Origin of the sequence: Marmoricola sp. OAE513, from assembly GCF_040546585.1 — a bacterium.
GTDB lineage: Bacteria > Actinomycetota > Actinomycetes > Propionibacteriales > Nocardioidaceae > Marmoricola.
This window is the reverse complement of sequence record NZ_JBEPOC010000001.1, coordinates 3,037,235-3,145,781: the sequence shown is the minus strand read 5'-3', so window position 1 is coordinate 3,145,781 and position 108,547 is coordinate 3,037,235. Positions and strand designations below refer to the sequence as shown.

The following is a 108,547-nucleotide window of genomic DNA, read 5'->3' as shown; positions in this document are numbered from 1 at the left end:
GCTTCGAGGTGATTCGCACGGCGGAGTACACCTTCCGCGCTCAGCTCGCCGACCGCTGGCGCTCGGGTCGCACGTTCCTCCTCGGCGACGCCGCGCACCTGACTCCCCCGTTCATCGGCCAGGGCATGGGCGCCGGCCTCCGGGACGCTGCGAACCTCACCTGGAAGATCGCCGGCGTCCTGGACGGTTCCTTGCCGGAGTCGGCGCTGGAGACCTACGAGCAGGAACGCCGACCGCACGCCGCTGCCCTGATCCGGCTGGCGATCGGCGTCGGCGCTGCGATGACCGCCGGCGGTCGCCTCGGCGACCTGCTGCGCTCGGTCCTGGCGCCGCGCCTGCACCGGCTCCCGGGCATCGGCGCCCGGGTCGTGGAGAGCACCAGCCCGGCTCTGCGCCGCTCGGCGCTGGTCCGCCGCGGGCGTCTCTCGCGCTCGCTGGCCGGCACGCTCGCCCCGAACATCGACGACCGGACAGGTGGAGGGTGGGCCTGGGTCACCACCGGCCCGGCGTCACCGCGACCCGGTGCCGTGACCATCGAGGCCCGGGGCGAGCTGGCGACCTGGTTGCGCTCGGGCCGGGCCCGCGGCGCGCTGGTCCGCCCGGACTTCACCGTCGCGGAGGTGACGCGATGAGGACCGGCGTGCCGTCGTACCGGGAGAACCTGTACACGCCTGCGAACAGCACCGACCCGTACCCGCACTACCGACGGATGCGCGAGCTCGGTCCGGTCGTCTGGCTCCCGAAGCACCGCGTCTACGCGATCACCCGGTACGCCGAGTGCAAGGCGGTGCTGCTGGACGCGAGGACGTTCATCTCCGGCGACGGGGTCGGACTCAACCCCGTCGTGAACCGGCTCGGACGCGACACCACGTTGAGCAGCGACGGCGAGGACCACGCCCGCCGCCGCAAGCTCGTCGCCCCGCGGATGACCCCGCGCGCCCTGGCGACCATGCAGCAGCAGATCGAGCAGATGGCCGCCTCGGTCGTCGACGCTGCGGTGGCCAGGGTCGATGTCGACGGCGTCACCGACCTGGCCCGCGCACTACCCCTGGGCGTCGTCCCGGACCTGGTGGGTTGGCCGACCGACCAGCGCGAGCACCTGCTGCGCTGGGCGGGCGCGACGTTCGACTCCCTCGGCCCGATGAACGCGACGGCGCTGCGGACGATGTCCTCGAGCATCGGGATGATGCGGTTCGCCCGGAAGATCGCGCGGACCGGCAACGTGCTGCCGGGCAGTCTCGGCGAGGACGCCCTGCGCGCCGCGGCCGACGGAGTGATCAGCGACAAGGAAGGGGTGGCCCTGATGATCGACTACCTGGCCCCCTCGCTGGACACGACGATCAGTGGCATCGCCAGTGCGCTGCACTTGCTCGCGACCCACCCCGACCAGTGGGACGCGCTGCGCGCCGACCCGTCGCTGATCCCGAACGCCGCCAACGAAGCGCTGCGTCTCGAGGCTCCGATCCGGGCCTTCACCCGTCGTGCGGTCTCGGACGTCGAGGTCGGAGGCACGACCATCCCGCGGCGGGCACGGGTGCTCGTGCTGTACGCGTCGGCGAACCGCGACGAGCTCGTGTGGGAGAACCCCGACCAGTTCGACATCCACCGGGATGCCTCCGCGCAGCTTGCCTTCGGTCGCGGCTCGCACTCGTGTGCGGGCCAGGGCCTGGCACGCCTGGAGACCGAGACGCTGCTCGCGACGCTGGTCGAGAAGGTCACCCGCATCGAACCGGCAGGCAGGCCCGAGTGGGCGCGCAACAACCTGATCCGCTGCCACCGCACCCTGCCGCTTCGGCTGCACGCCGCCTGATCCGCCTAGAATGCTGGCTCGGCCCCCGTAGCTCAGCTGGATAGAGCAAGAGCCTTCTAATCTCTAGGTCGCACGTTCGAATCGTGCCGGGGGCGCACCTCGCTCATCCCTCGTTACCGCTGCTGCGCGGCGGGTCGGCGACGAGCTGCTCGGCCACCACCCGCAGCTTGGTGTTCGTCGTCTGGGACATCCGGGTGAGGTACTGGAAGGCCTGCTCCTGGCTGATCCCGTAGCGCCCCATCACCAGCCCGGTCGCCACGCCGATGACGGTCCGCGTCTCCATGGCGGCGCGGAGGTTGCGCTCCAGCGCGATCCTGCCCAGGACGACAGCAGCGTTCGCCGCGTAGAGCTGGGCCAGGTCCACGGCCTCGTCGGGGAAGACGTCCCCCTCGGTCGAGTACAGGTTGAGCGCTCCGTGGACCCCGTCGGCGTTGAAGAGCCGGATGCCGAGCTGGGCCTTCAGCCCGAGCTCGACCGCGGGTGGGACGTAGCGCGGCCAGCGCTGGTCGTGCCGGATCTCGTTGGAGACCAGGACGTCCGGGCTGCCCTCGAGCATGGCGTCGTAGCAGGGTCCTTCCTGGAACTGGAACTGCAGGTCGTCGAGCTGACGGGGCAGGTCGCTGGTGGCTCCGCGTGTCTCGATCGTGCCGTCCTTGTGCATCAACGAGATTCCGGCGTGACCGACGCCGGGCAGCGAGATGACGGCTGACGTCGTGATCGCCGTGAGCGCGGTCTCCACGTCACGAGTGGCGTCGATCGCCCTGGCAGCATCGGCCAACGCGCGGGCGATCTCGGGGCTGGGCATGGCACCTCCTGGGGTGGTGGGTGAAGGACCCGGATCTCCTCGTCCTACCCACTCCGGAGCCGATTCACCCAGGACGTAGCGGTCCCGGCGCCGCCTTCTGGACGCCGGGACCTGGATCGGACGGCACACGCGTATGTCGCCCGTCTTGCTGCCGCGTTGCCCGTTCCCCCTCCCCGGAAACCGCAGGTTTGGCCGCGTGGGGCCCCGGGTAGGAACGGGTCACCCAGAACAGGGTCCACCCCACGGACCCCCGAAGCCCGCCCCCGTCGTTCCGCACGCGACCCGGGGCGGGCTTCGATCCGTCCAGGCACGTTTGCGGTGAATTCACCTGCTGCACGGGGATTGGTCCTGCTTCGGTCGCGTGTCGCGGCCAGGTTGACAGTGCGACGTCACGTACAAAAGTGGTGGGCCAGCCGAGTATGAGACGGCTGGCCCGCTACTTCTCCGCGGCCGCAACGGCCGGGTTCGGAGTGCGTGCCGCGATGCTCGCCGTCACGCGTGGTCCGCGACGTACGCATCGATCTCGCTGCGAAGACCCCGCTTGAAACCCTCGTCGGCGAACGACGCGTTCACGGCTGCTTTCGCGAGCTCGCCGATCCCGGCCTGGTCCAGGTCGAGCAGCGCGGCCGCGATCTCGTACTCCCGGTTCAACGACGTCCCGAACATCGGCGGGTCGTCGCTGTTCACGGTGACCACGACGCCGGCGTCGCGGAACACCGTGATCGGGTGCTCCTCGAGTCGCTCGACGGCGCGCGTCGCGATGTTCGAGGACGGGCACACCTCCAGCGGGATCGCGGTGGACGCGAGGTGTGCCAGCAGCGCCGGGTCGGCGGCCGCCGAGGTGCCGTGCCCGATGCGCTCCGCACCGAGCAGGTTCAGCGCGTCCCAGATGGTCTCGGGCCCGGTCGTCTCCCCCGCGTGCGGGACGCTGTGCAGGCCCGCGGCGCGCGCGGCGTCGAAGTGCGGCTGGAACTGCGGGCGCGGCACGCCGACCTCCGGCCCGCCGAGGCCGAACGCCACCAGACCGTCGGTGGGGTGCTTCAGCGCGTACTCCAACGTCGCGTCGGCGGCCGGGACACCGCTCTCCCCCGGGATGTCGTAGATCCACTGCAACCGCAGCCCGAAGTCGCGCAGCGCCGCCGCGCGGGCATCCTCGATGGCCTCGCTGTACGCCTCGATGGGGATGCCGCGGAGCACCGAGGTGTACGGCGTGCAGGTCAGCTCGGCGTACCGCAGCGACTGGGTCCCCGCCATCTCGCGGGCGATCTCGTAGGTCAGCAGCCGGATGTCCTCCGGTGTGCGGATCAGGTCGACGACCGAGAGGTAGACCTCGATGAAGTGCCCGAAGTCGCTGAACGCGAAGTACTCGGCGAGCAGGTCCGGGTCGGTCGGCACCGTCCCGGGGTAGCGCTCGGCCAGCTCGGCGACGATCCGCGGCGAGGCGGACCCGACGTGGTGGACGTGCAGCTCCGCCTTCGGCAGACCGGCGATGAAGTCGACGTACGGGGTGGAGAGCGTGCTCATGGACCCACCCTACGAGCCGGGAACGCTCAGGAGTCCGCGACCTGCTTCTCGATCTGGGCCACGATCTGCTGGACGTTCAGGTCGTCGAGCTTCTTGCCGTTGACCACCACGGTCGGGGTCCCGGTGAGCCCGATCTCGGTCGCCGACTTCGCCGACTCCTCGAAGAACGTCTTGTCCTGGGTCTTCGCCGCGGCCTCGGCGTCGGCCCTGTCCCCGCCGGCCTGCTCGACGAGCTCGAGGATGTCGGCGTTCGTGGTCTCGTCCGCGTTCTGCTCGTACGGCTGGTGCTCGAAGAGGAGGTCGTGCAGCTTCATCGCCGCCGTCGGGGCGGAGTTCTTCAGCACGTAGGCCCACGTGTTCATCGCACGCGCCGAGTACGTCGAGCCGGTGAGGATGTTGACCGGGCGGTACTCGACCTGGACCTTGCCCTTGGCCGCGCTCTCCCGGAGGAAGTCGCGGGTCGACTCCTCGAGCTGGCGGCAGTACGGGCAGAGGAAGTCCTCGTAGATGACGACCTTCACCGGCGCGTCGGAGTCACCGATCAGGATCGAGGAGTCGGTCTTGGCCAGTGCCATCCCGGAGTAGTCCGTCTTGTCCGTCTTCGAGGAGCCCGACCCCGCCCAGGTGCCCGCCGCCACGACGGCGCCGAGCACGACCAGCACACCCGCCACGATGGCGATGCGCCGGTTGCGCTCCTTGCGTGCCTGGGTCTGACGGATCGCCGCTGCCTTCTCGGCGCGGTTCTGGTCACGATTCTGCTTCGACATCTTCCACCTGCTCGTTCGGGTGCTCGGAGGGTTCGGAGGGTTCGGGAAAGAGGTAGCCGTCGACGGCGTACGGCGTGGTCGGTCGCCAGACGAGCAGCAGCGAGAGGGCCAGCAGGCCGACGTCGCGCGCGATCTCCCAGGGGTACTGGGCGGATGCGTCGGGGTTCGGACCGCCGTCGCCGAAGCAGCCGCAGTTGATCTCGATGCCGCGCGCCCAGACCGACGCGATGCCGACGATGAACGCGACCTGCAGGAGCGCCGAGAGGACCCCGGAGACCCGGGTGATCAGCCCGAGAACCAGCGCGGCGCCGAGGACGACCTCGAGCATCGGCAGGACGTGCCCGACCGTGTCGGCCATGCCGGTCGGCAGCAGCTGGTAGCCGCGGACCGCGGCCACGCTGGCCTCGGGGTCACCGACCTTGAGAAGGCCGGCCCACAGCCAGACACCGCCCACGACCAGGCGAGCGCCCAGACCGATCCAGCGAACCATGACGCCAAGGTAGCCAGCGGGCCTAAGACGAACCTGAGTAGGCTCGGTCGGGTGAACGAGCGACTTGTGTGGATCGACTGCGAGATGACCGGCCTCGACCTGGGCGCTGACGCGCTCATCGAGGTGGCGGCGCTCGTCACCGACTTCGACCTGAACGTCCTCGGCGACGGCATCGACGTCATCATCAAGCCGCCTGCCGAGGCGCTCGAGCAGATGGTGCCGTTCGTCCGGGACATGCACACCAAGTCCGGTCTCCTGGAGGAGCTCGACTCGGGCACGACGATGGCGGATGCCGAGGCGCGGGTGCTGGCGTACATCAAGGAGCACTGCCCCGAGGGCAGCAGGCCACCCCTGGCGGGCAACACGGTCGCCACCGACCGCTCGTTCCTGATCCGCGACATGCCCGACCTGGAGTCGTTCCTGCACTACCGGATCGTCGACGTGTCCTCGATCAAGGAGCTCTCACGGCGCTGGTTCCCGCGGGCGTACTTCAACGCGCCGGCGAAGTCCGGCGGCCACCGGGCGCTCGCCGACATCCAGGAGAGCATCGAGGAGCTGCGCTACTACCGCGACGCGGTCTTCGTCGCGCCCCCGGGACCGGACGCCGACACGGCCAAGAAGATCGCCACCACGCACCAGGGCGCACTCACAGGATCTGTTCAGGCACCGACCGTCTGAGCCCGCGGAACAACCCGGTTCAGAGCACGCCTGAACCTTCGGTACACTTCTTCCTGCTCGTTCGGACGATCCTCTGAAGAACGCGCGATGGTGGGTATAGCTCAGCTGGTAGAGCGCCGCCTTGTGGTGGCGGATGTCGCGGGTTCAAGTCCCGTTACTCACCCCAGGTGATCGAGCCCCTGACCTGCGACCAGGTCAGGGGCTCGATCCGTCGAGCTGGTCCTCGCCTCGTGGTCTTCACCCCGCTGCGGATGCGCGTTAGGGTGATGTCGCGCTCGGACCTAGGGCGCGTGGCAGGAGCCGAGGCTCCCTGTCCTGAGGTTGAACCGATGACCGTTCACCCGCGCGTCGACCTTCTCCGCCTGTTCTGCGCCCAGCTCCCCGAACCGTGCGCCGCGCTCATCCGCAGCCTGGATCCGCACGACCCCCAGACCCACGTCGAGGCATACCTCATCGCGCGGCACCTGGGCGTTCGGCTCCCCGAGGAGCTTCTCGACAGCTTCCTGGAATCGCTGTGCGAGTGCCTCGACCAGACAGCCGCCACGTTGCACCCTCCCCACGACCCTCCGGTCTCCCCCTCGTTCCCGGCCACGAGGAGGTCCTCGTGAACCTCGACCCGCTCAGTTCTGCCCCGCGCTCGCCGTCCGCCGTGACCGGGCTCGTCAGCGAGCAGGTGGAGGCGACCTGAGATCCCCGGCACGACAACCGCTTGGAGGCCCTGAAACCGGGTACCCCAGCCTTGGCGTTCGACCCCAGCGTCGCCATCCTCGGCTGACCGGACCTCCTGGTGAACGACATCACCTTCATCGGCACCGCCACGACCTTGCTGCGCATCGGGTCGTTCACGCTGCTGACCGACCCGAATTTCCTGCACCGCGGCCAGCGTGCCTACCTCGGCAAGGGGCTGTGGTCCCGTCGCCTGACAGAGCCCGCGCTCCAACCCGAGCAGCTGCCTGAGCTGGACGCCGTCGTCCTCTCCCACCTGCACGGCGACCACTTCGACCGTGTCGCCCGACGTGGCCTCACCCGGGACGCTCCGGTGCTCACCACCCCGCACGCGGCCCGCCGGCTCGACCGGTGGGGCTTCACCACCCAGGGTCTTCGCACCTGGGAGCGAGCCTCGCTCTCCCGCGAGCGCGAGCAGCTCTGCATCGAGTCGGTGCCCGCCGTGCACGCCCGCGGGCTGCTCGGACGTCTGCTGCCGCCCGTCATGGGCAGCATCCTGGAGCACCGGGTCGACGGGGAGCTGCGCCAGCGCCTCTACCTCAGCGGTGACACCCTCACCGGTCCGCACCTGGACGAGATCGCCGAGCGCTACCCGGGCATCAGCACGGCGGTCGTGCACCTGGGTGGGACCCGGGTCCTGTTCCACACCGTGACCCTCGACGCCCGCGGAGGGACCGAGCTCCTCCGGACGGTTCGCCCGCAGCACGCGGTGCCCGTGCACTTCGACGACTACCGCGTCTTCAAGTCACCGCTGACCGACTTCCTGCGGGCCGCCGACCGCGACTCCGGCCTCGCTACCCGCATCACCCCGATCCGGCGCGGTCAGAGCGTGGAGCTCCCGGCGCTCGACCGGCTACCGGGGCCGCCGAGCGAACCGTGAGGACACCTCGGCCGGATCGCGGGCACCGTCATCCTCGCTCGAGCGCGAATGCCAGCGCGAAGCCCAGGGTGGCGATCAGCCCGACGTACAGGTGGGTGCGCTCGAAGGCCTCGGGGATCATCGTGTCCGCGACCATCGCCAGGATCGCTCCCGCAGCGACCGCGGTGATGCCGGCGACCCAGGCGACGGACGCGTCCTGCAGGACCAGGCACCCCAGGGCGCCGGCCAACCCGCTGGCCAGGGCGATGCCGCCCCAGGTGCCGAACACGTAGCGCGCGGACCGTCCGGCGCGCTTCATGCCGGCTGCGCTGGAGAGGCCCTCGGGCAAGTTCGACAAGAAGATGGCCGCCAGCACCGGGACCCCGACGCCGCCGCCTCCGAGCAGCGAGAGTCCGAGAACCACTGATTCCGGGACCCCGTCGAGGAGCGCGCCGACCGCGATGGCCGTCCCACTTCCCGTGTGCTCGTCCTCGCTGGGCTGCAACTCCGACCGCTTGCGGTGCCGCGCACCTCGACGGGCCAGTGCGAGGTTCGCCACGACGTACAGGACGGCACCGCCGACGAACCCCGTGAGGGTCGGGCCGAGGCCGGCGGCAGCCTCGGCCTCGTCGACCAGGTCGAATGCCAGCGCGGAGATGAGCACGCCCGCTCCGAAGGCCATCACCGCAGCCACGACGGCGCGGGGAACGGTCAGGAACCAGGCGATCGCAGCGCCGAGGACCAGCGCGCCCCCGGCGAGCAGACCCCACGCGCCCGCCTGTACCCAGACGGGCATCAGCAGGCTGTCACCTGTCAACGGCTCTCACCGTCGTCCGGCGCGGCTTCGTCCGGCGGGGTGATGTCCGGCCCGCTGTCCGGGAACTCGGTGGGATCGGTGATGGGGTCCTCCGGAGTTGTGGTCATCCCATGGCGTTACCCAGAAGCCCCGTCTGCGCACACGTCTGCAGCGGTTCCGCACGTCGCCGCTGGTCCGACGGTGTTGACCAGCAACGTGCGGGTACCTCTCCCCCAGGACGCTCAACAGCGACGCGTCTCCCCAGGAGTACCGACGACAGGGCTCACCATGCCTCTCCGATCTGAGACACCTGCCCGTCCCGTCCCGAGCCAGCGTGCTCCCCGCGACGAGACCGGCGACACGCCAGCCCCGACACCCGCGGAGACGCCAGCCCGGGTGACCGCGTTCTTCGACCGCAGCAGGTGGTCCTACCGGATCGAGGGCGAGCCCGAGCCCGGCCACAGCTTCGAGAAGAAGGAGCCCGCCATCGCCGGTGCGACCTACCTGGCACGAGCACGAGGAGCCGAGCTCGTGGTCGAGAACGAGGACGGATCCGTGAGCAGCTGCCGCTACTTCGGCGACAGGTGCGTGTGCCACGACAACGCCAGCGACCCTCGTGGTTGAGCCGGTACAAGAGGTCTGGGCTGATGCCGGGGAGCAGGAGCACAGGCTCTCCGCCTCCACCCTCGCATCCCTCCGCGCAGCGCTGGGCGAGCCGACGGGGGCTGACGACACCAGGCCCGTCGTGACGCGTCCCGGGCGCGATCCCGGGCTCGGTGACCTCGACGTCGTGTGCGAGGACGGATCGACCAGGAGGGTTGCGGGCAGACTCCCTGCGGACTTCCCGCTCGGCTACCACCGCGCCCGCACCGGTGCCGGCACGGAACGAGCACTCATCGTCTCCCCGGGACGCTGCTTCGTGCCCGAGGAGCAGACGTGGGGATGGTCGGTCCAGCTCTACGCCACGCGCTCCTCCGACAGCTGGGGCATCGGCGACCTTCGCGACCTCCGGCGCCTCCGGAAGTGGACTGCCGGGGTCGGCGGTGGCTTCCTCCTCGTCAACCCCCTGCACGCCGTCGCACCCAGCGGCGTGCAGGAGTCGAGCCCTTACCTGCCGACGTCACGGCGGTTCCTCAACCCGCTCTACCTCTGCGTACCCGAGGTCCCCGGCTTCGACCCGGCCGACGCGGACACCGAGGCGCTGGACAGGGTGCGAGCCGCCGAGCTGATCGACCGCGACGGCGTCGCCGCCGTCAAGCTGAGCGCGCTGCGGTCTGCCTTCGAACGCAGTCGTCACGACGCCGACGACTTCAACACCTGGCGCGTCGAACGCGGTCAGGACGTCGAGGACTACGCGTTGTGGTGCGCGCTCGCCGAACGGCACGGCACCGACTGGCACACCTGGCCCGAGGGCGTACGGGATCCCTCCGGACCGGCCGTTCCGGCCGCCCGTGAGGACCTGGCTGAGAACATCGACTTCCACGTCTGGCTGCAGTGGCAGCTGAGCGTCCAGCTGCGTTCCGCCACCGGAGATCTCACGATCATCCAGGACCTTCCGGTCGGCGTCGCGGGGTCCGGGGCCGACGCGTGGACGTGGCAGGAGCTTCTCGCGCGGGACGTGTCGATCGGGGCTCCGCCCGACGAGCTCAACAGCCTCGGGCAGGACTGGGGCTCGCCGCCCTGGGTGCCGTGGCGACTGCAGGACGTCGACTACGAGCCCTTCATCCAGACCGTACGGCGGACGGTGAGCGGCGCGGGTGGTCTGCGGATCGACCACGTCATGGGCCTGTTCCGGTTGTGGTGGGTTCCCGGCGGCGGTGACCCGACGGCCGGGGGCTACGTGCGGTACCCCCACGATGATCTGCTGGACATCGTCGCACTGGAGTCCCACCGCGCACGCGCCGTCGTCGTCGGCGAGGACCTGGGCACCGTGGAGGAGGGAGTCGCCGATGCCTTGGCAGAACGCGGGATCCTGTCCTACAAGGTCCTGCTGTTCGAGGAGCAGGATCCGGCGGCGTGGCCCGAGCGCTCGATGGCAGCGGTGACCACGCACGACCTCCCGACCGTCACCGGCCTCTGCAGCGGTTCGGACGCCGAGGAGCAGGCGCGTCTGACGGGCATCGACCCTGCCGAGATCGAGTCGAACCGCCAGGCGCTGCTCGCCACCCTCCACAGCACCGGGAGCTCGTCGCTCGGCGCTGACCCGGTTGTCGATGCGTACGCCCGCCTGGTGCAGGCCCCGTCGTTGCTGCTGTGCCTGTCGCTCGAAGACGCTGTGGGTCAGGAGCGCCGGCCGAACGTCCCGGGGACCGTCGCCGACCGGAACTGGTCCATCCCGCTGCCTGTCCTCATCGACGACCTGCCTGAGGACCCCGGGACGGTGTGGCTGATCCGACTGGCAGCCGGTGCTTGACCCGACCGCGCCGGTGGGTGGAACCGGCGGACGACCGGGTCTCGACGCGCGCGTCCGCCGCGAAGAGCGGCGGCAGGAACCTGAGCATCAGGGTCGACCAGGTCAGGTGCGTGATCACGGGCGCCTGCAGGCCCCCTGACGCGCGTCGCTGGAGGCCGAACAGCGTCCCCATGACCCCGGCGGCGAGGACGAGCGCCGGGTTGCGGGTGGTCGTCGTCGCCAGCGCGTACACCGCGGTGGAGGCGGCCACGGGTGCACGGTCCTCCAGGACCGCGTACATCGCGCCGCGGAAGAAGACCTCCTCCCCCAGGCCGTTGGCCAGCGTCGTCGCGAGCACCAGCCGGTCGTCGCCCTCGTCGGCGAACCGGAGGACCCCGGAGATCGCGTCGCGCAGGACCGGGATCCGACGGGCGACCAACGCTGCACCGTAGAAGACGCCGAAGGCGCCGACGCCGGTCACCGCCGGGGTCAGGACCGGACGACGCAGCGAGGAGTCCCGGTTCTCGATCCACCCGAGGTGGAGCGGACCGGAGGCGAGGCCGCCGATCGTCCAGACACCGGCGACCGCCGCGGTCGACCGGTAGAAGCTCGAGGATCCCGGGGTCGTGGAGAGCGAGGCACCCAGCAGACCTGCCCCGAGGACCGACGTACCGGCGACGACCCGGCGTCGACGCCGCCGTACGGCGTCGGTCTCCTCGCGCTCCAGCTCCACGACGAACGTCAGCGGCTTGGGCAGCCTGCTCCGCGACCACGGGCCGAGCCGCTCCCGCAGGCTCATCGCCCTTCCCGCCGTCGCTCGTCGAGCGCAGCACGGACCGCGTCGTCGTAGCCCTTCGGGGTCAGCGGGACGACGTCGGCGATCGAGTGGTCGGTGACCACCACCTCGTTGACCATCGAGTCGATGAGGTTCCTGCCGGAGCGCACGTCGACGTCGGTCACCAGCGCCAACCACCTCGAGGACAGTGCCGGGGAGAGCAGGGGCACGGGCACCACCAGCAAGGACTTCCCTTCTACGGCCGCCACCCGTTGGAGCATCTCCTTGTACTCCAGGACGTCTGGTCCGCCGACCTCGAAGACGCGCCCGAGGGCGTCAGCCCGGTCGAGCACGCCGACCAGGTAGCCGACGACGTCGTCGACCGCGATCGGCTGGGTCCGCGTGCGGACCCAGCGCGGCGTGATCATCGCCGGCAGGTGCTCCACCAGCTGGCGGGTGATCTCCCAGGAGATGCCGCCGTGGCCGACGATGATGCCCGCACGCAGGACCGTGACCGGAACGCCGGTCGAACCCAGGAGGCCCTCGACCTCGCGCCGGCTCCTCAGGTGCGAGGACAGGTCGTCCTCGTCGTTGCCCAGTCCGCCGAGGTAGATGATCTGCTCCACCCCGCTCGCTGCCGCTGCCTGCGCGAAGGAGCGCGCCGCGGCGGCGTCGTGGGCCCGGAAGTCGGGACGGTCCAGGGAGTGCACCAGGTAGTACGCCGCGCGGCAGCCGGCCAGCGAGCTCTCCAAGGACGCGAGCTGCTCGACGTCACCCCGCACCGGCACACCGGGGCCGGAGTAGGACGTGGGCCGCCGGGTCATCACCCGGACGTCCTCGCCCTGCTCGGCGAGCGCAGCCACCAACCGGCGGCCGACGAAACCGGTGCCGCCCGCGACCAGGACCGGGGCCGGGCTCACGAGGCGGCCCGGTTCAGAGTGACGTGACGCAGCACCTCGGACGCCGTACGGCGACCCGAGACCAGGGCTCCCTGGATCGAGCTGGTGTCGCGGTGGTCACCCGCGACCCACACGCCGGCGTCGGGGACGTAGACCGGCTTGCGCAACGGGTGCGGTGCGGGCATCGCGGGAAGCGCGGCGGCGACGTCGCGGGTGACCAGGTGCTCCCACCGGGAGGCGGACGTCTCGTGGAGCTCGGCGGCGAGCACGGCCACCTGGTCGGGCGTGAGATCCGCACCGGAACCGCCGTGCACCACCGACGTCGCGATGAGCGCTCGTCCGTCCCGCGCGTACTCAGGCGCTGACTCGGTGAGCACCACCGAGTTGGCGATCCCCGACCTGTCGGCGTCGACGACGAGGGTCCCGTCGGAGCCCGCCCAGGGAGGCGCGGCGAAGTAGTGGGTACTGACACCGCGTGCTGCGGGAGGGTGACCGAGCCCGGGGACGAGTCGGTGAGCCGCCCACGGGTCCACGGCGACTACGACCGCGCGTGCGTCGAGCTCCGACCCGTCCTCGAGCTCGACGGAGAACGGCGCCACCCGGACCACGGGCGCTTCCAGCCGCACCGTTTCCGGGGGGAGCCGCGAGGCGAGATGCCTCGGCAGCTCCTGCACCCCGCGCGCGGGGACTGCGGAGGTACCCCGCGCGAACATGCGCATCATCAGGTCGGTGAAGACACGGCTCGTCCCGATGTCCTCCTCCAGCACGACCCCGGTGAGGAACGGGACCAGGACGCCCTCGACGACCTCCGGGGAGAGCGCCGAGGCCCAGGCCTGAGTGGCAGGGACGTCGACGCGGTCCTTGATGGCTGACGTCGGCGCGGCGACCAGTGCGCCGGCGTACCGCGCGAGGTCGAGCTTGTCGCGGGCGCCCGCGACCCCGGAGGTCAGCGCCCGCAACGGTGCTGTCGCTGACGCGAGGGGGTGCGGTACGTCGTGCAGGCGGCCGTCGCGGCGTACGCGGACCCCGCGGGGCAGGAACCGGAGGTCCAACGCGTCCAGGACGCCGGAGCTGCGCAACGCCGGGTACGCGGTGTTGAGGACCTGGAAGCCGCGGTCGATGGTGAACCCGTCCACGCGCTCGGTGCGCATCCGACCTCCGACCCCGTCGCCGGCCTCCAGCACCACGACCGCCACCCCCTCCCGGGCCAGCCGCCCGGCGCACGCGAGGCCCGCGAGGCCTGCTCCGACGACCACGACCGGCAGCTCCGACCTCATCGGGGTCCCTGCGGGTCCAGCACCACCGTGGGGCCGCCCCCGTCGCTGCCGGCGCCGTCGGCGGGCGCCGGGGGTTGGCTGCGCTGGTGACCTGCTTCTCCGCCGATCCGGCCCCCGAACGGGCGACCGTGGTCGGCGTACTCGGCGCGGCGGAAGGCGAGGGTCCACGGGCCCACCGTGAGACGGGCTCCGGTTCGCAGCACCAGGTCGTCCTGCACGACGGCCCCGTGCACGAGGACGTGCGCCCGGGCGGCGACGCGCCGTACGACGAACTCGTCACGTCCGTCGTGGACGACGACCGCGTGCAGCGGCTCGAGCTCCGGCAGCCGGATGTCGCACCCGGCCCCGCTGCCGATGGTGGTGGTCTCGGCCAGGAGCGGGAAGACGATCCGCGCGTCGTCGGGCAGCCCGCGGTTCGAGGCGGACAGCACCAGCCTCGGGTTGCCCGCGCGTCGGGGGTCGTGCGTCGTGGTGACCCGGCGGTCGGCGCGTCCGAAGGTGGGCGCGAGGGGAAGCAAGGTCGTCGGCGGGACGAGGTCCCTGGTCGGCAGCACCGCCTCCGCGGTCGCACCGCGCACCCGACCGATGGCACCGGTGACGGCACCGCGCACGCTCACCACCTTCAGGTGCCGCGACCTGCTGAGTCGTCGCTGCCACCACGGGGGGTCCGTGGCGCCGATCTCGAGCAGGGTGGTGTCACCCGCCTTGACGACGACGGTGATGTCGCGCTCGGCCAGGGCAGAGGCCAGGGCGCGCAGGTGACCGGCGTCCCGGCCGCCGGCGAAGTAGGCCGGGTCGTCCAGCCGGACCTCGAGACGGTTGCCGGAGCCGACCACGGTTCCGCGCACCGGCCCGTGCCCGGGCAGCTCGACGCTGAAGCGCAGGTCGGCGCTCACCTCGATCTGCGGCGGTGCCACGACGGGCATGCCTAGGCTCCGGCCGCGTTGTCTCGCGTGGTGATCTGCAGGGTGCCGTCCACCTTCCAGACGGCACGCGGAGAAGCCGGTCCCGTGTCACGGGGGATCTCGACGGTCATGTCGACGAAGCGGTAGTTGATCTCGGCCTGCCGGCCGGTGAGGAACGACCACATCTCGCGGCCGAGGTCCGACCAGTCGACGACCCCGTCCTCGATCTTGCTCATGTTGTTCATGGCACTCTCCAAACTTGAACAAGTTCCTAAACACGTTGTTTAGGTTTATGGTGTGAGCATGGACCAGGACCCCGGGATCGCGCAACCCCCCACCGATGACGAGCGCTCAGAGCTCACCATCGGCGACCTCGCGGAGCGCACGGGCCTGAGCCCGGCGGTGCTGCGCATGTGGGAGGCCCGCCACGGGTTTCCGGAACCTCGTCGCCTGGCCAGCGGCCACCGGCGCTACAGCGACGCCGACGTCGCGCTCGTCCAGCAGGTCCTGCGGCGCAAGGAGGGCGGCATCCGCCTGGAGGTGGCCATCGCGGAGGCGTCCGCCACCAAGGCGCCCAGCACGCCGTCGATCTTCGCCGAGCTGCGGAGGTTGCACCCCGCGCTCCCGGTGCACCGGCTGCGCAAGTCGACCCTCATCGCGCTCTCCTGGGCGATCGAGGACGAGTGCTGCGCGACGGCCGACCGACCGGTGCTCTTCGGCGCCTTCCAGCGCGGCGACTTCTACGAGCCGTCCGCGCCGCGGTGGAACGAGCTCGCTCGGGTCGCGCGCACGGCGATCGTCTTCGCGGACCACTGGGACGGCAACGCAAACTCCGCCGAGGGGCCGATCCGGTCAACGCTGGACGAGAACGCCCCGATGCGCCGCGAGTGGGCCGTCGTGTGCGACGCGCTCGGCACCACGGCGTGCCTGTCCGCGTGGGAGCTCCCGGGACAGTCAGAGGTACCCGACCGCCACCGGGTGTTCGAGTCCGTGTGGACCGTGGACCCGGTAGCGGTCCGCGACGCCGCACGGATCGCCGCATCGGTGGCCGCCGACGCCGGCGTCCTGGCGGCGCAGCCGCTGCTCTACGAGCTGGCAGAGACTCCCGCACCCCGTGCCGCCTCGACCGCGGGCGTGGCGGCGCTGTTCAACCGCGTGGTCGCGTACGTCGACAAGCTGTCCTAGGACCCAGCAGGGCCGACCGCCTCGGCGAACGGCGTGATGAGGCGGCTCGTTCTGCGTCCTTCCGGGGTAGATCTCTTCCCGGACTGGAGTCCTTGTGTTCAAGAAGCTGAAGGCCCGTGCCACCGGCGGCACGTCGTTCACCGATCCCGCCCCGCTGGCAGCACCGGCGAGGGCGGCGACGCGCAGGCGCCCGTACGTCGCTCCCCTGCTGAAGATCCGCAGCGACCTGAAGCCGGCCACGGTCGAGGTCGCCGACTTCGCCGCGCTCGACGAGGCCGGCGCCGTCGACCTGCTCCAGCGGGCGCGCGACGCCGCGGCCGCCGGGCGGGCGGCCTGCGCGCACCTCGTGGTGACCTGCGACCTGCGCACCGGGCTGGTCAACCACCACGTCCCGTGCAGCAGCGGGGTCGAGGCGCTCGAGCTCGCGGCCCAGGTCGTCGCGGACAGGCGCGCCACCCAGCCGCACCGGCCGTTCACCGTGACCGTGACACCACTGCTCCCGCACCTGCCCTGAGGCAGGTCGGACTCAGCCCTCCTGCAGGGTGGTCGGCGCTCCGTGGACGCTGGGGATCGTGCCCAACCGACCCTTGTTGAAGTCCTCGAACGCCTGCATCACCTCGGCCTTGGTGTTCATCACGAACGGTCCCGCCATGGCGATCGGCTCGCGGATCGGCTTGCCTCCGAGGACGACCACGTCGAACGCCGGCGTCCGGCTGTCCTGGGTCCGGGACCCCTCGACGGTGACGAAGTCACCCTTGCCGAGCACGGCGAGGTTGCCCATCCGCAGCGGCTTCTTGTCCAGGCCGACGGTGCCGTGCCCGGAGAGGACGTAGACCAGCGCGTTGTACTCGGGGTTCCACGGCAGCTCGAGCTGGGCGCCGGGCTCGACCGTTGCGTGCACCATCGTCATCGGCGTGTACGTCGAGCCGGGGCCCTGGGTCGTGCCGACCTCGCCGGCGATGACCCGGACCAGCGCGCCGGCGTCGGCGGAGGTGGCCAGGCCGACCTGGCCCGAGCGGATGTCCTGGTAGTGCGGGGCGTTCCACTTGGCGTCCTTCGGGAGGTTCACCCACAGCTGGATGCCGTGGAACAGCCCACCGGCCTGCACGAGCCACTCCGGCGGAGCCTCGATGTGCAGCAGGCCGGAGCCGGCCGTCATCCACTGGGTGTCGCCGTTGGTGATCGTGCCGCCACCACCGTGGCTGTCGTGGTGGTCGAAGACACCGTCGATGATGTAGGTGACGGTCTCGAAACCGCGGTGCGGGTGCCAGGGCGTGCCCTTCGGCTCGCCGGGGGCGTACTCGACCTCACCCATCTGGTCCATGTGGATGAACGGGTCGAGGTCGCGCAGGTCGACGCCCGCGAAGGCGCGGCGCACCGGGAAGCCCTCGCCCTCGAAGCCCGAGGGGGCGTCGATGATCTGCTTGACGGGGCGGACGGTGTCGCCGAGTCCGGGGACGGGCAGCCGGTCCAGAACGGTCAGGTCGTCAACGGTGATTGCTGGCATGCCCTGAACAATAGTTCAACGTTCAACTATTTTCAAGAGCAGATACCGAGAACCCACACGTCGTCGGTGTCGGTGGCGTTGTGGTTCGCCGCCCAGGCATCGTCAAAGTCGATCCGACGGGTGAGGTCGTCGCTGAAGCTGTGCGCCACGACCGCGGTCGCGGGGCTTCCGGCCGGCCAGGCCGCGGCGGGCACGCAGTCGGGGTTTCCCGCCTGGTCGGCGGCGGTCCACGACGGCAGCGCCGACGGCGTCGTCTCGAACGGCGCGGCCGAGGGACGGACCGCCACCATCTGGCCGATCAGCACCGTGGCGACCAGGGCGCCGAAGCCGACCACGCGCACGGCGAGCAGGCGCAGGACCTGGAGGCGGAGGCTCCGGGGCCGGGTCCAGCTGCGCAGTGCGTTCATGTCCGAGTCAACGAGGCACCCCCACGATGCGTTATGTCCTGGTGACGACGGACACGTCCCGAATCGTCCCCTCCGCTACGGTTCTTCCATGAGCCAGCGCCGCGAGAGCTACGACGTGGTCGTCGTCGGCGGAGGTCACAACGGCCTCACCGCGGCGGCGTACCTGGCCCGCACCGGCCGATCGGTGCTCGTCCTCGAGCGGCTCGACCACGTCGGCGGCGCCGCGGTCAGCACCGAGGCGTTCCCGGGGATGGGCGCTCGCCTGTCGCGCTACTCCTACCTGGTCTCGCTGCTGCCCGAGTCGGTCGCGCGCGACCTCGACCTCAACGTGGAGCTGCGCTCACGCGCGGTGGCGTCGTACTCCCCCACGATCCGCGACGGGCGGAACCTCGGGCTCCTGGTCGAGCACGACGAGGGCCAGGCGACCCGGGAGTCCTTCCGGGCGCTGACGGGCAGCGACAACGAGTACGACGCCTGGCGCCGGTTCTACGCCGAGATGGCGAACTTCGCGACCCGGGTCGCACCGACCCTGACCCGGCCGCTGATGACCGCGCGGGAGATGGCGGCCGGCGTCGAGCCCGACCTGTGGTCAGCCGTGGTCGACCGCCCGCTGGGCGAGCTGATCGAGAAGCGCTTCACCGACGACCTGGTCCGCGGCGTGGTCGCGACCGACGCGCTGATCGGCACCTTCGCCGACCTCTACGACCGGTCGCTGATCCAGAACCGCTGCTTCCTCTACCACCTGATCGGCAACGGGACCGGCGAGTGGCGGGTACCCGTGCGCGGGATGGGCGCCGTCACCGACGCGATGGCGCAGGCCGCCACGACCGCTGGAGCCGAGATCATCACGGGTGCCGGGGTCAGCGCCATCCGGAGCGACCTCGACGGCGCCGAGGTGACCTGGCACGACGGCAGCCGCGAGCACAGCGTGCGCGCCGGCACCGTAATGGCCAACGTCGCCCCGTGGGTGCTGAAGATCCTGCTCGGCGAGGAGCCGGACCAGGCGAGCAAGCCCAGCGGCGCACAGCTCAAGATCAACTTCCTGCTCTCGCGGCTCCCCCGGCTCAAGACCGGCGTCGACCCGCGCACCGCCTTCGCCGGCACGTTCCACGTCGCCGAGGAGTACGGCGCGCTCGGGACGGCGTACGCCGAGGCCGCGCGCGGCCAGGTGCCCACCACTCCCCCGGGCGAGCTGTACTGCCACTCCCTCACCGATCCCTCGATCCTCGGCGAGCTCGCGTCGTTCGGCGCGCACACGCTGACCTACTTCGGGCTGCACATGCCCGAGGCGCTCTTCGAGGTGGACCCCGAGGCGCGCAGGCTCGAGGCCGTGCGCCGCGCGATCGCCGCGATCGACGTGCACCTGATGGAGCCGCTGCTCTCCTGCGTGATGACGGGCCCGGACGGCGAGCTCTGCGTGGAGGCGAAGTTCCCCCAGGACGTCGAGGCCGATCTGGCGATGCCCGGCGGGCACATCTTCCACGGCGACCTGGCCTGGCCGTGGGCCTCGAACCGCGAGTCGCTGGAGACGCCGGCCCAGCAGTGGGGCGTCGCGACGGGCGTCCCCTCGGTGCTGCTGTGCGGGTCGGGAACCCGGCGCGGAGGGGCGGTCAGCGGTCTCGGCGGGCACAACGCGGCGCACGCCGTCATCGCCTCGACCTAGACCCACCCCCGATTTCATCTTCGGGCGCAGGCGCTGCTAAGGTTCCTGACGGTTCACGCGCCATTAGCTCAATTGGCAGAGCAGCTGACTCTTAATCAGCGGGTTCGGGGTTCAAGTCCCTGATGGCGCACAAATCCAGACAAACCCTCGCAGGCTTCCCGCCGGCGGGGGTTTCGTCGTTCCGGGGTCGGCGCGTCTCGCAACTCATCTGTCGGGGGTGCGGGAGACAGTAGTGGCCTTCCCCACGTGTACTGCCCCGAAGTTCCGGGTAGACCCACGTGTTCCCTACGCAAGGAGCTCCATGGCAGACCGCCGGTACGACGTCATCACCGCCTGCAACGGCGACGCCGACACCTGCACCAGCTTTCGCACGGGTCACAACACGCACACGGTCCAGGCGACGCTGGCCGGTCGGGCACCGCAGGGGTGGCAGGTGGTGACCGTCGAGGAGGTCAGCGGCCAGCTGGTGACGCTGCGGCCCTCCGACGGCACCGAGCTCATCGAGCTGTGGCACCACCGACCGCTCGACGCCGCGCTCGCCGGTGCCGGCACCGTGCGCCTGCACACCGCCCAGGCGCTGCTCGAGGTCGACTCCCGGTGGATCTCGGTCGCCGTCGCCGAGTGACGCCTACCTGTAGGGGATGGTCAGGTCGGCGTAGATCAGGTTGTGGTCGGAGACGAACGACCCGTTGTACTTCCAGTTCGCGACGTTCACGTACGCGCGGCTGCCGTCGAAGCCCTTGAGCATCATGTAGTCCGGACGGGTCGCGACGCCGTACGCCTCGGGTGACTGGGTCTTGTGCCCGTTCACGCTGGAGTACTGGTAGTTGGTCTTCTTCACCGCAGCGAGCGAGTCGTAGTAGCCGCCGCGGACGAACGTCGGCGGGGCCTCCACGTAGCCGGCGACGTCGCCGAACGGCTCCCGGTGGTAGCGCAGGTCCCCCGCGACGATGACCGGGACGTCGTTGGGGTTGATCGCGTCGATCGCTCGCATCGCGACCCTGGCCGCGTTCCCGGCGTCCCGCTTCTTGTTCATCTTCGAGGCGTCCGCGTTCTCGGCGAGGTGGATCGCCACCACGAAGACGTCCTGGCTGGTCGCACCACCGGACGGGTGGACCTGCTCGAGGCGCGCCCACGGCGTGATCAGGTCGTCCTTGCCCGGCTGCGGGTTCGGGACCAGGAAGGAGCCGCTCGCCTTGAGCCGGAACTTGTTCTGGTCGTACATGATCTGCTGGCCCGAGAGCCGGATCGACGGAGCCGCACGCCAGCTCGTCGGGAGCTTGGCCTTGAGCGCGGAGACCGTGTCGCCGCTGGCCTCCTGCAGGGAGATCACGTCGAGGTCGTGGTCGTTGATGTTCTTGGCCAGACCGGCGATGCGGGTCGGTTGCGAGGCGCTCGGGCTGAGCTCGACGTTGTAGCTGCCCATCCGGAAGCCGTCGCCCGGGCCCGGGTCCGGAGCGGTCGGGAACACGGGCGTCCAGGCCGAGCTGCGGATCCCCTTGTTGCACGCGTTGTTCGCGTCCAGGCGGACGTAGACCGGGTTCGCGTAGGCCACGCCCATCATCTTGTCGCCGGCTCTGGGGGTGGTGGAGATCTTCAGGCTGGTGGTGCGCGTCGCCTGGCTGAGCCAGCCGCCGCCGACGACGGCGTCGCCCCCGGGGAAATTGCCGAACGGCGCCGCGTTCCAGCGGACCCGGTAGCGGGTCGCGTACGACGACGTGGGCCAGGTCAGCTTGATGCCGTTGCTGATACCGCTCCCCCGGACGCTGGGCTTGGCGGCCCACGGGTTCTTGAACCGGACGCCCTTCGCCGAGGACCACTTGCCGACCTTCGCGCCCTTGACCGCGCGGACCTGGACCCAGCTGGTGCTGCAGCGGTTGAGCGCCGGCGAGGTCGCCGAGGCGGAACCGGCCGGACGTACGGCGGCGCGCGCGAGACCGCCCTTCGAGGACGCCCACCGGGCCTGGTACGTCGCCCCGCGGATGGGCTTCCACCGGATCGTGAACGTCGCGTTGTAGTGGTTCTGCGAGGTGGACTTCAGCCCTGTGACCTTCGCGACCGCGGCCTCGGCGGACGTGACCGTGAACCCGACCGTCACCAGCGCGACAGTCAGGGCGAGTGCGAGGAGTCGGAGGCGAGCGACCACGGGCAGTCCTTTGCGGTACGGGGAGAGCCGGTCCTTCGGCTCACGGGCTAGATCGGCAGGCGATCAGGGGTTCTGAGGGGTCAGGGTGCGGGGACCTTGGGGACGAAGATGTCCGTGCGGATCATCGCGTGGTCGGACTGCTCGGTGTTCGAGGTGCTGAACTTCGGCATGTTCTCGTAGGTCTTCGAGCCCTTGATGCCCTTCATCACGATGAAGTCCGCGCGGCCCGCGAATCCGAACGTCGTGGTGCGGAGCTGCGTGTGACCGATGACCGTGCCGTACTGCAAGCCGATCTTCGTCTGGGCGTTCTGGGAGTCCCAGTAGCCCGCGCGGATGAAGGTGGGCTGGCCCTCGCCGACGCAGCCCGGGGTGCTCTCGTCGCAGTAGGAGACGTTGCCCTGCTTGTCGACCGGCTTTCCGATGAAGTCGCCACCGACGATGACGGGGAGGTTGTCGGGGTTGGCGTTGGTGATGTTGCTGATCAGCGCCTGGGCATTCGCTTTGGCATCGGCGCGCCGCTCTTCCGAGGTGGCGTCCGGGAAGTACTTCCAGCGGTCCTCGAAGTGGACCGAGACGACAAGGATGCTCTGGCTAATCGGGTCGCCGGTGGCGGGCGGATCGACGGGCGGGATCGGGTCGAGACGGACGGCGGGCGTCGGGATCGGGGTGGTTGCGGTGCCGTCGATCGCCTGGCCGACGTTCGTGGTCGAGTTCCAGGTGTACTTCGACGTCCGGAAGAGAACCTGCTGGGCCGGAAGTCCGGCCAGCGGGGTCGCGACCTCCCAGTCCGAGCCAAGAGTCGCCTTCAGGTCAGTCGCGGTCGTGGGGGTCGCCTCCTGCAGGAGAACGATGTCCAGGCTGCGGCTGTTGATGTTGGCGGCAATGTTGGCGATCTTCGTCGGGTTGTTCATCGCCGTCGGGGTGTTCTCCGACGTTGTAGGACGCCACCGCGAGCGCGTCGCCCGTCGAAGCGTTGCCCGGGTCGGCCGGCTTCGGGAACATCGCGACGTACGCGGTGCTGGGCAGCGAGCTGGTGCAGCCGTTGCTGACCTCGAGCTCGCCGAAGATCGGGTTGCCGTAGGCGGGGCTGATCGTGCGGTCCCCCGGGACCGGCGACGCGGGCAGCTTGATCGAGAGGCTGTGACCGGTCGTGAAGGCCGTGCGGTTGTCGAAGCCGATCCACTTCTCGAACGGAGCAGCCGACCAGTGCAGGCGCGCCTTGGCCACGTTCGCCGTCGTGCTCCAGCGGATCTGGGCGGAGGTGGGGTCGGTCTGCGTCGTGGTGTTGATCTGGCTGCCGACGGGCTTGGTCGGGTAGCCGACCTTGAGCTTCACGGCCTTCGGCGTCGAGAACTTGCCCTTCTTGCCCTTCTTGATCGCGCGCACCTGGACGTACCAGCTGACGCAGCGGTTGCTGAGCACCGGCGAGTACGCGCTGGTCGCGGTGCTCGAGTAGAGCTTCGCGGACTTCAGCTTCGAGGACGAGGGGGCCCAGCGCAGCTGGTACTTGGCGCCCTTGACCTTCTTCCACTTGACCTTGATCTGGCCGGTGGCGGAGTTCTGGCCGGCGTACGCGACGCTGGTGACCTTCGGGACCGAGGCCGCCTGAGCGGGGGCCATGGTCAGGCCGGTGTAGGTGAGGGCGCAGAGCAGGGCAGCCACGAGCAGCCGAGAGCGAGAGAGCACGGAAGATCCTTCGGGTTCCAGATGAGCATCCAGCGTAGGTCTCGAATCGCCGGGACGCTCGGTTTTCGGAACTGACCGATGCCGGTGAAGAGCAGGCCCGCCCACCCGTCGGCGGATTGGGCAGGATCGACGACGCCCCCTGACGTCGCAGCACTAGGGTGTGCCCAGGAACGAGGGAGGTCGGATGCCGAAGAGTCTTGGCCTGCGCGTAGGCGTGGTGCTGGCCCTGGCGTTCGCACTCGGCATCGGCTCGGTCCTGGCCGCCCCACCGGGTGGTCACATCGGGTTCATGTGGCCGGTCGGGCTGGCCTCGGGAGCCGTCGCCATCGTGCCGCGGCGGCACACCGCTCTGGTGGTGACGCTCGTGGTCGCACTCGTGACGACCACCTACGCCGTCGGTGAGCAGTACTCGCTCCAGATCGCTCTCGGCTACGGCATCGGTGTGGGGCTGGAGGCGCTCGTCGCCCAGCACATCCTGACCGCCGGCTGGTCCCGTACCTGGCAGATGCGCGACCTCAACGACCTCGGCCGTTTCGTCGGCGTCTGCGTCGGCAGCGCGTTCGCCGGTGCGCTGGTCTTCACGCTGGTCTCGTGGGTCTACGACTTCGGGGTCCCGCTGCACGTCGGCATCGCCGCGTTCGGTGCTCACCTGGTCGGTCAGGCGTCGCTGCTCGGGTTGTTCCGGGAGCACGTCGGCCCCGAGGAGTCCTACGGGTCGGCCGAGCGCAGCATCACCTGGGGTCTGACCCTCCTGGTCACGACGATCGCGTTCATCCCCAACGACGTCCCGAGCCTCGCCTTCCTGGTGCTCCCGCTGCTGGGCTGGATGGCGTTCCGCGGGTCCACCCGCGAGGTCATGCTCCAGCTCGTCGTGGTCGGCGCGATCGCCAGCACGCTGAGCGGGCAGGGGCTGGGCCCGTTCTCCAACACGCTGTGGACGAACGCGGACTCCGAGTTCCAGGACATCCCCTCGGTGCTGTTCCTGCTCGCCTGCGCGATGGTCTCGATCCCGTTCTCGATGGCGGTGACCATGCAGCGGCGCAGCGCCGTCCAGCTGGTCCAGGAGCAGGCGCGCAGCGAGCGGCTGGTGCAGAGCGCGCGCGGCATCGCGATCATCGGCACCGACAGCCTGGGACGGATCAACCTGTTCAGCCCCGGCGCGGAGTCGATCCTGGGGTACACCCCCGACGAGGTCTACGGGCAGTCGACCCGGATGTTCCACACCGAGGCCGAGATCGCCCGGCAGGCGGCCGAGCTGGGGACGGACCCGACCTACGTCTCGGTGGTGCGGGCCACCGGCGAGCTGCCGCCCGGCACCGCGCGGATCTGGCAGTTCGTGCGCAAGGACGGGATCCCGCGCACGCTCTCGACGATCTTCAGCCCGATCATCGACGACTCCGGGGACTTCGTCGGGTACGTCGCGACCGCCGACGACATCACCGACCGGATCGACGCCGAGGCGGTGCTCGAGAAGGCCCTGCACACCGAGCGCCGCGCGGTGAAGCGACTCACCGAGATCGACCAGGTCAAGGACCAGTTCGTGTCCTCGGTGAGCCACGAGCTGCGGACCCCGATCACCAACATCGTCGGGTACCTCGAGCTGCTCATGGACGGCGTGTACGGCGAGCCGAACGCGCGCCAGAACGACGCGATGAGCCGGATCGACATGAACAGCCGCCGGCTGCTGACCCTGATCGACGACCTGCTGACGCTGTCGAGCATGGAGAGCATCGACCACCGCCGGCGGCGTAGCCAGGTCGACCTGGTCACCGTGGTCACCCGGGCCGACGAGATCGTCCGGCCGAGCCTGCTCCAGCGCGACCTCGAGATGGTCCTGGACGTGCCCGACGAGCCGGTGCCGCTGATCGGCGACGCCGGCGAGCTCGAGCGGCTCGTCATCAACTTCGCCACCAACGCCGTGAAGTTCACCCCGGACGGCGGACGCATCGTCGTCCGGCTCATCGCGGCGACCGACTCGGAAGGACCGGTGCTCGAGGTCGAGGACAGCGGGGTCGGCATCCGCGAGGAGGATCGCGCCAAGCTGTTCACCCGGTTCTTCCGCACCACCCGGGCGCACGAGCTCGGCGTACCGGGCAGCGGGTTGGGGCTCTCGATCGCGAAGGCGATCGCGGACGTGCACGGCGGTCGGATCAGTGCGACGTCGGTCTACGGCAAGGGCTCGACCTTCCGGGTCGAGTTCCCGCTCGGCGCAGACCAGGTCACCGACGACTGAGACGGGCCCGCGGGATCGGCCTCAGCGTGCTCAGCACACCGGGGGGCGGCCGACGTCCCGCGGACCCGAACGTGCGGGAAGGCCTTGGTGAGAGCTGGCACCGAGGGGGCTGCACCTGCTCCCCCGGCTCGTACTCCCGGCCTTCCCGCACTGGTGAGCCACGTCCCTCCCGGCGGGCTCGACACTTAGGACACCGTGGAGCCCGCGCGCTTACGCGCACCGGAGAAGAAATCTCAGAGGTACAGGCCGGTGGGGTTGTCCCCGAGCCGGTCGGCCGCGACCGCGTGGATGTCACGCTCGCGGACGACGAGGTAGACCTCGCCGTGCACCTCGACCTCGGCCTTGTCAGCGGGGTCGAACAGGACGCGGTCGTCGACCTCGACGGCGCGCACCAGGGAACCGACCGCGACGACCTTGCACCAGGACAGGCGGGTGCCACCCATCGCTGCTGTCGCAGGGATGAGGATGCCGCCGCTGGACTTCCGCTCGCCGGCCTCGCGGTCCTCGGCAACCAGGACCCGGTCGTTGAGCATCCGGATCGGGGTCTTCTCGCTCACGTGCGCGTGCTGCCCCGGGCTAGCCGGCGATCTTGCGGATCAGGCTGAACACGACCACGACCCCGACGACGCCGCCGACGACCTTGATGATGTTGTCGGTGCGGGGGCCCTTCTCGTCGACGAAGAAGCCCTTGACCGCCGAGACCTCGCGCTTGGCGATCGTCTTCGGGCTGGTGCGGTACGCGAGCTGGTCGATCGTCGAGGCCAGGCGCGCACGCGTCTGCTCGATGTCGCTCTCGATCGAGCTCAGGTTCCTGTCTCCCACGACCACTCCTATGCCTGTCAGACCGCCGTACGACGTGCTGCTGCGCAACGCTACCGTGTCCGACATGACGACTCGACTCTCCCCTGGGGACTCAGCTCCGGACTTCAGCCTCCCGACCGACGGCGAAGCCCCGGTGAAGCTCAAGGACCTGCGCGGGAAGAAGGTGATCGTGTACTTCTACCCGGCCGCGATGACGCCGGGGTGCACCAAGCAGGCGTGCGACTTCACCGACTCGCTGAGCTCGCTGGAGAAGGCCGGCTACACCGTGGTCGGGATCTCCCCCGACAAGCCCGAGAAGCTGGCCAAGTTCCGCGAGCGCGACGGGCTGACCATCACGCTGGCCTCGGACGCCGACAAATCCGTGATGACGTCGTACGGCGCGTTCGGCGAGAAGAAGCTGTACGGCAAGGTCGTCCAGGGCGTCATCCGCTCGACGATCGTGGTCGACGAGAAGGGCAAGGTCGAGCTCGCGCAGTACAACGTGAAGGCGACCGGTCACGTGGCGAAGCTGAAGCGGGACCTCGGGCTCGACGACTAGTCGTGTGCCTGAGCGCGTCCTGTAGCGCGCCCTCAGGCACACAACTCGCGTTTAGGGTGGGTCTGCGCGCTCGTAGCCCAACGGCAGAGGCACCACGTTTAGGTCGTGGCCAGTGAGAGTTCGAATCTCTCCGAGCGCACCAGCTAGATCAGGATCTCCGCCACCTGCGGGGCGATCTCCCGCAGGGCTTTCCCGCGGTGCGAGATCGCGTCCTTCGTGTCCTTGTCCAGCTCGGCCGTCGTCAGGCCCGGGCGGTCGTCGGCGACGAACAGGACGTCGTACCCGAACCCGCCGGTGCCGCGGACCTCGCGGATCACGTGGCCGTTCATCCGGCCCTCGACGAGGATCTCGCCGCCCTCGTGGACCAGGGCGACGACGCTCACGAAGTACGCGCCGCGGCGCTCGTCGGGGACGTCGGCCAGCTGGTCGAGCAGGAGCCGGTTGTTCCGCTCGTCACTCTTGGGCTGACCGCCCCAGCGGGCGGAGAGAACGCCGGGCATGCCGTTGAGCGCGTCGACGCACAGACCGCTGTCGTCGGCGAGGGTCGGCTTGCCGGAGATCGCGAACCCGGCGCGCGCTTTCAGCAGCGCGTTGCCCGCGAAGTCGGGGGCGTCCTCGACCGGCTCGTCGTACGGCGGCACGTCGTCGAGGCCGAGCACGGTCAGGCCGGGCACGACCTCGCCGAGGATCCGCTCGAGCTCGATCAGCTTCTTGGGGTTGCGGGAGGCGAGAAAGATCTCAGGCACCGGCGGCGAGGGCTTCCTGCTGGAGGCGCGTGAGATCCGCGCAGCCCTTCTCGGCCAGACCGAGGAGCGCGTCGAGCTCGGCGCGGTTGAACGGCGCCCCCTCGGCGGTGCCCTGGACCTCGATGAAGGATCCTGCCCCGTTCATGACGACGTTCATGTCGGTCTCCGCGCGGACGTCCTCCTCGTACGGGAGGTCCAGGCGCGGGACGCCGTCGATGATGCCGACGGAGACAGCCGCCACCGAGGCGACCAGCGGCTCGCCGGCCAGGGCGCCCTCGGCCTTGAGGTGGGCGACCGCGTCGGCGAGCGCGACGTACGCGCCGGTGATCGCGGCGGTGCGGGTGCCGCCGTCGGCCTGGAGGACGTCGCAGTCGAGCACGATCGTGTTCTCACCCAGCGCCTTGTAGTCGATCGCGGCGCGCAGCGAGCGGCCGATCAGCCGGGAGATCTCGTGGGTGCGACCACCGATGCGGCCCTTGACGGACTCGCGGTCCGAGCGGGTGTTGGTGGCCGACGGGAGCATCGCGTACTCGGCGGTGACCCAGCCCAGGCCGGAGCCCTTGCGCCAGCGCGGGACGCCGACGGACGCCGAAGCGGCGCAGAGCACCTTGGTCCTGCCGAACTCGACCAGCACGGAACCGGCGGGGTGGTCCTGCCAGCTGCGGGTGAAGGTGATCGGGCGGAGTTCGTCGTCGGCGCGGCCGTCTGCTCGGGTCATGGGGTGAGCCTAGTTCCGGGGCCGGACAAGCGAAGGAGGTGGTGCCGAACCCAGGCCCGGCACCACCTCTGCTCTCCCCCGCTGTCCTCGGGAGGGAGGACACGTCCTACGGAGAAGACGTTACTTCAGCTCCGAGCGCAGCATTCGCCAAGCGCCGACCACGAGCGGCAGGGCCACCCAGATGACCGAGGTGACACCGAGCTGGGTCCACTCCTCGCCGGTCAGGCTGGACGCGCCGTTGAGGAGCGGAGCCTGCGCGGTGCCGAGGTCGAACCACGCGGCGGCGTCGGCGAAGGACGGCGAGATCTCCCCGATGATTCCGAACACGATCGGGATCGCGAAGTAGAGGACGATCGCGGTCGCGCTGCTCAGGAAGACCAGACCGAACGCGACTCCCTGGAGGATGCCGAGGATCTGGAGCATCCCGAAGGTCGCCAGGTCGAAGGTGCTGAAGTCCTCGAACGGCGAGCCGCCGCCGAGCACCAGCGCCGCGAGGATGGCGACGACCATGGCCAGGACGTAGGCGCCGAGGCCGATGACCAGTGCGGCCCCGATCTTGGCCGTGAGGACGCGGGACCGGTGCGGTTCCAGGGTGAAGGTGACCATCGCGGTCCGCTGGCCCCACTCCTGGGTGATCAGCAGGATCGCCATCACCGGGAGCAGGAAGCCCTGCGGGGTGGCCGCGAAGCCGGCGAAGTTCGAGAACGTCTTGTCGTTGTCGTTGGCGAGCAGGCCGAAGAGCACGATGGCCACCGTCGTGACGATGCCGATGATGGCCAGCAGCCAGGCACCGGCCTTGGTGTCGTACATCTTGCGCAGCTCGACCTGGAGCAACGTGCTCAGCGGGACACGGGGCGTCGAGGAGACGTCCAGGGTCGCGGGTGCGGTGGTGGTGCTCATGCGGGGACTCCTTGGGTGGCGACCGGCTCGCGGGCGTCGTCCGCCGTGAGCTCGAGGAACATCTCTTCCAGACCGGCGCCCTCGGCGGGGCGCAGCTCGACCAGCACGACCCCGGCCGCAGCAGCGGCGCGGCCGATGTCGACGGGTTCGGCGTCCGAGCGCAGACCCCCGTCACCGGACGGCGAGGCCTGGATCCCGGCCTCGGACAGGACCGCGGCGAGCTTCTCCGGGGACTCGCCCTTCACGAACGTGCCGGCCGTCTTGAGCAGCTCGGCCTTGGTGCCCTGCGCGACGATCTTGCCGCGGCCGATGAGCACCATCTCGTCGGCGATCATCTCGACCTCGTGCAGCAGGTGCGAGGACAGCAGCACCGTGCCGCCGCGCTCGGCGTACCCGCGCAGCAGCGACCGCATCCAGTGGATGCCGGCGGGGTCGAGGCCGTTGGCCGGCTCGTCGAGGATCAACACCGACGGGTCCCCGATCAGGGCGTTGGCCAGGCCGAGGCGCTGGCGCATGCCGAGGGAGTAGTTCTTCACCCGGCGGCCGGCCTCGTTCTCGGTCAGGCCGACCAGGTTCAGCATCTCGTCGACCTTGGCCTTGGGCAGGCCCATGGTCAGGGCACTCAGGGCGAGCACCTCGCGGCCGGTCCGGCCGGCGTGCTGCGCGGAGGCGTCGAGCAGGACGCCGACGTGGCGGCCCGGGTTCGGGATGTCGTGGTACTTCAGCCCGCCGATCGTCGAGCTGCCCTTGTCGGGCGGCGTGAGGCCGACCATGATCCGCATGCTCGTGGACTTGCCGGCGCCGTTCGGGCCGAGGAAGCCGGTCACGCGTCCGGGCTGAGCGACGAACGAGACGTCGTCGACAGCGACGAAGTCGCCGTACCGCTTGGAAACACCTTCGAGTTTGATCATGGCTCCAGCCTGCCGAGGCCGGCGCCCGGCGACAACGTCCCAGGGGCTCGACGTGCCCTAGACGAAAGTAGGGGGTACCCGGAACCGGGGGTGCTGTCGGCGGCGGAGGCCGGACCCTAGGCTCGTCCCGTGCTGCAGGCCGCTCCGGAGGACTACAACCAGCCGTTGACCCGCTGGGGCAAGGTCTGGCGGTTCCTGCTGTGCGTGACCGTCTCGACACTGGCGTGGTGGGACATCGCGGACCACCAGTGGCACGACGACCGGCGGTTCTTCTGGATCGACCTGAGCTTCGGACTCGCCTCCTTCGTGATCGTGACCTTCCGGCGGCGGTGGCCCTACCGGGTCGCCCTGGTGCTCACGCTGTTCGGGCTGGTCTCGGCCTCGGCGGCCGGTCCGGGTGGCCTCGCCCTGGTCTCGCTGGCCACCCGGCGCAGGTACCCCGAGGTCGTCAGCATCGGCGTGCTCAGCGTGGTCGTCGGGCAGCTGTACTCGCACTACGCACCGAACCTGACCGGCGACCCGCCCTGGCTCACCTTCACGTTCCTGGTGGTCATCACGATCGCGGCCAGCGCGGTCGGCATGTACCTCGGATCGCGCCGTGAGCTGGTGTGGACGCTGCGCGAACGCGCGCGCTCGGCGGAGTCCGAGCAGGAGATGCGGGTCAGCCAGGCCCGCTCCGCCGAGCGCGAGCGGATCGCCCGGGAGATGCACGACGTGCTCGCCCACCGGATCTCCCTGATCACGATGCACGCGGGCGCCCTCGCCTACCGCACCGACCTGCCCCCCGAGCAGGTCGCCGAGACGGCGGGCCTCATCCAGGCCAAGGCGCACGAGGCGCTGGCCGACCTGCGGCAGGTGCTGGGGGTGCTGCGCAGCCCGGACGGCACCGGGGACAAGCCGCAGCCGACGTACGGCGACCTGGACGCGCTGATCGCGGAGTCCGCCGCCAGCGGGATGGTGATCGACTTCGCCAGCGACCTCGGCGACGACGTCCAGCCGCCCGACCAGGTCGGTCGCACGCTCTACCGGGTCGTGCAGGAGGCGCTGACCAATGCGCGCAAGCACGCGGTCGGCGCGCACGTGACCGTCCGGATCAGCGGTACTCCGGAGGAGGGCATCACGGCGACCGTCGCCAATGCGACCCGCGTGGGCGCCCTGGGCATGCCGGTGACGCCGGGCGCGGGACTCGGGCTCGTCGGTCTGCGCGAGCGCGCCGAGCTGGCCGGCGGCACGCTGACGGTGATCGACGAGCCCACCCGGTTCAGCCTGCGATGCTGGTTGCCGTGGACGACGTGAGGGACCGATGACAGAGCCCAAGATCCGGATCGTGATCGTCGACGACGACCCGCTCGTCCGCAGCGGGCTGGCGATGATCCTCGGCGGCAGCAGCACGCTGGAGGTCGTCGCCCAGGCCGCCGACGGGGCGGCCGGCATCGTCGCGGTCGAGGAGCACTCCCCCGACGTCGTGCTGATCGACATCCGGATGCCGGTGATGGACGGGATCGAGGCGACCGCCTCGCTGGTCACCCGCCCCGACGCACCCCAGGTGATCGTGCTGACCACGTTCGACGCCGACGACTACGTGATGCGCGCGCTCGCGGCAGGTGCCAGCGGCTTCCTGCTCAAGGACACCGCGCCCCAGGACATCGTCGACGCGATCCACAAGGTCGCCGCCGGGGAGCCGATGCTCTCGCCGAGCGTGACCAGCACGTTGATCCAGCAGGTCACCACCGGGCAGTCCCCGGACCGTGCCCGGGCCGCGAAGACCCGCCTCGACCGGCTCACCGAGCGCGAGCTCGAGGTCGCGCTGGCCGTCGGGCGCGGGTTGAGCAACGCCGAGATCGCCAAGGAGCTCTACCTGAGCGTGCCGACGGTCAAGGCGCACATCGGGCGCTTGTTCACCAAGCTGGAGGTCGAGAACCGGGTGCAGATCGCGCTGTGCGTGCACGACGCGGGGCTGGGCTAGGGATCGCCGGGATCGCACCGGGTTACGACAGGCTCAACCACCGGGCTGATCAGATCTCGTAGGTCTCGCCGGGTACGGCGAGCTCGAGCGGACCGTCGTAGGTCAGCGTCGCCTCGGCGAGCATGACCGCGGGGTCGTGCCACGGGGGCACGTGGGTGAGCACCAGGCGGCGGGCGTCGGCCTGCGTCGCCATGACGCCGGCCTCGGCGCCGGTGAGGTGCAGGTCCGGCGGGTTCTCCGCGCCCTCGACGAACGAGGCCTCGCAGAGGAAGAGGTCGGCGTCCTTCGCGGTCTCCACCAGCGCGTCGCAGGTACCGGTGTCACCGGAGTAGGCCAGCGTCCGTCCGTCGGCGCGGATCCGCAGGCCGAAGGCGGTCACCGGGTGCGCGACCTCGCGTGCGGTCACCTCGAAGGGACCGACCTGGAAGGTCTCGGCCGGGTAGTCGAGGAACTCGAACTCCTCGTTCATCCCCGGGTCTTCCTCGAGGTCGTAGGCCTTGGCCATCCGCACGGCCGTGCGTTCGGGACCCCACACGGGGATCCTCGGCGCCGCACCGTCGGGGTGGTAGCGGCGGAGCACGTAGAGACCGGTCAGGTCCAGGCAGTGGTCGGCGTGCAGGTGCGAGAGGAGGACCGCGTCGACGAGCATCGGGTCGACGTGGGAGTGCAGCGTGCCGAGGGCACCACTGCCCAGGTCGAGCAGGAGCCGGAACGGGCGCCCCTCGTGCTCGGTCTCGAGCAGGTAGCAGGAGGCGGGCGAGTCGGGGCCCGGGTAGCTGCCCGCGCAGCCGATCACGGTGAGCCTCACAGTCCGACCACCTGCGCCACGCCTCCGGCGCTGGCCGATCCCACGACCTGCAGGACCGACTGGAGCTCGGGGCCCAGGAACCGGCGCCCGATCGACTCGAACTCTCCCGGCTGCCCGGTGGTCAGGAAGCGGTGCACCGGGGGCACGCCCGGGTCGGACTCCAGCCCACGCTCGGTGAGGACCCGGTAGACGTCCTTGGCGCACTCCTCCGCGCTGGAGACGAGGGTCACCCCGTCCCCCATCACGTAGGAGATGACACCGGTGAGCAGCGGGTAGTGCGTGCAGCCGAGGACCAGGGTGTCCACGCCGGCAGCGACCAGCGGGTCCAGGTACTCGTGCGCTGCGGCCAGGAGCTCGGGACCCCCGGTGACGCCCTGCTCGACGAACTCGACGAAGCGGGGGCAGGCCTGCGTGGTCAGGGTGACCTGGGGCGCGGCGGCGAACGCGTCGTCGTACGCCTGCGACTCCGCGGTCGCCCGGGTGCAGATCACGCCGATCCGACCTGTCCGCGTGGCGGCGACCGCGCGCCGGGTGGCCGGGAGGATCACCTCGACGACCGGCACGTCGTACCGCTCGCGGGCGTCACGCAGCATCGCCGCACTCGCGGAGTTGCACGCGATCACGAGCATCTTCACGCCCTGCTCGACCAGGTGGTCGAGGCACTCCAGCGCGTACTCGCGGACCTCGCCGATCGGCTTGGGGCCGTAGGGCTGGCGCGCGGTGTCGCCCAGGTAGAGGACGGACTCGGCGGGCAGCTGGTCGATGACAGCACGAGCCACGGTGAGTCCACCGAAGCCCGAGTCGAAGATGCCGATCGGAGCGCTTGCCACCCCGCAAGGCTAGACGATGGCGCCGCTGGCGTCGTGGAGGTGAACGTCACGCACGGCGGGTGCGGGGAGGCTGAGGAAGGAGCCACGACCACCGACGTCACACGGCCGGGGTGTCGTCCTTGCGCAGGAGACCGAGGGCGAAGAGGACCAGTCCTGCGACCGCGAGCCCGGCACCGACCAGGCTCGGCGCGCGGTAGCCGTGACCGGCGGCGATGACCACCGAGCCGAGCCAGGCACCGAGGCCGTTGGCGACGTTGAGCGCGGAGTGGTTCAGCGCTGCACCGAGCATCTGGGCGTCACCCGCCGCGTGCATCAACCGGATCTGCAGGTTGATCGCGAGCACCGAGCCGAGCATGCCGAGCAGCAGCACCATCACCCACAGCAGCACGGGGATGCCGGCGACGCCGACGATGGCGAGCAGCACCCCCACAGCCGAGCCGAACCCGATCAGGACCGAGCGGACGTTGTCCCAGTCCGCCATCCGGCCCGCGAGCCAGGAACCGAGCACCGAGCCGATGCCGAAGGCGAGCAGGAAGACCGGGACGCCGCCGTCGGACACGTCGGCGACGTCGGTGACCAGGGGCGCGACGTAGGAGTACATCGCGAAGATCCCACCGAAGCCGATCATCCCGGCGCCCATCGCGAACAGCACCCGCGGCTCTGTCAGCGCGGTGAGCTCACCGCGGACGGTGGCGGCGGGGTTCCCCCGCGAGGCCGGCACGAACGCCAGCAGACCGAGCGCGGTGATCACGGTGATGCCGAGGACCGCCCAGTAGGCGCTGCGCCAACCGAGTCCCTGACCGAGCCAGGTGCTGGCCGGGACGCCTGCGACGGTGGCCACCGAGAGTCCGAGCATCACACCGCTGACCGCGCGACCGCGTCGTTCCGGGGCGACCAGGGAGGCGGCGATCAGGGAGGCGACGCCGAAGTAGGCGCCGTGCGGGAGGCCGGCGACGAAGCGGGCGACCATCACCTGCTCGTACCCCTGCGCGACCGCCGTGAGGGCGTTTCCGATGCCGAGGGCCAGGACGAGGCCGATCGCCAGCCCGCGGCGCGGTAGCCGCGCCCCCAGGGACACGATCACCGGGGCGCCGACGACCACGCCCAGGGCGTACGCCGAGATGATGTGTCCGGTCCGCGCGTTGGAGGAGCTGATCCCGTCGGCGATCTGCGGGAGCAGGCCCATCGTGACGAACTCGGTGGTGCCGATCGCGAAGCCACCGAGCGCCAGGGCGGTGATGGCCAGACCGATGTGCCTGCCGCGGCCGAGGGTCGGTTCGACGGTCTCGACGGCTTGCTCCACAGTGCTCACCCCAGCACAAGTCGTCGGAGACCGTGTTCATTCCGTGACCAAGCGGTCGTTGCGCACCTCACAACCACGGTGCTTGGATCAGTCAGTCAGTGGGGCGACTCAGCGCAACCCGTTGCAGTCGTCTCTCGATTTCGGGTGAAAGAGATGAACATGCCTCGCAGCAAGCGAGCCGCGTGGTCAGCACTAGCAGTAACCGCTGCGCTGATCACCTCGTCGGCTCTGACCAACACCACCGCGGACGCCGCTGCGCCGGCCGCCGCCACCAAGGCGAAGAAACCGACCAGCGACACGCGCAACGTCGGGCCGGACTACAACGGCGGCAAGCCGATGAGCCTCGACCGGGCCAGCATCCGGCGGGCCAAGAGCCGGATCGCGGCACAGGCAGCCGTGGCCCCCGTCGTCGGCGCCAGCCAGACCTGGCTCGCCAACGACGACACCGACGGCTCGATCTACCTCAAGAACTACACGCTGCGCGGGATCGGCGACCACATCCAGGTGTGGGTCGCCCAGGACACCGCCTTCCCGGCCGGCGACTGCCGCAACACCCTCGGGCTCAGCGAGGTCACCGACGCACAGGTGAACAGCTTCGTGCACGAGTTCGACACCAACATCTACCCGACCGAGTCGGCCGCTTTCTCGGTCCCGCCGAGCCGTGACGGCACCGGCGGCGCCGAGCTCGCCGAGCAGATCGGCGAGGACGCCGACTACTGGAAGGTCGACGCCGACAAGGCCGACGACATCGTCGTCCTGGTCGACAACGTCAAGGACGCGAACTTCTACGACCCCGGTACGCCGGACGGTCAGACCTACATCGCGGGCTTCTTCTACTCGGTCTTCAACGAGTACCTCGACCGCAACATCATGACCATCGACGCCTACGACTGGCTGCACCGCACCGGGGCGAACCCGCCGGACAACAGCGCGGACCAGGCGTACAAGGACTGCGCCACCAGCCAGGGCTCGAACCGCCCGTACGGCGCCGCCAAGCCGCACCTGTACGAGGGCACCTTCGCGCACGAGTACCAGCACCTGCTGGAGTACTACGCCGACCCCGACGAGACCGCGTGGGTCAACGAGGGTCTCTCGGACTGGGCGCAGACCCTGGTCGGCTACGTGGACCCGTCGATCGCTCCCGACGCGGCCGGGGCGGACGGGCACCTCGCCTGCATCCAGGGCTTCTCCGACCCGGCGTTCGGCGGCGCGGAGAACTCGCTGACCGAATGGGGTGACCAGGGTGGTCCCGAGATCCTCTGCGACTACGGCGCGGCGTACTCGTTCATGGAGTACCTGCAGAGCCACTACGGCAACAAGTTCATGAAGAAGCTGCACCTCGAGGGTGGCAACGGCCTGGTCGGTCTGGACAAGGTCCTGACCGAGTCCGCGCCGAAGATCAAGGGCAAGCCCGGTCCGCACAAGACGGCGATGCAGACGCTGCACGACTGGAACGCCTCCTTGGCGCTGGACTCCTTCATCTCCTGGCGCGGCGTCCGCGGCGGGCTGGCGCACTGGCTCTCGATCAAGTCGATGAAGGCGAAGATCAACTGGGACAACGCGCAGGACTACAACACCCCGGGTGCTCCGCCGAACGGTGCCGACTACGTGCGGCTCCGCAAGGCCAACGGGTCGTACTACAAGGCCTCCGAGCTCCGGTCGGTGACGTTCAACGGCGCGTCCACGCTGGAGCCGGACCCGGTGGAGTGGACCGAGGTGGCGAACCCGCCGAGTGCCACCACCGAGGCGACCACCTGCGGTGACGTCCCGACCGGCACCGGGCCGGCAGCCCTCTACTCGGGTTGCGGCGAGAGCCTGGACCGCTCGATCACCCGGCAGGTCGCGGTGCCCAGCACCGGCGCGACGCTGACGTTCGACGCGCTCTGGGACATCGAGGAGGACTGGGACTTCGGCTTCGCCCAGGTCTCCGCGGACGGCGGCAAGACCTGGAAGAGCCTGGCCACCGCCGACACGACGACCGACGCGGACCCGGGTGCTGACCCGGCCGCGGTCTCGCAGCTGCCCGGCTTCAGCGGGGACAGCGGGACGTGGAAGTCGCAGACCGCCGACCTCTCGGCGTACGCCGGGAAGAACGTCCTGATCGGGTTCCGGTACATCACCGACACCGCGGTCAACGAGGGCGGCTTCTGGGTGCGCAACATCAAGGTCGGGTCGACCGAGGTGCCCAGCACCCTGGCGGGCTGGAAGACGATCTCGCAGGTGAACCCGACCAAGGTGGCCGGCTACACCGTCCAGCTGATCGGCTACGACTCCAAGGGCCACACCGCCATCACGCGGATCCCGCTGAACAAGACGTTCGACGGGAAGCTCAGCGTGGGGCAGCTGTTCGTCCGGCTGGGTCTGCGGCCCACCACGGTCGCTGCGCTGGTCACCCAGGACGACCCGAAGGAGGTCGTGAACCAGCAGGCGAGGTACTCGCTGAAGGTGAACGGCAACCTGCAGCCGGGAGGCTGAGCAACCTGGGCGGTCGAGCGTAGTCGGGACCTGGTCTCGACTACGCTCGACCAACCGGTCTCACGGCGTCTCGGCAGGCTCGACGACCGACGTCTTCCAGAGCCACCAGAGGCCGACGAACGGCAGCACCAGCGGGACCCAGCCGTAACCGGCACCGAAGTCGGACCAGACGCTGGCCTCGGGGAACTTGTCGGTCCACACCAGGCTGCTGACGCCGACGGCGAGCACGCCGACGAGCTCGAAGGAGACGGTCGCCACCGCGATCGCGCGACGCCCGGTGGCCAGCGCCCAGGTCGCGACGACGTAGATCACCGCGGCGGCGATCGAGAGCGAGTAGGGGAACGGCGCCTCGTCGAACTTCGTGGTGAGCTCGAAGGACGCCCGGCCGGTGGCGGCGAACGCGATCACGCCGTACACGAAGACCAGGACCCGGCCGAAGCCCCGGGAGGTCTCGGCCACCCGCTCAGCCATGCACGTTCCAGAGGTGGTGCAGCCGCAGCAGCAGCACCGGCACCACGAGGACGGCGACCAGGACCACTGCGGTCCCGGCGCGGTTCTTCTCCGAGGCGCCCCAGAGCCAGCCGACCGGGATGAGCAGCGGGGCGCCGAGCAGGTACCCGACGTACGCACCGACCTCGACGCCGTCGTGGTCGCCGGTCAGCCGCGCGAGGCCCCACACCAGCTGGACCACCAGCCCGGCCTCGATCGCGATCATGCCGAAGAACGGCGGGTTGGTGTTGTTGCGGTCGCGGACGATGTCGACGACGAGCAGCAGGGCGACCGCGCCGCAGAGCACGGCCAGAATGATCCCTAGGACGTCCATCAGGCCCAGAGCTGGCCTTCGAGGCGCTCCTCGGCCTCGTCGACCGTGCCCTCGTAGGCACCCGTCGAGAGGTACTTCCAGCCGCCGTCGCACACGACGAACGCGATGTCCGCGCGCTCCCCCGCCTTGACCGCCTTCGCGGCCTGGCCCAGCGCGGCGTGCAGGATGGCGCCGGTCGAGATGCCGGCGAAGATGCCTTCGAGCTCGAGCAGCTCGCGCACGCGGCGGACGGCGTCGCGGGGGCCGACCGAGAAGCGGGTGTCGATCAGGGACGCGTCGTACAGCTCGGGGACGAAGCCCTCGTCGAGGTTCCGCAGGCCGTAGACCAGCTCGCCGTACCGGGGCTCGGCGGCGACGATGCGGACCTCCGGCTTGGCCTTGCGGAAGAACCGGGAGACGCCCATCAGGGTCCCGGTGGTGCCGAGGCCGGCGACGAAGTGCGTGATCTCGGGAAGGTCCGCGAGCAGCTCGGGGCCGGTGCCCTCCTCGTGCGCCAGGGCGTTGCCGTCGTTGCCGTACTGGTAGAGCATCACCCAGTCGGGGTGCTCGGCGGCCATCTGCTTCGCGACGCGGACAGCCTCGTTCGAGCCGCCCGCGGCGGGGCTGGAGTAGATCTCCGCGCCCCACATCCGCAGGATCTGGCGGCGCTCCTCGGAGGTGTTCTCCGGCATCACGAAGACGGCGCGGTAGCCCTTGAGCTTCGCGGCCATCGCGATGCTGATGCCGGTGTTGCCCGAGGTCGGCTCGAGGATCGTGCAGCCGGGGCGCAGCAGGCCGTCCTTCTCGCCCTGCTCGATCATCTTCAGGGCCGGACGGTCCTTGATCGAGCCGGTGGGGTTGCGGTCCTCCAGCTTCGCCCAGATGCGGACGTCAGGCGTCGGCGAGAGCCGGGGCAACCCGATCAGCGGGGTGCCGCCGACCGACTCGAGCAGGCTGTCGTAGCGCATCAGCCGCCGGCGACTGCCGGGAGGATGACGACGTTGTCGCCGTCGGAGAGCTCGGCGCCGAGCCCGCCGATGAAGCGGACGTCCTCGTCGTTGATGTAGACGTTGACGAAGCGGCGCAGGTCACCGTTCTCCAGCAGGCGGTCGGCAAGGCCGGGGTGGTTCGCCTCCAGGTCCTCGATCAGCGCGGACAGGGTGGCGCCGTTGGCGTCCACGGCCTTCTCGCCGCCGGTGTACGTACGCAGGATCGTGGGGATCCGGACCTCGATGGGCATTGCTTCCTCAGCTCTTCTCTTCGCCGGAGATGGCGACGTCTTCTTCGGTGACGGTTCCGTCGATGATTCTGTAGGACCTGAACTCCACCGGGCCCTCACTATTCCCGTGTTCGCGTGTGGACACCAACACGTAGTGCGCGCCGGGCTCGTTCGCCAGGCCGATGTCGGTCCGGCTCGGGTACGCCTCGGTCGCGGTGTGCGAGTGGTAGATCACCACCGGCTCCTCGTCGTTCTTCCACATCTCCTTGTAGAGCGCGAGCAGCTCGCCGGAGTCGAACTCGTAGAAGGTGGGCGACCCGGCGGCGTTGATCATCGGCACGTGCCGACTGGGGACGTCGCTGCCCTCGGCGCCCGCGACGATCCCGCAGGCCTCGTCGGGGTGGTCCCGCTTGGCGTGCGCGACGATCGCGTCGTAGGTCGCCTGGTCCAGTCTCAACACATGGACAAGCCTAGGCGGTCAGGGGTGGGGCGACGTCACCCGGCCACGGAGCGGACCAGCGTCTCCTGGAGGAAACCGACCCACTCGTAGATGTCGTGCACCTGGGACTCGGGGTCGTCGTCGTCCAGGGCGTACCAGCGCTCCTCGTCACCCTCCTCGATCCCGAGGCGCGTGGCGATCGCAAGCCGCATGTCGGTGAAGGACCGCATCCAGGTCAGCGCGGTCTCCGGCCCGAGCTCGACGTCGATGTAGACGCCGTCCTCCGGCTCAGCCGCCAGGCCGGCGTCCTCGAGCGTGTCGATGATGCACGCGGCGCCCGCGGCCTTGGTGTTGCGCAGGTCGTTCTCGGTGTAGCGCCGGAACTCCGCAGCGGCCTCGGCGTCCTCGGCGTACGCCGTGGGGAACAGTCGTTGCAGGACAGGGTCCTCGGGCGCCAGCGTCGGACCGTCGAAATTGAACAGCTCCTCGAGCGGGTCCTCGTCGCCCTCGACGTCCCCGGTCGCGGACTCGTTGCGCAGCAGCTCGATCAGCTGGCTGGCCAGGGAGCGCAGCAGGTCGGCCTCGAAGGTGCTGAACGTGGCGAGGCTGGCCCCGGTCTTGCGGTGCCGCTCGAAACCGCTCACGCGTCGTCCCGCTGCATGGTGGCCCAGAGCCCGTACTCGTGCATCGCCTGGACGTCGCGCTCCATCTCCTCGCGACTCCCTGCGGAGACCACCGACTTGCCGTCGTTGTGCACCTCCATCATCAGCTTCTCCGCCTTCGCCTTGGAGTAGCCGAAGTGCTGGGTGAAGACGAACGACACGTACGACATCAGGTTCACCGGGTCGTTCCAGACGATGGTGACCCACGGCGTGGCCGGGACGGTGAGGTCGTCCGTGGCCGGTTCGTCGAGCTCGATGGGGCTGGGCGCGGACATGGTGTCCAGCCTAGGCGCTGACGGTGACGGCGTCTCGGCAGGCTCGACGACCGGGTCCGGTTACGGCGTCTCGGCAGGCTCGACGGCCGCGGCGGCGTAGCGGTCCTTGAGGACTCCCTTGACCAGCTTGCCGGTGGGGGTGCGCGGCAGGTCGTCGGTGACGATGAACTCGCGGGGCACCTTGTAGTGCGCGATCTTCTCCCGTGCGTAGGTGCGGAGGGTTTCGACGAGCTCAACCACCGGGACTCGCTCTGCCCCCGGGTCGTCGCCTCCCTGGTCGGAGGGCTCGACGTACGCGACGACCCGCTCCCCCATCTCCTCGTCGGGGACGCCAATCACGGCGATGTCCGCGACCGCGGGGTGCAGGCTGAAGGCGTCCTCGATCTCCTGGGGGTAGATGTTCACCCCACCGCTGATGATCATGAACGCCTTGCGGTCGGTCAGGAACAGGAAGCCCTCGGCGTCGAGATAGCCGAGGTCGCCGACGGTGGCCCAGTTCGGCTGCTCGGGATGCTTGGTGGACGCGGTCTTCTCGGGGTCGCCGTGGTAGCTGAAGGTCAGCTCGTCGCGCTCGAAGTAGACGGTGCCGACCTCGCCGGCGCCGAGCAGCTCGCCGTCGGGACCGCAGATCCGCGGAATGCCGAGCAGCGGCTTGCCGACCGTGCCCGGGTGGGCGAGCCAGTCGGTCGAGTTCACGTACGTCGCTCCGATCGCCTCGGTGCTGGCGTAGTACTCGTGGATCACCGGCCCGAACCAGTCGATCATCTGCCGCTTGACCTCGACCGGGCACGGGGCGGCCGCGTGCACGACCGTCCTGAAGGACGACACGTCCGCGGTAGCACGGCGTTCGGCCGGGAGCTTCAGCAGCCGGACGAACATCGTCGGGACGACCTGGGTGTCGGTGACCCGGTAGCGCTCGACGGCGGTCAGGAACGCGTCCGCGTCGAACTTCTCCATCATCACCACGGTGCCGCCGACCGCCTGGACGACGCCCATGAAGCGGAGCGGCGCTGCGTGGTAGAACGGCGCCGGCGAGAGGTAGACGGTCTCGGGCCCGTAGCCGAACAGCCCCCCGAAGATCGTCACGTACGGGTAGCCGGGCTCGTCCACGCTGATCGGCAGCAGCGGCAGCTTGATGCCCTTGGGACGACCGGTGGTGCCCGAGGAGTACAGGAAGTCGTCGCCGTGCGGCTGGCTGGGTAGCGGGTCCGCACTGGCGGCCGCGAGCGCCTCCTCGAAGCTGGCGAAGCCGGGGATCGGGCCGCCGTACGCGAGCCTGTCCGGGACGTCCACGGCGGCGGTCACGCCCTCGACGAGGGTTCGTTTGCTCGCGGAGGCGATCAGCACCTTCGCGCCGCAGTCCTGCACGATGTACGCCGCCTCGTCGGTGGACAGGTTGTGGTTGACCGCCGTGATGTAGAGGCCGGAACGCAGGGCCGCCCAGTACGCGACGAACGCCTCGAGACGGTTCTCGGTGAGCAGGGCGATCACGTCGCCCGGGCGCAGGCCACCGTCGTACAGGTGTCGCGCGAGCCGGGCGCTGCGCTCCTCCAGCTCGGCGTACGTCAGGGTCTCGCCGGTGCCGGCCATGATCGCGGCGGGCTTGTCGGGGGTGGTCGCTGCCCAGGTTCCGGGGTACATGGCGACTACGTTATCCACGTGCCCACCCACATCGGCTTCCTCCGCGCGGTCAACGTCGGCAAGCGTCCGTACCGGACCGCGGACCTGCGCGCGGCCCTCGAGCGCGCCGGCTACGGCGACGTCGAGACCTACATCCAGACCGGGAACGTCCGGGTCACCTCCCCGCTGCGGTCCACGGCGAAGATCGAGGCCGAGCTCGAGGGGGTCTTCCTGGCCGATCGGGGGTTCGAGGTGCCGACCATCGTGTTCAGCCCGGCGGAGCTGACGGCGCTCGCCGCCGAGGCGGACGAGGTCGCCGAGCAGGGCTTCAAGCACGGGCACTACATCAGCCTGCTCAAGCGACCGATCCCCGAGGCGGACCTCGAGGAGCTCCGCGACCTCACGCCGGACGGGATCCGCTTCGTCGCCAGCGGCCGGGCGCTGCACTTGCTCTACGACATCGGGTTCGGCGACGCGCCGCGGTCACCGGCGCGGGCGGAGAAGATCATCGGGGTCGCGACGAACCGGAACGCGAAGGTGATCCGGGAGATCGCGGAGCGGTGGTGCTGAAGGACGCCTTGCGCGCCGCACGTCGCAGGGTCGCGAGGATCGCCGGGCCGGTCAGCACGATCAGCACCACGTTGGTGATGCCGCGGACGAGGTCCCAGCCGAAGGCGGTGGTGAACGAGAAGACGACGAACCGGTGCAGGTTCTCGGCGACCGGGTCGCCCGCGACGAAGCTGAGCTCGGTCTTCAGGCCGAGTCCGTAGGGCCAGAACGACAGGTTCTGCAGCGTCCCGTAGAGCACGCCCGCGACCAGGCCGTACGCCGCGAGCATCAGCAGTTCCGGGACGCCGCGCAGCGGGGGCAGCAGACCGGCCAGCAGGCCGACGAGCGCAGCGCCGAGCATCTGGTACGGCAGCCACGGCCCGACTCCCCCGGTGAACAGCGCCGAGCCGAACAGGGTCGTCGCTCCGAGCACGAACCCGAAGCCGGCGCCGAAGACGCGGCCGCCGAGGATCAGCAGGAAGAACACGGTCTCGATGCCCGCGGTGCCGGCCCCGAGCGGGCGGATGGCCGCGCCGATCGCCGAGAGGACACCGAGCATCGCGACGGCCTTCGGGTCCAGGCCGCCCTCGCTGATCTCGAACAGGACGACGGCCAGCACGACGGGGAGCAGGGACCCGAGGACCAGCGGCGCAGCGGTGTTCTCGGCCAGCAGCGACTCCTTGCTGACCAGCAGCGGCCACAGGAACGCCATCAGCCCGGCGAGGGTGGCCAGACCGATCGCGATCGCCGAGCGGGGACGCAGCGCGATGGCTGGGGCGATGGCGGGGGCAGTCGTTCTCACGCGAGCCCCTCGAAGCGTGCACGGACGTCGGCGACGGTGAGCAGGCCGCCACCGAGGACCTTGGCGACCTGGGGCGCGAACGCCGGGCTCGAGGTGACGACGTCGGCGGTCGGGCCGTCGGCGACGAGCTCGCCGGCGGCGAGGACCAGGACGCGGTCGGCGGCCTCGGCGACGAACTCGACGTCGTGGGTCGAGAGCAGCACCGAGCGACCGCGGGCGGCGAGGTCGGCGAGGACCCCGGCCAGTGCTGCCTTGCCCTGGTAGTCCAGACCGCGGGTGGGCTCGTCCAGCATCAGCACCGGGGGCTCGGCGGAGAGCTGGATGGCCAGCACCAGGCCGAGGCGCTGGCCCTCGGAGAGGTCGCGCGGGTGGGTGCCGCCGTCGATGTCCGGGACGATCCGGTCGAGCAGCGCGCGACAGGTACCGGGCGTCGACCGGGTCTCGGTGTCGGCCTGGGTGCACTCGGCGTCGACGGTCTGGAGGTAGAGCAGGTCCGACGGCGTCTGCGGCACCAGGCCGACGCGGGTGCGGCGTACGGGCGGGGTGAGGTCGGCGGGGTCCTCCTCGCCGACCCGGACTGCTCCGCTGAACCGCTTGCCGGAGCCCTGGAGCGCCCACAGCAGGCTGGACTTGCCGGAGCCGTTGCGACCCATCAGGGCGGTGACCTGGCCGTGGTGCAGGTCGAGGCTGACCTCGCGGACGGCGACGAGGTCGCCGTGGCGGACGGAGATGTTCTGAGCCGTGAGGATCGGGTCGGGGCGTCTCGGCAGGCTCGACGACCGGGAGGCAGCCGACGACCGGGAGGCAGCCGACGACCCGGGGGCAATCGGGGATTGGAGGGGGCCCTCCGCCGCGGCGGCGTGGGTGCGCAGCTCTGCGGCGGCGCGGTAGCCGTCGCGGACGGAGAGGGGAAGGGGGGACCAGCCGGCCCAGCGCCCGAGCTCGACCACGGGCGGGGCGATGGTCGAGGTGCGCATCACCTCGGCGGGGTCACCGGACTCGACCCGACCGTCGACGACGTGGACGACGCGGTCGGCGTACTGGAGGACGCGCTCGACGCGGTGCTCGGCGATGACCACCGTGACGGCCAGGTCGTGGACCAGACGGGTGATGGCGGCGAGGACCTCCTCGGCACCGGTGGGGTCCAGGGCGGAGGTCGGCTCGTCGAGGACGAGCACCCGTGGGTGCGCGGTCAGCACAGCACCGATCGCCACCCGCTGCTGCTGCCCGCCGGACAGGTCGGCCAGCGGGACGTCGCGGAGGTCGGCGATGCCGAGCAGGTCGAGGGTCTCCTCGACACGCTTGCGCATCACCTCCGGCGCAAGGCCGAGCTGCTCCATCGCGTAGGCGAGCTCCTCCTCGACGGTGTCGGTGACGAAGCCGGCGAGCGGGTCCTGCCCGACGTACCCGACCAGGTCCGCGAGGTCGCGCGGCCGGTGGTCGCGGGTGTCGCGACCGTGGATCGAGACCGACCCGGACAGCACCCCTCCGGTGAAGTGCGGCACCAGCCCGTTGAGGGTCCCGAGCAGGGTGCTCTTGCCCGAGCCCGTGCGCCCGACGACGAGCACCAGCTCACCCTCGCCGATCTCCAGGTCGACGTCGTCGAGGACGGGCTCGACGGCGTCGGCGTAGGTGACGCTGACGGAGCGGAACGTGATCGCGGTGCTCATGCGTCCACCAGCTCCCGCTCACCGCGAGCTGCCGGAGCCAGCCGCTTGCTGGTCGGGGTCGGCGGGGTGACGAACGCCGGCAGCGCAGCCAGCACGATCCCGAGCGTCGCCGACAGCGGGAGGCCCGGGGCCGCGATCGGCTGCAACGGCATCAGCAGCAGGTCGGGCGAGGTGCTGCGGCTGAGGATCACGCCGGCGGCCGCCGCGACGCCGGACAGCAGGGTGAGGGTCTCCGCGGCCAGCCACGGGTCGCGGCGGTAGGTGCTGACCCGGATCTCCCGGCCGCCGAGCGCCATCCCGCCACAGGTGAGCGCGACGCCGAGGACCAGGGTCGGGACCGCGAGCCGACCCGCCGTACCGATCGGGTCGAGGACGCCGTAGATGCCGAAGGTGAGCACCAGCAGGCCCAGCAGGGTCAGCGCCCCGACCAGGACCCGGCGACCGGCCGTGCTGCTGCGACGGCTGCCGTACCCGCGCGACTCCATCGCCGAGGCGAGCAGGAGGGACCGGTCCAGGGTGTCCTGGAGGACCGGGAGCGCGACCTGCGGGAGGGCGCGCAGGCCGAGGCCGGAGCCGCCGCGGAGCAGCCGTGCGCGCAGGACGCGCTGCACGCTCTCCGCCAGCTGCGGGGCGACGCTCACCGAGACGACCACCGCGGTGCCGACCTCGTGCAGCGCACGCGGCATCGAGCGGAGCAGGCGCTTGGGGTTGGCCAGCGCGTTCGCACCGCCCAGGGCGATCACCAGCGTGCCGAGCTTGACGCCCTCCAGCGCGGCGGCGAGCCAGCCCTCGAGGTAGACGGTCCCGAACAGGTTGATGCCCGCCGCCCAGTCGGGCAGTCCGACCTCGGGGAGGGCGAAGATCCGGGTGTCGCCGTACTTGAAGCCGACCAGGACGTGCAGGACCACCCGGACGACCACGATCACGACGGCGAGAGCCACGTAGATCCTGAACGCCCGCGCCCACGGGGAGTCCGAACGCCGGGCCAGGACGACGAGCCAGACGACAGCGAGGATCAGCGCGAGCAGGACGGGGTTGGTCGTCATGCTCGCAGCGACCGCGAGCCCGACCGCCCACGCCCACCAGGCGAGGGGGTGCAGGGCTCGTGGGAGCTGGGGGGCCATCTCAGCCTCGGCGGCGTACGGCGACGGTGGTGCCGGCGGCAGCGAGGACGGCGAGAAGGACGAGGCCCCAGATCCAGGAGATGCCGCCGTCGTCGCCCTCCTCGGAGCTGCGGGAGACGGGCTTGCTGGTGTCGGTCGGGAGCCCGTTGGAGAAGGTCGGCAGCTGGGTGCCGATCGGCTCGTAGACGCTCGACGTGGCCGACGGGGTCGGCGGACCGGTCGGCGTCGCGGCGGCGCTCGTGGACGAGGTGGGGGTCGGTGCCGCGGTGGGCGTCTTGCCGGGCTTCTTCGTGGGTGCCGCCGGAGACGCCTTCGTCGGGGCCTTCGTGGGGGCCTTGGTCGGGCTCTTGGTCGGCTTCGCCGGGCTCACCTGCGTCGGCGGGGCCGTGCTCGGCTCCTTGGTGGTGGAGCTGTCCTGGAACCGCCAGCCCTCGACGGTCCCCGGCTTCGGGTTGCGGCTGCCCGCGCCGCGGGTGCTGTAGGTCCACGAGCCGCCCGGCGTGCCGTAGAAGTACGCCCAGTAGGCGTTCGCGGGCGGCATGCTCCCGCAGTTGTTGCCGCTCGGGGCGCCGTCGAGCCGGCAGACCGCACCGGCACCGTTGCCCTGGGCGTAGGTGATCCGGAACCCGGCCTTCTCCAGCGCCGCGTAGCCGGAGTCCGGGTCTCCCCCGGCACAGCCGATCTCCGTGTGCCCGTCGGGGAACTGCACGACGACGGTCACGTCACTGGTCCTGCAGCTGGCTGCCTGAGCGGGCGCAGCGGTCAACGACGTGCCTGCGACGATCAGGACTGCCAGGGCGATGCGCTTCATGTTTCTCCAGGAACCGAACCTGGATGAGCTGCACCCAGGCTCCGCCCCGTGATCCTCGACGGGTGATGGGGAGCCGAACGATCCACTCGGGTGTTCCGGCTCGTCCCGACGTGTTCTGGCGGGACCTACGGCTGCGGGTCAGCGTCGGCTTCGGACCGACTTCCCCCGAGTTTCTCGCCCGCGAATCTACACCGCGCACGCTGGGTAGCGTGATCTAGCGTGGGGCCGTGGTCCCTCCTCCCCTGCCTGCCTGGCTCACCGGCTTCCTCGACGACGAGTGCTTCCTGCCGCCCACCTCGACCCCGCTGGCCGACGCGGCCGATGCCCACGGCGGGCACCGCCGGAGCCAGTACGCCGGCCTGACCCGCAGCCTGGTCGTCACGGACGTGAAGCTGCCGGACCTGATCGACGTCCTCGACGACGTCGAGGAGCCGCTTCCGGTCACGGTGCTCGTCACGGGCGGCGCCGGCTCCATCGGACCGGCTGTGCGCTGGGCGACGCGAGCACCGGTGCTGCGGCTGCGCGGGCTCGAGCTGACGCTGCGGGACGAGGACGACCTCGCGCACAACGCGCACCGCGCCCTGACCGCGCTGGCGACCGTCGAGGAGGAGCTGGACGGTGCGGGCGTCTTCGTCGAGCTGCCGCGGTTCACCGGGGAGCCGTCGTACCGGTGGCTCAGCGCGCTCGACGAGATCGCTGCGGCGGGCGTCCGGGCCAAGTTCCGCACCGGCGGCGGGGGCGCACCGGCACCGCAGCCCGAGGACGTCGCGGCGTGCTTCGAGGCGGCCCTGGACCGGGAGCTGGCGTACAAGTGCGCGGGCGGGCTGGATCGTGCGGTCACCGACGACGAGGGGTTCGGCGCGCTGAACCTGCTGGCGGCGACGCGGGCGTGCCTGGACTCCGACGACGTCGTGGAGGTCCTGCGGGAGGTCTCCGCCGTCGCCGTCGTCGACCGGTACGACGCGGCGACGCTCGGGCGGACGCGGAACTGGCTCACCGGTGTCGGGGTGACCGACCTGCTGGCGCTGCACGACGACCTCGTCGAGATCGGCCTCGCCCCGGGCCGGTGAACGGGCCGGTGAACGGGCCGGTGAACGGGCCGGTGAACCGGTCCGAGGCGGTTCCGAATCGTCCCGATTTGCCGAGGCGGCGTTACGGCCTTGTAACGACTCGAATACGACGGCCGATCGGGCTCGTCGGGAGCAACGACCCGGGTCTAGGGTCCGTCCATGACCACCCGAAACCTGATCAAGGCCCTCGCCCTCACCTCGGCCCTCGGCCTCGCCCTGACCGCCTGCGGCTCCTCCGACGACGACGCCAAGGGCTCGGCGGACGGTTCCACCGTCAAGACGATCACGTCCGGAACGCTCACGGTGTGCTCCGACGTCCCGTACCCGCCGTTCGAGGACTTCGACAAGAGCGCCCCCTCGGGCTACCAGGGGTACGACGTCGACATCGTCTCCGAGATCGCGAAGCGACTCGACCTGAAGCTGGCCGTCATCGACTCCGACTTCGACGCGCTCCAGAGCGGCCTGCTGTTCAACAGCCGCAAGTGCGACCTCGGCGCCAGCGCCATGACGATCACCGACGAGCGCAAGAAGAACATCCTGTTCTCCGACGGCTACTACGACTCCGAGCAGTCCCTGCTCGTCGCCGCCGGCTCGGACATCAAGAGCATCGACGACCTCGACGGCGTGAAGGTGGGGGTCCAGAAGGGCACCACCGGCGAGGCGTACGCGAAGGAGAACGCGCCCGACGCGAAGCCGATCCAGTACTCCGACGACGGCAAGATGTACACCGCGCTGAAGGCCGGCCAGATCGACGCGATCCTGCAGGACCTGCCGGTGAACCTGGACCACCAGAACGACCCGAAGCAGGCCGGCAAGTGGCAGGTCGTCGAGACGTACAAGACCGACGAGGCGTACGGCTTCGGCGCCAAGAAGGACAGCACCGACCTGATGGACGCCGTGAACGAGGAGCTCGCGGCGATGAAGAGCGACGGCACGTACCAGAAGATCTACGACAAGTACTTCGCCACCAGCTGATCGCGTGAAGAGATCTACGCGACGGCGGCTCCGGCACGGAGTGCTCTACGCGCTCTTCGCCGGAGTCGTCGTCTGGCTCGCACTGATCGCCGACTGGGCAGCGGTCAGGGCCAACTTCTTCGACGGCGACATCCTCCGGGAGATGTGGCCGGACGTCGTCCTCACCGCGGCCAAGAACACGGTCGTGTACACCGCGATCGCCTTCGTCGGTGGTCTGGTGCTGGCGTTCCTCCTGGCGCTGATGAAGCTCTCACCGCTGGCGCCGTACCGGTGGCTGGCGACGGCGTTCATCGAGTTCTTCCGGGGACTCCCGGTGCTCATCGTGATCTTCCTGTTCGCCTTCGGCGTCCCGATCGCGTTCCAGTACTCGTTCCCGGGTGGGCAGCGGGGCGCCGCCATCATCGCCCTGGTGGCCGTGTCGGGGGCCTACATGGCCGAGACGCTGCGCGCCGGCATCCAGGCAGTACCCAAGGGGCAGGTCGAGGCCGCGCGGTCGCTCGGCATGAGCTCGACGTGGACGATGGTCTCCGTGGTCATCCCCCAGGCAATCCGGATCGTGATCCCGCCGCTGACCAACGAGTTCGTGCTGCTGCTCAAGGACACCTCGCTGCTGCAGGTCGCCGGCGTCGGCCTCGGCCAGGAGGAGCTGACGAACTTCGCGTCCAACAACCTGAACTCCTACGGCAACCCGACGCCGCTGATCGCAGCCGCGATCCTGTACCTGATCATCACGCTGCCGCTGACCCAGCTGGTGGCGTACCTCGAACGACGTACCCAGAAGGCTCGGTGAAGCGATGACTGCGGCGATCGAGGTGCGCGGCCTGCACAAGCGGTTCGGCGACAACGAGGTGCTCCAGGGGATCGACTTCACGGTCGAGCCCGGTCAGGTCGTCTGCGTGATCGGTCCGTCGGGCTCCGGCAAGTCGACGCTGCTGCGGTGCGTGAACCGGCTCGAGGAGCCGACCTCGGGCCAGGTCCTGGTCGAGGGGGTGGACATCACCGACGAGGAGACCGACCTCGACGAGGTCCGCTCGCGGATCGGGATGGTCTTCCAGTCGTTCAACCTGTTCCCGCACATGTCGGTGCTCGACAACCTGACGATCGCGCAGCGACGGGTGAAGAAGCGCGGGAAGGTCGAGGCCGAGAAGGTCGCGCGGGCAAACCTGGAGAAGGTGGGTCTCGCGGAGAAGGCGGACGCGTTCCCGGCGCACCTGTCCGGCGGGCAGCAGCAGCGCGTGGCGATCGCCCGTGCGCTCTCGATGGACCCGGACATGATGCTGTTCGACGAGCCCACCAGCGCCCTGGACCCGGAGCTCGTCGGCGACGTGCTCGACGTGATGCGGCAGCTCGCGAACGAGGGCATGACGATGATGGTCGTCACCCACGAGATGGGGTTCGCCCGCGAGGTCGGGGACAAGCTGGTCTTCATGGACGGTGGGGTGATCGTCGAGGAGGGCGACCCCCGCGAGGTGCTCGCGAACCCGCAGCACGAGCGGACGCAGGCGTTCTTGTCGAAGGTGCTCTAGCGAAGCGGTCGTCGAGCTTGCCATGCTGCATCTCGGCAAGCTCGATGACCGGTGGTTCGTGGAGCTTGCCGTGCTGCATCTCGGCAAGCTCGATGACCGGTGGTTCGTGGAGCTTGCCGGGCCGCATCTCGGCAAGCTCGATGACCGGTGGTTTGTGGAGCTTGCCGAGGCGTGGTTCGACGGCCGGTGGTTCGACGACCGGTCACTTCGGGAGCAGGAAGGACGCGTGCCAGAACTTCCGGTTGCGGCCGGAGGCGGGGATCATCCCCATCTCGTCGAGGTACGGCACCATCTTCTCGCCCATCCACGCGATCGTCGCGCGGTAGTTCGGGTTGCCCAGCGCGGCCCGACGACCGACCATCGGGTCGATGCCGACGGACTTGTAGACGTCCGGGTGCACCAGCGACCGCATCGTCCCGTACGCCGCCTGCGCCACGACGGTCTGGTGCCACAGCCGCTCGCGGCGCGTCATCGGCTTCGCCATCGCCTTCTCCAGCTCGTCGCGGGCGAAGGTGACGTGCCGGGCCTCCTCCACCACGTGGATACGCGAGACCATCCGCACCAACGGCTGGATCCGCTCGTCGTTCATCATGTCGCGCTGCCACCGGTCGACCGGCTCCTCGCCGATCAGGGTGGAGGCGTACATGCTCGCGCCGCGGAAGACGAGGCCGGCGGCCTCGGCGGCCTTCTTGAGCCCCGGCCGCGGACCGTACGCCGGCACGCCGAAGTGGCCGATCGCCCGACCGAACATCGTCGAGTGTCGGCACTCGTCGGCGACCTCGGTCAACGCGTACTGCGTGCGCGCGGTCGTCGGGTCGCTGCGGTAGACGTCCTTGAGCAGGAGCTGCATGAGCACGATCTCGAACCACAGCCCGACGCTGGCGATCGAGGCGATCTCGTGCTTGGAGAGCAGGATGCGCTGCTCCTCGCTCAGCTGGTCCCACAGCGGCGTGCCGTACAGCGACATCCGCTCGGGCTGCATGAACCACAGGCCAGGCACTTCGGGGGCGCTCCAGTCGATGTCGACGTCCGGGTCGTAGGACTGGCGGGCCGAGGACTTGAGCAGCCGCTCGACGAGGTGGGTGTCGCGGTCCGGCAGGGTCGCGGTCATGGAGAAGCACTCCTCAGTGGTTGCTGTTACCCGGAGTAACAGTTATCGGCTAGAGTGCCTGACATGAGCCCTGAGGTCAAGGACGGACGCAGCACCCGCTGGGACGACCACCGCGACGCCCGGCGCACCGAGCTCGTCGAGGCTGCGGTCGCGGCCATCGACGAGCACGGGCCGGGAGCCTCGATCGCCGAGATCGCGTCGTCGGCGGGCGTCAGCAAGCCGGTGCTCTACCGGTACTTCGGCGACAAGGACGACCTGTACCGAGCCGTCGGACGCTGGGGCGCCGACCAGGTCCTCGAGCGACTGATCCCGATCCTGGTGGCCAGCGAGGACCTCTCGCTGCGCGACCGGGTCTACGCGGGCTGCGACGCCTATCTCGCCTTCCTCGAGGAGCACCCGCAGGTGTTCCTGCTGCTCGTCGAGCACCGCACGACCGACGACCCACTGGCGGACGGCAAGGAGCAGATCGCCTCGACGGTCGCCAAGCTGATGGGCGACACGTTGCGTCGACTGGACGTCGACGCTGCCGGCGCCGAGCCCTGGGCGCACGGTCTGATCGGGATGTTCCTCTCGGTCGGCGAGTGGTACCTGCGCCGCGACATCATGAGCCGCGACGCGACGTCGACGTACCTGGCGTCCTTCGTCTGGCACGCGTTCGACGGGTTCGCCTCCGACCACGGCGCCGCGCTCGACCGGGCCGGTGAGCTGCGCGTCCTGAAGCCCCGACGGAAGGACGCCCGATGAGCACGCTGCACGAGCCCGGTGAGGAGTACCGGGGCGCCGCCGAGGTCGTCGACGACCAGCACGACGACGGCATCCTGGTCGAGGTCCACCTGCGCGGCCACTTCGAACCCAACGACGGCCGCTTCCACTGGTACGGACGCATCGACGCGGACGAAGCGCTCTCGGGCCGGTACCGCTCCGGCGCGACGGTGGCACTGCAGACGCCGCACGGGATCGCCGCCGGCCGGATCGCGGACGTCGACCCGTGGGGCCGCTTCCGGGTAACGGGTCTCGGCGCTCCCCCGTTCTGACCCACCCGCGTCCACAAACCACCTTCGACATCCGATTTTGAGCCTCGCTGGCTCAAAATCGAGTTGAGGGGTCGGGTTGTGAGCCCGCGAAGTCCACAACCCTCGGATCGGCAGTGACGGTCACCAGGCGCGCCCGCTGACCCGGCCGAGCGGGACGCCGAGAGCGTAGAAAAGCGCTATGCCGAGAATCATCCCCCTGGCCGACCGCGTCGACGGCGTCCGTGAAGCCGTCCACACCATCACCCTGCGCGACGGCATCGAGGGGATCACCCACCTCGCGGTCGCGCAGGAGATCTACGCATCCGCCAGCACCCTCAAGCGGATGTTCGCCAGCGCTTCGGACCTGCCCGTCCTCGGCCTGCAGTGGGTCGAGCGCCGCACCCGGTACCGCCGAGGGCTCGCCGCGTCCCGCGAGCTCGACGAGGGCCATCCGGCGGCGCGCCTGGGAAACATGCTGATCCGCGAGCTCCCCCACGACCGCACCCTGGCGGACCACGCACGGGTGTGGTCAGCCCTCACCTCGGGTTTCGCCCGTCACGACTGGTCGATCGCTGCGGTCAACGCGAAGCAGCTCTACCTCGCCAGCCTCGTCGACGAGATCGTGCCCGACGAGCTCCCGGAGGAGATCCGACCCTTCGAGGCCAGCCGCCTCCTGGCGGTCCACCTCGGGGCCGAGGCCGGGGTCGTGGCCGACACGCTGCGGCCCGAGGAGTCGGCCGATGTCGTGTCCCGGCACCTGGAGGAGCGGTTCGCGGCGTGGCAGCGCGAGGGCCTGCTCGGGGCCGCCTAACGTGCACCCATGCCCTGCGACTACTGCGGACAGTCCTTCGACCCGATCAGCACCCGCTGGTTGTGCCCGCACTGCCACATGAAGGCCAACTGCTGCGACGGGGCACCGCTCGCCGAACGGCAGTGCTCGATCTAGGTCGACGCGGGATCTGACCGTCCTCAGGACGACTTCTTGGCGGCCATCTCCCGGAGACGGTCGATCCGCGCCTGCAGCTGGGCTGCCGTGGCCACCGCGGCGGCTGGTCCGCCGCAGTGCTTGCGCAGCGCCGCGTGCGTGACCCCGTGGGGCGTCCCGGTGCGGTGGTTCCACGCGGCCACCAGGCCGTTGAGCTCACGGCGCAGGACCGCGAGGCGTTCGTGCGCCGTGACGTCCGGTTCCTCGTCGACCGCCCGGGCCGGCGTCCCGGCGTTGAGCTCGCGGCGCTGGCGCTGACGCGTCTGCAGCAGGCTGCGGACCTGGTCGGGCTCGAGCAGACCCGGGATGCCGAGGAAGTCCATCTCCTCGTCGGAGCCGACGTGCACCTCGCCCGCGTGACCGAACTCGGCGCCGTCGTACAGCACGTGCGCGAAGGTCGCCGAGGAACCGAGGGCCTCGTAGGCCCCGGTCAGCTCGTCGGAGGCCGCCTCCCCCGCCTGGGCCTGGGCGACCATGGCGTCCTCGGGCGCGAAGATGTCGCCCTCGTCGGTGACCTTGCGCCCCAGCACGTGGTCGCGCTCGACCTCGAGCTCGGAGGCGAACCCGAGCAGCGGCAGGCTGGAGGGCAGGAAGACCGATGCCGTCTCACCGCGTTTGCGGGCGCGGACGAATCGCCCGACGGCCTGGGCGAAGAACAGCGGCGTGGCGATCGTGGTCGCGTAGACGCCGACGGCCAGGCGAGGGATGTCCACGCCCTCCGACACCATCCGGACCGCGACCATCCAGCGCGCGTCACCCTCGGCGAATTTCTCGATCCTCTTCGACGACGTCTTCTCGTCCGACAGCACCACCACGGGCTTCTCGCCGGCGATCCGGGCCAGCACGTCGGCGTACGCGCGGGCCGAGTCCTGGTCCGTCGCGATCACCAGCCCGCCGGCGTCCGGGAACGTCTTGCGGACCTCGGAGAGGCGCCGGTCGGCCGCCTCGAGCACCGAGGCGATCCAGGAGCCGTTCGGGTCCAGCGCGGTACGCAGCGCGTGCGCGGCCATGTCCTTCGTGAGCGGCTCTCCGAGGCGGGCCGAGACCTCGTCGCCGGCGCGGGTGCGCCACTGCAGCTCTCCGTTGTACGCCCAGAACAGCACCGGCCGCACGACGTGGTCGCGCAGCGCGTGCCCGTAGCCGTAGGTGAAGTCGGCAGCCGAGCGCGGCACCCCGTCGGGACCGGGCTCGTAGGTGACGAACGGGATGGGGTTCACGTCGGAGCGGAACGGCGTACCGGTCAGGGCCAGCCGGCGCCGGGCGGGTTCGAAGGCCTCACGCACGGCCTCGCCCCAGGACAGCGCGTCACCGGCGTGGTGGATCTCGTCGAGGATGACCAGGGTCTTGAACCGTTCGGTACGGATCCGCATCGCCAACGGGTTCGTCGCGACGCCGGCATAGGTGACCGCGATGCCGACGTAGTCGCCGCTGGTCCTGCCCTTGCCGCCCGAGTACGTCGGGTCGATCGGGATGCCGACCTTCGCCGCGGCCTGGGCCCACTGGGTCTTCAGGTGCTCGGTCGGCGCCACGACGGTGACCCGGTCGATGATCCGGCGCGCGAGGAGCTCGGAGGCGACCGTCAGCGCGAAGGTGGTCTTGCCCGCCCCGGGTGTCGCGACGGTGAGGAAGTCGCGCGGGTTGTCGGTGAAGTACTGCGTGATGGCGTCGTGCTGCCACGCACGCAGCGGCGCCGCCGTACCCCAGGCCGCACGGGCCGGGTACGCCGGGGACAGCTTGTCGAGAGCAGAGGTCTCGAGCTCGATGTGCTCGTTCACGCGGTGGTCAGGGTCACTCGGAACCGCTCGGCCCGTCGTCGTTCATGCTCTCCCAGATCTCCTTGCAGTCCGGGCAGACCGGGAACTTCTGCGGGTCCCTGCTCGGGACCCAGACCTTGCCGCACAGGGCGATCACCGGGGTGCCGTTGACCATGGCCTCCATGAGCTTGTCCTTCGGCACGTAGTGCGAGAACCGCTCGTGGTCACCCTCGTCGGTGGTGACCGGGTCGGTGACGATGCGCTCGTCGGTCAGGGTGTCCGTCCCGAACCCGATCCGCGTGGTCGTTCCCTCGTCAGCCATTCAGGCATCCTAACCGGAGCGGGTGACCTCAGTTGTGCCCCGGCTCGGCCGGCATGGTGGCCAGCATCGCCAGCTGACCACCCTGGCGCCGCAGCACCTGGGCCCACAACCCCGAGGGGTCCGGGCGGAACACGTCAGCCGACTCCGCCGGGACGACGTACCAGGCCCCTTCGGCGATCTCGTCCTCCAGCTGGCCTGCCGACCAACCGGCGTACCCGGCGAAGATCCGCAGACTGCTCAGCGCCGAGGCGAGCAGCTCGACCGGTGCGTCCAGGTCGACCAGACCGACGCCCTCGAACACCCGCCGCCAGCCGACCGGTTCGTCCTCCTCGGACCCGTCCGCGTGGACGACGGCCACGGCGAGAGCACTGTCGGTCTCGACCGGCCCGCCGCGGAACAGCACCCCGGGCCCGGAGACGACGTCCTCCCAGGAAGACAGCACCTCCCCCACCGCGACCTCGGAGGGCCGGTTCAGGACGACACCGAGAGCACCGTCGTGCCCGGCGTCCAGGAGCAGCACGATCGTCCGGGCGAAGTGCGGATCGCTCAGCGTCGGCGACGCCACCAGCAGGCTTCCCGGGACCGGCTCCATGGAGCCATTGTGCAGCCCGGTCATTCAGCCTGTCGAAATGACGAATCCCCGGGTCTCAGAGGGAGGCCGAGAGCCCGGGGATCGTCGTGGGAGTGTGGATCAGGCGGCCAGAACCGCTCGGATCCGATCGACGAGGGAGGGAGTTGCCACTGCGTCGACAATCGTGGTGGTGACTTCAGGCACCGGAACCGGAACACCCGCGCGGGCGTTGCGGGTGACGCGCTCGCCGGCACGAGCAGCAGGAGTGCTGTCGTCGCTGGCGAGACCAGCGACGCGGGCCAGCTTGACCCATTCCATCTCGCGCGACTTCGTCAGAGCAGCAGCCATCTCGGCGTCGCTCGGAGCGTCGGTGTAGCGGTCGATGATCATCCGGATGCCAGGGACCTCGGCAGCCGTGGTGGCCCACGCGTTGGTGATGGCGGCCTCGAGATCCATCGGCTGGGCCATGAGCTCGCGCTCGATGTTGCCGGACAGGCGGGCGTGCCACTTCAGGGCGAGGGCACCGATCAGGTCGAGCTCGCTGCCGAAGGTCTCGGGGACCCCCGGAACGTCCATGGGCAGGACACCGTCGAGGCGGGCGTCCGCAGTGTCGATCACGGTCTGGAGGATTTCTCCGCGGTGATGGAAAGCGTTCCAGGTCATGGTCCACATCCTTTCTTCACATACCGTTGGTACGTACTCAGAGTATGCAGCCTCCCAGGTGCCTGCAATCTGAAAGGGCGTTTCGGAACCGTGACGTCTCACACACGCGTTCCGGGAACCTCCTCACGGTCGGTCCTAGACTGGCGGTATGCCGAGCCGCTCACCCGCTGAGAAGCTGCGCTCGACCCTGCCCAAGGTCCCGAAGGTCCCCAAGGTCCCCGGGGTCTCGAGGCGACAGCAGTACTCGGCGTCGACCAAGCGGGCGCTGGTCGACCAAGCCGCCAAGCTGTTCACCACCAAGGGGTACGCCGCCACCAGCCTGGACGCCATCGTCGCCAGCGCACGGGTCACCAAGGGCGCGCTCTACCACCACTTCAGCGGCAAGCAGGCCGTCTTCGAGGCGGTCTTCGAGAAGATCGAGGCGGACGCCTCGACCCGGGTCCGCAAGGCGCTCAAGGAGTCCCGCGACCCGTGGGAGAAAGCGCTGATCGGCCTGCGGGCGTTCCTCGACATCGTCCAGGACCCCGGGTACCAGCGCGTGGTCATCCAGGAGGGCCCCGCCGTCCTCGGCTACGAGCGTTTCCGCGAGCAGGAGGAGCGCTCGAGCTTCGGCCTGGTCCAGGAGCTGGTGAAGGCGGTGCTCGAGGAGTCGAGCACCGAGATCAGCCCCGACATGCTGGAGACCTTCAGCCGGATCTTCTTCGGCGCACTGTCCGCTGCCGGCGAGAGCGTCAGCACCGCGGCCAACCCCAAGGCGGCAGTCGCCCAGGTCGAGACCGCGATCGCGTTCATCCTGGCCGGACTGCGGTCGCTGACCGAGAGCGGCATCGGCCTCCCGGACCCCGAGGACCTGCTCCCCGAAGCCGACGACGAGTAGCGCCTACGGCGTGGCTGTGCCGTCCTACGGGGTGTACGTGAGCTTGCCGCCGAAGTTGTCACCAGGCAGGAGCTCGACCCAGACGTGTCCGGCCGGCACCTTCACCGGCCCGGCAGCCGTGCTCAGCTCGAGCGGCGCCGCTCGGTCCGCCTTCGTCCAGGTGCCGCGCAGGGCCTGGCCCTTGTGGAACAGCAGGAACGTGCCCTGCCCGAAGAACAACGTCTCGGGGACCTTGTTGCCCGCCGGGTCGAGGTAGCCGGCGTCGCCCTCGCGGGTGCGGATCACCAGCACCGAGTCCGCCTTGAACTGGTCGCCGCGGCGCGCGTAGGTGTCGGTGTTGAGGTACTTCTTGCCGTTCCACTTGAACACGGTCGTGGTGATCGGGCTGAACCGGACCGAGATGGTCTTGGCGGGGCGGACGCCCACGTAGTCGGACTCGGTCCCCCACGGCAGGTAGTTCGCCGGGACGATGGCCTTCTTCTTCACCGAGGTGGCGAACTTCGGCAGGTCGATGAAGACGCTGTGCAGCGCGTCGTGCTCGGAGCGGTCGCGGTAGGTGCCCTTCGAGCCCTCCTCGTACAACCGGATACCGGCCTGGTTCAGGCGTCCCTTGGTCTTGGGCGCCGCGCCGCTCGCGACGAGAACGGCGTGGGTCGGCTTCACGATGCCGATGTCGGAGGCCCGGGCCGAGCGCACCGGGCCGACCTTCTTGGGCAGCTTGGAGTAGAACGCGACGGCCAGCCGGGTGTAGCCGCCCTCGACCATCTCCTCGACGACCATGTCGGCCGAGCCGAGCCCGTACTGCGGGTCACTCGCGCGTGAGTTGTCGATCTTGACCACGATCACCGGGTGGTTCGGCGTGGTCGCCGGTGCCGGCAGCCCGGTCAGCGGCCAGACGGCCGCGAGCTGGGTGCCGCCCTCCGTCGGCTGCGACTGCGGGCGCTCGTCGCCCGCTTCCTTCTTCTTGTCCGAACCGCACCCGGCGAGCACCAGGCTGGCGACCAGCGCCGCGATCAGCGCCAGGAGGAGGGGACGACGGGACTTCGTGAACCGCTTGGAGGGCGTGTGCATGTCGCCAAGCATGACGGAGCCCCCCTCCCGATCCGGGGAGGGGGGCTCGCGTGTCAGGGGACTTTCGCCCTCAGTGGATGCGGAAACCGCCGTCCACCTGCAGGATCTGCCCGGTGATGTACGACGCCTCGTCGCTGCACAGGAACGCGGCGGCGGCGGCGATGTCCTCGGGGTGGCCGACCCGGCGTACCGGGGTCGCGTCGGCGTTCGCCTTGTGGAAGTCCTCGATGGACAGGCCCAGGCGGACGGCCGTCGCGTCGGTCATGTCCGTGGCGATGAAGCCTGGAGCGATCGCGTTGGTGTTCACGCCGAACGGGCCGAGCTCGAGCGCGAGGGTCTTGGTCAGGCCCTCGATGCCGGCCTTGGCCGCCGAGTAGTTCGTCTGGCCACGGTTGCCCATGGCGCCGATCGAGGACAGGTTCAGGATCTTCCCGTACTTCTGGTCCACGAAGGTCTTCTGCGCGGCCTTGCTCATCAGCCACGAACCCTTGAGGTGGACGTCGATGACCTGGTCCCACTCCTGCTCGGACATCTTGAACAGCAGGTTGTCGCGGGTGATCCCGGCGTTGTTGACGACGATGTGCAGTCCGCCGAGCTCCTCGAGCACGCGAGCGACACCGGCCTCGACGGAGGCACCGTCGGCCACGTTGACACCGACTCCGATGGCGGCTGCTGCACCACCGAGGGCGGCGGCGGTGGCGCCGGCCTGCTCCTCGTTGATGTCGAAGATGGCGACCGCGGCGCCTTCCTCGGCGAAACGCCTGGCGATGCCTGCACCGATGCCCTGCGCGGCTCCGGTGATGACCGCGACGCGACCGTCGAATCGACCCATGACTGCTCCTGTTCGAGTTCCTCGTGCTCCCTGCTGCCGGACCAGCAGCACGGTCACTCTAGGGTGTCGGCCCTCGGCTCACCGAGGGCGGTCAGCGATCGGATCCGCTGCACCCCCTAGGCTGCAACCCGTGGGACGAGCAAACTTCATGTTCGGGGGAGCGTGTGCCGTAGCACTCGCAGTCGCGACCTGGTTGGTTTCCTCGGCCCAGTCGCTGCCGATCCGGGACCCCGACGGCGTGGTCGTTCCGGCGTACGTGCAGATCCCGATGATCCTCGGTCTCGCCTGGCTGCTGGACGTCGTGCCCCGCACGGTCGGACGCAGCCGCGGCGAGTGGAGCAGCTTCCGCACGCACTTCCGCGCGGTGGTCCGGGAGCGCTGGAACCGCAAGCACACCGTCTTCGCGCTCAGCGGTCTCGCGACCTGGTACGTGTCGTACGCCGCGTTCCGCAACCTCAAGAGCTACGTCCCGTTCGTCAACGACCACGTCTGGGACTCCGACCTCGAGCGGATCGACCGCGCGCTGTGGTTCGGCCACGACCCCGCGAACGTGCTGCACAGCCTGTTCGGCACCTCGTTCGCCGCCGAGTTCTTCTCCTTCATCTACGTCTCCTGGATCGTGCTGGTCCCGGTCTCGATCGCGATCGCGCTGATCTTCACCCGGGCGCCGGCGGCCGGGTCCTGGTACGTCACCGCGATCTCGCTGTGCTGGGGGCTCGGCGTCGCCGGGTACTTCAGCCTGCCGACCCTCGGTCCGGCGTACAGCTACCCCGGGGACTTCGCCGACGTGAAGTCGACCTACACCGAGGAGCTGGTCGCGAACCTGCTCAAGGACCGGATGGCGGTCGTTCCTGGCGTTCCCCCGTTCGGCAGCCCGGGCGGCGACCCGCACGGCACCCACGTGCTCCAGACGATCGCCGCGTTCCCGTCGCTGCACGTCGGGATCATGGTGACGATCTGCCTGTTCCTGACGCTCATCGCCGCCAACCGGACCTTCCGCATCGTCGCCTGGACCTACCTGGTGCTGACGATCTTCGCGACCATCTACTTCGGCTGGCACTTCTCCCTCGACGCCGTCGGCGGGTTCGTCCTCGGCGGACTGGCGGTCTACCTCGCGGCGATCGGCACCGGCAACCACGTCCGCGGGGTCCCCCAGCTCGTCGAGCACGGCACCCACGAGGATTTCGAGCCCGATCAGGACAGCCCGGAAGCCAGCTCTGCGGCCAACCGTCCCGCGTAGTCGGCCGACTCCGCAGCGTCGGCGTACGTCGTCCGCGGCCAGAAGAACCCCCTCAGCCCGTCGCCCTTCGTACGGGGCACCACGTGGCAGTGCAGGTGCGGCACCGACTGCGAGACGGTGTTGTTCATGGCGACGAACGAGCCCTGCGCACCGAGCGCGTCCACGACCGCGGTCGCCAGCCGCTGGGTCCGTTCGAGGAAGCCGTCGCGCAGACCGGCCGGCAGCTCGGGCAGGGTGACGACGTGCTCGCGCGGCACGAGGAGCACGTGCCCCTTGAACACCGGTCGGATGTCGAGGAACGCGACGAAGTCGTCGTCGGCGAGGACGATGTCGGCCGGGGTCTCCCCCGCCGCGATGTCGCAGAACAGGCAGGCCATGGAGCGAGGCTATGCCGGGCCACCGACGAGCCCCTAGGTTGCTCCCATGACTCAGGCCACGATCACCCACATCGGCGGACCCACCGCACTCATCGAGGTCGGGGGGTGGCGCATCCTGACCGATCCGACCTTCGACCCGCCGGGCAAGCGCTACTTCTTCGGCTGGGGCACGACGTCACGCAAGCTGGCCGGGCCGTCGGTGCCTGCCGCAGAGCTGGGGCCGATCGACGCGGTGCTGGTCAGCCACCACCACCACGGCGACAACCTCGACCCGTCCGCGCGGGACCTGCTGCCCACCTGGGGCACGACCTACACGACGAAGAAGGCCGCGAAGAACCTCGGCAGCCACTGCGTCGGCCTGGCTGCCTGGGACACCGCCACGTTGGAGGCGCCCGGTAAGGAGACGATCACGATCACCGCGACGCCGTGCCGGCACGGTCCTGCCGGGAGCGAGCCGATCACGGGCCCGGTTGTCGGGTTCTCGCTGAGCTGGGCCGGCCAGGAGAACGGCGAACTCTGGGTCACCGGTGACACCGTCCTCTACCCCGCCCTGCGCGAGGTCGCGTCCCGGCTGGAGGTCGGCACGATGCTGCTGCACCTGGGGTCGGTCCGGTTCCGGTACCTCTCGGGCTGGTTCCGCTACACGATGGACGCCCGCGAGGGTCGCGAGCTCGTCGAGCTCGTGGCCCCGGCCCACGTCGTCCCGGTGCACTACGAGGGTTGGTCGCACTTCCAGCAGGACCGCGGGCCGGCGGAGAAGGTGCTCGCCGAGTCCCCGCTCGCGGACCGCATCCACTGGATCGACCCCGGCGAGGCCGTCACCCTCACCGTGTGACCCCGGTCATCGAGCAAGGCCCCCGGTCGTCGAGCTTGCCGAGACGCGCCCCGGTCATCGAGCAAGGCCCCCGGTCGTCGAGCTTGCCGAGACGCGCCCCGGTCGTCGAGCAAGGCCCCCGGTCGTCGAGCTTGCCGAGACGCGCCCCGGTCCTCGCCTCACCCCCGGTCGTCGAGCTTGCCGAGACGCGCCCCGGTCGTCGAGCAAGGCCCCCGGTCGTCGAGCTTGCCGAGACGCGCCCCGGTCCTCGCCTCACCCCCGGTCGTCGAGCTTGCCGAGACGCAGCACTTGACGCACCACCAACCCCGCGATCAACGCCCAGAACGCCGCACCGATCCCCGCGATCGTCACCCCGCTGGCAGCAACGGCGAACGTCACCAGCGCCGCCTCGCGCCCGGTGGCCGCCGAGGTGGCTCCGAGCAGCGCAGCACCGAACGTCCCGAGCAGCGCCAGCCCCGCCACCACCTCGACCAACCCGTGCGGCGCGACGGCGACCACCCCGACGAGCACCGTTGACAGCGCGGCGAGCACGAGGTAGGTGAGCCCGGCTGAGCGCGCGGCGACCCAGCGCCGGTCCCGGTCCGGGTGCGCCTCGGGAGAGGCGACCATCGCCGCACTGATGGCTGCGAGATTCGTGGCGTGCCCGCCCGCGAACGCACCGGCCACCGTCGCCAGACCGGTCACCGTCATCGACTCACGCCACGGGACCTTGTAGTCGAAGGTCGCCATCACCGCGACCCCCGGCACGTTCTGCGAGGCCATCGTGACGACGTACAGCGGGATCGCGAGGCCGACCAGGGCCTGCCAGTCGAAGGACGGCGTGACCCAGTGCACCTCGGGCGCCAGGCTCGGCAGCGCAGTGCCGTGGTCGATCAGGTACGCCGCCACCACGACCAGGGTCGTGACGAACGCCCCGGCGACGGCGAGACGGGGCGCGAACCGCAGCAGCAGCACCCACACGACGACGATCGGGGCGACCAGCAGCGGCCGGTCGGCGAACGCCCGTACCGGCTCGACGCAGATCGAGAGCAGCACGCCGGCCAGCATCGCCTGCGCGATGGGCGTGGGGATGGCAGCGATCAGGTCGCCGAGCACCGGCCAGAGCGCGGTCAGCAGGATCAGCCCGCCCACCACGACGAAGGCGCCGACGGCCGCTGGCCAGCCGCCGTCGACCGCCCCGGCGCTGACCAGCAGCGCCGCTCCCGGGGTGGACCAGGCCAGCAGCAGCGGAGTGCGGTGCCGCCAGGTGAGCCAGAGGATGCCGGCGGCCTGGGTCACGCACAGGGCCAGCAGTCCCGACGCCGCCTGGGCCGAGGTCGCGCCGACTGCCTGCAGCCCGGCGAGCACCACGGCGAACGTGCTCGCGAAGCCGACCAGTGCCGCCATTGCACCGGCCAGCACGGGCTGCAGCAGCCCGACCTCCGGGGACGCGGGCGCGGCAGGTGACTCGCTGCTCATGCCCGAGACCCTAGGCCGCGGTCGTCGACCTTGCCGAGACGCCTCACCGCATCTCGGCAAGCTCGATGACCGGGATGACCGAGACGCCTCACCGCATCTCGGCAAGCTCGAAGACCGGGATGACCGAAACGCCTCACCGCATCTCGGCAAGCTCGATGACCGGGATGACCGAGACGCCTCACCGCATCTCGGCAAGCTCGATGACCGGGGAGGTCCGGCGGCCGGCCGCAGTCGCCATCTGGAGTAACGACGCGTCCGGCCACCGGAGGCGGACCGGGAAGACCGCCCGGGCGCGTTGGTCGAGGTTCTGCGCTCGGGACACGAACTCGACCTCTCGCCCGCCACCCTCTAGACCTCCGGGAGCGCCGAACCTCACGCGCGGACGGTGTTGCCGTCGTCACATTTTGACCTCACCTGCACGTCGGGGGTCCCTGCTTCGTACGCTGGCCCCCTCGGGGTACGCCGGAGTGCCTCACCGATGCGCCACCGCGCTGACGCCAGGAGCCGGGCATGACAGCACCTCCCCTCGAACGCGGGCGGCAGTTCGCCGACGCCGTGCTCAAGCCGATGGCCCAGGCAGCGGGGATGAATGCGCGCGCAGCGGTCCGCACCCGACGGCTCGGACACCTCGGCTACACCGGCGCCACCATCACCGACTACGACCCGTTCGACCCGGCCACCGCAGCCCAGCCGTACGACGCCTACCGCCGCCTGCACGAGAGCGGCGGAGTGCACTACAACCCCAAGCGCGCGATCTGGGTGATCCACCGGATGGAGGACGTCCGCAACGCCCTGCGGGAGACCGGCAGCATCACCAGCGCCGAGGGCGTCATCCGCCTGAGGTTCTCGCTGCCGCTGATGGTGGCCACCGACGGACCGCAGCACGCCGCCCTGCGCAAGCAGGTGCTGCCTGCGTTCACCAAGAACGCGTTGGAGAGCTGGCGCCCGATCGTCGACCGTCTCGCCACCGAGCTCGTCTCGGACCTGATCGCGAACCCCGGGTCCGACATGGTGCGCGACCTGGCCGTCCCGATGCCGGTCCGGCTCATCGGCGAGATCCTCGGCGTCCCGGAGGAGGACGGCGACGACTTCCGACGCTGGTCCGAGCAGGCGATCCAGCTCCTCGACTTCTCCCCCACCTGGGCCAGCGTGCGCCGGACCGTCGGCGCTGCGGGTGGCGGCTACGCGTTGCTGCAGTACCTCAGCAAGCAGCTCGCGTCCGGTCGCCTCAAGGGCGAGGGGTCCGTCCTGGGCCGGCTCCTGGAGAACCGCGACGAGGGCACCCTCACCGACAGCGAGCTCGTGCTCATCGCGCTGCTGCTGCTGATGGCCGGCAACGAGACCACGACCAACCTGCTCGGCGGGATGTTCGACACCTACGCCCGGCACCCCGAGCAGTACGAGATGATCCGCGCCGACCCGGAGCTGATCCCGATGGCGATCGAGGAGCACCTGCGGCACCTGAGCCCGCTGCAGGGCCTCTACCGCAGCGCGATCCAGGACTACACCATCGGCAACGTGACGATCCCGGCCGGCGCGCGGGTACTCGTCTCGTTCGCCGCGGCCAACCAGGACCCGACCGTCTTCGACGACCCGGCCACCTTCCGTGCGGACCGCAACCCCAAGCAGCACGTCGCGTTCGGCTACGGCCCGCACCTGTGCCTGGGCGCTGCCCTGGCCCGGATGGAGGCAACGGCGGTGCTCCGCGAGCTGACCACCCGGGTCAAGGAGATCCGCCCGGACGGCACCACCACCTGGAGCACGAACAGCTCGCTGCGCGGTCCCGTCCGGTTCCCCGTCACCCTGGAGGAAGCATGACTCCCGAGGAATCTGCCGCTCTGGCCTGGTATGGCAACCTGATCCTCACCGACGTCCTGCCGTGCCCGGTGTGCGGGGCGGGTGTGGCCAACATGGGCTCCACGGCACTGCTGCACAAGACCTGGCACGAGCAGCGCGGCGAGGGCACCGCCGGATAAACCGGTACGCCGCAGCACCCGCGCTCACTACCGTGGCGCCATGCCCACCGCGCTGATCGAGGTCCGTCGCCCGTACTCCCCGACCGAAGAGGTCGGGCTGATCGACGCCGTGCACGGCGCACTGGTTGCGGCGTTCAAGATCCCGGTCAACGACAAGCACGTGCGCCTCGTCGTGCACGAGCCGCACCGGTGTGCGTACCCGCCGTCGCTGTCGGAGCCCGAGCGGATGACGCTGGTCTCGATCGACTGCTTCGCCGGCCGCTCGACCGAGGCCAAGCGCGCGCTCTACCGCGAGATCGTCGAGCGCCTCGGCGCATTCGACATCCCCGGAGACCACGTCACCATCACGCTGCGCGAGGCTCCCTCTGAGAACTGGGGCATTCGCGGCGGCCAGGCAGCCAGCGACGTCGACCTGGGCTTCCGTGTCGACGTCTAGGACCTCAGAGCGCCTCGATCTCCTGCTGGTACTCCTCCTCGGCGGCCTTCTCGGCGAGCTCCTTGTGGTGCCGGACGGCCTCGACGGTCGGCAGCAGCAGGCTCGCGAGCGCACCCACACCGAGACCGATCCCCGGGACGAGCAGCCCGTGCAGGACGCCGTCTCGCCAGTCCTGGCTGCTCAGACCCGCGCCGACGGTCTGGAAGAACACCACGCCGACGACGGCCAGCAGCAGTGCGCCACCGACCTGCTGGAAGGTACCGAGCACGCCCGAGGCAGCTCCCGCGTGCTTGATGTCGATGTTGGCCAGGGAGACGTCGATCAACGGGATCGCCGAGAAGGCCAGACCGGCGCCGCCGAGGAACATCGGTCCGAGCAGGTCCCACTTCGCCAGGCTGTCGCCGTGGTGGGAGATCGTCTGCGCCGTCCAGGCCACTGCGCTGGTGAACATCACCAGGCCGATCGTGACCAGACCCTTGCCCAGCTTGTCGACCAACGGCACGCACGCACCGCTGGCCAGGAAGGCGCCGATGCTGAACGGCAGGGTCGCGAGCGCCGAGTTGATCGGGCTGAAGTGCAAGCCGAGCTGGAGGTAGAGCGTGACGACGAAGAAGTAGGCGCCGATCGATCCGAAGAACGCGAGCGAGGTGAACGACCCGGCCGTGTAGCCACGGTCCCGGAACAGGCTGGGCGGGACCAGCGGGGTCCGGCCGGCCGCTTCGGCCCGCCGCTGGTAGACGATGAAGGCCAGCAGCAGGATCCCGCCGAGGACCATCACGGCCCAGATCCCCCACGCCCAGTCCTTCGGACGCCCCTCGATCAGTCCGAACACGATGAGGAACAGCGCGGCCGAGCTGAGGACCACTCCGGGGAAGTCGAGGTAGGTGCGGTGGTGCGACTTGGTCTCGGGGATCAGGAACCATCCTCCGATGGCGAGCAGCACCCCGATCGGGAGGTTGATCACGAAGATGCTGCGCCACTCCAGGCCGGCGACGTCGTGGGTGACCAGGATGCCGCTGAGCAGCGGGCCCGCGACGGCAGCGAGGCCGGTGACCGCACCGAACGCGCCGAGGACGCCGGCCCGGTCCTTCGGGCTGTAGAGCACCTGCACGATCGAGAGCACCTGCGGCACCATCGTCGCGGCGAACAGGCCCTGCACGATCCGCGAGATCACCAGCACGTCGGCGGTCGGCGCGAAGGCCGCGACACCGGACGCCACGGTGAAGCCGACGACGCCGATGAGGAAGATCCGCTTGCGCCCGTACAGGTCACCGAGCCGACCCATCGTGATCAGCACGGTGGCGAACGCGAGGACGTAGCCCGAGACGATCCACTCCAGCTGCGACGGCGTCGCGTGCAGGTCTTCCTGGATGGCTGGCAGCGCGACGTTGACGATCGTGGTGTCCAGCAGGTCCATGAAGGTCGCGACGAACAGGACCAGGACGGCGACGGTCCGGCGGCGTCCGACGGGGAGGGCTTCGGGAGTCATGCGAGGAGTCTGCCGGACCTCACCGACAGGAGTGCCGCGGGTCAGCCGTTCCGGATCACCTGGGCGGTGGCCTCGCACGGAGCGGACGGGTCCTGGGCGCCGAAGAAGCGGACGGTGAACGACCGCGCCCCTCGCACCAGCATCAGGTCGGTGTCGATCCGGTTGGGCCACCCGGAGGACCTGTTGACCAGGACCCCCATCGAGGAGCCCTTGACCGCGCCGGCCTCGAGCGCGAGGACACCCAGGTTGCCGCCCGGCAAGGTCGTTCCGGTCGCGTCGAAGTAGTAGTACGGGTTGTCACCGTTCTGGCTGATGACGGTGTGCCCGCGGCCCGAGAACGCGCTGCTCGCGTCCGTGCTCGTCACCTCGAGCTGGGAGAGCCCGTAGGTGCCCGCACGGCAGCTGACCTTGACCGTCAGCCCCGTGCCCGGGACGGCGTACGACGACGCCACGGCGGTCGTCGAGGTGGTGCGGACCCGGAGCACCTTCGCGCCCGGTCCGGCGGGACCCTGCGGGCCCTGCTTGGCGATGCTCACCTTGTTGTACCCCTTCGGGCACTTCCCCTTCGAGCTGAGCAGCCGCAGCGTGCCCTTGGCGTTGGTGCACGCCTTCACGTTGGCCGTCGACCTCGTCGCGGCGTGCGCGACGGTGCCGAGCGATCCGACGACGAGGGCCGGACCCAGAGCGACCACGGTGACCTTGACGTTGCGGGGCACGGACATCTGCTGCCTCCGAGTGGTGAGGGGAACTCTCGCCAGGCTAGGGCGGGCGATGCGGCGGGAAGTCCCGAAAAGCCGGGGAACGGGTGGAAACCCCACCCCGACGTCACCGAGGGCTGAGGTGCGAGCATCAGGCGTGACCAACATCTGCGTCTTCTCCGGTTCCACCCCGGGCGCCGACCCCGCCTTCACCCGCGCTGCTGAGGAGCTGGGGCGGTTGATCGCCGAGGCTCGCTTCGGCCTCGTGTACGGCGGCGGGGCGGCAGGCCTGATGGGCTCGGTCTCCGACGGCGCGCTGCAAGCGGGTGGACAGGTCACCGGAGTGATGCCGTCGGCGCTGTTCGACCGCGAGCTCGGCCGCTCCGACCTCACCGAGCTGCACGTCGTCGCCTCGATGCACGAGCGCAAGGCCCTGATGTACGAGCTGTCCGACGCGTTCGTCACGCTGCCCGGCGGGCTCGGCACGTTCGACGAGTTCTTCGAGACGGTGACCTGGACCAAGCTCGGCCTGCACTCCAAGCCGTCCCTGGTCCTCGACGTCGCCGGCTACTACGCGCCGTTGCGCGCGATGCTCGAGCACGCACTGACGAACGAGTTCTTCGCCCACGGCGACCAGGAGCTGATCAGCTTCCACGACTCGCCCGCGAGCGTCCTGGCGCACTTGCACCGAGCACTCTGAAGACCCTGATCGCATCGGTCCGCAACGATCGGGCGGCGCACCGGTCCGACGCAGCACGCTGGAGAGCAAAAGGAGGGACCTCATGATCGCCGTGCTCAACCTCGTCGTCGACGAGATCGAGGCGCTGCTCGCCGACGACCCGGCCGCCGACGTCGACGCGGTCGGCCTCGCGGCCCGTTCCGGCACCACCGAGCACCACCTGCGCCGGATGTTCTCCTCGCTCGCCGGGATGCCGCTCTCGGAGTACGTGCGCCGCCGCCGGATGTCACTGGCCGCCGCCGACCTGATCGGCAGCACGGCCGACCTGCTCACGATCGCCGTCCGGCACGGCTACGGCTCCGCCGAGGCGTTCGGCCGCGCATTCCGTGCGGTGCACGGAGCAGCGCCGAGCGACGTACGGCGCGACGGGGGCCCTCTCCGCACACAACAGCGGATCAGGTTCCACCTGACCGTCGAAGGGAACGTCTCCATGGATACCCGCATCGTCACCCTGCCCGCCTTCCACCTCGTCGGGTACGCCGCGCGCGTGCCACTGGTCCACAGCGGGGTGAACCCGCACATCGCCGAGCACGTCGCCTCGATCGGCGCCGAGGCGATCGGCCGTCTCAAGGAGCTGAACGACACCGAGCCCACCGGGGTGCTCTCGGTCAGCGACGACCTCGACCCCGACCGCACCGAGGGCAGCGAGCTCACCTACCTGCAGGGCGTCGCTGTGACAGCGGCACCCGCAGGCCTCGATGTCATCGACGTACCGGCTGGCACCTGGGCGGTGTTCCGGACCGAGGGACCGCACCCGGCCACCCTGCAGGAGACATGGGCGGCGACCGCGACGACCTGGTTTCCCTCGCAGCCGTGGCGGCTGCGCCCCGGGCCGGAGATCGTCGCGATGCAGGCGTACGACGCCGAGGCCGGCACGGCGACCTGCGAGCTGTGGCTGCCGGTCGAGAACGACTGACGTCGCAGCAGCAGAGCCTCCTCGGCGTACCGAGGAGGCTCTGTTCAAGAGGGCAGTGGTGGTGTGGTGGGGTGTTCGCGGATTAGAGAACCGCAGGTCAGCGGGCCTCTTCTGCGAAGACGTTTCGGGGTTTGCACCCATGGCCGCCGAAATCAGCACCCATTCAAATCGGACATGGCTCCTGCAGGCCTCTGACCTGGGCTTTTGCGCGATGCTCGTGCTCGAATGACGCACTTGATGCTGCGGTCACACCGTCCGGACCTGCCGAGATCCGTGCGCTACAGGCTTATTCAGCCCACTGCGTTCTGGGCCACTTCGGGACTCGGGGGCTCACCTACCTGGCCGCGACGCGCACGCTAGTCAGTCGGATCGCGCCCGGCGTTCGCGCGCGAGCAAAGAGAGCCGCTTCTGCATTGCTACCTCGACCCGGCCGGCGAACTCGGCCGGAGTCTCCCCCTCTGTCGGGCTCATTGCCGGAAGAACTGAGGTGAGGAGTTTCGTCGGGAGCGGCAGGTAGGGCAGCAGGCCGACCGCGCCGACGTTCAAACCCCACGGGAGTGAGACCGACACCGGGAGCGCCTTGGTGCGTAACAGCTTGTCCAGGCGAAGAGCCTTGGCGAGGCGCTTGCCGTCGGAGAGCACGAACAGCGACTCCCCTGCCCCGGCGGTGACGATGGGGACGATCGGTACGCCTGCGTCCATGGCGAGGCGGGCGAAGCCGGTGCGGCCGTCGAAGACGATCTTGTCGCGGTCGCTGAACGATTTGAAGGCGTCGATGTCGCCCCCTGGCAGAACGAGGACGTGTTCGGCCTTCTCAAAGGCTTCCAGGGCGGCCCGACGGCTGGCGGGTCGGGCTCCGAACGGTTCGATGAATCGGCCGACCTGGAGGGTCCAGGCGATCTGGTGGGTCAGGGCGGTGACGGGACGGTCGAGGTTGAGGTCCTCGAAGGTGGCGAGGATGGCAAAGACGTTGAGGTCGAAGATGCCGCCGAACCCGTGGTTGGCCACGAACAGGACCGGCCCGCCTGGGATGGCGGCGTCGCTGTCGATCTCGAGGCGGTGGTAGCGGCGGACGAAGTCAATGCCGAGCTTGCGCATCGTCGCCAGGGCCGTGATGACGGCGTCCGGGAGCCCGGATTCGTCGGCTGTCTCCGCATCTTCCTCAACGGACGCAAGCAGCGCCTCGGACAGCGCTTCGACGTCGCTCTGCTCGCTGTCCCGCGTTGTGTTCTCGTCCCCCGTGGTCATGGTCAGCCAGTCTGGGCTGGTTGTCTGGTGAGGTCCAGGGCGATGTCGACGAGCATGTCTTCCTGCCCTCCGATGAGCCGGCGTCTGCCGACCTCGGTGAGCAGCGTGCGGACGTCGATGTCGTAGCGCTCCGAGGTGGCTTCTGCGTGGCGCAGGAAGCTCGAGTACACGCCGGCGTAGCCGAGGGTCAGAGTTTCGCGGTCGACCTGCACGGGCCGGTCCATGAGCGGCCGGACGATGTCGTCGGCGGCGTCTTCGAGGAGGTTGAGGTCGGCTGCGATGCCCCAGCCCTGAAGCATGGCGACGGCGACGAACGGCTCGATCGGGCAGTTGCCGGCGCCTGCTCCGAGGCCTGCCAGCGAGGCGTCGACGCGGTAGACGCCTTCCTCGACGGCGACGACGCTGTTGGCCACAGCGAGGGACAGGTTCTGGTGGGCGTGGATGCCGAGCTCGGTTGCCGGGTCGAGGACGTCCTTGTAGGCCCGCACACGGGCGCGGACCCCGTCCATGGTGAGCCGGCCGCCGGAGTCCGTGACGTAGACGCAATGTGCTCCGCAGGCCTCCATCATTTTGGCCTGCTCGGCGAGCTTCTCGGGCTCGACCAGGTGGCTCATCATCAGGAAGCCGGAGACGTCCATGCCGAGCTCGCGGGCGGTGGCGATGTGCTGGGCGGAGACGTCGGCCTCGGTGCAGTGCGTGGCGACGCGAACCGACCGGACGCCGAGGTCGTACGCACGCCGCAGGTCCTCGGCCGTGCCGATACCCGGAAGGATGAGAGTCGTCAGCCGGGCGTTGGTGCAGTTGGCTGCCGCGGCTTCGATCCACTCCCAGTCGGTGTGACTTCCTGGCCCGTAGCTGAGGGACCCGCCGCCGAGGCCGTCACCGTGGGACACCTCGAGTGCGTCGACTCCCGCGGCGTCGAGGGCCCGGACGATCGCTGACACGTTCTCGAGGCTGACCTGGTGCCGCAGGGCGTGCATGCCGTCACGCAGTGTGACGTCCTGCAGGAAGATGCTGGTGCTCATGCGGAGACCGCCTTCGAGGAGAGCTGCTGAGCCATCTGTTCGGCGACCTGGAGCGCGGCCGAGGTCATGATGTCGAGGTTGCCGGCATAGGCGGGCAGGTAGTGGGCGGCACCTTCGACTTCGAGGAAGACCGAGACCTTGTGGCTGACCGGTGCGTCGCCGGCGAGGGTGTGCCAGGGGTCGCCGGCCTTGAGCGGCGTGAACTGAACCTGCTGCTTGAGCCGGTAACCGGGCACGTACGCGGCGACCTTGTCGACCATCTGGTGGATGGAGTCGGCGATCTCCTGCTGGTGGACCTCTGCCGGGTCGTCGATGAGGGCCAGGACGGTGTCGCGCATGATCAGCGGCGGCTCGGCCGGGTTGAGGATGATGATGGCCTTGCCGCGGCGGGCGCCACCGACGGCGGCGATGGCGTGGCTGGTGGTTTCGGTGAACTCGTCGATGTTCGCGCGGGTGCCGGGTCCAGCCGACTTCGACGCGATGGACGCGACGATTTCGGCGTACGGCACGTCGAGGATGCGGGAGACGGCCGCGACGATAGGGATCGTGGCCTGGCCGCCGCAGGTGACCATGTTGACGTTGCCAGCGCTCAGGTGGGTTTCGAGGTTGACCGCCGGCACGACGAACGGGCCGATCGCTGCCGGGGTGAGGTCGATGAGCCGCTTGCCGAACGGTTCGAGCTTCGCTGCGTTGGCCTTGTGCGCGCCGGCGGAGGTGGCGTCGAAGACGATGTCGATGTCGTCGAACCCGGGCATCGCGATGAGGCCGTCGACGCCTTCGTGGGTGGTGGGCACGTTGAACCGGGCTGCACGGGCGAGGCCGTCGGAGTCGGGGTCGATGCCGACCATGGCACCCATCCCGAGGTGCTCGGAGAGGCGCAGGACCTTGACCATGAGGTCGGTGCCGATGTTGCCGGAGCCGATGACGGCGACCTTGGTGCTTGGGGTGCTCATGAGGTTCCTTCCGAGCTGACGAACGCGGTGAGGCTGCCCAACGGCAGGGGCCCGTTGGTCAGGGTGACTCTGACTTCACTGTTGGGTTTGAGGGCGACCATCGGGCCGAGGGCGCCGGACAGGATGACCTGGCCGGGTTCCAGCGGTGCGCCGTACTGGGCGGCTGTTTCGGCGAGCCACTCGACGGCGCTCAGCGGGTTGCCCAGGCAGGCGTCACCGCTTCCCTTCGAGACGGCGACACCGTCGACCCACATGGTCATGACGACGTCGCGGGGGTTGAACTCGTCGAGGTCGAGTCGGTCTTTGCCGAGAACGAACAGTCCGCTGCTGCCGTTGTCGGCGACGGTGTCGACGAACGTGATGTCCCAGTCGGCGATGCGACTGTCGACGATCTCCAGGGCGGCCAGCGCGTAGGCAGGCTTTGCGTCGGCGCCGAGAACGAACGCCAGCTCGGCTTCGACCTTGGGTTGAAGCAGTCGGCCGAACGGGATGGCCGTCTCGTCGGAGACGTCCATGTCATCGAGGAGGACACCGAAGTCGGGCTGGTCGACGCCCAGCTGTGCCTGAACGGCTGGTGAGGTCAGGCCGATCTTGCGGCCGACGACTCGTGCTCCGGCCTCGGTGCGTGCCTCGATGTTGCGGGTCTGCACGGCGTAGGCCGCTGCGGTGTCGTCCAGGGCGATGAGGTCGCGGACCGGGGCGCAGGGCTTCCCGGCTGCTGCTGCGTCGCTGAGCCGGTCGGCGGCGTCGGTGATGCTGGCCGTCATGCGCCGAGCCGCTTCTTCAGCTTCGGGAACTGGGCCAGGGCGTTGCCGGTCAGGACCTTCTGCAGCTCGGTCGGGTTGAACGAGCGGGGCAGCTGGGGTGCGGGATCGCCGGGGATGGTGAAGATCTCGGCGGCGAAGGGCCAGTCGGTGGCGAACATGATGTGCGAGACCGGGGCGACTTCGCGCACCGACATCATCGCTGAGGGCGCCGGCGACAGCGCGGTGTCGTAGAACAGCTTGCCGAAGTCGATGCTCTGCTCGTCCAGGACACCCAGGCCGGTGTTCTGCATGACCGGGGTGACGTACTGCAGCAGGGAGGTCCTGTAGGCCAGGAACGGCAGGACGCCACCCGCGTGGGCCAGGAGCCAGCGGATGTTGGAGTAGAACTTGAACGTGTTCGTGTAGCTGAGGTTCACCGCGGCGCGGGTGGTGTCGAACGGGAACTCGAACAGGAACGCGGGCAGGCCCAGGTCGGGGCGAACCGGGGTGACCGGGTGCACGAACACCATGGCGCCGAGCTGGTTGAGGGTGTTCATCAGCGGCTTGAGGCGGTTGTCGCCGAGGTAGACGCCCTTGTACTGGCTGAACAGGCCGACGCCGTCGAAGCCGAGGACCTTGATGGCGCGGACGGCTTCCTTCTGCGCGTTGACGATGTCGGCGGAATCGTCGAGGTCACCGAGCGGGAGGACTGCAAAGCCGCCGAAGCGCTTCGAGGCGGAGCCGGAGCCGTTGATGAGGGTCTCGTGGGTGTAGTCGTTGATCTTGCGGGCCATCGCGTCGCGCTGCGCGGCCGTCGGGAGGTAGGCGACACCAGGTTCGGAGATGGAGACGACCTGGGCAGCGATGCCGAAGCTGTTCATGAACGTCACTGCACGCTGCGGACTCCAGGCGGGGAGCTTCTTGCCGCCGGCTTCGGTGATGCCGTGCTCGTGGAGGTCGGCGACGTAGAAGTCCGGGAGGTGGTGACAGTGGACGTCGATGCGGGTGGCGGGGCCGGGCAGCAGCGGCAGGGCCGATGCGCTTTCGGCGTTGAGGCCGGTGATGGCGGTGGCTGCGGCACCGGCAGCGACGCCGCCGAGCAGGGAACGGCGCGGAGATGGTGGACATGGTGTTCTCCGGGTGAGGTCAGGCGGCGAGCCGCGGGAAGAGTGCTTCGGCGTTGAGGTGGTCGATCTGGCGTCGGAGCTGCCGGTCCAGCGGCTGTTCCTCGTACACGTCGTTGAGGAACCCGATGGCTCGGGCGGGGGCGAACGGGTAGTCGCTCCCGTAGAGCACGCGCGAGGGGTCGGCCACGGCGAGCAGGGCGGGGAAGGCTGCGGGCGAGGACGACAGCGCCGTGTCGAACCAGAAGCGGCTGAACAGCTCCATGCGCTTGGGGACCTCGGTGCGTCGCTGCAGCATCGCCTTGGCCTGCGCCAGGCGACCCTCCTGGCGCAGCATGGCGAGCATGACCCGGTAGGACACGTACGGCAGGAAGCCACCGGCGTGAGCGAGGATCCACCTGATACGCGAGAACTCCTCGATCGCGCCGCTCAGCACCAGCCCGGCGGCGGCGCGGGTGGTATCGAGGAGGAAGTCGGCAGCGAAGGACGGAATCGGGTCGACGGGCGGGGCGGGTAGCTCGCCCGGGTGGACGAATACGACGGCGTTGCGGTTGTTCAGGTACTCCAGGAGCGGACGGAAGGCTGGGTCGTGGAGATACGTGCCGTCGGTGTTGGCGATGAGGACGATCCCGTCCGCGCCGAGGTTGTTGAAGGCGTGCTCGGCTTCGGCGATGGCGCCGTCGACGTCGGGCAGGGTCAGGGTGGCGAAGAACCCGAACCGAGACGGGTTCTCGGCGACGACGCTGGCTGTGTAGTCGTTGAGCTCGCGGGCCAGTCCTCGGACGAGCTTCGGTTCGTCGAGCCAGGCACCCGGGGTGGAGACCGAGAGCACCGCGGCACGGATGCCGAGGCGGTTCATCACCTTCAGCGAGCCGGCTGGGGTCCACTTCGGGAGCGGGATGCCGCCGGGCTGGATGCCGCGGGTCTCCAGGTAGTCCCGGTACCGCGGCGGGATCAGGTGGTGGTGGGTGTCGATCCGGTGCGGCTTGCTCATACGGCGACCAGCGCTGCGCTCAGGCCGAGCTGCTTCTCGACCTCACGGGTCAGCAGACGGGTGTCGGAGGTGAGGCCGAAGACGAACTTGTCCGGCCGCAGGACCAGGAGGTCTCCCGGCTTCGCGCCTGCTTTGCGCAGCCAGGCGGTGAAGGCGCCCGAGGTGTCCTCGACGTCGATGAGTCCGGAGCGGCGGCGGCCGTCGCCGGGCTGGCCCATCGGCCGGGTTCCGGCCTCGAACAGGGTTGCGTAGCTGGCGCCGAGGCCGTCCCAGCGGTGCTTGTCAGCTCCGAGAGCTTCGCGGGGGTCGACGTTGAACCCGACAACGGACCACCCGTACCCGAGGGTGTCGTCCAGCCGCATGAGGCGGCCGTCGTAGGTGCGGACCTCGGGTTGCGGAGGCAGGGTCCCCTCCACGCCGCGCAGACCGCGGGGCAGGCCGAGGTAGGCACCCTTCTTGAACCGCGGCTTGGGCTTCATGCCCATCCGCCGCATCCACGGGCCGAGGCCCGGTGTGCGCATGGCCGACCGCAGGGCGATGTCGCGTCCGGTCGCCTGGACGGGGTGCTTGATGGAGACCAGCGACTTGTTGAAGACCGACAGGTCGATCATGGCCTTGGCATGAGGGCGCCGTTCGGACTCGAACGTGTCGAGAATCTTCGGATCGGCGCCGTGACGCAGGACCGAGTGCAGCTTCCACGACAGGTTGTCGGAGTCACGGATGCCGGCGTTCATGCCTTGGCCGATGAACTGGGGCGTCATGTGGGCAGCGTCACCGGCCAGGAGGACCCGGCCGTTGCGCCAGGTGTCGGCGACCACTGCGTTGAACGTGTAGACGAGCTTGCGGATGACAACGACTTCTTCAGGGTCGATGTACTGGCTCATCAGCCGGCGCACGGTCTCGTCGGACTCGAACTCGTCCTTGTCGTCGTCATCCTTCAGGCTGAACTCGAACCGGTGGTGCCCGCCGGGTTGGGGGCAGGACACGGTCGGCATGTCGGGGTCGCAGACGAAGTCGAAGTACGGCAGGTGCCGGAAAGCGTCGACGCCTTCCTTGGCTTCCAGGTCGACGACGAGCCACCGCTCCGGATAGCTCTTGCCGGTCATCTCGATGTTCTGGGACAGCCGGACGACCGAGCGACCACCGTCGGCACCGATCAGGTACGCGGCCCGTGAAGTCTCGGCGTTGTCGACCTCGGTCACCGCTTCGCGCTTGCCGTACCCGGATCCGGTGGAGGCGGCATGGGTGACGCTGACACCGTCATCGTCCTGAGCGAACGCAAGGACCTCACGGCCGCGGCGGACCTCGACGTTCGGGTAGATCTTGAGGGACTCTTCGAGCTTGTTCTCCAGGTACGGCTGGTACAGGAAGTTCGTGATGGGCCACCACATCGGGCGACGGTCCTCGCGGAACTGGGCCAGGATGCTGCCGTCCTTGCGGACCCACTGCACGACCGAGTCGATGTTCATGTCGGCGTGCAGCTCGTCGGCGATGCCGGCGGTCTGGAACACGCGGAGGGCTTCGTCGTCGGTGTAGACCGCGCGCGCCATCCCGTAGAACTCTGGCTCGCGCTCGAGGACGAGAACGTTGAGGCCGCGTCGGCCGAGCAGGGTGGCCATGGTGAGGCCGGTCGGTCCGAGTCCGACGACGATGACGTCGTGAGCGTTGGTGGTCATCGGGCTGCTCCGCTCAGCTCGGGCACGGTGATCTCGGGGGCGCGGCCGTTGCGTACGGCGTTCTTGAACTGGGCGAGCTTGTCGACGACGGTCTGGCCGACCGGGGTGTGGCCCCAGATGCTGATGCCCTGGTAAGTGGTCGGCTCCCACGTCGCTTCGAGCTCGGGGGTCACGACGATCGGGTTCCAGCCGACCTCCCACTCAAACCCGGAAGGGGTCATCGCGTAGTACGAAAGCTCGCGGTCGTTGGTGTGCTGACCGACCGAGAGCGCCATGTCGAAGCCGGTGGCCTTGACCCGCTCGTACGAGCCGACCATGTCCTCGAGGGTCGCCGCCTGAATGTTGAGGTGCTGGACGCGGGTGCGGATCGGGTCGATCTTGACCGTCCGAACGTTGGCGACGGCGACCGAGTGGTGGCGCTCGTTGAGCCGCAGGAACCTGATCTTGAGCTTGACGCCGCTGATGGCCTCGTCGATCCAGTCGGACAGGCGGGCGTCGAACAGGGTGCCGTAGTAGGCGTGCAGAGTTTCCGGCTCGCGGGAGGTGATGGCGACGTGACCCATGCCGGCTTCGCCGGTGACGAAGCCGCTGGACAGCATGCTCAAGGGCGACTCGGTGGTGACGGCGCGGGTGAAGAGCTCCTGACCGATGCCCTTGGGCCCGGGCAGCCGCCACAGGCGTTCGACACCGCGCAGCTGGGCGTCCTCGGCCGACCCTTCGACGGCCGGCAAGCCCCGCTCGGCGGCGCGGCGCAGGATCTCGTCGAACGTCTCGTGACTGTCGACCTCCCAGCCGGTGGCGACGACGTCTTCGGCCGGGCCGTTCTGCAGCAGGAAGCGGCTCTCGTGGTCGTCGAGCCGGAACCGCATCGAGGAGTTGTCGACGTCGTCGACGTGCAGCCCGATGGCGTCAGCACCGAAGCGGCGCCACTCGGCGAACTTCTGGGTCTCGATGACGACGTAGCCCAGGTGAACGTCGCCGAAGACGTCTGGGCGCTCGAAACCGCTCACTGGTCGGCTCCGAGGCTCGAGTCCTTCAGGTGGGCGACGGCGAGCGCGTTGAACAGGTCAGCCTTCTCCCACTGGACCCAGTGGCCGGTGTTCGCGACCAGGTGCGCGTCGCAGTTCGGCATCGTTTCGGCCAGCATCAGCGCACCTGAGGGTCGGTTGACCTTGTCGCGGGCACCCCACACGACCAGCGTCTTGTTCTGGACCTGAGCCAGGCGGCTGTCCCGGGTGAAATCCATGCGCCACAGGGTGCGCAGCGCGAACGGGCCGGACGGGCGCCGCAGCGGTGGGTTCGCCACGACCTCCGGGTCGATGCTGGCTTGGTAGCGCAGCTCGATGAGGTCGGCGGGGGCGTCGTTCGGGTCGAAGACGAGATAGGTGCGGATGAAGTCGGTGATCTTCTCCAGCGACGGGCCTTTGCCTCCGTAGTAGGCCAGCAGCGCGTTCAGGCCGGCGGTCGGCAGGGAACGGGTGGTGCCGATGCCGCCGGGACCCATGAGGATGAGCCGGTCGACAAGTTCGGGCTTCTCGATGGCGAGGCGCAGGGCTGCGGCGCCGCCGTAGGAGTTGCCGATCAGGTGTACCTTCTCCAAGCCCAGCGCCTTGATGAGGCCGCCGAGGAACGAGGCGAGGTCACCGAACGGGTCGGAGTGGTCGATGCGCTTTGTCGACTGCCCGTAGCCCGGCATGTCGGGAACAATCACGTGGAAGTGCTCGGCGAGCGCGTCGATATTGCGGGCGTAGTTCGACGCTCCGGTCGCGCCCGCTCCTCCGCCGTGCAGAAGCACAACAGCTGGACCGGCTCCAACCTCGGTGACGAAGATCTGCCTGTCGCCGACCTCGATGGTCCGCTCGGTTCGTGCTGCCTGCGTTACGTCCACGGTGACGCCTCCTGGTTAGTTCTTGATGAAATCATCAGTAACGATGAAACCCTTGTCAAGAGGTTCTGATGGTTTCATCAAAACTTTTTGATGAAACCATCACCGTTGTGATTGACTCAGCACTGATAGCCGCCGAAGAAGGGCAGGGCATGACCGAAGCGAAGGCGCCGAGCCGCCTCGACCAGCGCAAGGCACGAACGCGTGCCGCACTCATCAGCGCGGCCCAAACCTTGCTGGCGGAGGGCCGTACGTCGGTGAGCATCCAGGAGATCACCGACGCCGCCGACGTCGGCTTCGGCTCCTTCTACAACCACTTCGAGTCGAAGGAGGCCCTCTTCGAGGCCGCCATCCAGGACACCCTCGAGGTGTACGGCGAGTTCCTCGACTCCTTCGTGGCGAGCGTCGAGGACCCGGCTGAGGTCTTCACCGCCTCATTCCGCCTGTCGGGGCGACTTCAGCGACTGATGCCCGAGCACGTGCGCGTGATGCTGAACGCCGGCATGCACGTGCTGACCGACAACCCGGACCGCGGCCTGGCACCACGAGCACGACACGACCTCCAGGCCGCCCACGACGCCGGCCGTATGGACGTGCCGAACATCGACCTCGCGCTGATGGCGGTTGGAGGAGCTCTCCTCGGGCTACTTCAGTACCTCGAGGCCAACCCCGAGCTCGACGACGCGCCCGTCACCGACGAGTTCACACGCCGCGTCTTGAGCATGCTCGGCGTCAGCAACGATGATGCCGAGGACTTGGTGGGACGTCCGCTTCCAGAAGCCGAGCTCGTCACCGAGGTGCACGCCCTGTAGGACCACCAACCAAACGACAGAGCCGGACTCGCGATGCGAGTCCGGCTCTGTCGTTTTCACGAGGGGCAAAGGCCGATCCTGATTTCGGGGTAAGTACCCGCCGATTTCGGGGAAAGGCCCGTGGTGGGGTGTTCGCAGATTAGAGAAACCGCAGGTCAGCGGCCCTATTCTGCGAAGACGTTTCGGGGTTTGCACCCATGGCCGCCGAAATCAGCACCCATCCAAAACGGACATGGCCACTACAGGCCTCTGACCTGGGCTTTTGCGTATCACGCGTGCTCATCTGACTGACCGTTGGCGCCGTTCCAAGGACCCCCACACGTGCCTTCGCAGCTACTCGCCACTCAGACACTCCCCTCGTTGGCGACCCCATAGGGGATGTGCACGCCGACAACGTCGTCCAGCGCTCCCGTCAAGTGAAGGTCCTGGTCGTCGAAGAAGATGTGCGGCTGCATGACCCGAAGGACTCGTGCCTTCTCGATGCCACCCAGGAAGAAGGCGTCGTTGACCCGCACGCCCCACTCCCGAAGCGAGTGCACTGCGCGCTCGTGCGCCGGTGCGTTCCGGGCGGTGACCAGGGCGATCCGGAGCCGCGGCGAGTAGTCGGGGTCTTCCGCCCGACGACTCTCCTCGATCTGTTGGATTCGGTTGAGGTCCGCCAGGAGCGGCTTGAGCAGCCCGGGTTCGAGGGGCCGGTCCCGGTTAGCGTCTTCGTGGACCATGTAGTCGTCCAGCCCGTCCGACTTGTACTTACGTTCAGAGGAGTCGTCGGCGAGCACGCCGTCGAAGTCGAAGGCGACTCGGAGGGTGGGGTCTGACTCGTCGTACTCAGCTGTCGAAGGCATCACGTGGCCGGCGGGAAAGCCGGCTTCAATGGCCGCGTCGACGTCGGCCCGGTTCGCGGACAGAAAGAGTGACATGTCGAGCGCGCCGATGTACTCGTAGGGCGCCTTGCCTTGGGTGAAGATCGCCCGGGTCGAATCGAGCCCGTGGTGCTTGACGGACCTCATGACGCGCAGCCCGGTGTCAGGGTCGTTCCTCGACAGAACGATCACTTCTACGAGTGGGTCGTCGGCACGTAGGTCGTTGAGCCGCACGAGCCGCTGGATGAAGGGGAACGCGACCCCCTTGTCCAGCGGTACGTCGAGGTTGGCGTCCTGGTACTCCCGGTACGCCATCTCGCCGTGCTCGCGAAAGTAGGCGTCAGACTCGGTGAGGTCGAAGAGCGCGCTCGACGCGACGCCGACCACGAGTCGGTCGTCCAGCTCGTAGGCCATGCCCTAGGCCGCCGAGGGCGTCGGGCAGGGCAAACGAGGGCTACACGGCGAAGGCTGCTCCACAGACCAGACAGTAGAACGGACCGGACGCATTCTCTGGGACTTTGACCGGTTCCCACCCGTGGCACGGGGAGGCGACGATGCTCATGTCGTCGGGCTCGTCGAGCGGCTCCGGAGTCTCGACGTCATCGAAGCCGCCCGACGTCTCGACTCGAACCAGGCCTCCACCCCGAAGCCCGCGGAAGGCGTCGTCGAACATGTCGTTGAGCTGCGAGCCCACGTGTCCGCTCACCTCGGCCTGGATGAGGTCGAGCTGCGCCTGAGTCCACCAAGAGTCCGGGCCGGCTACCTGACCACACAACGGGCAGAAGTACGCGTCAGCCGGCTGCTGATGCTCGGCTTCCTCGTTCGCTGGCCCGTGGTGCCACTTGAACTCCTGCTCACAGTGCGGGCACTCCCTGCGAAGGAATCCGTCGTTGTCGACCGGCAGTTCGATTGAAAGCTCCATGGTCAGAGGCCGCTTACGAACTCGTCGACATCGAACGCGACGCCGTCTGCAGTGGCGGCCTTGATCGTCAGGTTGAAGTAGCTCTTCCGAGTGTCGCCGAGCGTTCGGGTGCTGTCGACCAGAACTGTGACCGACTTTCCCTGCGGCAAGCGCGGCACAGGGAAGTCGTTGCTTCCTCCCCGCGAAACCAGGCTGAACTCGCCGTCAGTCTCCAGATCCACCTGGAATGCATCGCCAGGGCCGAGGTTGGTCACCTGAAGCTCTCCAAGGCGCCGCGAGCCGTTGTCGATGTACCGGGCTGAGAAGCGTGGAAGACCGCTCGCCGTCGACGACGGCAGCTTTCTCCCCAGCGGCAGCCCACCACCGGGCGGCGCGGGGGGCGTCAGGTCCCCCGCCTTGTGCCAGTCGGTACCCACCAGCTTGACCGCGCATCCCGCTGTCTCGAGCCTGTTCGCAAGCTCCTGGCGAGGCGCCAAGTCGTTGCTGAGACGGACTACGTGCCGACCGTGAATGTCGCTGAACGACTTGACCTGCCCGAGCTCGACGATGATCGTTCGCTCCTCGTCACGCCCGAGAGCCATGCCAGCCTCGAACAACACGTTGGGCCGCGGCTGCATCTGAGCCTCGGTTTCCGGGTCTCCCGGGAATGTCAGGCTCTCGTGCAGATGCGCCACGTCGTCCGGCGTCTGAAGAACGACAACCGCTTGCGCAGCGTTGAACGCAGCATCCAGGACATCTCCGATGTACGGGGAGCCCTTGCCCGTCATGCGAATCGCCTCGGACCACTCGATCGGGTCGAGACCGATGGCTCGCAGGAAGGCGAAGAGTCCTGACCGCGCTAGCGCGTTGCGACCATGGATGACGAAGACTTTGCGGTTGTTAGGCTCCGGGTTCTCGCTCACGACTCTCCCTACCGATGTGCTTGCGGGCGACGGTGTAGCTGCCAAGAACCACGCTAGACGCCGGCTCCGACACATCACCTTGAGCACCTGGCGCCCAGCCGACTTCGCGAGTGTCGGAGCCTCGTCCTAGTTTCCGACTGTGAGTGAGCACTACGCCTACGTGGCCTGCACCTGCTGGCGTGACGGCAAGACGACCGTCCCGCCGGCCGAGGTCGAGTTCAGGTTCGACGCGTACGGCAATCTGCGGTCGCCCGCCGGCGAGATGGTCGAGGACTGGTCCGACGAGATGTACGAGTGGGCCACAGACACTGCGTGTCCGCACCGCCACATGCGTCTGGTCGAAGAGATTTTTGTACCTGCTTACGAACCCGACCCACGGCTGGTCGACGAGCTCGTCACCGGTCGCTACGAGCACCTGCGGCAGGTGCTGGATCAGGCCTCGGCCTACTCCTACCGCGGTGTCATCGCGCCGGCGGCCATCGCCGCAAGTGCAAAGGCGGAGATCGACGCCCTGTCGCAGGTCAGGGTCGGGCCGGACACCCGCGTCCTGGTCGACCGGGGCGGCCGTGAGCCCATCGAAGCGATCGACCTCCATGGTTTCCCGAATGAGGAAGGGCCGATTGGCCTTGGTGTTCGCGACCACTACGGCGCCCCTACCGACCATCTCCTGGAAGTCGGAGTCGATGGCCTCGACCTGCTGGTGCGAACGATGACTGCCGAACCGGTCGAGCTGCTCCGCGCTGCTCGGTTGGGCCAGCACGTCGCAGACGATGCCGAGGTGGTGAAGGCGTTCCAGTACCTGTATGCCGAGTCGACGTTCACGAATCTGGACTCAGGTGAGTCGGCGGCCGGGTACGCACGTCCCGTCACGTACATGAAGTTCGCCTCGGTGGCCGACTGCGAGCTGCTGTGGGACAAGGTCGAGGAGCTGACCGTGGCGGTGCGGCCGCTGGTGATGACCGACCTCGGCTGGTACCTCCCGCGGCTTCAGGCGCTACTCGAAGCGTCGGTGGTCACCGGTAACCCGGTGGTCATGTACTACTCGGGCAACAGCCTCGGCTACGACTAGCCAAGTCCCCTCGACAGGAAGCACGGTGATCACGGTGCAACGCAGGCCAGTGAATGAACGACAGCTCGAGGTGCTGCGCTGGGTTGGCGACGGCTCCCACCCCCGGGACTGGCCCGACGAGTCGTACAAGACGACCGCCCGCGCCTTGGAGAACCGCGGCCTGGTCACCGTCAGCAAACGAACGGGTCTCTGGGCAGCCACGATCACGGAGGCCGGCCAGCACTATCTCAGCCATGGCGACTACCCCGTGGTCGAGGAAGCGACCGAGAACAAGCCCGCGCCTGAGAGGCGCACTCGGCGCCGTCGGACGCCGCCGCAGCCGAAGGCCTCCTCAGGTCTGCCTCCTGCACCCACTCCGGACCCGAACATCCAGCACGCTGAATCGGTGATCGAGAAGGTGCTGGAGGGCGGCGGGCAAGCCGACCTCGGGAAGGTCGAGTTCGACCCGCACAAGGTGCTGGCGGTCGCCGGCCTGGCCTCGAACAAGCCGCACGACAAGATTCTGCGGTTTTCGCCGTACGGCGGCTGGGCGGAACGCAAGCAGGTCGCGTACTTCGACGACGACATGACACTGCGCGTCGAGCGAGAGGACATTGCCGCGCCGGAGCGGCTGACGAAGCCGCATCCCGCTGCCGGCGTCTACAAGGCGGACCCGGACCAGCACATGGTCACCAAGGAGTCGTTGTCCCGTGCGACCCGCCTGCTCCACGCCCTGGCAACAGAGGCGACCCGGCGCGGCCACACGGTCTCCTCACGGAAGCTCAAAGGCTTGGACGCTGGCGCGTTCCGCACTGCCATCGGGAACGGGCAGTTGGAGGTCACTGTCGGCGACTTCACCTACGGCATCCTGATCGCCGAGAAGCCGGGCAAGGGCAGCAAGCGGCAGGACATCCGCTACCGGTACCCCTACGAGCCGCCTCGGAAGACGCAGCCGATGTGGCGCGAGATCAGGCAGAACACCTTCGTCCCGACCGGGCAACTGAGCATCACCATCGTGGCGAAGGGCTCGAACCGTGACGGGCGCCCGCTCATCTTCAACGACGGCGCCCGCAAGGCCCTCGACCAGCGTCTTGGTGAGGTGTTGTGGGAGATGGAGGTCCGGGCGTTGGAGGATGCCCGGGACGCGCGCCGTGCCGAGGCTGCTGCTGCCGCCAAGCAGCGTCGCTGGGAAGCCGCGATGGAGGAGGCCAAGCGTCTGCTGGTCGAGTCCCATCGCGGCGACGTCCTGGACCGCCAGACGAAGGCCTGGCGCAAGGCCAATGAACGCCGCGAGTACGTCGCGGCCATGACCGCGACGGTCGGGGCGATGGCCGCGGGTGAGGACCGCGACCGGGCTCAGGCTTGGTTGGACTGGTGCACTGACAGCATCGGCCCCGCTGACCCTCTGCAGGGCACCTTGAAGGTTCCGACTTCGCCGGAGCCGAACGCTCAGAACCTCCAGCCGTTCCTGAACGGCTGGTCCCCGTACGGACCGGACGGATACGGCCGGCGTTAGCCAGCCGCCAGCTCAGCATCAGTCTCGTCGCCGTCGGGTGGTGCGATGAAGGCGACGAGGGAGTGCACGGCGTGGTCGTCGAGGTTGGTGCGGTTTCTGTCGTAGCGCATGGTCGTGCGCGGTTCGGCGTGCCGGGCGAGGTCCTGGACTTTGCGGATGGATGCCCCGGACTCCAATGCGTTGGTGATGCAGCTGTGGCGGAGTAGATGGGGGCGGACGACTAATCCTTTGATGCCGGCGCGGCGGCCGAGGGTGTTGACGATGGTGCCGAGTCCTTGGCGGCTCAACGGGCCACCGTCCTGTCGGAGAAGGAGCGGGCCGGTGGTGCGGTCTCCTGCAGCGGCTTCGAGTGCCCGGACGACTGGGATGGGGATGGGCATGCGGGCGGGCACGCCGGCCTTGCCGTGGAACTCCAAGACTCGATGGCCGCGGCTGGTCTTCTGGAAGTTCTCGATTTGGATGGAGCAGGCTTCGGACGCACGAAGGGCCATGCAGCAGAGCAGGAATGCGGTGGCGTAGTAGCGGCCGCCGCTGGTTTGGCCGGCGAGGAGGAAGTCCTGCATCTGGGCGCGGTCCAGGCCGGTGGTGTCCTTGGGCAGTGTGGTGATGCGTGGACGGCGCGCGTACTGCGCGGGGTCGCGTTCGATCGCGCACTCCTGATGCGCGAACCGGTAGAGCCCTCGCACCGACGTCAGGGCGGTGCAGACGCTGGCACCCGACATGCGGCGCTCGACTAGGAGATGCTCGATGTACCGCTCGACGTCTGGCCGGGTAGCGCGAAGTGGCTCAAGGTCGTGGTCAGCGCACCAGGCGAAGTAGCGGTCGAGGTAGAAGTTGTAGACGGTCAAGGTTCCGTCGCGATATGGCCGCAGGTAGTCGGTGCGCAGGTCGCTCAGGCGTTGTGGAGTGGTCATGCGGGAAGTCGACAGCCTCTATTCGACAGTTGGCTAGTGGCACCTTCTGGACAGGACGGGCGGAGCCGGCGCTCTCCTCTGCACTCGGATAGGCGGCGAGTTGTGTGCGGTCCCGCAGTTCTCACCAACCCGGTCGCAACTGCGTCCGCTCGGCTGCTGACTCGACTTGGCCAGTCAGTTGCCAGAACAGGCCCCGGCGCGGCCTGAGAGGACCAAGCCAGTAAGGCCAGTGCGAATAGAGGACATCCGCAGGACAGGGCACGGGGCCCGGCCGGCCGCGCTAGGGTCGGAGCGTTCGTTTGGCTCCGGTGGGGCGGCCGGCGAGAGAAGGGGAAGGTCTGGATGACGCTCGAGATCGTGTACGGCGAGAGCCGCAACCGACCCGCTGCCCAGGCACTCGCGGAAGCCCTCAAGAACTCGGTTGAATCAGGAACCGTCTACCTCGGCTACCCGGTGCTGGCGACGGCCGATGAGCGCGTCGAGGTCGACGCGCTTCTTGTCAGTCAGGCACATGGACTGGTGGCGTTCCTCATTGCCGATGACCTCCCCAGCAGCGCCGCTGACCGCGAGGCAGCGATTGCCGAGCAAGACCGACTGTTCGGGGTGCTCGAGAGCTACCTGAGTCGGCACGAAGGCCTCCGCGAGCGTCGAAAGCTCGCAGTTCAGCCCAACACGGCGACGCTGTTCGGCTCGCCACCTCCCGCTGAGCTTGTCGCAGAAGCTGAGGATGGGTTCTACGGTCAGCTCGACGACCTTGGGGACTGGCTTGCGGACCTCGAGCCCATTTCCGCTGACTTGGAGCATCGAGTTTCCGCTGCACTTCAGCGGGTCACCACGATCAAGCCGGCTAAGAAGCGCACGACCGTATCTAAGCCTTCTTCGCGCGGCGGAGTCCTCAAAGAGATCGAGAAGGGCATCGCCAACCTCGACCGGTGGCAGAAGCAGGCCGCCATCGAGAGTCCCGAAGGCCCTCAGCGGATTCGCGGCCTTGCTGGGTCTGGCAAGACTGTCGTCCTCGCCCTCAAGGCCGCCTACTGGCACACGACACACCCCGACTGGACTATCGCCCTCACATTCCATTCTCGCGCTCTGTATCAGCAGATCGACGATCTCGTCACCCGCTTCACCTTCGAGCACGGCAATGAGCCGCCAGACCCCGAGCGCCTGCGCATTGTGCACTCATGGGGCTCCTCAGCCCGCGCCGGCGTCTACAGCATGATCGCGACCGCGCTGGGCGAAACACCGCGAGACTGGTCGTACGCCCGCGGCAAGTACGGGATGGACGATGCATTCCAGGGCATCTGTCGCGAGCTCCTCACCACCGCGCAGACGAAGACCGTAACTCCGATCTTCGACGCGGTCCTGATCGATGAAGCGCAGGACCTCCCGCCCGAGTTCTTCCAACTCGTCTACCTGTTCACCAAGGACCCCAAGCGCATCGTCTGGGGCTACGACGAGCTACAGCGGCTGTCCGACGAAGCTATGCCTTCGACGGTCGAACTGTTCGGAACGGGTCCCCAAGGCGAACAGCTCGTCAGCCTGGAGTCGACTCCTGGCGGACCGCGCCGCGATATCGTCCTCCAAGTCTGCTACCGCAACACCCCCTGGGCGCTCGCGACGGCCCATGCTCTAGGCATCGGAGTGAACCGACCTGGCGGGCTCCTCCAGCATCCTGACGAGCCTCAACTGTGGTCTGACATCGGCTACGAGGTCGTCAGCGGCGAGCTAAGCGAAGGCGAGCCTGTTCAGCTGCGCCGCGCAGCGACAAGTTACCCCTCGTACTTCAACACTCTCTTGCAGCCCGCCGACGCAGTGATGGTCCAGACCTTCGACGACGAAGCCGCCCAAGACGCGTGGATCGCTGACCAGATCGCCATCAACATCAACGAGGACGAGCTCGAGCACGACGACATACTGGTCGTCCTCCCTGACACCTACCGTGCGAAGTCCCGCGCGCCTCGGCTGATGAAGGAACTCACCCGCCGCGGCATTCCCTCACATCTTGCAGGCGTCAACACCAGTACCGACACCATCTTCCGACCCGAGTCGGTAGCTCTGGCTCACATCTTTCGCGCGAAGGGCAACGAAGCTCCGATGGTTTACGCCATCGACTCGCAGTACGCCGCTTCCGAGTTCAACGCAGTGAGCCGACGCAACAAGCTCTTTACAGCTATCACCCGCAGCCGCGCGTGGGTCCGAATCACCGGCTACGGCGAGAAGATGGAAGAAGTCATCGCCGCCGAGGCCGCGGCCGTACGCGACAACGACTACAAGTTGAGCTTCACCATCCCAACGGGGGCCGCTCTCGCGAAGCTTCGACACATCCACCGCGACCGGCCGGAGGGAGAAGAAGCAACCGTCAAGAAGGCGACTGCTGGCGTAGCCGCCTTCCTCGAAGCGGTAGAACGAGGCGAGATGGACCTCTACGACCTGCCGCCCGATATCCGCACGCGGCTCACCCGGCTCAGAGGTAGCACCGGCGACGACGATGGCAACGAGTAGCCGCAGCGTCGCTAACGACGTCAGCAACGTCCTCGACTTCCTCCAAGAGTCCGACTTGGCGCTATACGTCAATGCGGTGGATGAACGCCCCGACCGCGTCACCTTCCACCGACACGACCCAACGGCCGAGTTCCTCATCAACCACAGTCATCCCGACATCAACCAGTACCGCCGTTGGGTTGAGGTAGGCGCTTACTCAGCCGTCCTGCCAGACGCCAGCCTCTTGCAGCTCACCTACGACATCGCCGGCGGCGAGATCTCGGGACATCGTCTCGCCTACATCCCCTGCCCGTTTGACGTCGACACCGAGCTGCTCAGAAGCGAACCCATCCTGGATGTAGTTGATCTGCACCGAACCGACGAGCCGCTACTTCGCTCCCCTATCAGGTTCGACTTCGACCCTGCTGCAGCCAAACCAGGGCATCCGGCCGCCCACATGACCATCAACGGGATGGACTGTCGCGTGGCCTGCGTGGCGCCCGTGCACCCGCTCCGGTTCGCTGATTTCGTGTTCCGTCACTTCTACCCAACTATGTGGTCAGCTCAGGCCGGGTTCTTCGAGGCCGCACCGTACCGGCATTTCGGCAGGTCCGTGCTGGCCGACGACGACCGCCAGAGCCTGCACCTCATGTGGGACGTTCACGCCAAAAGCAGCGCCTGATCCGGCTGCAACAGGCCTGGGGGTGATGGCAGCGAGCGCGCTGCGTTCGTCCGGCCATCATTGGGCAGTTGAAGTAGGTCTCAAGTCTCCGCGGGCCTCAACGGGGTCGCCGTGGCTGGTCAGTCGGCGGGCAAATGTACGAACGCTATACAGACCCGGATAGTTCTCTCGCCTCGCAGAAAAGTGAGGACAGGCCAATCCTCGACCGCCCCCTGTTCGTCCTCCGCTGGCGCGGGCTGGTATCCCTCGACGGTCCGAATCGCTTCGAGAGTTCGGTCCCGAGGTCCGTGGAACTCACTCTGTGACATGTACAGCAGGAGCACCGTTGAGGTGTCGAAAGCATTCGTGTAACGGGTTAGGAGTTGCGTCTCGAGGGCCTTGGATGCCACTGCTGGGCCGGCGGACTTTCCGAGCTTCTTTGCTTCGCAAACGAACACCGGTTCGCTGCTACGACCGCCGGGCAAGGCTTCTGCTCGAACAACAATGTCCGTCTTGCCGTTGTACCGATAAACCTCACGGTCGGCCCCCGGAAGCGTCGCGTTCAGGGTGCTCGCCAGGAGGCAGGACAAGTCGTCCTCTGTGAGCTTTGTGAATGAGCGCGGGTATGCATGAACTCCGCTAGCCCAGGCACCGATAACGCGCTGGACGTCGTAAAAAGTGGCTTTGCTGAGGCGCTCCCCACCCTCTGGCGCAAGGTCTACGACGTCGGCCGCCGACAGATCCTGGCGCTCAATGTCGCCAATGGCCTCGCCCTCGCCGTGCTCGGCTGCAGGCACTGCAAGGCGAGGGGCGGGGGCGGACCACCCCGGCTCGAAGGAAAGCGAGGTTCGGATTCTCTCGACCTTTGAGAAGCCGTCGCGACGCGCCTTTGCGGCGTCGGCTACTCGATCAACGAGCTCGCCGGCTACGAATGCTTCTACTTGCGCGTTGGTTGCGCTGCACATTTCGCGGAGGTAGTTCAGGCGTGCCGATGCGGCGGTCGCGAACGCTGGGGTGTCAACGAAGACATCAATGTCTTCGGGTGTTACGTCGAAGGTGAAGTAGAGCGCGGGCTTGTGGCCGGGCCTGGGAATGTAGGCCGGCGTGTAAAGAAACGTGTCGCTGGTCATCTGTGCGAACAGCGGGGACACGTCGTCAGCTGACGGGGCCGGCGTGGTCATCTGCCGACGCTCTTCGTTCGTCGGTTCCTCCCCCGATCGAGGCCCGACCGGTTTCACCCCCACGGCAACCTTGTCTGGCCAGCAGACGAGCTGCTCCAAGTCACCAGACATCTCCACCGGGAACAACCAACGGCTCTGCTTGATGGACTCTCCCGGACGCCGCCCTGGGCGCCAGCCCCCGTCGCCCTCGAAGTACTCACCGAACGAGTGGGCCTCAAGCGCGGCCGGACGAATCCGGTCCACGATCGACGAAAGGTTGGTCAAGAATGCATCGACTTCCTCGACGCTCTTGGTGTCGCTGAGCTCGTCACTGACCCTGCGCAGGACGTGCGTCTCGAGCCACTCAGAAAGCGGACGGTTGTCGTGCATCCACCACGTGAACAACTTGGGCTCGGACATTGGGCCAGAGTAGTTGCCATCCTCAGCCTCAGGCTGCCCGAAACTCACGGAGACTTGGGATACCCCACCGACTGACCCTAAATCTCGCCAGCATGGCGCCCACGGGCGGTGCGGCCTTCAAGGACCCGCTAGACGGGGAGGCGCCAGGCGTCTGTTCTCAACGGCAGCGCTCGATGAGCGAGACGCTGTCATCGAGGAGCAGAATCGCGTCTTTGGCGGTGGAATGACGCGGTAGTGCGACGTTCGGTGTCCGGATCTGCCGATGCGAGTGCGTGGCGGCCGGTGCGTCCCTCATCCCTTCCCGTGGGATTGCCGACTCCCTCCGGGGATCGTGCTCAGCGCACGCGCAGCCCGTCCGTGGCGACCGTGATGAAGGTCGCGAGAAGGTCGTCGAGAGACTCTGCCTCGACCCGTAACCCGCCTGGTCGCCAGGCGAGGGCAAGGATCCCGTTGAGCGAAGCCCAGAGGGCAGTTGCGACCTGGTCCGGGTCGAGTTCGGGCCGGATCAGGCCCTCGCGAATACCGTCGCGAATCGCGTTGGCAAGTTTGGCGTTCTGCGTACGAGTGAGTTCGGCCAGGCGCACGACCGCTTCGGGTTCGTCCGCGGGCTCGACGAGGATGCGGAACTCGTGGGGGCTTTCGCGCGCGAACTGCACCCAGCTGGCCGCGACCAGCAGCAGACGTTCTTCCGCAGTGCCGTCCGCGGCGTAGGCGGCGTCCATGTGGGCCCGACTGTGTTCCATCGCCTGTTCCGCCACGGCCAGAAGGAGGGATGACCTGTTCCCGACCCGGTTGTAGATGGTGGCGATCGCGACGTCAGCACGCTCGGCCACTGCCTCGAGCGTGAGTGCATCCACACCTTCGGTCGCCACGATCTCCCGAGCCGCGTCGATCACCGCTTGCCGGTTCGACGCCGCGCGACGCTGGGTCCGCGTCCCTGTCGTTGGATGACCGCCGGGCTCGCTGGAGAGGGACGACGAAGGAAGGGACGGCACCCGAACAGTGTAAGCGATGTCATAGTTAGAAAGCCTTCTAAGTTTGTGATGTGTTCTATTAGTGTTGCTCCATGACCAGGAGCGAAACTGTCTTCCCGTCCGGCGATGGCACCTGCGGAGCGTGGCTCTACACCCCAGATGGCTCCGCCACGGACGTACGGCCGATCATCGTGCTCGGTCACGGTTTGGGAGGCGTACGGGAGATGCGCCTGGACGCGTTCGCGCACAGATTCAGCGAGGCCGGCTACCACTGCCTGGTGTTCGACTACCGGCACTTCGGCGCCAGCAGCGGCGACCCGCGGCAGGTTCTCGACATCAAACGCCAACTCGAGGACTGGCGCGCGGCGGTCAGCTTTGCCCGAACCCTGGACGGGGTGGACCCGGAAAGAGTCGTCCTCTGGGGCACGTCGTTCGGCGGCGGCCACGTCCTACGCACCGCGGCGCAGGACCCGCGCATCGCGGCGGTCATCTCCCAGTGCCCGTTCACCGACGGCCTCGCCTCCTCGCTGGCGATCCCACCGGGAACCTCGCTCAAGGTCGTCTCCCGAGCCCTGCGGGACCGGATCGGCTCGTTCCGCGGCCGGCCGCCCCTGATGGTGCCCACCTACGGACCGCCCGGATCGACGGCGCTCATGACGTCACCCGACACCGTGGCCGGCATCGAGGCCCTGATTCCGCCCGAGTTCGACCTTCGCTCCGACGTTGCCGCCCGGTTCGCTCTCGACATCGTTCGCTACTACCCGGGCCGGGACGCTCGCAAGATCACCTGCCCGGCCCACTTCGCGGTCTGCCAGGACGACTCCGTTGCTCCCACCAAGGCGACGTTGCGCCACGTGAGGAAGGCACCCCGCGGGGAGATCCGCATGCAGCCGGGAGGCCACTTCGACATCTACGTCGGAGAGGACTTCGAGCAGAACGTCAACCAGCAGCTCGCCTTCCTCGATCACCACGTCCCCGCCAACACCTGATCATCTACTAGGAAATCCCATGCCTCGCTATGACCTCAACGGGCGCACCGTTCTCATCACCGGCTCCACCGGCGGCCTCGGAACGGCGGTCGCCCGCGCGGTGCGCCAACGCGGAGCGAACGTCGCTCTGCTCGACCTCGACGCCGACCTCACTCAGCAGCAGGCCGCCGAACTCGGGCCCGACACGGTCGCCAGAGGTTGGGCAGCCGATGTTCGCGACCTTGACAGCCTCCGGACCGCGGTCGATGCAGCAGCGCAGCACTTCGGCAGCATCGACGTCGTCATCGCGAACGCAGGCATCGGTGCGGTTGCACCACTGGAGACGATGGAACCCGAGGCGTTCGAGCGCATCATCGATATCAACCTCAACGGCGTCTGGCGAACGTTCAGGGCAGCACTGCCTCATGTGAAGGAGACACGCGGCTACCTGCTGGCGGTCTCCTCGATGGCGGCGTTCGTCCACTCGCCGCTCAACGGCCCCTACGTGGCCAGCAAGGCCGGGGTGTGGGCGCTGTGCGATGCCACTCGCCTCGAGGTCCGCCACCACGGCATCAAGGTGGGCAGCGTGCACCCCACGTTCTTCCAGACCCCGATGATGGACGACGTTCACGCCGACCCTGCCGCGACCACCCTCTGGGGCGGCAACAAGAAGGGGCTCTGGAAGATGATCCCCCTCGACGCCGTGGTCGACTCCGTCGTCTCCGGCATCGAACGCCGAGCAGACCTGGTCGTCCCCGTCCGCCGGAACGCACTCGTCGCACGGATCCCCGGCCTCGTGCGGCCCGTCATCGACCGCATCGCATTCCGCGGGACGACTATCCCCGACGCGATCGCCCAAGCCTCCCCCGCGGGGTGGGCGAACCCCCGCTGACCCGGCCCGACCGCATCTGCGAGCCCCTTGGTGTCTTCGTCGAGCACAGCTGCGGAAACGGCCCGCGGATATCCAGTTCCTACGGGTGCCCGTTAGTGTACGCTGCGTACACTAGTCTTTGATTCGACCAAAGGTAGGCCGACCATGCGACCGGACCCCCGCGCCCCGGATGCGAGCGAGACGACTCGGCGGCGCCGTTCTGGTGAGCAGCTCGCCGCCGCAATCCTGGACGCGGCGTGGGAGGAAATCACCGAGGCCGGCTGGTCCGGGTTGCGCATGGAGGCCGTCGCGGCGCGCGCGGGAGTGAGCAAGGCCTCTTTGTACGAGCGATGGCCGAGCCGGGGTCTGCTGATCCGCGCAGCCATGCAGCGTCAAGGCAGTTCGTGGACGCTCGACCCCGAGTTCACTGGTGACCTGGAGACCGATCTTCTGGCGCTGCTCACGTCGGTCGCTGCATACCTCACCGGCCCTGGTGGCGAGGCGATGCGCGGTGTAGCTAGCGACCCCGTAGTCGGCACTAACAGTATCGGCGAGGAGCGTGTCGCCCTGGTGGACGCCGTCCTAAACAACGCACAGGCGAACGACAATCTTGCTGCCGGCGAGGTGCCGCTCATCGTGCGCAACGCCGGCATCTCCCTGGTCATCGAGCACTTCCTGTTCCTGGGCCGGCCGCCCGGTGCCGAGGAGATGCGTCAGCTCGTCTCGCTCATGTGGGCCCCGTCCATTCGTGCTGCGTCCCAAGCAACCGCCGGGCAACTAAGGAGATCCGATGGCCACCAAGATTGTGCAGGCGAAGGCTGACCTGAACGCGGCGCGCACTGGCGAGGTCGTGGAGAAGAAGACGTTCTGCGCGATCTGTGAGGCCAGTTGCGGTCTGGTCGCGGTGGTGCAGGACGGCAAGGTCGCCTCATTGCGACCCGATGCCGAACACCCGTCGTCACGCGGCTTCGCCTGCTCCAAGGGGGTCGAGTTTCACAACGTCGTCTACGACCCGGACCGCGTCACGCAACCTATGCGCCGACGGCTCGACGGCGAGTTCGAGCCCGCGACCTGGGACGAGGCACTCGAAGACATCGGCGCGCGTCTCCGGGCCATTCGAGATGCTCACGGTGGCGGCTCGATCGGCGCCGCCTACGGCAACCCCATAGCTGGAAACTTCAGCGGCGGCATCGCCATCAGCGGCCTCGTCAACGCATTGGGGTCGCACCACCACTACAACTCGTCCTCGATCGACATCAACAACTACCACGTTGTCGGAGACATGCTCTACGGCAGCACGATGGTCTACCCGATACCGGACTGGGCCTCCACCGACTTCACGCTTCTGATCGGCACGAATCCCGTGGTCTCCAAAGGAAGCATGGTGACCGTGGGTCGGGTCCGCGACGTACTCCTCGACGTCGTCGATCGAGGTGGCCGTGTCGTGGTCCTCGACCCGCGCTACACCGAAACAGCCCAACTGTTCGAGCATCAGCCGATCCGCCCCGGAGCCGACCCGTGGTTCCTGGGCGGAATGCTCCGCGTGCTCTTCGACGAGAACCTCACACGGTGGGACATCGCAACGACGCAGGCCACCGGCCTGGAGTTCGTGGCCGACCTCGCGAGCCGTTTCGACCTGGACCGGGCCGCACGTGAGTCCGGCATCCCACAAGACCGCATCGTCGAGATCGCACGCGCCGCCGCAAGCAGCCCCGCGTTCGCTATCCACGGTCGCTGCGGCGCATCACTGGGCCGCCACTCGACCCTGACCAAATACCTCATCGACGCCATCGCGATCGTGACCGGCAACCTCGACCGACGCGGCGGCCTGGTATTCAGCGACCCCATGGTCGACCTCGACGCCATCAGCGCCAAGCAGAAGATCGTCGGCCGCAACCGCTGGCACACCCGAGTCCACGGCCTCGGCGAAGTCAACGGCACCGCACCGTTCGCCGTGCTCGCCGACGAGATACTCACTCCAGGCGACGGACAGCTGCGCGGGCTGATCACTCTGTGCAGCAACGTGGTCACCAGCGGCCCCGACACCGGCCGCTCCAACGAAGCGTTGAGCAGCCTCGACTTCATGGTGTCCATCGACCCATACATCAACGAGACGACCCGTCACGCGGACTGGGTTCTCCCGCCGACACTGTGGCTCGAACGGGAACAGATGCCGCTGTTCAGCCAGTCGCAGAGCACCGTTCCTCACGCACAGTGGGTGCGACCCGTCGTTGAGGCTCGCGGCGAGGCAAAAGACGACGGCTGGATCATCACCCAGATTGCTAACGAGCTGGGCCTCGCGGCCTCCGAAGTTCCCGGGGCACAACTGATGCGCCGATTCGGCCTCAGCGTCCCACCGCACGTAATCCTCGACGTCGTGATGCGGGCCGGCAAGCACGGCGACATGTTCGGATTGCGGCGCACAGGCATCAGCCGCAAGAAACTCCTCGACCGCCAAGGCGCCGTCAAGCTCGCAGACCACTGCGAGGTCGGCGTCCTGAAGAAGAAGATCTTCACGAACGACAAGATGGTTCACCTCGCGCACGACGAGATCACCGAGGAAGTCGACCGACTTCAACAGGACTCCTCCGACGACCCGCGATTCCCACTCCGCCTGTTCAGCATCCGTCAGCTGCGCAGCCAGAACAGCTGGCTTCACAACGTTCCACGCCTCATGTCCGACGACCGGCAGTGCCACGCCGTCATCAACCCCCACGATGCCGAGACCGCCGGAGTCCTGGACCGTGAACTCGTCACCATCGAATCGCCATGGGGACGCCTCGACACTCGAGTGGTCGTGACTGCCGACGTCATGCAGTGCTCCGTCGGCCTCACCCACGGCTTCGGCCACCAAGGCAGCTGGAAGCGCGCCGTCGCTGCCGGCGGCCCCAGCTACAACCAGCTCACACCATCCGGCGCCGAGTTCATCGACCGCCCTTCAGGCAACGCCTTCTTCAACGGCATCCCCGTCATGATCACCCGCGCGACCGGCTCAGGAGACGCATCATGACCTTCGTAATCACCCAGAACTGCTGCAGCGACGCAGCATGCGTTGCCGCCTGTCCCGTCGGCTGCATCCACCCATCACCCGACGAACCAGGCTTCGCGACCGCTGAGATGCTCTACATCGACCCGGACTCCTGCATCGACTGCGGCGCCTGCAAAGACGTGTGCCCCGTCAACGCCGTTCAGCCCGACAACGAGCTGAAACCTCACATGACCGTCTTCCTCGACCTCAACGCGGACTACTACCGCCACCACCCGGCCACACACACCCCTGCCCCTGTCCGCCCGGCAGTCGAGGCGGTCGCAGAAGTTTCTGCCACCCTGCGGGTCGCTATCGTGGGCGCCGGACCGAGCGGCTTCTACACCGCTCAGGAGCTCCTTCGACTGGTGCCGGGCCAGGTCGAGATCTCGATGTTCGACCGCCTCCCCACGCCGTACGGACTGGTCCGCGGCGGAGTAGCGCCTGACCATCCGCACACCAAAGGCGTGAGTGAGGAGTTCGCGTGGCTCCTGGCAGACCCACGCGTGACCGCGTACTTCAACGTCACCGTCGGTGAGCACCTGGCGCACGACGAGCTGCTCGAACACCACCACGCCGTTGTCTATACCTACGGGGCCCGAGCCCCCCGAAGGCTCAACATCCCCGGCGAGGACCTGCCCGGTTCGCTCTCCGCGGCCGAGTTCGTCGACTGGTACAACGGTCATCCCGACGGCGCCGGTCTGACCGTCGACCTGAAAGACGTACGGCGAGTGATTGTTGTCGGGAACGGCAACGTTGCACTCGATGTCGCCAGAATCCTGATCTTGGACCCCACGGTCCTCGAACGGACAGACATCGCCGATCACGCCTTGGAGACGCTTCGCAACGGCTCGGTCCAGGAGGTCGTGCTCCTCGGCCGACGCGGACCCGAACACGCCGCCTTCACCACCGGCGAACTCCTCGCCCTCACAGCGCTCCTCGACCTGGACATCGTTACCGAAGGCGACCACCTCGAACCGCTCGATCGCGCATCGTTCGCTCAACGCAGCAAGATCGACGCCCTACGCCGTGCAGCCAGCCGCTCCTCAAGCAACGCCACCCGAAAGCTGACCTTCAAGTTCTTTTCGGCACCCGCCGCCGTCCTGGGCGACGACCGCGTACGAGGTGTGCGACTGACGTCGACGGACACAGGACGAAGCGACACAGCCGACCTCTTCGACGTGGAGAACGACCTCGAGGCAGACCTACTGATCACCGCGGTCGGCTACCGCGGGCAAGCACTCCCAGGACTCGTCTTCGACGAGCAGACCGGCACCGTCCCAAACGAACGCGGACGCGCCGACACAGCCAGGACCTACACCGCCGGATGGATCAAACGCGGCCCCACCGGCGGCCTCGGCGCCAACCGCACCGACGCCGTAGAAACCGTATCGACACTCCTCGAAGACCTCGACCAGCTCCTTGAACACACACCGCGGACCGACCTCGACCTCAGCGTCCTCGTCCGAGACCGACAACCCGACTGGGTCGACCTCAACGGATGGCGTCGAATCGACCACCACGAGACCACGACTGGCCGCACCCAGAACCGGCCACGCGCGAAGGTCATCGAAGCGACCACTGCCATCGCGGTCGCTTCGAGACATACCCAGAGCTGAAGGCAGACCGACCGACTTCGGCGCTGCGCGAAGTAGCTCGTGTGCCCGGATCTGCCGCGATGAGCGCGTCATTCCGCCGCGTGGCCGACACGTCCGGATCTGCCGAGATTCGTATGCTTCTGCCACAGCGACACACTCAGCGCGGCAGCGGGCCGTTTGTTGGCTAGGTCGGGCCTGCCCGCCCTCGTGTTTGGACGAGCAGGCCCTAAATCAGCGGCTCAACCGGCATCGGCCACTCCCTGATCTGGAGTTACCCCTGATGCCTCGCCTCACCCTCGTCGGGTTGGGAATCTCACCAGGTGACACCGATGTAGTCGGTGCCAGTTCAACCGAGGTCGCGCACGGTTGGCGTGCTACGACGGAACAGATGGGTGCTGGTCGAGCCGGAACGCAGTACCTGAAACATTTCCCATCCGCTGGAACCGAGGGCTGCTACGGCACGGTGTACCCCCAGTCCGCTCTCCAGAGTGACGGCGGCGTCTGCGGTGAACTCGGTCCAGGTCCATTGATCGCCGCTGGTTGTGAGGTACCCGTGCTCCCACTTCGTGGCGATCATGCGTGTGCTCTTTCAAGTCAGGGCTGATTGTTCGCCGGCGGCACCCCTGTCGGCGCGCACGCAAGCGACAGGGGTCCCGGCGGTTCGGGAGCAGCACGAGCGTGTCGATGCTGCCCCAGTTCAGGAACGCCACGTACTAAGGCGCAGGGTGGTTCAGGTCGTCGAGTATCTTCGCTGCGGCATCGGGAGCTGTGCCCGGATCGATGACCGTGATCACCTGACGTGAGCGGTCCGAGAGCGTCAAGGTGATCGCGTGGGTGTCGTCGTTGGGGAAGTGACCGGTCTTGACCCAGCGGCCGTTCACGGGAACCTTGCGGGGCTGGTCGTCCCAGTCCGGCGGGGAGTACAGGACACGGTTGATCCGTGGTTGGTCCGGCGGCCATGAGTCGAACAGGTGCTGAAGTTGTTCGGTGAGCTGGCGGTTGTGAGGCCACCAGGCCCCGTCAGGAACATTGCGGAATCCGCGATCACCTGCCGGGCGGACGCCGTGAGTGAATCGTCGAGCGGTTTGAGCGGCCATGCGGCCACCACCTTGCTGTTGCCGACTGCGCTCATCCGTTTCACACGGGCGCTGGGCCCAGGAACTCCACGCTTGCGGTCGTCGTACCAACGTAGCAGCACATATGGGCAGGCCACACCGCCGCTAGACCACCGGCCAGGAGCAGAGCCTTCAGCCGTTGGGTTCCCTGACCATCTTTTCCAGGTCCAACGGGACCCAGGCCTGGGACGATGTGTCCCACTGCTGCGCGACCACCGGCCTGAGGTGTCGGTCGGGATGGCGGTGGATCACCCAGTTGTAGTCCATCGCCTGTTCCAAGGCTTCCTCGACGGTCAGCGCGCTGAACTCCGGCCCGATGCGCAGGTTCTTACCAGCATCTCCGTACGGGACGAGCCGCACGCGAACGAGTTCGGTCACATCTCGCCTCGCTAGGACGTCTCGAACGGCTTGTCGCACGAGACCGCCTGCGCGTAGCTGCGGACCTCTGTGGGCGACAACCTGACACCGACCGTTGCGAACGCCGCAGCAGCGGCACCGACGATGTCGAGAACCGGCCGGCCGGTGAAACGACGACGTAGGTCAACGTCGACGGCTTCGATCCTGCGGGTCGCATCGGAAACGACCTTGGCCATGCCGCTCTGATGGTCATGCGCGTTCGTCACAGGGAGCCGCACCTCTCGACCGACAGCCACGCCCGTGCGGAGAGGCCGTTCAGGTCTTCGACAACCCACACTACGCGCAAACTCCACAGGCGACGTCCGCGCCTCAACGAGGCATCCTGTCGAACGGTGCCCGAAGGTGGGCGTCGCCTGGACCTGTCGACCGAGAGCACCGGCGCCCAGGAGACTTCACAAAGGCGTAGAGTCGGCAGTCGAAGCTACTCAAGCTTCCTCTCAGAGAGACACCACATGAGCGACAAGTCGCCGCGCCAGAGCCTGTCCAAGAAGACCGGCAAGTCCATCAAGGAAAAGCGCGCCGACAAGCGCGAACAGAAGTCCGCGGAGGCTGTGCCCGAGAAGGTCCGCCCAGGCAAGAACAGATGACACTCGCCTCGCTCGGCGTCATCGGTTCCTCAGCCAAGGAGAACGAGCACCGGCTGCCGATCCACCCCTCGCACCTGGCTCATCTCGACGTCGACCTCCGTGAGCGCATCACCTTGGAACATGGGTACGGCGCACGGTTCGGCGTCGACGACGACTCTTTGCGCGACCACGTCGGCGGGTTCGCATCCCGCGAACAGCTGCTGGCGGATTCAGAGGTCGTCCTGCTGCCGAAGCCACAGCTCGCCGACGTCGAAGTCATGGGGCCGGGACAGGTCTTGTGGGGCTGGCCGCACTGCGTCCAGGACGCCGAGCTCACCCAGGTCGCGATCGACCAGCAGCTGACGTTGATCGCCTTCGAGGCCATGAATCACTGGACGCGCGACGGCACCGTCGGGCTGCACGTGTTCCACAAGAACAACGAGCTGGCCGGGTACTGCTCAGTCCTCCACGCACTCGAGCTCGCCGGCCTGACCGGTGACTACGGCCGCCGCCTGAGCGCCGTGGTCATTGGGTTCGGTGCCACCGCCCGAGGTGCCGTGACCGCACTCAACGCGCACGGTGTGCACGAAGTCGCCGTCCTGACCAATCGCGACGTGGCGGCGGTCGGGTCTCCCATCCACTCCGTACGAATCCGCCGGTTCGAGCACGACCAGGGCCCCGACCACTCCAGTGAGGTCGTCACCGAACGCGGACGAGAACCCCTGCCCGCGTACCTGGCAGAGAACGACATCGTCGTGAACTGCACGTTCCAGGACACCGCCAACCCGCTGACCTACCTCACCGAGGACGATCTCGCCCCGTTCCGCCCGGGGAGCCTCCTCATCGACGTCTCGTGCGACCTGGGCATGGGGTTCAGCTTCGCCCGCCCGACGACCTTCGAGGACCCGACCTTCCGGGTCGGCGACAACGTCCTCTACTACGGGGTCGACCACAGCCCCTCCTACCTCTGGAACTCCGCAACGTGGGAGAACAGCAACGCACTCATCCCGTTCCTGCGGCCCGTACTCGAGGGACACGCCGCTCGGGACGCCAACGAAACCCTGAACCGCGCCATCGAGATCGAGAACGGCACGATCAGGAACCCCGCCATCCTCGCCTTCCAAGGCCGAGCGAGCGACTATCCACATGCACGTGCATGACGAGCGCCGCGACAGGAACGGAGTCGAACCTCCCCCGCGTGATCGGGCCGCACCGGCCGGCGCCGGAGCCAACGTCCCTCAGCCGTGTTCGATTGATCCTCAGCCACCCGGGTACTTCGCTCCCATGGCGCAGGGACCGACCGAGGCGGCCAACCTGCATCGCGACCCCACGGTCAAGCGGTCGGTCGGTGCCGAGCTTCAGATCACCGCGCACAGCGACTGCGAGGTCGAGTTGCAGATCGCCGTGGCCACAACCCCAGGGCTCATCGTCGAGGAGACCCTCTCACTGGTCCACGAGTCCACGCCGGTCACGGCCGTGGCCGTCAACACAGCGCATCACGGACGCCTGCACCTCCTGTCCCTGCCCGCAGGTGTCACCCGCATCCACTACTCCGCCACAGTCCACGGCGCTGCCGAGGCCCCAGCATCGTCGTTGGCAGACCTCTCCCTGTACCGACGGCCGAGCCGCTACGTCGAGTCGGACATCTTCGGAGGCTTCGCGCACACGGAGTTCCGCGGAATCCAAGGCGCAGAGCTCCTGGACGCGGTGTCGTCCTGGGTCGGCACCCGCCTCGACTACGTCCCGGGCAGCAGCGGCCCCACCGACGGCGCCAAGGACACCCTGCTCAAGGGGGCAGGGGTCTGCCGCGACTACGCCCACCTGGTGATCGCCCTCCTGCGCGCACTACGGGTCCCGGCACGACTCGTGGCCGTCTACGCACCCGGATGCCACCCCATGGACTTCCACGCCGTCGCCGAGGCCCACATCGACGGCACCTGGCACGTCGTCGACGCCACCGCTCTTGCCCCACGAACCTCTCTGATACGCCTCGCTACAGGTCGTGACGCAGCCGACGTCGCCTTCCTGACCTTCGTCTCGGGCTACGCCGACCTGGACCGTTCGGTGGTCACCTCAGTCGCCGACAACGGTCTTCCTGGCGACGACTTCAGCCGGCTCGCGGTCATCTCCTGAACAGGCTGACCAGCTCACAGGCGGACCACACGATCGAATCGACCCAGGTCGATCCGGCACCGGGTTGACGAGTTGATTCCACGTCCGTGAGCGTGGGCGGCGTCAGTAGTCGGGAAGTTCGCGGGTTCGGACCAGGTCTGCGGCGACCTGGTTGAGCTTGCGATTGGTGTTCTGCGAGATGCGTTTGAGCACTGCGAACGCTCGGTCCTGGTCGATGTCGAACCGTTCCATCAGGAGACCTTCGGCTTGCCCGATGACGGTGCGGCTTGCCAGGCCGGCATTGGCGTGCTCGGCCGCGTTCCGATCGCTCACCGCGTGCGCGAGGTGCTCGGCGACTGCTCGCGCCGCGGCCAGGTCGGTTCCGGTGAAAGCGTTGGGTCGGGTAGCGAACAGGTTCAGCGCTCCCACACGCCGCCCCTCGGCATGTAGATGCAGGCACAGAGCGCTGCGGATGGGGGTCTCGCGAGCGGTACGTGCCGCCCAGGCCGGCCATCGGTCTTCACGTTCGAGGTCGGCGCAGATCACCACATCCTCCTCGGTCAGCGCATCCAGGCACGGGCCTTCTTGGAGGGAGATCTGGAGCGCGTCAGCAGTCTGAGCCATTGGGTCGGTCGCTGCTGGGGCGTCGAAGAACTTGCCCGGGTCGAGAACGAACACGCTTGCAGCCTCGCAAGCCGGGACAACGGTCTCCGCCAAGTGCACGCCGGTGGCGAGCGTCTCGTTCGCTTTTCCCGTTGCGACATAGTCGCTCGAGCCGATCTGGTCGTTCACGACCACATATTTTGCCAACTCGGGGTGCCCGCTTCAACTTGGCCACGAGCACCGGAGCACGACCTCGGAGAGGCCCGACACCTTGTTGGGTTCCAGTCGGGTCGAGCCGCGAATGCGGCGGATACGCATGTCGCTCGACGTCCGAGCAGTCAGGCTGGTTGTGGCAGTTGCGGCGCACGCATCGTTGAACGCCGCAACCTAACCCAGCATCAGACCGGTTCTGATGCTGGCCCTGTCCTCGCAGTGCCCATGCGCCGCCCGATCACACATCCTTTCGCCTGATTTCGAGAAAGCTGTCGCGTTGGGCGGTCGAGGTGGTCGCAGTCTCTAGGGGTGTGCTGATCAGGGGAACCGGGTGTAGCGTCAGGTCTGCATGGAGGAGTCACGTCCACCGGGTCGCTAGGCCAACAGCTGCCCTCCCGTCGGCCCTCGCCAGCAGGCGTTGCGGCAGCCCCGAGGAATGACTCATGAACGACCACACCTACTTCTTGCGGTCGCCCCACGACGACATCGCAGTCGTTCGGCCCGTCGGGTACCTGGACCTCAGCACCGCCGACGACCTGCGGCTCGCGCTTTACGACGCAACCTTCGAGCCGACCAGCCGCGTGATCCTGGAGCTCTCAGAGACGAGCTTTCTCGACTCCGTCAGCATCGGCGTGGTCGTCGGTGCCCGAAATCACCTCGTCGAGGACGGCGGGTGGCTCAGAATCGCCGGCGCCGATCCGCGTCCTAACGCATCCTAATGCGCGATCGATGGCTCATCGATCCGCAACCAGGTGCACCCCTGTCGCGCTAAGCACCCGGCCGCAAGTTACGACAGGCACCTAACGCAAGGCATCGCAGATTCGTCCTGCGCTCGCCACGACGTTCGGGAACGCCTTAGGGGTCGACCACGAACAAGTACGCGCATTCCTCATACGACAAACCCGTCAGCTCGGCCGCCCCCGCCGGGTCCTCCGAACCACGCGTCGAGATCATCGCCGCCTTCAACTCCACCAGCGCGGCGTTCCTCTCATCGGTGGCGGCGCGGAAACGCAACCCCGCGAACTGCAACCACTCCTGCTGACGCTCGTCGAACACGATGCTCTCCCTCCTGCTCGAGGCCCTCCGCCGGTCGAGACGGGTGACCGACCGCTAGCGGGCAGCGCGTCGCACTCGCATACCGTGAGGTACCCGACGCGCACGACGGCAACCGCTCCGCCGCCCGATATCTCACGCCTTCGCTCGCACATGCCCGCGACCTGCGGACCGGCCATCACGCCCGGGGGCCACACCACCCGATCGTCCTCAGATTCACGGCGACCAGAATCCGGTCGCTCTCTCGATCACGCGCCGGCGGGCAGGAGGCCCGCGCCGCCGCACTGGAAATGAAGCGAGACGAACCGTCGCCCGGACCTGCGGCTGACTTGGAGGCCAAGCCAGCATCTATCCATCAACCGGCGCGAAGGTCGGCAAGCTGCTCCCTGAGGATCTCCGCGTGGCCGGCGTGCTGGGCCAGTTCACGCAGCATGTGCAGCATCACCCACCGCAAGGTCACCTCCTTGATCCTGGGATGCCCGGTGAGAACGGTGTCCAGACTCACGTCGGCGACGGCGATCTCGGCTGCGCGGCACACACGTTCGTGCTGCTCGCGGATCGTGGCGATGGTGTCGGCCGGGTCGAGGTCGTAGGAGTCGTCGACCGTCGCGGGAAGACCGAGCTCAGCGCGCGGAGTGCCGGTGACCGTTTCCCCGAACCAAATCTGCTCCACGTACGTGACGTGCTTGACCAAACCGAGCAGCGTCGTCTTTGACGGAACCAGACGCCGGCGCGCCTCTTCCTCAGTCACGTCCGCAAGCGCATCGTTCAGTGCATCGCGGTAGGTGCGCAGAAAGGCGTCGAACTGGGTCCGCTCGTCCGCGAGGTGGACCTCGTAGGTCTCGGCGAGGATGTCCATAGCTGCATTGTTGCGCGCCAACAGACCTCCGCCGCAGAGCGGGAGTCATCGCGATCGCTTCGCGTTCGGTCATGCCTTCAGGCCCCGACGAGCGACCCCCACGTCACCGCTGTTTGGGTGGACCGCCGGCGTAGCCGCGCCCCGCGCCGGCACCGGCACTTTTCGGCGAGCAGCTCGTGCATTTGCCCAGTTAGGTCATCCGATCGCGCGCGAGCATCCGGATCCGCCGCAATCGGTGCGCCTGCCGATGCGAGTGAGGCCTCGCCCTGCGAGGACGAACCGTCCCGCCGGTCCTGTGACCGGCGGGACGTAACCACCTTTGGTGGTTTGGGGCAGGTCGACCGCGAGCGTGACCGCCTGCCGTTGATGATCGTCGCGGAGGACGATACGGGGTAGGTCGTGGTGTGCGCCTACCATGTTGACCACCTCGCGGTGGTCCGGGACAGGTCGGCCACTTGCGCGTCGCCTGCCGTGGCTTACACAGTGACGGCCCTGCCGGAGACGGCAATGAGGTTGCGCGGGTCTTTTCTCGGTTTCCCAGGCCCGTCTCCATGCCTGGGTGCGGCGCCCGTTCCGGAGACGACGGGCCTCCGTCAGATCCGTCGCGCGTGCCGCGGGCGGTGACGACTGTCCCCGCACGTTGTGCCGAGTGTTCAGCCTCCGGTCGTGTAGTGCGATTACGGGCTGGTGCTCAAGATGTCCGCAGCTGCAGCTAGAAGGTCAGGCGCACCAGCTTTCCAGGACCCGAGGACGGCGCAGGCTACTTCATTGAGGTCTTGCCCCGGGGTCGTGAATAGCTGTACGGCGACCCGGCATGCGAAGTGGTTGAACTCGTTGATGTCGCCCTCGGACGCGCCGCGTCGGTCGGCCGGCAGCGTGGCTGGGTTCAGCCAGATGCCCGCCATCTGAAGGTGGCGGGCCATTTCCGCTGCGTCTTGGATCAGGGCGTCCAGGGTGGTGCCAAGTGTCTCGATGTAGAGTTTGGTGAGGATTGGCTCGGCGTCGGTGTACGGCATTTCTGGGTCGCTGCGGTGCGGGAGCAGGTGCCCATCGAGCGCCCGCAGACGCAGTTGTCGAAGTTCATAGATCCGGGGCCCGTCGGCTGACGTCAACGTGAGTTGCCCTGCGACTAGGTCAGCGTGTGAATCGAGTTCGATCCACACTGTGTCTGCCCCGCGACTGGTTTCGAGACGCCGACCGGCTTGAGCTGCCAGAGCATCAAGGGCCTCAGTGGTGACCACGCGCCGGAACCATGATGCGCGCTCGAAGGCGTCTTCATGATCCCTTGGGGGGCACAAGTCGGCGACGGTCAGGTCGTGAAACCAGGCTCGCGAGAAGTCGGGATTAGCAATGAGCGGCGTCGATGCGATCGGCATGCGGACACCTTTCTACGTGGGTACGACATTTCGATCGTCTCCGACCACCTGGGACCAGGGACAGGCTTTGGGCATCGCCCGCACGGGCTTGTATCCGGTCCGGACTGGATTGGCGGCGGCTCAGATCCTGGGGGCTAGAGGCGGTTCGCTCCGGTGTGCCGGGATCGGTGCTCGCCGATGAGGTCGGCGGCGAAGGTGTCGATGTCGAGTCCGGTGAGGGTCAATCCGCTGTCGGCGTGAAGGAACCCGTCACGCTCGAGGTCGGCGACAGTTTTGTAGTGGGTGACCGGCGTGGTGGAAAAGTCCGCCAGAATAAGAGCGAGGCGTTCGGCGTCACCGATGCTCTCCCCGGTCTTGCGTCCAGAAACTCTGCCATAGCGTTGAATCATCTCGGCGAGGGTGTTTGGTGAAAGCCGTTTGTACGCGATCTCGCGTCCTTGGGCGGCGGCGGTGTCCCACTCTTTGACGGCGATGATGAGAACGTGACCGCACACGATGTTCGGGAAGGTCTCATGGAGGTTGAACATCTCTGCGCGGATTCCGGAGAAGTGGTTGTCCTTGTTCTTCTGGATGCCCCGCATGGCGCTTTTCACCCCGATGCTTAGTGTCGTCTCCCCGGTTGGTTTGGTCCGGCCCCGCGGAATGACCACGACGTCCTGGCGCTTGTCGCCGAACCGGGTTGCGATGGACTGTTCGAGGCCGACCCATGACTGAGGGATTCGCTCGGCGACGACGAGGTCGCCGACGTGCTGGTGCATGCGCTTGACGGGCTTGGCGCTGCGGGTCATGGAGGTGAGGCCGGCTGCGCCGGCGGTCAGGACGGCGCCGTCGAAGTCGGCCTTGATGCGGTTGAGGATGTTGACCAGTGCTGCTGGTCCGCCTGTGGTCGGTGTGAAAGTCGACATGCCGGTGGACGGTCCGTGCCTCAAACCGTCTAGCAACCAGCCTGGGTCACCGCCGGTACTGGGTGGGGATCTTGACCTTGTAGAGGTC

Annotated in this window: 120 protein-coding genes, 4 tRNA genes and 1 riboswitch (2 of these 125 cut by a window edge); of the genes, 51 read left to right on the top strand and 73 right to left on the bottom strand. The window is 68.6% G+C overall.

Features of this window, described 5'->3' with window-relative positions:
* The 3 genes from mhpA to ABIE44_RS15735 form a co-directional block, all read left to right on the top strand.
* Positions 1 to 632: the end of a bifunctional 3-(3-hydroxy-phenyl)propionate/3-hydroxycinnamic acid hydroxylase MhpA gene (gene mhpA, locus ABIE44_RS15745; protein ID WP_209715462.1), read on the top strand. 763 nt of this gene lie to the left of the window's left edge; the window shows 632 of its 1,395 coding nt (coding positions 764-1,395); the start codon falls outside the window, past its left edge; it ends in the stop codon at positions 630 to 632.
* Positions 629 to 1,810 (top strand): cytochrome P450, encoded by a 1,182-nt coding sequence (locus ABIE44_RS15740; RefSeq protein ID WP_354438153.1) that lies wholly within the window; start codon positions 629 to 631, stop codon positions 1,808 to 1,810. Before mhpA ends, ABIE44_RS15740 begins: the two co-directional genes overlap by 4 nt.
* Before the next feature lie 21 nt (positions 1,811 to 1,831).
* Positions 1,832 to 1,905, top strand: a tRNA-Arg gene (locus ABIE44_RS15735).
* Positions 1,906 to 1,913: 8 nt separating this feature from the next.
* On the opposite strand, the gene ABIE44_RS15730 is transcribed toward ABIE44_RS15735, so the two are convergent.
* The 4 genes from ABIE44_RS15730 to ABIE44_RS15715 all read right to left on the bottom strand — a co-directional run bounded on the left by ABIE44_RS15730 (position 1,914) and on the right by ABIE44_RS15715 (position 5,396).
* Entirely contained in the window at positions 1,914 to 2,615 is a 702-nt protein-coding gene (locus tag ABIE44_RS15730; protein WP_209715465.1) for a GAF and ANTAR domain-containing protein, read from the bottom strand.
* Between the two features lie 492 nt (positions 2,616 to 3,107).
* A complete protein-coding gene (locus tag ABIE44_RS15725) occupies positions 3,108 to 4,139 on the bottom strand; it encodes an adenosine deaminase (protein ID WP_209715469.1) in 1,032 nt (343 codons plus the stop codon).
* Between the two features lie 26 nt (positions 4,140 to 4,165).
* Entirely contained in the window at positions 4,166 to 4,906 is a 741-nt protein-coding gene (locus ABIE44_RS15720; RefSeq protein WP_209715472.1) for a DsbA family protein, read from the bottom strand.
* On the bottom strand, positions 4,887 to 5,396 hold the full coding sequence (locus ABIE44_RS15715) for a DoxX family protein (RefSeq protein WP_209715474.1): 510 nt from the start codon (positions 5,394 to 5,396) through the stop codon (positions 4,887 to 4,889). Before ABIE44_RS15715 ends, ABIE44_RS15720 begins: the two co-directional genes overlap by 20 nt.
* A 51-nt stretch (positions 5,397 to 5,447) precedes the next feature.
* Between ABIE44_RS15715 and orn the strand changes: the two genes are divergently transcribed.
* From orn to ABIE44_RS15695, 4 genes are all read left to right on the top strand, one after another.
* On the top strand, positions 5,448 to 6,074 hold the full coding sequence (gene orn, locus ABIE44_RS15710; protein ID WP_209715477.1) for an oligoribonuclease: 627 nt from the start codon (positions 5,448 to 5,450) through the stop codon (positions 6,072 to 6,074).
* 90 nt (positions 6,075 to 6,164) lie between these two features.
* Positions 6,165 to 6,240 (top strand) — tRNA-His (locus ABIE44_RS15705).
* Between the two features lie 163 nt (positions 6,241 to 6,403).
* Entirely contained in the window at positions 6,404 to 6,682 is a 279-nt protein-coding gene (locus ABIE44_RS15700) for a hypothetical protein (protein WP_209715480.1), read from the top strand.
* Positions 6,683 to 6,861: 179 nt separating this feature from the next.
* Positions 6,862 to 7,680, top strand: a complete 819-nt coding sequence (locus ABIE44_RS15695; RefSeq protein ID WP_209715483.1) for an MBL fold metallo-hydrolase — start codon at positions 6,862 to 6,864, stop codon at positions 7,678 to 7,680.
* Between the two features lie 28 nt (positions 7,681 to 7,708).
* Here ABIE44_RS15695 and ABIE44_RS15690 read toward each other — a convergent pair whose 3' ends face one another.
* Complete coding sequence (locus tag ABIE44_RS15690) at positions 7,709 to 8,455, bottom strand: ZIP family metal transporter (protein ID WP_209715485.1); 747 nt, start codon at positions 8,453 to 8,455, stop codon at positions 7,709 to 7,711.
* A 288-nt stretch (positions 8,456 to 8,743) separates the two neighbouring features.
* Here ABIE44_RS15690 and ABIE44_RS15685 point away from each other — a divergent pair, with 288 nt between their 5' ends.
* Together ABIE44_RS15685 and malQ are read left to right on the top strand one after the other, a co-directional pair.
* Positions 8,744 to 9,079, top strand: a complete 336-nt coding sequence (locus tag ABIE44_RS15685; protein ID WP_209715489.1) for a DUF2188 domain-containing protein — start codon at positions 8,744 to 8,746, stop codon at positions 9,077 to 9,079.
* A gap of 121 nt (positions 9,080 to 9,200) precedes the next feature.
* Positions 9,201 to 10,868, top strand: a complete 1,668-nt coding sequence (gene malQ / locus ABIE44_RS15680; protein ID WP_209715491.1) for a 4-alpha-glucanotransferase — start codon at positions 9,201 to 9,203, stop codon at positions 10,866 to 10,868.
* On the opposite strand, the gene ABIE44_RS15675 is transcribed toward malQ, so the two are convergent.
* Genes ABIE44_RS15675 through ABIE44_RS15655 form a run of 5 tightly spaced genes read right to left on the bottom strand, consistent with a single transcriptional unit; the run spans position 10,804 to position 14,948 of the window.
* Complete coding sequence (locus ABIE44_RS15675; RefSeq protein ID WP_209715494.1) at positions 10,804 to 11,646, bottom strand: CPBP family intramembrane glutamic endopeptidase; 843 nt, start codon at positions 11,644 to 11,646, stop codon at positions 10,804 to 10,806. The genes malQ and ABIE44_RS15675 overlap by 65 nt on opposite strands.
* Positions 11,643 to 12,542: an NAD(P)H-binding protein gene (locus ABIE44_RS15670; RefSeq protein WP_209715497.1), complete on the bottom strand. Its 900-nt coding sequence runs from the start codon at positions 12,540 to 12,542 to the stop codon at positions 11,643 to 11,645. The genes ABIE44_RS15675 and ABIE44_RS15670 overlap by 4 nt, the downstream gene beginning before the upstream one ends.
* A complete protein-coding gene (locus ABIE44_RS15665; RefSeq protein WP_209715500.1) occupies positions 12,539 to 13,798 on the bottom strand; it encodes an NAD(P)/FAD-dependent oxidoreductase in 1,260 nt (419 codons plus the stop codon). Before ABIE44_RS15665 ends, ABIE44_RS15670 begins: the two co-directional genes overlap by 4 nt.
* A complete protein-coding gene (locus ABIE44_RS15660) occupies positions 13,795 to 14,724 on the bottom strand; it encodes an FHA domain-containing protein (protein WP_209715503.1) in 930 nt (309 codons plus the stop codon). Before ABIE44_RS15660 ends, ABIE44_RS15665 begins: the two co-directional genes overlap by 4 nt.
* A 2-nt stretch (positions 14,725 to 14,726) precedes the next feature.
* Positions 14,727 to 14,948, bottom strand: coding sequence for a hypothetical protein (locus tag ABIE44_RS15655; RefSeq protein ID WP_209715506.1), 222 nt, complete (start codon positions 14,946 to 14,948; stop codon positions 14,727 to 14,729).
* 58 nt (positions 14,949 to 15,006) lie between these two features.
* Between ABIE44_RS15655 and ABIE44_RS15650 the strand changes: the two genes are divergently transcribed.
* Together ABIE44_RS15650 and ABIE44_RS15645 are read left to right on the top strand one after the other, a co-directional pair.
* Positions 15,007 to 15,888: a DICT sensory domain-containing protein gene (locus tag ABIE44_RS15650; protein WP_209715509.1), complete on the top strand. Its 882-nt coding sequence runs from the start codon at positions 15,007 to 15,009 to the stop codon at positions 15,886 to 15,888.
* A gap of 94 nt (positions 15,889 to 15,982) precedes the next feature.
* Positions 15,983 to 16,402: a hypothetical protein gene (locus ABIE44_RS15645; RefSeq protein WP_209715512.1), complete on the top strand. Its 420-nt coding sequence runs from the start codon at positions 15,983 to 15,985 to the stop codon at positions 16,400 to 16,402.
* A 12-nt stretch (positions 16,403 to 16,414) separates the two neighbouring features.
* Here ABIE44_RS15645 and ABIE44_RS15640 read toward each other — a convergent pair whose 3' ends face one another.
* A complete protein-coding gene (locus tag ABIE44_RS15640; RefSeq protein WP_209715515.1) occupies positions 16,415 to 17,395 on the bottom strand; it encodes a pirin family protein in 981 nt (326 codons plus the stop codon).
* Between the two features lie 32 nt (positions 17,396 to 17,427).
* Complete coding sequence (locus ABIE44_RS15635; protein ID WP_209715517.1) at positions 17,428 to 17,802, bottom strand: hypothetical protein; 375 nt, start codon at positions 17,800 to 17,802, stop codon at positions 17,428 to 17,430.
* 88 nt (positions 17,803 to 17,890) lie between these two features.
* Between ABIE44_RS15635 and ABIE44_RS15630 the strand changes: the two genes are divergently transcribed.
* The 3 genes from ABIE44_RS15630 to ABIE44_RS15620 all read left to right on the top strand — a co-directional run bounded on the left by ABIE44_RS15630 (position 17,891) and on the right by ABIE44_RS15620 (position 20,090).
* Positions 17,891 to 19,465: a phytoene desaturase family protein gene (locus tag ABIE44_RS15630; RefSeq protein WP_209715520.1), complete on the top strand. Its 1,575-nt coding sequence runs from the start codon at positions 17,891 to 17,893 to the stop codon at positions 19,463 to 19,465.
* Positions 19,466 to 19,522: 57 nt separating this feature from the next.
* Positions 19,523 to 19,595: transfer RNA gene (locus ABIE44_RS15625), tRNA-Lys, on the top strand.
* 171 nt (positions 19,596 to 19,766) lie between these two features.
* A complete protein-coding gene (locus ABIE44_RS15620; protein WP_209715523.1) occupies positions 19,767 to 20,090 on the top strand; it encodes a hypothetical protein in 324 nt (107 codons plus the stop codon).
* A 3-nt stretch (positions 20,091 to 20,093) separates the two neighbouring features.
* Here ABIE44_RS15620 and ABIE44_RS15615 read toward each other — a convergent pair whose 3' ends face one another.
* From ABIE44_RS15615 to ABIE44_RS15605, 3 genes are all read right to left on the bottom strand, one after another.
* Positions 20,094 to 21,611 (bottom strand): endonuclease/exonuclease/phosphatase family protein, encoded by a 1,518-nt coding sequence (locus ABIE44_RS15615; protein WP_209715525.1) that lies wholly within the window; start codon positions 21,609 to 21,611, stop codon positions 20,094 to 20,096.
* An 80-nt stretch (positions 21,612 to 21,691) separates the two neighbouring features.
* Positions 21,692 to 22,522, bottom strand: coding sequence for an endonuclease/exonuclease/phosphatase family protein (locus ABIE44_RS15610; protein WP_354438151.1), 831 nt, complete (start codon positions 22,520 to 22,522; stop codon positions 21,692 to 21,694).
* The gene (locus tag ABIE44_RS15605; RefSeq protein WP_354438150.1) at positions 22,422 to 23,297 is read right to left on the bottom strand and encodes a hypothetical protein; all 876 of its coding nucleotides are present in this window, start codon (positions 23,295 to 23,297) and stop codon (positions 22,422 to 22,424) included. The genes ABIE44_RS15610 and ABIE44_RS15605 overlap by 101 nt, the downstream gene beginning before the upstream one ends.
* Positions 23,298 to 23,481: 184 nt before the next feature.
* Between ABIE44_RS15605 and ABIE44_RS15600 the strand changes: the two genes are divergently transcribed.
* Positions 23,482 to 25,530 carry an ATP-binding protein gene (locus ABIE44_RS15600; RefSeq protein ID WP_209715531.1) on the top strand — a complete coding sequence of 683 codons (2,049 nt, stop codon included), beginning with the start codon at positions 23,482 to 23,484 and terminating at the stop codon, positions 25,528 to 25,530.
* Positions 25,531 to 25,763: 233 nt separating this feature from the next.
* Here the strand turns inward: ABIE44_RS15600 and ABIE44_RS15595 are convergent, their stop codons facing one another.
* Entirely contained in the window at positions 25,764 to 26,063 is a 300-nt protein-coding gene (locus ABIE44_RS15595; RefSeq protein ID WP_209723179.1) for a GroES family chaperonin, read from the bottom strand.
* Positions 26,064 to 26,106: 43 nt separating this feature from the next.
* Positions 26,107 to 26,352 carry a DUF3618 domain-containing protein gene (locus ABIE44_RS15590; protein WP_354438148.1) on the bottom strand — a complete coding sequence of 82 codons (246 nt, stop codon included), beginning with the start codon at positions 26,350 to 26,352 and terminating at the stop codon, positions 26,107 to 26,109.
* A gap of 64 nt (positions 26,353 to 26,416) precedes the next feature.
* Between ABIE44_RS15590 and bcp the strand changes: the two genes are divergently transcribed.
* Together bcp and ABIE44_RS15580 are read left to right on the top strand one after the other, a co-directional pair.
* Complete coding sequence (gene bcp, locus ABIE44_RS15585; RefSeq protein ID WP_209715538.1) at positions 26,417 to 26,890, top strand: thioredoxin-dependent thiol peroxidase; 474 nt, start codon at positions 26,417 to 26,419, stop codon at positions 26,888 to 26,890.
* Between the two features lie 66 nt (positions 26,891 to 26,956).
* Positions 26,957 to 27,032 (top strand) — tRNA-Leu (locus tag ABIE44_RS15580).
* A 1-nt stretch (position 27,033) separates the two neighbouring features.
* On the opposite strand, the gene ABIE44_RS15575 is transcribed toward ABIE44_RS15580, so the two are convergent.
* From ABIE44_RS15575 to ABIE44_RS15560, 4 genes are all read right to left on the bottom strand, one after another.
* On the bottom strand, positions 27,034 to 27,636 hold the full coding sequence (locus tag ABIE44_RS15575; RefSeq protein WP_209715541.1) for a non-canonical purine NTP pyrophosphatase: 603 nt from the start codon (positions 27,634 to 27,636) through the stop codon (positions 27,034 to 27,036).
* Positions 27,629 to 28,354 (bottom strand): ribonuclease PH, encoded by a 726-nt coding sequence (gene rph / locus ABIE44_RS15570; protein ID WP_209715544.1) that lies wholly within the window; start codon positions 28,352 to 28,354, stop codon positions 27,629 to 27,631. Before rph ends, ABIE44_RS15575 begins: the two co-directional genes overlap by 8 nt.
* A 120-nt stretch (positions 28,355 to 28,474) precedes the next feature.
* Positions 28,475 to 29,254, bottom strand: a complete 780-nt coding sequence (locus ABIE44_RS15565; RefSeq protein WP_209715547.1) for an ABC transporter permease subunit — start codon at positions 29,252 to 29,254, stop codon at positions 28,475 to 28,477.
* Positions 29,251 to 30,165: an ABC transporter ATP-binding protein gene (locus tag ABIE44_RS15560; protein WP_209715550.1), complete on the bottom strand. Its 915-nt coding sequence runs from the start codon at positions 30,163 to 30,165 to the stop codon at positions 29,251 to 29,253. Before ABIE44_RS15560 ends, ABIE44_RS15565 begins: the two co-directional genes overlap by 4 nt.
* A 129-nt stretch (positions 30,166 to 30,294) precedes the next feature.
* On the opposite strand from ABIE44_RS15560, the gene ABIE44_RS15555 reads away from it, so the two are divergent.
* Positions 30,295 to 31,461 carry a sensor histidine kinase gene (locus tag ABIE44_RS15555; protein ID WP_209715553.1) on the top strand — a complete coding sequence of 389 codons (1,167 nt, stop codon included), beginning with the start codon at positions 30,295 to 30,297 and terminating at the stop codon, positions 31,459 to 31,461.
* Between the two features lie 7 nt (positions 31,462 to 31,468).
* Entirely contained in the window at positions 31,469 to 32,131 is a 663-nt protein-coding gene (locus ABIE44_RS15550) for a response regulator (protein WP_209715555.1), read from the top strand.
* A 49-nt stretch (positions 32,132 to 32,180) separates the two neighbouring features.
* Here ABIE44_RS15550 and ABIE44_RS15545 read toward each other — a convergent pair whose 3' ends face one another.
* The 3 genes from ABIE44_RS15545 to ABIE44_RS15535 all read right to left on the bottom strand — a co-directional run bounded on the left by ABIE44_RS15545 (position 32,181) and on the right by ABIE44_RS15535 (position 35,081).
* Complete coding sequence (locus ABIE44_RS15545) at positions 32,181 to 32,939, bottom strand: MBL fold metallo-hydrolase (RefSeq protein WP_209715558.1); 759 nt, start codon at positions 32,937 to 32,939, stop codon at positions 32,181 to 32,183.
* Positions 32,936 to 33,769, bottom strand: a complete 834-nt coding sequence (gene murI / locus ABIE44_RS15540; RefSeq protein WP_209715561.1) for a glutamate racemase — start codon at positions 33,767 to 33,769, stop codon at positions 32,936 to 32,938. Before murI ends, ABIE44_RS15545 begins: the two co-directional genes overlap by 4 nt.
* 97 nt (positions 33,770 to 33,866) lie before the next feature.
* Entirely contained in the window at positions 33,867 to 35,081 is a 1,215-nt protein-coding gene (locus ABIE44_RS15535; RefSeq protein WP_354438145.1) for an MFS transporter, read from the bottom strand.
* Positions 35,082 to 35,231: 150 nt separating this feature from the next.
* Here ABIE44_RS15535 and ABIE44_RS15530 point away from each other — a divergent pair, with 150 nt between their 5' ends.
* Positions 35,232 to 37,547, top strand: a complete 2,316-nt coding sequence (locus tag ABIE44_RS15530; RefSeq protein ID WP_354438143.1) for a peptidase M6 — start codon at positions 35,232 to 35,234, stop codon at positions 37,545 to 37,547.
* Between the two features lie 60 nt (positions 37,548 to 37,607).
* Here the strand turns inward: ABIE44_RS15530 and ABIE44_RS15525 are convergent, their stop codons facing one another.
* The 8 genes from ABIE44_RS15525 to ABIE44_RS15490 are packed head-to-tail and all read right to left on the bottom strand — an operon-like array spanning position 37,608 to position 42,585.
* Complete coding sequence (locus tag ABIE44_RS15525; RefSeq protein ID WP_209715564.1) at positions 37,608 to 38,018, bottom strand: hypothetical protein; 411 nt, start codon at positions 38,016 to 38,018, stop codon at positions 37,608 to 37,610.
* A complete protein-coding gene (locus tag ABIE44_RS15520; protein WP_209715569.1) occupies positions 38,011 to 38,370 on the bottom strand; it encodes a hypothetical protein in 360 nt (119 codons plus the stop codon). Before ABIE44_RS15520 ends, ABIE44_RS15525 begins: the two co-directional genes overlap by 8 nt.
* Positions 38,370 to 39,317 carry a pyridoxal-phosphate dependent enzyme gene (locus ABIE44_RS15515; RefSeq protein ID WP_209715572.1) on the bottom strand — a complete coding sequence of 316 codons (948 nt, stop codon included), beginning with the start codon at positions 39,315 to 39,317 and terminating at the stop codon, positions 38,370 to 38,372. The genes ABIE44_RS15520 and ABIE44_RS15515 overlap by 1 nt, the downstream gene beginning before the upstream one ends.
* Positions 39,317 to 39,589, bottom strand: a complete 273-nt coding sequence (locus tag ABIE44_RS15510) for a MoaD family protein (RefSeq protein ID WP_209715575.1) — start codon at positions 39,587 to 39,589, stop codon at positions 39,317 to 39,319. Before ABIE44_RS15510 ends, ABIE44_RS15515 begins: the two co-directional genes overlap by 1 nt.
* Positions 39,590 to 39,596: 7 nt before the next feature.
* Entirely contained in the window at positions 39,597 to 40,028 is a 432-nt protein-coding gene (locus tag ABIE44_RS15505) for a M67 family metallopeptidase (protein ID WP_209715578.1), read from the bottom strand.
* A gap of 35 nt (positions 40,029 to 40,063) precedes the next feature.
* Positions 40,064 to 40,651, bottom strand: a complete 588-nt coding sequence (locus tag ABIE44_RS15500; protein WP_209715581.1) for a DUF2017 domain-containing protein — start codon at positions 40,649 to 40,651, stop codon at positions 40,064 to 40,066.
* Entirely contained in the window at positions 40,648 to 40,944 is a 297-nt protein-coding gene (clpS, locus tag ABIE44_RS15495) for an ATP-dependent Clp protease adapter ClpS (protein WP_209715584.1), read from the bottom strand. Before clpS ends, ABIE44_RS15500 begins: the two co-directional genes overlap by 4 nt.
* Before the next feature lie 60 nt (positions 40,945 to 41,004).
* A complete protein-coding gene (locus ABIE44_RS15490; RefSeq protein WP_209715587.1) occupies positions 41,005 to 42,585 on the bottom strand; it encodes an acyl-CoA synthetase in 1,581 nt (526 codons plus the stop codon).
* An 18-nt stretch (positions 42,586 to 42,603) separates the two neighbouring features.
* Here ABIE44_RS15490 and ABIE44_RS15485 point away from each other — a divergent pair, with 18 nt between their 5' ends.
* Positions 42,604 to 43,134: a DUF1697 domain-containing protein gene (locus tag ABIE44_RS15485; RefSeq protein ID WP_209715590.1), complete on the top strand. Its 531-nt coding sequence runs from the start codon at positions 42,604 to 42,606 to the stop codon at positions 43,132 to 43,134.
* Here ABIE44_RS15485 and ABIE44_RS15480 read toward each other — a convergent pair.
* The 4 genes from ABIE44_RS15480 to ABIE44_RS15465 are packed head-to-tail and all read right to left on the bottom strand — an operon-like array spanning position 43,070 to position 47,520.
* Positions 43,070 to 43,915 carry an ECF transporter S component gene (locus ABIE44_RS15480; RefSeq protein ID WP_354438141.1) on the bottom strand — a complete coding sequence of 282 codons (846 nt, stop codon included), beginning with the start codon at positions 43,913 to 43,915 and terminating at the stop codon, positions 43,070 to 43,072. The two genes, ABIE44_RS15485 and ABIE44_RS15480, sit on opposite strands and share 65 nt — an antisense overlap.
* Positions 43,912 to 45,585 (bottom strand): ABC transporter ATP-binding protein, encoded by a 1,674-nt coding sequence (locus tag ABIE44_RS15475; RefSeq protein WP_209715593.1) that lies wholly within the window; start codon positions 45,583 to 45,585, stop codon positions 43,912 to 43,914. The genes ABIE44_RS15480 and ABIE44_RS15475 overlap by 4 nt, the downstream gene beginning before the upstream one ends.
* A complete protein-coding gene (locus ABIE44_RS15470; RefSeq protein ID WP_209715596.1) occupies positions 45,582 to 46,709 on the bottom strand; it encodes a CbiQ family ECF transporter T component in 1,128 nt (375 codons plus the stop codon). Before ABIE44_RS15470 ends, ABIE44_RS15475 begins: the two co-directional genes overlap by 4 nt.
* Position 46,710: 1 nt before the next feature.
* Positions 46,711 to 47,520 carry an SCO2322-related protein gene (locus ABIE44_RS15465; RefSeq protein ID WP_209715599.1) on the bottom strand — a complete coding sequence of 270 codons (810 nt, stop codon included), beginning with the start codon at positions 47,518 to 47,520 and terminating at the stop codon, positions 46,711 to 46,713.
* A gap of 88 nt (positions 47,521 to 47,608) precedes the next feature.
* A riboswitch (cobalamin riboswitch) is annotated at positions 47,609 to 47,686 on the bottom strand.
* Between the two features lie 61 nt (positions 47,687 to 47,747).
* Here ABIE44_RS15465 and ABIE44_RS15460 point away from each other — a divergent pair.
* From ABIE44_RS15460 to ABIE44_RS15445, 4 genes are all read left to right on the top strand, one after another.
* On the top strand, positions 47,748 to 48,590 hold the full coding sequence (locus ABIE44_RS15460) for a hypothetical protein (protein WP_209715602.1): 843 nt from the start codon (positions 47,748 to 47,750) through the stop codon (positions 48,588 to 48,590).
* Positions 48,591 to 48,749: 159 nt separating this feature from the next.
* Entirely contained in the window at positions 48,750 to 49,565 is an 816-nt protein-coding gene (locus ABIE44_RS15455; protein ID WP_209715604.1) for an ABC transporter substrate-binding protein, read from the top strand.
* A gap of 4 nt (positions 49,566 to 49,569) precedes the next feature.
* Positions 49,570 to 50,355 (top strand): amino acid ABC transporter permease, encoded by a 786-nt coding sequence (locus tag ABIE44_RS15450; protein ID WP_209715607.1) that lies wholly within the window; start codon positions 49,570 to 49,572, stop codon positions 50,353 to 50,355.
* 4 nt (positions 50,356 to 50,359) lie between these two features.
* On the top strand, positions 50,360 to 51,091 hold the full coding sequence (locus ABIE44_RS15445; RefSeq protein ID WP_209715610.1) for an amino acid ABC transporter ATP-binding protein: 732 nt from the start codon (positions 50,360 to 50,362) through the stop codon (positions 51,089 to 51,091).
* A 202-nt stretch (positions 51,092 to 51,293) separates the two neighbouring features.
* Here ABIE44_RS15445 and ABIE44_RS15440 read toward each other — a convergent pair whose 3' ends face one another.
* Complete coding sequence (locus ABIE44_RS15440; protein WP_209715613.1) at positions 51,294 to 52,202, bottom strand: AurF N-oxygenase family protein; 909 nt, start codon at positions 52,200 to 52,202, stop codon at positions 51,294 to 51,296.
* Between the two features lie 63 nt (positions 52,203 to 52,265).
* On the opposite strand from ABIE44_RS15440, the gene ABIE44_RS15435 reads away from it, so the two are divergent.
* The 4 genes from ABIE44_RS15435 (at position 52,266) to ABIE44_RS15420 (ending at position 54,161) form a co-directional block, all read left to right on the top strand.
* On the top strand, positions 52,266 to 52,946 hold the full coding sequence (locus ABIE44_RS15435) for a TetR/AcrR family transcriptional regulator (RefSeq protein ID WP_209715616.1): 681 nt from the start codon (positions 52,266 to 52,268) through the stop codon (positions 52,944 to 52,946).
* Complete coding sequence (locus tag ABIE44_RS15430) at positions 52,943 to 53,236, top strand: DUF4873 domain-containing protein (RefSeq protein WP_209715619.1); 294 nt, start codon at positions 52,943 to 52,945, stop codon at positions 53,234 to 53,236. The genes ABIE44_RS15435 and ABIE44_RS15430 overlap by 4 nt, the downstream gene beginning before the upstream one ends.
* 178 nt (positions 53,237 to 53,414) lie before the next feature.
* Positions 53,415 to 54,026: a hypothetical protein gene (locus tag ABIE44_RS15425; protein ID WP_209715622.1), complete on the top strand. Its 612-nt coding sequence runs from the start codon at positions 53,415 to 53,417 to the stop codon at positions 54,024 to 54,026.
* 9 nt (positions 54,027 to 54,035) lie between these two features.
* On the top strand, positions 54,036 to 54,161 hold the full coding sequence (locus ABIE44_RS15420) for a hypothetical protein (protein WP_354438139.1): 126 nt from the start codon (positions 54,036 to 54,038) through the stop codon (positions 54,159 to 54,161).
* A gap of 23 nt (positions 54,162 to 54,184) precedes the next feature.
* Here the strand turns inward: ABIE44_RS15420 and ABIE44_RS15415 are convergent, their stop codons facing one another.
* From ABIE44_RS15415 to ABIE44_RS15400, 4 genes are all read right to left on the bottom strand, one after another.
* Entirely contained in the window at positions 54,185 to 55,975 is a 1,791-nt protein-coding gene (locus ABIE44_RS15415) for a DEAD/DEAH box helicase (RefSeq protein WP_209715625.1), read from the bottom strand.
* 13 nt (positions 55,976 to 55,988) lie between these two features.
* Positions 55,989 to 56,276, bottom strand: coding sequence for a DUF3039 domain-containing protein (locus ABIE44_RS15410; protein WP_209715628.1), 288 nt, complete (start codon positions 56,274 to 56,276; stop codon positions 55,989 to 55,991).
* A 28-nt stretch (positions 56,277 to 56,304) separates the two neighbouring features.
* The gene (locus ABIE44_RS15405) at positions 56,305 to 56,868 is read right to left on the bottom strand and encodes a YqgE/AlgH family protein (protein ID WP_209715631.1); all 564 of its coding nucleotides are present in this window, start codon (positions 56,866 to 56,868) and stop codon (positions 56,305 to 56,307) included.
* A 99-nt stretch (positions 56,869 to 56,967) separates the two neighbouring features.
* The gene (locus tag ABIE44_RS15400) at positions 56,968 to 57,510 is read right to left on the bottom strand and encodes a hypothetical protein (RefSeq protein ID WP_209715634.1); all 543 of its coding nucleotides are present in this window, start codon (positions 57,508 to 57,510) and stop codon (positions 56,968 to 56,970) included.
* Positions 57,511 to 57,658: 148 nt separating this feature from the next.
* Here ABIE44_RS15400 and ABIE44_RS15395 point away from each other — a divergent pair, with 148 nt between their 5' ends.
* Complete coding sequence (locus tag ABIE44_RS15395; RefSeq protein WP_209715637.1) at positions 57,659 to 58,387, top strand: TetR/AcrR family transcriptional regulator; 729 nt, start codon at positions 57,659 to 57,661, stop codon at positions 58,385 to 58,387.
* 24 nt (positions 58,388 to 58,411) lie between these two features.
* Here the strand turns inward: ABIE44_RS15395 and ABIE44_RS15390 are convergent, their stop codons facing one another.
* Both ABIE44_RS15390 and fabG read right to left on the bottom strand, forming a co-directional pair.
* Complete coding sequence (locus ABIE44_RS15390; protein ID WP_209715640.1) at positions 58,412 to 59,458, bottom strand: DUF3048 domain-containing protein; 1,047 nt, start codon at positions 59,456 to 59,458, stop codon at positions 58,412 to 58,414.
* Positions 59,459 to 59,528: 70 nt separating this feature from the next.
* The gene (fabG, locus tag ABIE44_RS15385) at positions 59,529 to 60,290 is read right to left on the bottom strand and encodes a 3-oxoacyl-ACP reductase FabG (protein WP_209715643.1); all 762 of its coding nucleotides are present in this window, start codon (positions 60,288 to 60,290) and stop codon (positions 59,529 to 59,531) included.
* A 130-nt stretch (positions 60,291 to 60,420) separates the two neighbouring features.
* Between fabG and ABIE44_RS15380 the strand changes: the two genes are divergently transcribed.
* A complete protein-coding gene (locus tag ABIE44_RS15380) occupies positions 60,421 to 61,530 on the top strand; it encodes a phosphatase PAP2 family protein (RefSeq protein ID WP_209715646.1) in 1,110 nt (369 codons plus the stop codon).
* On the opposite strand, the gene ABIE44_RS15375 is transcribed toward ABIE44_RS15380, so the two are convergent.
* The gene (locus tag ABIE44_RS15375; RefSeq protein WP_209715648.1) at positions 61,485 to 61,907 is read right to left on the bottom strand and encodes an HIT family protein; all 423 of its coding nucleotides are present in this window, start codon (positions 61,905 to 61,907) and stop codon (positions 61,485 to 61,487) included. The genes ABIE44_RS15380 and ABIE44_RS15375 overlap by 46 nt on opposite strands.
* A gap of 46 nt (positions 61,908 to 61,953) precedes the next feature.
* On the opposite strand from ABIE44_RS15375, the gene ABIE44_RS15370 reads away from it, so the two are divergent.
* The gene (locus tag ABIE44_RS15370; RefSeq protein WP_209715650.1) at positions 61,954 to 62,742 is read left to right on the top strand and encodes an MBL fold metallo-hydrolase; all 789 of its coding nucleotides are present in this window, start codon (positions 61,954 to 61,956) and stop codon (positions 62,740 to 62,742) included.
* Positions 62,743 to 62,994: 252 nt separating this feature from the next.
* Here ABIE44_RS15370 and ABIE44_RS15365 read toward each other — a convergent pair whose 3' ends face one another.
* Together ABIE44_RS15365 and ABIE44_RS15360 are read right to left on the bottom strand one after the other, a co-directional pair.
* A complete protein-coding gene (locus ABIE44_RS15365) occupies positions 62,995 to 64,200 on the bottom strand; it encodes a benzoate/H(+) symporter BenE family transporter (RefSeq protein WP_209715652.1) in 1,206 nt (401 codons plus the stop codon).
* Between the two features lie 178 nt (positions 64,201 to 64,378).
* Complete coding sequence (locus ABIE44_RS15360; RefSeq protein ID WP_209715654.1) at positions 64,379 to 64,522, bottom strand: hypothetical protein; 144 nt, start codon at positions 64,520 to 64,522, stop codon at positions 64,379 to 64,381.
* A gap of 188 nt (positions 64,523 to 64,710) precedes the next feature.
* On the opposite strand from ABIE44_RS15360, the gene ABIE44_RS15355 reads away from it, so the two are divergent.
* From ABIE44_RS15355 to ABIE44_RS15345, 3 genes are read left to right on the top strand one after another with little or no spacing between them, the layout of a single operon-like run.
* Positions 64,711 to 66,018, top strand: a complete 1,308-nt coding sequence (locus ABIE44_RS15355; RefSeq protein ID WP_209715656.1) for a cytochrome P450 — start codon at positions 64,711 to 64,713, stop codon at positions 66,016 to 66,018.
* Positions 66,015 to 66,176 (top strand): hypothetical protein, encoded by a 162-nt coding sequence (locus ABIE44_RS15350; protein WP_209715658.1) that lies wholly within the window; start codon positions 66,015 to 66,017, stop codon positions 66,174 to 66,176. Before ABIE44_RS15355 ends, ABIE44_RS15350 begins: the two co-directional genes overlap by 4 nt.
* A gap of 40 nt (positions 66,177 to 66,216) precedes the next feature.
* The gene (locus ABIE44_RS15345) at positions 66,217 to 66,612 is read left to right on the top strand and encodes a tautomerase family protein (RefSeq protein WP_209715660.1); all 396 of its coding nucleotides are present in this window, start codon (positions 66,217 to 66,219) and stop codon (positions 66,610 to 66,612) included.
* Positions 66,613 to 66,616: 4 nt separating this feature from the next.
* Here the strand turns inward: ABIE44_RS15345 and ABIE44_RS15340 are convergent, their stop codons facing one another.
* Positions 66,617 to 68,101, bottom strand: a complete 1,485-nt coding sequence (locus ABIE44_RS15340) for an MFS transporter (RefSeq protein WP_209715663.1) — start codon at positions 68,099 to 68,101, stop codon at positions 66,617 to 66,619.
* Between the two features lie 41 nt (positions 68,102 to 68,142).
* A complete protein-coding gene (locus tag ABIE44_RS15335; RefSeq protein WP_209715666.1) occupies positions 68,143 to 68,823 on the bottom strand; it encodes a hypothetical protein in 681 nt (226 codons plus the stop codon).
* A gap of 133 nt (positions 68,824 to 68,956) precedes the next feature.
* Between ABIE44_RS15335 and ABIE44_RS15330 the strand changes: the two genes are divergently transcribed.
* Positions 68,957 to 69,499, top strand: a complete 543-nt coding sequence (locus ABIE44_RS15330) for an LOG family protein (protein WP_209715669.1) — start codon at positions 68,957 to 68,959, stop codon at positions 69,497 to 69,499.
* Between the two features lie 82 nt (positions 69,500 to 69,581).
* The gene (locus ABIE44_RS15325) at positions 69,582 to 70,454 is read left to right on the top strand and encodes a GyrI-like domain-containing protein (protein WP_209715672.1); all 873 of its coding nucleotides are present in this window, start codon (positions 69,582 to 69,584) and stop codon (positions 70,452 to 70,454) included.
* A gap of 360 nt (positions 70,455 to 70,814) precedes the next feature.
* Here the strand turns inward: ABIE44_RS15325 and ABIE44_RS15320 are convergent, their stop codons facing one another.
* From ABIE44_RS15320 to ABIE44_RS15280, 9 genes are all read right to left on the bottom strand, one after another.
* Positions 70,815 to 71,702, bottom strand: coding sequence for a lysophospholipid acyltransferase family protein (locus ABIE44_RS15320; protein WP_354438136.1), 888 nt, complete (start codon positions 71,700 to 71,702; stop codon positions 70,815 to 70,817).
* Positions 71,703 to 71,704: 2 nt separating this feature from the next.
* Positions 71,705 to 72,727: a 4-hydroxy-2-oxovalerate aldolase gene (gene dmpG / locus ABIE44_RS15315; RefSeq protein ID WP_209715676.1), complete on the bottom strand. Its 1,023-nt coding sequence runs from the start codon at positions 72,725 to 72,727 to the stop codon at positions 71,705 to 71,707.
* On the bottom strand, positions 72,724 to 73,680 hold the full coding sequence (locus ABIE44_RS15310; protein WP_209715679.1) for an acetaldehyde dehydrogenase (acetylating): 957 nt from the start codon (positions 73,678 to 73,680) through the stop codon (positions 72,724 to 72,726). Before ABIE44_RS15310 ends, dmpG begins: the two co-directional genes overlap by 4 nt.
* Positions 73,677 to 74,447, bottom strand: a complete 771-nt coding sequence (locus ABIE44_RS15305) for a 2-keto-4-pentenoate hydratase (RefSeq protein ID WP_209715688.1) — start codon at positions 74,445 to 74,447, stop codon at positions 73,677 to 73,679. The genes ABIE44_RS15310 and ABIE44_RS15305 overlap by 4 nt, the downstream gene beginning before the upstream one ends.
* Positions 74,444 to 75,427 carry an amidohydrolase family protein gene (locus ABIE44_RS15300; protein ID WP_354438398.1) on the bottom strand — a complete coding sequence of 328 codons (984 nt, stop codon included), beginning with the start codon at positions 75,425 to 75,427 and terminating at the stop codon, positions 74,444 to 74,446. The genes ABIE44_RS15305 and ABIE44_RS15300 overlap by 4 nt, the downstream gene beginning before the upstream one ends.
* A gap of 145 nt (positions 75,428 to 75,572) precedes the next feature.
* Positions 75,573 to 76,544 carry an amidohydrolase family protein gene (locus tag ABIE44_RS15295; RefSeq protein WP_209715694.1) on the bottom strand — a complete coding sequence of 324 codons (972 nt, stop codon included), beginning with the start codon at positions 76,542 to 76,544 and terminating at the stop codon, positions 75,573 to 75,575.
* Entirely contained in the window at positions 76,541 to 78,220 is a 1,680-nt protein-coding gene (locus tag ABIE44_RS15290) for a bifunctional 3-(3-hydroxy-phenyl)propionate/3-hydroxycinnamic acid hydroxylase (protein ID WP_209715697.1), read from the bottom strand. Before ABIE44_RS15290 ends, ABIE44_RS15295 begins: the two co-directional genes overlap by 4 nt.
* Positions 78,217 to 79,230, bottom strand: coding sequence for a VOC family protein (locus ABIE44_RS15285; protein WP_209715711.1), 1,014 nt, complete (start codon positions 79,228 to 79,230; stop codon positions 78,217 to 78,219). Before ABIE44_RS15285 ends, ABIE44_RS15290 begins: the two co-directional genes overlap by 4 nt.
* Positions 79,227 to 80,108: an alpha/beta fold hydrolase gene (locus tag ABIE44_RS15280; protein ID WP_354438135.1), complete on the bottom strand. Its 882-nt coding sequence runs from the start codon at positions 80,106 to 80,108 to the stop codon at positions 79,227 to 79,229. Before ABIE44_RS15280 ends, ABIE44_RS15285 begins: the two co-directional genes overlap by 4 nt.
* A gap of 149 nt (positions 80,109 to 80,257) precedes the next feature.
* On the opposite strand from ABIE44_RS15280, the gene ABIE44_RS15275 reads away from it, so the two are divergent.
* Entirely contained in the window at positions 80,258 to 80,917 is a 660-nt protein-coding gene (locus ABIE44_RS15275; RefSeq protein ID WP_209715713.1) for a TetR/AcrR family transcriptional regulator, read from the top strand.
* 344 nt (positions 80,918 to 81,261) lie between these two features.
* On the opposite strand, the gene ABIE44_RS15270 is transcribed toward ABIE44_RS15275, so the two are convergent.
* Genes ABIE44_RS15270 through ABIE44_RS15260 form a run of 3 tightly spaced genes read right to left on the bottom strand, consistent with a single transcriptional unit; the run spans position 81,262 to position 83,604 of the window.
* Positions 81,262 to 82,194: a 5'-nucleotidase gene (locus ABIE44_RS15270; protein WP_209715718.1), complete on the bottom strand. Its 933-nt coding sequence runs from the start codon at positions 82,192 to 82,194 to the stop codon at positions 81,262 to 81,264.
* 40 nt (positions 82,195 to 82,234) lie between these two features.
* The gene (locus ABIE44_RS15265) at positions 82,235 to 82,702 is read right to left on the bottom strand and encodes a hypothetical protein (protein WP_209715721.1); all 468 of its coding nucleotides are present in this window, start codon (positions 82,700 to 82,702) and stop codon (positions 82,235 to 82,237) included.
* A gap of 2 nt (positions 82,703 to 82,704) precedes the next feature.
* Positions 82,705 to 83,604 carry a TIR domain-containing protein gene (locus ABIE44_RS15260; RefSeq protein ID WP_209715725.1) on the bottom strand — a complete coding sequence of 300 codons (900 nt, stop codon included), beginning with the start codon at positions 83,602 to 83,604 and terminating at the stop codon, positions 82,705 to 82,707.
* A gap of 139 nt (positions 83,605 to 83,743) precedes the next feature.
* On the opposite strand from ABIE44_RS15260, the gene ABIE44_RS15255 reads away from it, so the two are divergent.
* A complete protein-coding gene (locus ABIE44_RS15255) occupies positions 83,744 to 84,673 on the top strand; it encodes a hypothetical protein (protein WP_209715728.1) in 930 nt (309 codons plus the stop codon).
* Between the two features lie 49 nt (positions 84,674 to 84,722).
* Complete coding sequence (locus tag ABIE44_RS15250; RefSeq protein ID WP_209715731.1) at positions 84,723 to 86,168, top strand: hypothetical protein; 1,446 nt, start codon at positions 84,723 to 84,725, stop codon at positions 86,166 to 86,168.
* Here the strand turns inward: ABIE44_RS15250 and ABIE44_RS15245 are convergent.
* Entirely contained in the window at positions 86,165 to 87,082 is a 918-nt protein-coding gene (locus ABIE44_RS15245; RefSeq protein WP_209715734.1) for a tyrosine-type recombinase/integrase, read from the bottom strand. The two genes, ABIE44_RS15250 and ABIE44_RS15245, sit on opposite strands and share 4 nt — an antisense overlap.
* A gap of 342 nt (positions 87,083 to 87,424) precedes the next feature.
* Between ABIE44_RS15245 and ABIE44_RS15240 the strand changes: the two genes are divergently transcribed.
* Together ABIE44_RS15240 and ABIE44_RS15235 are read left to right on the top strand one after the other, a co-directional pair.
* Positions 87,425 to 89,584, top strand: coding sequence for a DEAD/DEAH box helicase (locus tag ABIE44_RS15240; RefSeq protein ID WP_209715737.1), 2,160 nt, complete (start codon positions 87,425 to 87,427; stop codon positions 89,582 to 89,584).
* On the top strand, positions 89,571 to 90,245 hold the full coding sequence (locus ABIE44_RS15235; RefSeq protein WP_209715740.1) for a DUF2290 domain-containing protein: 675 nt from the start codon (positions 89,571 to 89,573) through the stop codon (positions 90,243 to 90,245). The genes ABIE44_RS15240 and ABIE44_RS15235 overlap by 14 nt, the downstream gene beginning before the upstream one ends.
* Positions 90,246 to 90,364: 119 nt before the next feature.
* On the opposite strand, the gene ABIE44_RS15230 is transcribed toward ABIE44_RS15235, so the two are convergent.
* Both ABIE44_RS15230 and ABIE44_RS15225 read right to left on the bottom strand, forming a co-directional pair.
* Entirely contained in the window at positions 90,365 to 91,804 is a 1,440-nt protein-coding gene (locus tag ABIE44_RS15230) for a hypothetical protein (RefSeq protein ID WP_209715743.1), read from the bottom strand.
* Between the two features lie 335 nt (positions 91,805 to 92,139).
* Positions 92,140 to 92,799 (bottom strand): TetR/AcrR family transcriptional regulator, encoded by a 660-nt coding sequence (locus ABIE44_RS15225; RefSeq protein WP_209715746.1) that lies wholly within the window; start codon positions 92,797 to 92,799, stop codon positions 92,140 to 92,142.
* A 71-nt stretch (positions 92,800 to 92,870) separates the two neighbouring features.
* On the opposite strand from ABIE44_RS15225, the gene ABIE44_RS15220 reads away from it, so the two are divergent.
* The 5 genes from ABIE44_RS15220 (at position 92,871) to ABIE44_RS15200 (ending at position 99,261) form a co-directional block, all read left to right on the top strand.
* A complete protein-coding gene (locus ABIE44_RS15220) occupies positions 92,871 to 93,767 on the top strand; it encodes an alpha/beta hydrolase (protein ID WP_209715749.1) in 897 nt (298 codons plus the stop codon).
* Between the two features lie 19 nt (positions 93,768 to 93,786).
* Positions 93,787 to 94,638, top strand: a complete 852-nt coding sequence (locus tag ABIE44_RS15215; RefSeq protein WP_209715752.1) for an SDR family NAD(P)-dependent oxidoreductase — start codon at positions 93,787 to 93,789, stop codon at positions 94,636 to 94,638.
* A 144-nt stretch (positions 94,639 to 94,782) separates the two neighbouring features.
* A complete protein-coding gene (locus tag ABIE44_RS15210) occupies positions 94,783 to 95,439 on the top strand; it encodes a TetR/AcrR family transcriptional regulator (protein WP_209715755.1) in 657 nt (218 codons plus the stop codon).
* Positions 95,408 to 97,627 (top strand): molybdopterin-dependent oxidoreductase, encoded by a 2,220-nt coding sequence (locus ABIE44_RS15205; RefSeq protein WP_209715758.1) that lies wholly within the window; start codon positions 95,408 to 95,410, stop codon positions 97,625 to 97,627. Before ABIE44_RS15210 ends, ABIE44_RS15205 begins: the two co-directional genes overlap by 32 nt.
* Entirely contained in the window at positions 97,624 to 99,261 is a 1,638-nt protein-coding gene (locus ABIE44_RS15200; protein ID WP_209715761.1) for an FAD-dependent oxidoreductase, read from the top strand. The genes ABIE44_RS15205 and ABIE44_RS15200 overlap by 4 nt, the downstream gene beginning before the upstream one ends.
* A 325-nt stretch (positions 99,262 to 99,586) precedes the next feature.
* Here ABIE44_RS15200 and ABIE44_RS15195 read toward each other — a convergent pair whose 3' ends face one another.
* The 4 genes from ABIE44_RS15195 to ABIE44_RS15180 form a co-directional block, all read right to left on the bottom strand.
* Positions 99,587 to 99,817 carry a hypothetical protein gene (locus ABIE44_RS15195; RefSeq protein ID WP_209715763.1) on the bottom strand — a complete coding sequence of 77 codons (231 nt, stop codon included), beginning with the start codon at positions 99,815 to 99,817 and terminating at the stop codon, positions 99,587 to 99,589.
* A gap of 136 nt (positions 99,818 to 99,953) precedes the next feature.
* Entirely contained in the window at positions 99,954 to 100,337 is a 384-nt protein-coding gene (locus tag ABIE44_RS15190) for a DUF5994 family protein (protein ID WP_209715766.1), read from the bottom strand.
* A gap of 150 nt (positions 100,338 to 100,487) precedes the next feature.
* Positions 100,488 to 100,733, bottom strand: coding sequence for a hypothetical protein (locus tag ABIE44_RS15185; RefSeq protein ID WP_209715769.1), 246 nt, complete (start codon positions 100,731 to 100,733; stop codon positions 100,488 to 100,490).
* An 11-nt stretch (positions 100,734 to 100,744) separates the two neighbouring features.
* Complete coding sequence (locus tag ABIE44_RS15180; RefSeq protein ID WP_209715772.1) at positions 100,745 to 100,978, bottom strand: hypothetical protein; 234 nt, start codon at positions 100,976 to 100,978, stop codon at positions 100,745 to 100,747.
* A gap of 246 nt (positions 100,979 to 101,224) precedes the next feature.
* Here ABIE44_RS15180 and ABIE44_RS15175 point away from each other — a divergent pair, with 246 nt between their 5' ends.
* From ABIE44_RS15175 to ABIE44_RS15165, 3 genes are all read left to right on the top strand, one after another.
* Positions 101,225 to 101,359 carry a hypothetical protein gene (locus ABIE44_RS15175; RefSeq protein WP_354438134.1) on the top strand — a complete coding sequence of 45 codons (135 nt, stop codon included), beginning with the start codon at positions 101,225 to 101,227 and terminating at the stop codon, positions 101,357 to 101,359.
* Positions 101,356 to 102,498 (top strand): N(5)-(carboxyethyl)ornithine synthase, encoded by a 1,143-nt coding sequence (locus ABIE44_RS15170; RefSeq protein WP_209715775.1) that lies wholly within the window; start codon positions 101,356 to 101,358, stop codon positions 102,496 to 102,498. The genes ABIE44_RS15175 and ABIE44_RS15170 overlap by 4 nt, the downstream gene beginning before the upstream one ends.
* Before the next feature lie 124 nt (positions 102,499 to 102,622).
* Positions 102,623 to 103,471, top strand: a complete 849-nt coding sequence (locus ABIE44_RS15165; protein WP_209715777.1) for a transglutaminase-like domain-containing protein — start codon at positions 102,623 to 102,625, stop codon at positions 103,469 to 103,471.
* 102 nt (positions 103,472 to 103,573) lie between these two features.
* Here ABIE44_RS15165 and ABIE44_RS15160 read toward each other — a convergent pair whose 3' ends face one another.
* Entirely contained in the window at positions 103,574 to 104,242 is a 669-nt protein-coding gene (locus ABIE44_RS15160) for a GAF and ANTAR domain-containing protein (protein ID WP_209715780.1), read from the bottom strand.
* A 467-nt stretch (positions 104,243 to 104,709) separates the two neighbouring features.
* Here ABIE44_RS15160 and ABIE44_RS15155 point away from each other — a divergent pair, with 467 nt between their 5' ends.
* Positions 104,710 to 104,985, top strand: a complete 276-nt coding sequence (locus ABIE44_RS15155) for an STAS domain-containing protein (protein ID WP_209715783.1) — start codon at positions 104,710 to 104,712, stop codon at positions 104,983 to 104,985.
* 136 nt (positions 104,986 to 105,121) lie between these two features.
* On the opposite strand, the gene ABIE44_RS15150 is transcribed toward ABIE44_RS15155, so the two are convergent.
* The 5 genes from ABIE44_RS15150 to ABIE44_RS15130 all read right to left on the bottom strand — a co-directional run.
* Positions 105,122 to 105,322, bottom strand: coding sequence for a hypothetical protein (locus ABIE44_RS15150; RefSeq protein ID WP_209715786.1), 201 nt, complete (start codon positions 105,320 to 105,322; stop codon positions 105,122 to 105,124).
* Between the two features lie 352 nt (positions 105,323 to 105,674).
* Positions 105,675 to 106,178 carry a DinB family protein gene (locus tag ABIE44_RS15145; RefSeq protein ID WP_209715789.1) on the bottom strand — a complete coding sequence of 168 codons (504 nt, stop codon included), beginning with the start codon at positions 106,176 to 106,178 and terminating at the stop codon, positions 105,675 to 105,677.
* 677 nt (positions 106,179 to 106,855) lie between these two features.
* Positions 106,856 to 107,554, bottom strand: coding sequence for a hypothetical protein (locus ABIE44_RS15140; protein WP_209715792.1), 699 nt, complete (start codon positions 107,552 to 107,554; stop codon positions 106,856 to 106,858).
* A 134-nt stretch (positions 107,555 to 107,688) separates the two neighbouring features.
* A complete protein-coding gene (locus ABIE44_RS15135) occupies positions 107,689 to 108,459 on the bottom strand; it encodes a hypothetical protein (protein WP_209715795.1) in 771 nt (256 codons plus the stop codon).
* Positions 108,460 to 108,505: 46 nt separating this feature from the next.
* On the bottom strand, positions 108,506 to 108,547 hold the end of the coding sequence (locus ABIE44_RS15130; protein WP_209715804.1) for an N-6 DNA methylase family protein. 1,827 nt of this gene lie beyond the right edge of the window; only the last 42 of its 1,869 coding nucleotides appear in the window; its start codon lies off the right edge, out of view; the stop codon is at positions 108,506 to 108,508.

Excerpts from the sequence above, each read along its gene's own strand:
- ABIE44_RS15655 (WP_209715506.1), bottom strand. The coding sequence starts at position 14,948 with ATGAACAACATGAGCAAGATCGAGGACGGGGTCGTCGACTGGTCGGAC.
- ABIE44_RS15240 (WP_209715737.1), top strand. The coding sequence starts at position 87,425 with ATGACGCTCGAGATCGTGTACGGCGAGAGCCGCAACCGACCCGCTGCC.
- ABIE44_RS15675 (WP_209715494.1), bottom strand. The coding sequence starts at position 11,646 with ATGAGCCTGCGGGAGCGGCTCGGCCCGTGGTCGCGGAGCAGGCTGCCC.
- ABIE44_RS15660 (WP_209715503.1), bottom strand. The coding sequence starts at position 14,724 with ATGCCCGTCGTGGCACCGCCGCAGATCGAGGTGAGCGCCGACCTGCGC.
- clpS (WP_209715584.1), bottom strand. The coding sequence starts at position 40,944 with ATGTCCGCGCCCAGCCCCATCGAGCTCGACGAACCGGCCACGGACGAC.
- ABIE44_RS15375 (WP_209715648.1), bottom strand. The coding sequence starts at position 61,907 with ATGGCCTGCCTGTTCTGCGACATCGCGGCGGGGGAGACCCCGGCCGAC.
- ABIE44_RS15445 (WP_209715610.1), top strand. The coding sequence starts at position 50,360 with ATGACTGCGGCGATCGAGGTGCGCGGCCTGCACAAGCGGTTCGGCGAC.
- ABIE44_RS15220 (WP_209715749.1), top strand. The coding sequence starts at position 92,871 with ATGACCAGGAGCGAAACTGTCTTCCCGTCCGGCGATGGCACCTGCGGA.
- ABIE44_RS15720 (WP_209715472.1), bottom strand. The coding sequence starts at position 4,906 with ATGTCGAAGCAGAATCGTGACCAGAACCGCGCCGAGAAGGCAGCGGCG.
- ABIE44_RS15630 (WP_209715520.1), top strand. The coding sequence starts at position 17,891 with ATGAGCCAGCGCCGCGAGAGCTACGACGTGGTCGTCGTCGGCGGAGGT.
- ABIE44_RS15405 (WP_209715631.1), bottom strand. The coding sequence starts at position 56,868 with ATGGAGCCGGTCCCGGGAAGCCTGCTGGTGGCGTCGCCGACGCTGAGC.
- ABIE44_RS15620 (WP_209715523.1), top strand. The coding sequence starts at position 19,767 with ATGGCAGACCGCCGGTACGACGTCATCACCGCCTGCAACGGCGACGCC.
- ABIE44_RS15465 (WP_209715599.1), bottom strand. The coding sequence starts at position 47,520 with ATGAAGCGCATCGCCCTGGCAGTCCTGATCGTCGCAGGCACGTCGTTG.
- ABIE44_RS15155 (WP_209715783.1), top strand. The coding sequence starts at position 104,710 with ATGAACGACCACACCTACTTCTTGCGGTCGCCCCACGACGACATCGCA.
- ABIE44_RS15400 (WP_209715634.1), bottom strand. The coding sequence starts at position 57,510 with ATGACCTGGAACGCTTTCCATCACCGCGGAGAAATCCTCCAGACCGTG.
- ABIE44_RS15700 (WP_209715480.1), top strand. The coding sequence starts at position 6,404 with ATGACCGTTCACCCGCGCGTCGACCTTCTCCGCCTGTTCTGCGCCCAG.
- ABIE44_RS15690 (WP_209715485.1), bottom strand. The coding sequence starts at position 8,455 with ATGCCCGTCTGGGTACAGGCGGGCGCGTGGGGTCTGCTCGCCGGGGGC.
- ABIE44_RS15170 (WP_209715775.1), top strand. The coding sequence starts at position 101,356 with ATGACACTCGCCTCGCTCGGCGTCATCGGTTCCTCAGCCAAGGAGAAC.
- ABIE44_RS15340 (WP_209715663.1), bottom strand. The coding sequence starts at position 68,101 with ATGACTCCCGAAGCCCTCCCCGTCGGACGCCGCCGGACCGTCGCCGTC.
- ABIE44_RS15425 (WP_209715622.1), top strand. The coding sequence starts at position 53,415 with ATGCCGAGAATCATCCCCCTGGCCGACCGCGTCGACGGCGTCCGTGAA.
- ABIE44_RS15650 (WP_209715509.1), top strand. The coding sequence starts at position 15,007 with ATGGACCAGGACCCCGGGATCGCGCAACCCCCCACCGATGACGAGCGC.
- ABIE44_RS15205 (WP_209715758.1), top strand. The coding sequence starts at position 95,408 with ATGGCCACCAAGATTGTGCAGGCGAAGGCTGACCTGAACGCGGCGCGC.
- ABIE44_RS15290 (WP_209715697.1), bottom strand. The coding sequence starts at position 78,220 with ATGACCACCAACGCTCACGACGTCATCGTCGTCGGACTCGGACCGACC.
- ABIE44_RS15515 (WP_209715572.1), bottom strand. The coding sequence starts at position 39,317 with ATGCGCTACGACAGCCTGCTCGAGTCGGTCGGCGGCACCCCGCTGATC.
- ABIE44_RS15325 (WP_209715672.1), top strand. The coding sequence starts at position 69,582 with ATGATCGCCGTGCTCAACCTCGTCGTCGACGAGATCGAGGCGCTGCTC.
- ABIE44_RS15310 (WP_209715679.1), bottom strand. The coding sequence starts at position 73,680 with ATGAGCACCCCAAGCACCAAGGTCGCCGTCATCGGCTCCGGCAACATC.
- ABIE44_RS15275 (WP_209715713.1), top strand. The coding sequence starts at position 80,258 with ATGACCGAAGCGAAGGCGCCGAGCCGCCTCGACCAGCGCAAGGCACGA.
- ABIE44_RS15565 (WP_209715547.1), bottom strand. The coding sequence starts at position 29,254 with ATGAGCACCACCACCGCACCCGCGACCCTGGACGTCTCCTCGACGCCC.
- ABIE44_RS15265 (WP_209715721.1), bottom strand. The coding sequence starts at position 82,702 with ATGGAGCTTTCAATCGAACTGCCGGTCGACAACGACGGATTCCTTCGC.
- ABIE44_RS15610 (WP_354438151.1), bottom strand. The coding sequence starts at position 22,522 with ATGAACAACCCGACGAAGATCGCCAACATTGCCGCCAACATCAACAGC.
- ABIE44_RS15455 (WP_209715604.1), top strand. The coding sequence starts at position 48,750 with ATGACCACCCGAAACCTGATCAAGGCCCTCGCCCTCACCTCGGCCCTC.
- fabG (WP_209715643.1), bottom strand. The coding sequence starts at position 60,290 with ATGGGTCGATTCGACGGTCGCGTCGCGGTCATCACCGGAGCCGCGCAG.
- ABIE44_RS15210 (WP_209715755.1), top strand. The coding sequence starts at position 94,783 with ATGCGACCGGACCCCCGCGCCCCGGATGCGAGCGAGACGACTCGGCGG.
- ABIE44_RS15215 (WP_209715752.1), top strand. The coding sequence starts at position 93,787 with ATGCCTCGCTATGACCTCAACGGGCGCACCGTTCTCATCACCGGCTCC.
- ABIE44_RS15430 (WP_209715619.1), top strand. The coding sequence starts at position 52,943 with ATGAGCACGCTGCACGAGCCCGGTGAGGAGTACCGGGGCGCCGCCGAG.
- ABIE44_RS15345 (WP_209715660.1), top strand. The coding sequence starts at position 66,217 with ATGCCCACCGCGCTGATCGAGGTCCGTCGCCCGTACTCCCCGACCGAA.
- ABIE44_RS15600 (WP_209715531.1), top strand. The coding sequence starts at position 23,482 with ATGCCGAAGAGTCTTGGCCTGCGCGTAGGCGTGGTGCTGGCCCTGGCG.
- ABIE44_RS15350 (WP_209715658.1), top strand. The coding sequence starts at position 66,015 with ATGACTCCCGAGGAATCTGCCGCTCTGGCCTGGTATGGCAACCTGATC.
- ABIE44_RS15365 (WP_209715652.1), bottom strand. The coding sequence starts at position 64,200 with ATGAGCAGCGAGTCACCTGCCGCGCCCGCGTCCCCGGAGGTCGGGCTG.
- ABIE44_RS15145 (WP_209715789.1), bottom strand. The coding sequence starts at position 106,178 with ATGGACATCCTCGCCGAGACCTACGAGGTCCACCTCGCGGACGAGCGG.
- ABIE44_RS15270 (WP_209715718.1), bottom strand. The coding sequence starts at position 82,194 with ATGGCCTACGAGCTGGACGACCGACTCGTGGTCGGCGTCGCGTCGAGC.
- ABIE44_RS15175 (WP_354438134.1), top strand. The coding sequence starts at position 101,225 with ATGAGCGACAAGTCGCCGCGCCAGAGCCTGTCCAAGAAGACCGGCAAG.
- ABIE44_RS15335 (WP_209715666.1), bottom strand. The coding sequence starts at position 68,823 with ATGTCCGTGCCCCGCAACGTCAAGGTCACCGTGGTCGCTCTGGGTCCG.
- rph (WP_209715544.1), bottom strand. The coding sequence starts at position 28,354 with ATGACCCGAGCAGACGGCCGCGCCGACGACGAACTCCGCCCGATCACC.
- ABIE44_RS15490 (WP_209715587.1), bottom strand. The coding sequence starts at position 42,585 with ATGTACCCCGGAACCTGGGCAGCGACCACCCCCGACAAGCCCGCCGCG.
- ABIE44_RS15525 (WP_209715564.1), bottom strand. The coding sequence starts at position 38,018 with ATGGCTGAGCGGGTGGCCGAGACCTCCCGGGGCTTCGGCCGGGTCCTG.
- ABIE44_RS15520 (WP_209715569.1), bottom strand. The coding sequence starts at position 38,370 with ATGGACGTCCTAGGGATCATTCTGGCCGTGCTCTGCGGCGCGGTCGCC.
- ABIE44_RS15245 (WP_209715734.1), bottom strand. The coding sequence starts at position 87,082 with ATGACCACTCCACAACGCCTGAGCGACCTGCGCACCGACTACCTGCGG.
- ABIE44_RS15725 (WP_209715469.1), bottom strand. The coding sequence starts at position 4,139 with ATGAGCACGCTCTCCACCCCGTACGTCGACTTCATCGCCGGTCTGCCG.
- ABIE44_RS15665 (WP_209715500.1), bottom strand. The coding sequence starts at position 13,798 with ATGAGGTCGGAGCTGCCGGTCGTGGTCGTCGGAGCAGGCCTCGCGGGC.
- ABIE44_RS15530 (WP_354438143.1), top strand. The coding sequence starts at position 35,232 with ATGCCTCGCAGCAAGCGAGCCGCGTGGTCAGCACTAGCAGTAACCGCT.
- ABIE44_RS15730 (WP_209715465.1), bottom strand. The coding sequence starts at position 2,615 with ATGCCCAGCCCCGAGATCGCCCGCGCGTTGGCCGATGCTGCCAGGGCG.
- ABIE44_RS15470 (WP_209715596.1), bottom strand. The coding sequence starts at position 46,709 with ATGGCCCCCCAGCTCCCACGAGCCCTGCACCCCCTCGCCTGGTGGGCG.
- ABIE44_RS15200 (WP_209715761.1), top strand. The coding sequence starts at position 97,624 with ATGACCTTCGTAATCACCCAGAACTGCTGCAGCGACGCAGCATGCGTT.
- ABIE44_RS15140 (WP_209715792.1), bottom strand. The coding sequence starts at position 107,554 with ATGCCGATCGCATCGACGCCGCTCATTGCTAATCCCGACTTCTCGCGA.
- ABIE44_RS15640 (WP_209715515.1), bottom strand. The coding sequence starts at position 17,395 with ATGCCAGCAATCACCGTTGACGACCTGACCGTTCTGGACCGGCTGCCC.
- ABIE44_RS15235 (WP_209715740.1), top strand. The coding sequence starts at position 89,571 with ATGGCAACGAGTAGCCGCAGCGTCGCTAACGACGTCAGCAACGTCCTC.
- ABIE44_RS15435 (WP_209715616.1), top strand. The coding sequence starts at position 52,266 with ATGAGCCCTGAGGTCAAGGACGGACGCAGCACCCGCTGGGACGACCAC.
- ABIE44_RS15230 (WP_209715743.1), bottom strand. The coding sequence starts at position 91,804 with ATGTCCGAGCCCAAGTTGTTCACGTGGTGGATGCACGACAACCGTCCG.
- ABIE44_RS15135 (WP_209715795.1), bottom strand. The coding sequence starts at position 108,459 with ATGTCGACTTTCACACCGACCACAGGCGGACCAGCAGCACTGGTCAAC.
- ABIE44_RS15410 (WP_209715628.1), bottom strand. The coding sequence starts at position 56,276 with ATGGCTGACGAGGGAACGACCACGCGGATCGGGTTCGGGACGGACACC.
- ABIE44_RS15165 (WP_209715777.1), top strand. The coding sequence starts at position 102,623 with ATGGCGCAGGGACCGACCGAGGCGGCCAACCTGCATCGCGACCCCACG.
- dmpG (WP_209715676.1), bottom strand. The coding sequence starts at position 72,727 with ATGAGCACCAGCATCTTCCTGCAGGACGTCACACTGCGTGACGGCATG.
- ABIE44_RS15595 (WP_209723179.1), bottom strand. The coding sequence starts at position 26,063 with ATGCTCAACGACCGGGTCCTGGTTGCCGAGGACCGCGAGGCCGGCGAG.
- ABIE44_RS15475 (WP_209715593.1), bottom strand. The coding sequence starts at position 45,585 with ATGAGCACCGCGATCACGTTCCGCTCCGTCAGCGTCACCTACGCCGAC.
- bcp (WP_209715538.1), top strand. The coding sequence starts at position 26,417 with ATGACGACTCGACTCTCCCCTGGGGACTCAGCTCCGGACTTCAGCCTC.
- ABIE44_RS15560 (WP_209715550.1), bottom strand. The coding sequence starts at position 30,165 with ATGATCAAACTCGAAGGTGTTTCCAAGCGGTACGGCGACTTCGTCGCT.
- ABIE44_RS15370 (WP_209715650.1), top strand. The coding sequence starts at position 61,954 with ATGACTCAGGCCACGATCACCCACATCGGCGGACCCACCGCACTCATC.
- ABIE44_RS15195 (WP_209715763.1), bottom strand. The coding sequence starts at position 99,817 with ATGATCGCCACGAAGTGGGAGCACGGGTACCTCACAACCAGCGGCGAT.
- ABIE44_RS15715 (WP_209715474.1), bottom strand. The coding sequence starts at position 5,396 with ATGGTTCGCTGGATCGGTCTGGGCGCTCGCCTGGTCGTGGGCGGTGTC.
- ABIE44_RS15420 (WP_354438139.1), top strand. The coding sequence starts at position 54,036 with ATGCCCTGCGACTACTGCGGACAGTCCTTCGACCCGATCAGCACCCGC.
- ABIE44_RS15390 (WP_209715640.1), bottom strand. The coding sequence starts at position 59,458 with ATGCACACGCCCTCCAAGCGGTTCACGAAGTCCCGTCGTCCCCTCCTC.
- ABIE44_RS15740 (WP_354438153.1), top strand. The coding sequence starts at position 629 with ATGAGGACCGGCGTGCCGTCGTACCGGGAGAACCTGTACACGCCTGCG.
- ABIE44_RS15320 (WP_354438136.1), bottom strand. The coding sequence starts at position 71,702 with ATGACCACGGGGGACGAGAACACAACGCGGGACAGCGAGCAGAGCGAC.
- ABIE44_RS15685 (WP_209715489.1), top strand. The coding sequence starts at position 8,744 with ATGCCTCTCCGATCTGAGACACCTGCCCGTCCCGTCCCGAGCCAGCGT.
- ABIE44_RS15295 (WP_209715694.1), bottom strand. The coding sequence starts at position 76,544 with ATGAGCAAGCCGCACCGGATCGACACCCACCACCACCTGATCCCGCCG.
- ABIE44_RS15305 (WP_209715688.1), bottom strand. The coding sequence starts at position 74,447 with ATGACGGCCAGCATCACCGACGCCGCCGACCGGCTCAGCGACGCAGCA.
- ABIE44_RS15635 (WP_209715517.1), bottom strand. The coding sequence starts at position 17,802 with ATGAACGCACTGCGCAGCTGGACCCGGCCCCGGAGCCTCCGCCTCCAG.
- ABIE44_RS15550 (WP_209715555.1), top strand. The coding sequence starts at position 31,469 with ATGACAGAGCCCAAGATCCGGATCGTGATCGTCGACGACGACCCGCTC.
- ABIE44_RS15190 (WP_209715766.1), bottom strand. The coding sequence starts at position 100,337 with ATGGCCGCTCAAACCGCTCGACGATTCACTCACGGCGTCCGCCCGGCA.
- ABIE44_RS15510 (WP_209715575.1), bottom strand. The coding sequence starts at position 39,589 with ATGCCCATCGAGGTCCGGATCCCCACGATCCTGCGTACGTACACCGGC.
- ABIE44_RS15440 (WP_209715613.1), bottom strand. The coding sequence starts at position 52,202 with ATGACCGCGACCCTGCCGGACCGCGACACCCACCTCGTCGAGCGGCTG.
- ABIE44_RS15395 (WP_209715637.1), top strand. The coding sequence starts at position 57,659 with ATGCCGAGCCGCTCACCCGCTGAGAAGCTGCGCTCGACCCTGCCCAAG.
- ABIE44_RS15355 (WP_209715656.1), top strand. The coding sequence starts at position 64,711 with ATGACAGCACCTCCCCTCGAACGCGGGCGGCAGTTCGCCGACGCCGTG.